94 protein-coding genes (2 of these 94 only partly in view) are annotated in these 115343 nt (G+C 70.0%); 44 read left to right on the forward strand and 50 right to left on the reverse strand.

Going from position 1 to position 115343, the window contains the following annotated elements; all coding sequences use genetic code 11:
- On the reverse strand, positions 1–1237 hold the 5' portion of the coding sequence (gene mutS, locus JYK02_RS33750; RefSeq protein ID WP_207057029.1) for a DNA mismatch repair protein MutS. It extends 1538 nt beyond the left edge of the window; the window shows 1237 of its 2775 coding nt (coding positions 1–1237); its start codon is at positions 1235–1237; the stop codon falls past the left edge of the window.
- 151 nt (positions 1238–1388) lie between these two features.
- On the opposite strand from mutS, the gene nhaA reads away from it, so the two are divergent.
- From nhaA to JYK02_RS33770, 4 genes are all read left to right on the forward strand, one after another.
- Positions 1389–2741 carry a Na+/H+ antiporter NhaA gene (gene nhaA, locus JYK02_RS33755; protein ID WP_207057030.1) on the forward strand — a complete coding sequence of 451 codons (1353 nt, stop codon included), beginning with the start codon at positions 1389–1391 and terminating at the stop codon, positions 2739–2741.
- Complete coding sequence (locus JYK02_RS33760; RefSeq protein ID WP_207057031.1) at positions 2738–4423, forward strand: ABC1 kinase family protein; 1686 nt, start codon at positions 2738–2740, stop codon at positions 4421–4423. The genes nhaA and JYK02_RS33760 overlap by 4 nt, the downstream gene beginning before the upstream one ends.
- 123 nt (positions 4424–4546) lie before the next feature.
- Positions 4547–5029 (forward strand): hypothetical protein, encoded by a 483-nt coding sequence (locus tag JYK02_RS33765; protein WP_207057032.1) that lies wholly within the window; start codon positions 4547–4549, stop codon positions 5027–5029.
- Positions 5026–6534 carry a hypothetical protein gene (locus tag JYK02_RS33770; protein WP_207057033.1) on the forward strand — a complete coding sequence of 503 codons (1509 nt, stop codon included), beginning with the start codon at positions 5026–5028 and terminating at the stop codon, positions 6532–6534. The genes JYK02_RS33765 and JYK02_RS33770 overlap by 4 nt, the downstream gene beginning before the upstream one ends.
- A gap of 60 nt (positions 6535–6594) precedes the next feature.
- On the opposite strand, the gene JYK02_RS33775 is transcribed toward JYK02_RS33770, so the two are convergent.
- Together JYK02_RS33775 and JYK02_RS33780 are read right to left on the reverse strand one after the other, a co-directional pair.
- The gene (locus tag JYK02_RS33775; protein WP_207057034.1) at positions 6595–6897 is read right to left on the reverse strand and encodes a hypothetical protein; all 303 of its coding nucleotides are present in this window, start codon (positions 6895–6897) and stop codon (positions 6595–6597) included.
- A gap of 127 nt (positions 6898–7024) precedes the next feature.
- The gene (locus tag JYK02_RS33780; RefSeq protein ID WP_207057035.1) at positions 7025–7897 is read right to left on the reverse strand and encodes an alpha/beta hydrolase family protein; all 873 of its coding nucleotides are present in this window, start codon (positions 7895–7897) and stop codon (positions 7025–7027) included.
- A gap of 125 nt (positions 7898–8022) precedes the next feature.
- On the opposite strand from JYK02_RS33780, the gene JYK02_RS33785 reads away from it, so the two are divergent.
- Complete coding sequence (locus JYK02_RS33785; RefSeq protein WP_207057036.1) at positions 8023–8427, forward strand: GFA family protein; 405 nt, start codon at positions 8023–8025, stop codon at positions 8425–8427.
- Between the two features lie 7 nt (positions 8428–8434).
- Here JYK02_RS33785 and JYK02_RS33790 read toward each other — a convergent pair whose 3' ends face one another.
- Entirely contained in the window at positions 8435–9031 is a 597-nt protein-coding gene (locus JYK02_RS33790; protein WP_207057037.1) for a TetR/AcrR family transcriptional regulator, read from the reverse strand.
- A gap of 102 nt (positions 9032–9133) precedes the next feature.
- On the opposite strand from JYK02_RS33790, the gene JYK02_RS33795 reads away from it, so the two are divergent.
- Positions 9134–10660 (forward strand): flavin-containing monooxygenase, encoded by a 1527-nt coding sequence (locus JYK02_RS33795; protein ID WP_207057038.1) that lies wholly within the window; start codon positions 9134–9136, stop codon positions 10658–10660.
- Complete coding sequence (locus tag JYK02_RS33800) at positions 10653–11474, forward strand: SDR family NAD(P)-dependent oxidoreductase (protein WP_207057039.1); 822 nt, start codon at positions 10653–10655, stop codon at positions 11472–11474. Before JYK02_RS33795 ends, JYK02_RS33800 begins: the two co-directional genes overlap by 8 nt.
- A 6-nt stretch (positions 11475–11480) precedes the next feature.
- Here the strand turns inward: JYK02_RS33800 and JYK02_RS33805 are convergent, their stop codons facing one another.
- The 4 genes from JYK02_RS33805 to JYK02_RS33820 all read right to left on the reverse strand — a co-directional run bounded on the left by JYK02_RS33805 (position 11481) and on the right by JYK02_RS33820 (position 17786).
- On the reverse strand, positions 11481–11939 hold the full coding sequence (locus tag JYK02_RS33805) for a DUF2267 domain-containing protein (protein ID WP_207057040.1): 459 nt from the start codon (positions 11937–11939) through the stop codon (positions 11481–11483).
- A gap of 143 nt (positions 11940–12082) precedes the next feature.
- Complete coding sequence (locus tag JYK02_RS33810) at positions 12083–15199, reverse strand: efflux RND transporter permease subunit (protein WP_207057041.1); 3117 nt, start codon at positions 15197–15199, stop codon at positions 12083–12085.
- The gene (locus JYK02_RS33815; RefSeq protein ID WP_207057042.1) at positions 15196–16377 is read right to left on the reverse strand and encodes an efflux RND transporter periplasmic adaptor subunit; all 1182 of its coding nucleotides are present in this window, start codon (positions 16375–16377) and stop codon (positions 15196–15198) included. Before JYK02_RS33815 ends, JYK02_RS33810 begins: the two co-directional genes overlap by 4 nt.
- A gap of 5 nt (positions 16378–16382) precedes the next feature.
- Positions 16383–17786: a TolC family protein gene (locus tag JYK02_RS33820; RefSeq protein WP_207057043.1), complete on the reverse strand. Its 1404-nt coding sequence runs from the start codon at positions 17784–17786 to the stop codon at positions 16383–16385.
- A 210-nt stretch (positions 17787–17996) separates the two neighbouring features.
- Here JYK02_RS33820 and JYK02_RS33825 point away from each other — a divergent pair, with 210 nt between their 5' ends.
- The 6 genes from JYK02_RS33825 to JYK02_RS33850 are packed head-to-tail and all read left to right on the forward strand — an operon-like array spanning position 17997 to position 23833.
- Positions 17997–19847: a putative metal-binding motif-containing protein gene (locus JYK02_RS33825; protein WP_207057044.1), complete on the forward strand. Its 1851-nt coding sequence runs from the start codon at positions 17997–17999 to the stop codon at positions 19845–19847.
- Positions 19848–19849: 2 nt separating this feature from the next.
- Positions 19850–20548, forward strand: a complete 699-nt coding sequence (locus tag JYK02_RS33830; protein ID WP_207057045.1) for an ABC transporter ATP-binding protein — start codon at positions 19850–19852, stop codon at positions 20546–20548.
- A 19-nt stretch (positions 20549–20567) separates the two neighbouring features.
- Positions 20568–21347 carry an MlaE family ABC transporter permease gene (locus JYK02_RS33835; protein ID WP_242589506.1) on the forward strand — a complete coding sequence of 260 codons (780 nt, stop codon included), beginning with the start codon at positions 20568–20570 and terminating at the stop codon, positions 21345–21347.
- Entirely contained in the window at positions 21344–22090 is a 747-nt protein-coding gene (locus JYK02_RS33840; protein ID WP_207057046.1) for an MlaE family ABC transporter permease, read from the forward strand. Before JYK02_RS33835 ends, JYK02_RS33840 begins: the two co-directional genes overlap by 4 nt.
- Positions 22087–22830 (forward strand): ATP-binding cassette domain-containing protein, encoded by a 744-nt coding sequence (locus JYK02_RS33845; RefSeq protein ID WP_207057047.1) that lies wholly within the window; start codon positions 22087–22089, stop codon positions 22828–22830. Before JYK02_RS33840 ends, JYK02_RS33845 begins: the two co-directional genes overlap by 4 nt.
- Positions 22823–23833, forward strand: a complete 1011-nt coding sequence (locus tag JYK02_RS33850; protein ID WP_207057048.1) for an MlaD family protein — start codon at positions 22823–22825, stop codon at positions 23831–23833. The genes JYK02_RS33845 and JYK02_RS33850 overlap by 8 nt, the downstream gene beginning before the upstream one ends.
- Positions 23834–23840: 7 nt before the next feature.
- On the opposite strand, the gene JYK02_RS33855 is transcribed toward JYK02_RS33850, so the two are convergent.
- Genes JYK02_RS33855 through JYK02_RS33865 form a run of 3 tightly spaced genes read right to left on the reverse strand, consistent with a single transcriptional unit; the run spans position 23841 to position 24941 of the window.
- Complete coding sequence (locus tag JYK02_RS33855) at positions 23841–24185, reverse strand: DUF2019 domain-containing protein (protein ID WP_207057049.1); 345 nt, start codon at positions 24183–24185, stop codon at positions 23841–23843.
- A gap of 4 nt (positions 24186–24189) precedes the next feature.
- Positions 24190–24711: a hypothetical protein gene (locus tag JYK02_RS33860; protein ID WP_207057050.1), complete on the reverse strand. Its 522-nt coding sequence runs from the start codon at positions 24709–24711 to the stop codon at positions 24190–24192.
- 29 nt (positions 24712–24740) lie between these two features.
- A complete protein-coding gene (locus JYK02_RS33865) occupies positions 24741–24941 on the reverse strand; it encodes a hypothetical protein (protein ID WP_207057051.1) in 201 nt (66 codons plus the stop codon).
- A 206-nt stretch (positions 24942–25147) separates the two neighbouring features.
- On the opposite strand from JYK02_RS33865, the gene JYK02_RS33870 reads away from it, so the two are divergent.
- Entirely contained in the window at positions 25148–25657 is a 510-nt protein-coding gene (locus tag JYK02_RS33870) for a DUF2267 domain-containing protein (RefSeq protein ID WP_207057052.1), read from the forward strand.
- Positions 25658–25679: 22 nt separating this feature from the next.
- Here JYK02_RS33870 and JYK02_RS33875 read toward each other — a convergent pair whose 3' ends face one another.
- Entirely contained in the window at positions 25680–26087 is a 408-nt protein-coding gene (locus tag JYK02_RS33875) for a PaaI family thioesterase (RefSeq protein ID WP_207057053.1), read from the reverse strand.
- A 50-nt stretch (positions 26088–26137) separates the two neighbouring features.
- Entirely contained in the window at positions 26138–27253 is a 1116-nt protein-coding gene (locus JYK02_RS33880; protein WP_207057054.1) for a Gfo/Idh/MocA family protein, read from the reverse strand.
- A gap of 152 nt (positions 27254–27405) precedes the next feature.
- On the opposite strand from JYK02_RS33880, the gene JYK02_RS33885 reads away from it, so the two are divergent.
- Positions 27406–28176 (forward strand): sporulation protein, encoded by a 771-nt coding sequence (locus tag JYK02_RS33885; RefSeq protein WP_207057055.1) that lies wholly within the window; start codon positions 27406–27408, stop codon positions 28174–28176.
- 91 nt (positions 28177–28267) lie between these two features.
- Positions 28268–30049, forward strand: a complete 1782-nt coding sequence (locus tag JYK02_RS33890) for a DEAD/DEAH box helicase (RefSeq protein ID WP_207057056.1) — start codon at positions 28268–28270, stop codon at positions 30047–30049.
- A 9-nt stretch (positions 30050–30058) separates the two neighbouring features.
- On the opposite strand, the gene JYK02_RS33895 is transcribed toward JYK02_RS33890, so the two are convergent.
- Both JYK02_RS33895 and JYK02_RS33900 read right to left on the reverse strand, forming a co-directional pair.
- Positions 30059–32902, reverse strand: coding sequence for a type 2 lanthipeptide synthetase LanM family protein (locus JYK02_RS33895; RefSeq protein WP_242589507.1), 2844 nt, complete (start codon positions 32900–32902; stop codon positions 30059–30061).
- A gap of 120 nt (positions 32903–33022) precedes the next feature.
- A complete protein-coding gene (locus tag JYK02_RS33900; protein ID WP_207057058.1) occupies positions 33023–33220 on the reverse strand; it encodes a DUF6229 family protein in 198 nt (65 codons plus the stop codon).
- A gap of 339 nt (positions 33221–33559) precedes the next feature.
- Here JYK02_RS33900 and JYK02_RS33905 point away from each other — a divergent pair, with 339 nt between their 5' ends.
- Positions 33560–35032: a C25 family cysteine peptidase gene (locus JYK02_RS33905; RefSeq protein ID WP_207057059.1), complete on the forward strand. Its 1473-nt coding sequence runs from the start codon at positions 33560–33562 to the stop codon at positions 35030–35032.
- Positions 35033–35047: 15 nt separating this feature from the next.
- A complete protein-coding gene (locus JYK02_RS33910) occupies positions 35048–36421 on the forward strand; it encodes a metallophosphoesterase (protein ID WP_207057060.1) in 1374 nt (457 codons plus the stop codon).
- A 3-nt stretch (positions 36422–36424) separates the two neighbouring features.
- On the opposite strand, the gene JYK02_RS33915 is transcribed toward JYK02_RS33910, so the two are convergent.
- Positions 36425–37624, reverse strand: coding sequence for an MFS transporter (locus JYK02_RS33915; RefSeq protein WP_347402646.1), 1200 nt, complete (start codon positions 37622–37624; stop codon positions 36425–36427).
- 108 nt (positions 37625–37732) lie between these two features.
- Here JYK02_RS33915 and JYK02_RS33920 point away from each other — a divergent pair, with 108 nt between their 5' ends.
- The 4 genes from JYK02_RS33920 (at position 37733) to JYK02_RS33935 (ending at position 40189) form a co-directional block, all read left to right on the forward strand.
- On the forward strand, positions 37733–38101 hold the full coding sequence (locus JYK02_RS33920; RefSeq protein ID WP_207057062.1) for a MerR family transcriptional regulator: 369 nt from the start codon (positions 37733–37735) through the stop codon (positions 38099–38101).
- Complete coding sequence (locus tag JYK02_RS33925) at positions 38088–39014, forward strand: alpha/beta fold hydrolase (protein ID WP_207057063.1); 927 nt, start codon at positions 38088–38090, stop codon at positions 39012–39014. The genes JYK02_RS33920 and JYK02_RS33925 overlap by 14 nt, the downstream gene beginning before the upstream one ends.
- Positions 39015–39327: 313 nt before the next feature.
- Positions 39328–39699, forward strand: coding sequence for a hypothetical protein (locus JYK02_RS33930; protein WP_242589508.1), 372 nt, complete (start codon positions 39328–39330; stop codon positions 39697–39699).
- A gap of 13 nt (positions 39700–39712) precedes the next feature.
- Positions 39713–40189, forward strand: coding sequence for an SMI1/KNR4 family protein (locus JYK02_RS33935; RefSeq protein WP_207057137.1), 477 nt, complete (start codon positions 39713–39715; stop codon positions 40187–40189).
- Positions 40190–40207: 18 nt separating this feature from the next.
- Here the strand turns inward: JYK02_RS33935 and JYK02_RS33940 are convergent, their stop codons facing one another.
- Entirely contained in the window at positions 40208–41119 is a 912-nt protein-coding gene (locus JYK02_RS33940; RefSeq protein ID WP_207057065.1) for a glutaminase, read from the reverse strand.
- 70 nt (positions 41120–41189) lie between these two features.
- Here JYK02_RS33940 and JYK02_RS33945 point away from each other — a divergent pair, with 70 nt between their 5' ends.
- From JYK02_RS33945 to JYK02_RS33960, 4 genes are all read left to right on the forward strand, one after another.
- Complete coding sequence (locus JYK02_RS33945) at positions 41190–42584, forward strand: alpha/beta hydrolase family protein (RefSeq protein ID WP_207057066.1); 1395 nt, start codon at positions 41190–41192, stop codon at positions 42582–42584.
- Positions 42585–42705: 121 nt separating this feature from the next.
- Positions 42706–43317, forward strand: coding sequence for a dihydrofolate reductase family protein (locus tag JYK02_RS33950; RefSeq protein WP_207057067.1), 612 nt, complete (start codon positions 42706–42708; stop codon positions 43315–43317).
- Positions 43318–43390: 73 nt separating this feature from the next.
- Positions 43391–43891, forward strand: a complete 501-nt coding sequence (locus JYK02_RS33955) for a hypothetical protein (protein ID WP_207057068.1) — start codon at positions 43391–43393, stop codon at positions 43889–43891.
- A gap of 221 nt (positions 43892–44112) precedes the next feature.
- On the forward strand, positions 44113–44538 hold the full coding sequence (locus tag JYK02_RS33960) for a hypothetical protein (protein WP_207057069.1): 426 nt from the start codon (positions 44113–44115) through the stop codon (positions 44536–44538).
- A gap of 3 nt (positions 44539–44541) precedes the next feature.
- Here JYK02_RS33960 and JYK02_RS33965 read toward each other — a convergent pair whose 3' ends face one another.
- Entirely contained in the window at positions 44542–45303 is a 762-nt protein-coding gene (locus JYK02_RS33965; protein ID WP_207057070.1) for a ParA family protein, read from the reverse strand.
- A gap of 212 nt (positions 45304–45515) precedes the next feature.
- Here JYK02_RS33965 and JYK02_RS33970 point away from each other — a divergent pair, with 212 nt between their 5' ends.
- From JYK02_RS33970 to JYK02_RS33985, 4 genes are all read left to right on the forward strand, one after another.
- Complete coding sequence (locus JYK02_RS33970) at positions 45516–46352, forward strand: MBL fold metallo-hydrolase (protein WP_207057071.1); 837 nt, start codon at positions 45516–45518, stop codon at positions 46350–46352.
- 74 nt (positions 46353–46426) lie between these two features.
- Complete coding sequence (locus tag JYK02_RS33975; RefSeq protein WP_207057072.1) at positions 46427–47953, forward strand: sigma-54-dependent Fis family transcriptional regulator; 1527 nt, start codon at positions 46427–46429, stop codon at positions 47951–47953.
- 148 nt (positions 47954–48101) lie between these two features.
- Complete coding sequence (locus JYK02_RS33980; RefSeq protein ID WP_207057073.1) at positions 48102–49523, forward strand: sugar porter family MFS transporter; 1422 nt, start codon at positions 48102–48104, stop codon at positions 49521–49523.
- Positions 49524–49653: 130 nt separating this feature from the next.
- Positions 49654–51450 carry a DUF4215 domain-containing protein gene (locus tag JYK02_RS33985; protein ID WP_207057074.1) on the forward strand — a complete coding sequence of 599 codons (1797 nt, stop codon included), beginning with the start codon at positions 49654–49656 and terminating at the stop codon, positions 51448–51450.
- Between the two features lie 49 nt (positions 51451–51499).
- On the opposite strand, the gene JYK02_RS40625 is transcribed toward JYK02_RS33985, so the two are convergent.
- The 4 genes from JYK02_RS40625 to JYK02_RS34005 all read right to left on the reverse strand — a co-directional run bounded on the left by JYK02_RS40625 (position 51500) and on the right by JYK02_RS34005 (position 57617).
- Positions 51500–52405 carry a hypothetical protein gene (locus JYK02_RS40625; protein WP_207057075.1) on the reverse strand — a complete coding sequence of 302 codons (906 nt, stop codon included), beginning with the start codon at positions 52403–52405 and terminating at the stop codon, positions 51500–51502.
- A 109-nt stretch (positions 52406–52514) separates the two neighbouring features.
- Positions 52515–54866, reverse strand: coding sequence for a serine/threonine-protein kinase (locus tag JYK02_RS33995; RefSeq protein WP_207057076.1), 2352 nt, complete (start codon positions 54864–54866; stop codon positions 52515–52517).
- Between the two features lie 17 nt (positions 54867–54883).
- On the reverse strand, positions 54884–56554 hold the full coding sequence (locus JYK02_RS34000) for an adenylate/guanylate cyclase domain-containing protein (protein ID WP_207057077.1): 1671 nt from the start codon (positions 56552–56554) through the stop codon (positions 54884–54886).
- A 127-nt stretch (positions 56555–56681) separates the two neighbouring features.
- A complete protein-coding gene (locus JYK02_RS34005) occupies positions 56682–57617 on the reverse strand; it encodes a hypothetical protein (protein WP_207057078.1) in 936 nt (311 codons plus the stop codon).
- Positions 57618–57689: 72 nt separating this feature from the next.
- On the opposite strand from JYK02_RS34005, the gene truD reads away from it, so the two are divergent.
- The 7 genes from truD (at position 57690) to JYK02_RS34040 (ending at position 66140) form a co-directional block, all read left to right on the forward strand.
- Positions 57690–59306, forward strand: a complete 1617-nt coding sequence (gene truD, locus JYK02_RS34010; protein ID WP_207057079.1) for a tRNA pseudouridine(13) synthase TruD — start codon at positions 57690–57692, stop codon at positions 59304–59306.
- A 96-nt stretch (positions 59307–59402) separates the two neighbouring features.
- A complete protein-coding gene (locus tag JYK02_RS34015) occupies positions 59403–59975 on the forward strand; it encodes an RNA polymerase sigma factor (protein ID WP_242589509.1) in 573 nt (190 codons plus the stop codon).
- Positions 59972–60478 carry a hypothetical protein gene (locus JYK02_RS34020; protein ID WP_207057081.1) on the forward strand — a complete coding sequence of 169 codons (507 nt, stop codon included), beginning with the start codon at positions 59972–59974 and terminating at the stop codon, positions 60476–60478. Before JYK02_RS34015 ends, JYK02_RS34020 begins: the two co-directional genes overlap by 4 nt.
- 8 nt (positions 60479–60486) lie before the next feature.
- The gene (locus JYK02_RS34025; protein WP_207057082.1) at positions 60487–62019 is read left to right on the forward strand and encodes a hypothetical protein; all 1533 of its coding nucleotides are present in this window, start codon (positions 60487–60489) and stop codon (positions 62017–62019) included.
- 210 nt (positions 62020–62229) lie between these two features.
- On the forward strand, positions 62230–63576 hold the full coding sequence (locus tag JYK02_RS34030) for a 2Fe-2S iron-sulfur cluster-binding protein (protein ID WP_207057083.1): 1347 nt from the start codon (positions 62230–62232) through the stop codon (positions 63574–63576).
- Entirely contained in the window at positions 63573–65063 is a 1491-nt protein-coding gene (locus tag JYK02_RS34035; RefSeq protein ID WP_207057084.1) for an FAD-dependent oxidoreductase, read from the forward strand. Before JYK02_RS34030 ends, JYK02_RS34035 begins: the two co-directional genes overlap by 4 nt.
- Positions 65064–65342: 279 nt before the next feature.
- Positions 65343–66140 (forward strand): trypsin-like serine peptidase, encoded by a 798-nt coding sequence (locus JYK02_RS34040; RefSeq protein WP_207057085.1) that lies wholly within the window; start codon positions 65343–65345, stop codon positions 66138–66140.
- Positions 66141–66146: 6 nt separating this feature from the next.
- On the opposite strand, the gene JYK02_RS34045 is transcribed toward JYK02_RS34040, so the two are convergent.
- Complete coding sequence (locus tag JYK02_RS34045; RefSeq protein WP_207057086.1) at positions 66147–67019, reverse strand: SDR family NAD(P)-dependent oxidoreductase; 873 nt, start codon at positions 67017–67019, stop codon at positions 66147–66149.
- A gap of 146 nt (positions 67020–67165) precedes the next feature.
- Here JYK02_RS34045 and JYK02_RS34050 point away from each other — a divergent pair, with 146 nt between their 5' ends.
- Positions 67166–67627 (forward strand): universal stress protein, encoded by a 462-nt coding sequence (locus JYK02_RS34050; RefSeq protein WP_207057087.1) that lies wholly within the window; start codon positions 67166–67168, stop codon positions 67625–67627.
- 16 nt (positions 67628–67643) lie between these two features.
- Here JYK02_RS34050 and JYK02_RS34055 read toward each other — a convergent pair whose 3' ends face one another.
- The 4 genes from JYK02_RS34055 to JYK02_RS34070 form a co-directional block, all read right to left on the reverse strand.
- Complete coding sequence (locus JYK02_RS34055; RefSeq protein WP_207057088.1) at positions 67644–68324, reverse strand: Fe2+-dependent dioxygenase; 681 nt, start codon at positions 68322–68324, stop codon at positions 67644–67646.
- Positions 68325–68363: 39 nt separating this feature from the next.
- Positions 68364–70652 (reverse strand): TonB-dependent receptor, encoded by a 2289-nt coding sequence (locus JYK02_RS34060; RefSeq protein ID WP_347402647.1) that lies wholly within the window; start codon positions 70650–70652, stop codon positions 68364–68366.
- A 301-nt stretch (positions 70653–70953) separates the two neighbouring features.
- Positions 70954–72291, reverse strand: coding sequence for a PepSY-associated TM helix domain-containing protein (locus JYK02_RS34065; RefSeq protein ID WP_207057090.1), 1338 nt, complete (start codon positions 72289–72291; stop codon positions 70954–70956).
- Between the two features lie 27 nt (positions 72292–72318).
- Positions 72319–73194 carry a TonB family protein gene (locus JYK02_RS34070; RefSeq protein ID WP_207057091.1) on the reverse strand — a complete coding sequence of 292 codons (876 nt, stop codon included), beginning with the start codon at positions 73192–73194 and terminating at the stop codon, positions 72319–72321.
- Positions 73195–73415: 221 nt separating this feature from the next.
- Between JYK02_RS34070 and JYK02_RS34075 the strand changes: the two genes are divergently transcribed.
- From JYK02_RS34075 to JYK02_RS34090, 4 genes are all read left to right on the forward strand, one after another.
- Complete coding sequence (locus JYK02_RS34075; RefSeq protein ID WP_207057092.1) at positions 73416–73871, forward strand: hypothetical protein; 456 nt, start codon at positions 73416–73418, stop codon at positions 73869–73871.
- A gap of 147 nt (positions 73872–74018) precedes the next feature.
- Positions 74019–74174 (forward strand): hypothetical protein, encoded by a 156-nt coding sequence (locus tag JYK02_RS34080; RefSeq protein WP_207057093.1) that lies wholly within the window; start codon positions 74019–74021, stop codon positions 74172–74174.
- Positions 74175–74263: 89 nt separating this feature from the next.
- Positions 74264–76321, forward strand: coding sequence for a cation:proton antiporter (locus JYK02_RS34085; protein WP_207057094.1), 2058 nt, complete (start codon positions 74264–74266; stop codon positions 76319–76321).
- Positions 76322–76405: 84 nt separating this feature from the next.
- Positions 76406–76951, forward strand: coding sequence for a polymer-forming cytoskeletal protein (locus tag JYK02_RS34090; RefSeq protein WP_207057095.1), 546 nt, complete (start codon positions 76406–76408; stop codon positions 76949–76951).
- A gap of 27 nt (positions 76952–76978) precedes the next feature.
- Here JYK02_RS34090 and JYK02_RS34095 read toward each other — a convergent pair whose 3' ends face one another.
- Together JYK02_RS34095 and JYK02_RS34100 are read right to left on the reverse strand one after the other, a co-directional pair.
- A complete protein-coding gene (locus tag JYK02_RS34095; protein ID WP_207057096.1) occupies positions 76979–77626 on the reverse strand; it encodes an isochorismatase family protein in 648 nt (215 codons plus the stop codon).
- A gap of 95 nt (positions 77627–77721) precedes the next feature.
- A complete protein-coding gene (locus tag JYK02_RS34100) occupies positions 77722–78681 on the reverse strand; it encodes a WD40 repeat domain-containing protein (protein WP_207057097.1) in 960 nt (319 codons plus the stop codon).
- Between the two features lie 130 nt (positions 78682–78811).
- Between JYK02_RS34100 and JYK02_RS34105 the strand changes: the two genes are divergently transcribed.
- Both JYK02_RS34105 and JYK02_RS34110 read left to right on the forward strand, forming a co-directional pair.
- Positions 78812–80104 (forward strand): amidohydrolase family protein, encoded by a 1293-nt coding sequence (locus tag JYK02_RS34105; protein ID WP_207057098.1) that lies wholly within the window; start codon positions 78812–78814, stop codon positions 80102–80104.
- A 113-nt stretch (positions 80105–80217) separates the two neighbouring features.
- Complete coding sequence (locus JYK02_RS34110; RefSeq protein WP_207057099.1) at positions 80218–80817, forward strand: SRPBCC family protein; 600 nt, start codon at positions 80218–80220, stop codon at positions 80815–80817.
- A 66-nt stretch (positions 80818–80883) separates the two neighbouring features.
- Here the strand turns inward: JYK02_RS34110 and JYK02_RS40835 are convergent, their stop codons facing one another.
- From JYK02_RS40835 to JYK02_RS34215, 21 genes are all read right to left on the reverse strand, one after another.
- Positions 80884–82431 carry a M1 family aminopeptidase gene (locus JYK02_RS40835; RefSeq protein ID WP_207057100.1) on the reverse strand — a complete coding sequence of 516 codons (1548 nt, stop codon included), beginning with the start codon at positions 82429–82431 and terminating at the stop codon, positions 80884–80886.
- Positions 82432–82644: 213 nt separating this feature from the next.
- Positions 82645–87114: a discoidin domain-containing protein gene (locus JYK02_RS34120; RefSeq protein ID WP_431603519.1), complete on the reverse strand. Its 4470-nt coding sequence runs from the start codon at positions 87112–87114 to the stop codon at positions 82645–82647.
- A gap of 101 nt (positions 87115–87215) precedes the next feature.
- Complete coding sequence (locus JYK02_RS34125; RefSeq protein ID WP_207057101.1) at positions 87216–87884, reverse strand: putative glycoside hydrolase; 669 nt, start codon at positions 87882–87884, stop codon at positions 87216–87218.
- The gene (locus JYK02_RS34130) at positions 87881–88435 is read right to left on the reverse strand and encodes a hypothetical protein (RefSeq protein WP_207057102.1); all 555 of its coding nucleotides are present in this window, start codon (positions 88433–88435) and stop codon (positions 87881–87883) included. The genes JYK02_RS34125 and JYK02_RS34130 overlap by 4 nt, the downstream gene beginning before the upstream one ends.
- A 13-nt stretch (positions 88436–88448) precedes the next feature.
- A complete protein-coding gene (locus tag JYK02_RS34135; RefSeq protein ID WP_207057103.1) occupies positions 88449–91751 on the reverse strand; it encodes a glycoside hydrolase family 2 TIM barrel-domain containing protein in 3303 nt (1100 codons plus the stop codon).
- Positions 91748–93118, reverse strand: coding sequence for a GH1 family beta-glucosidase (locus JYK02_RS34140; RefSeq protein ID WP_207057104.1), 1371 nt, complete (start codon positions 93116–93118; stop codon positions 91748–91750). The genes JYK02_RS34135 and JYK02_RS34140 overlap by 4 nt, the downstream gene beginning before the upstream one ends.
- Positions 93099–94094, reverse strand: a complete 996-nt coding sequence (locus JYK02_RS34145) for an ABC transporter ATP-binding protein (protein WP_207057105.1) — start codon at positions 94092–94094, stop codon at positions 93099–93101. Before JYK02_RS34145 ends, JYK02_RS34140 begins: the two co-directional genes overlap by 20 nt.
- On the reverse strand, positions 94091–95860 hold the full coding sequence (locus JYK02_RS34150; RefSeq protein WP_207057106.1) for a dipeptide/oligopeptide/nickel ABC transporter permease/ATP-binding protein: 1770 nt from the start codon (positions 95858–95860) through the stop codon (positions 94091–94093). The genes JYK02_RS34145 and JYK02_RS34150 overlap by 4 nt, the downstream gene beginning before the upstream one ends.
- Entirely contained in the window at positions 95853–96836 is a 984-nt protein-coding gene (locus JYK02_RS34155) for an ABC transporter permease (RefSeq protein WP_207057107.1), read from the reverse strand. The genes JYK02_RS34150 and JYK02_RS34155 overlap by 8 nt, the downstream gene beginning before the upstream one ends.
- Positions 96837–96838: 2 nt before the next feature.
- Entirely contained in the window at positions 96839–98482 is a 1644-nt protein-coding gene (locus JYK02_RS34160; protein WP_207057108.1) for an ABC transporter substrate-binding protein, read from the reverse strand.
- Entirely contained in the window at positions 98479–99342 is an 864-nt protein-coding gene (locus JYK02_RS34165) for a glycoside hydrolase family 16 protein (RefSeq protein WP_207057109.1), read from the reverse strand. Before JYK02_RS34165 ends, JYK02_RS34160 begins: the two co-directional genes overlap by 4 nt.
- Positions 99339–100565, reverse strand: a complete 1227-nt coding sequence (locus JYK02_RS34170; RefSeq protein WP_207057110.1) for an ROK family transcriptional regulator — start codon at positions 100563–100565, stop codon at positions 99339–99341. The genes JYK02_RS34165 and JYK02_RS34170 overlap by 4 nt, the downstream gene beginning before the upstream one ends.
- 50 nt (positions 100566–100615) lie before the next feature.
- The gene (locus JYK02_RS34175) at positions 100616–101398 is read right to left on the reverse strand and encodes a hypothetical protein (protein WP_207057111.1); all 783 of its coding nucleotides are present in this window, start codon (positions 101396–101398) and stop codon (positions 100616–100618) included.
- A gap of 545 nt (positions 101399–101943) precedes the next feature.
- On the reverse strand, positions 101944–102201 hold the full coding sequence (locus tag JYK02_RS34180) for a hypothetical protein (RefSeq protein WP_207057112.1): 258 nt from the start codon (positions 102199–102201) through the stop codon (positions 101944–101946).
- A 50-nt stretch (positions 102202–102251) separates the two neighbouring features.
- Positions 102252–107621: an RHS repeat-associated core domain-containing protein gene (locus JYK02_RS34185; protein ID WP_207057113.1), complete on the reverse strand. Its 5370-nt coding sequence runs from the start codon at positions 107619–107621 to the stop codon at positions 102252–102254.
- A gap of 1657 nt (positions 107622–109278) precedes the next feature.
- Positions 109279–109647, reverse strand: coding sequence for a response regulator (locus JYK02_RS34190; RefSeq protein ID WP_207057114.1), 369 nt, complete (start codon positions 109645–109647; stop codon positions 109279–109281).
- Between the two features lie 2 nt (positions 109648–109649).
- Positions 109650–111218: an ATPase domain-containing protein gene (locus tag JYK02_RS34195; RefSeq protein ID WP_207057115.1), complete on the reverse strand. Its 1569-nt coding sequence runs from the start codon at positions 111216–111218 to the stop codon at positions 109650–109652.
- A 147-nt stretch (positions 111219–111365) separates the two neighbouring features.
- Positions 111366–112145: a lysophospholipid acyltransferase family protein gene (locus JYK02_RS34200; RefSeq protein WP_207057116.1), complete on the reverse strand. Its 780-nt coding sequence runs from the start codon at positions 112143–112145 to the stop codon at positions 111366–111368.
- Positions 112146–112173: 28 nt separating this feature from the next.
- Positions 112174–112959 carry an exodeoxyribonuclease III gene (locus JYK02_RS34205; protein WP_207057117.1) on the reverse strand — a complete coding sequence of 262 codons (786 nt, stop codon included), beginning with the start codon at positions 112957–112959 and terminating at the stop codon, positions 112174–112176.
- Positions 112960–113045: 86 nt separating this feature from the next.
- Positions 113046–114842: a lamin tail domain-containing protein gene (locus tag JYK02_RS34210; protein ID WP_207057118.1), complete on the reverse strand. Its 1797-nt coding sequence runs from the start codon at positions 114840–114842 to the stop codon at positions 113046–113048.
- 158 nt (positions 114843–115000) lie between these two features.
- Positions 115001–115343, reverse strand: partial view of an alpha/beta fold hydrolase gene (locus JYK02_RS34215; protein WP_207057119.1) — the end only. Its footprint extends 620 nt past the window's final position; 343 of the gene's 963 nt are visible here — the last part of the coding sequence; its start codon lies off the right edge, out of view — the gene reads right to left on this strand; its stop codon occupies positions 115001–115003.

Below are 115343 nucleotides of genomic sequence, written 5' to 3' on the forward strand. Positions count from 1 at the left end.
GGGACAGCCCCAGCGCGCGCAAGTCCCTCGCGTTGCCCGCGCCCAGCGACAGCCGGCCGCACAGCCGCTCCAGGTCGCCGACCTCCTTGAGCGTGGCCACCAGCTCCTCGCGCCACACGCTCTTGCCGGACAGCTCCTCCACCGCGTCCAGCCGCGCTTCAATCTCTGGCAGCGAGCACAGCGGCGCGGACAGCCAGCGCGCCAGCTTCCGCGCGCCCAGGCCCGTGGCCGTGCGGTCCAGCACACCCAGGAGCGAGCCCTTGCGCCCGCCGTCGCGCAGGCTCTTGAGCACCTCCAGGTTGCCCCGCGAGGACTCGTCCATCACCAGGCAGCCCGCGCGCTCCTGGCGCGACAGCCGGTCCACGTGCGCCGCGGGCGTCTTCTGCGTGTCCTTGAGGTAGCGCAGCGCCGCCCCGGCCGCCCCGGTGGCCAGCGGCGAGCCGTCCAGCCCGAACGCGGACAGCGACTGCACGTTGAAGTGCGAGCGCAGGAACGCGGAGGCCCGGGTGTGCTCGAAGGCCGCGCCTTCCGCCTCCGCCACGGCCGGCACGCGCGACAGCCGCTGGCACACCTGCGCCACCTCCGGCGCGTCGCGCATGCCCTGCGGCACCAGCAGCTCGCGCGGCTCCACGCGCGACAGGCCCTCCACCAGCTCCGACAGGCCTTGCGCCTCGAAGGTGTAGAACTCGCCGGTGGACGCCTCCAGCAGCGCCGCGCCGAAGCCCGCCTCGCCCCAGCACACGGCCGCGAGGAAGTTGCTGGCCTGCGGCTCCAGCACCTCGTCGTCCAGCACCATGCCGGGGGTGATGACCCGCGTCACCTCGCGCTGCACGATGCCCGGCCCCGCGCCCGGCTCCGTCACCTGTTCGCAGATGGCGACCTTCAGGCCGTGCTCCACCAGCTTCGCGATGTACCGGCGCGAGGAGTGGTACGGCACCCCGCACATGGGAATCTTGTCCGCGCCCTTGGCCCGGGCCGTGAGGGTGATCTGCAGGAGCTCCGAGGCCTTCACCGCGTCCTCGAAGAACATCTCGTAGAAGTCACCCAGCCGGAAGAAGAGCACCGTGTCCGGATGGAGCGCCTTCACCTCCAGGTACTGGCGCATCATCGGCGTCAGGGAGGCGATCTCCCGCGCACCCGCGGGCGCCTCACCCGTTCCGACTTCCGGAGTCGTGTCCTCGTCGGGCAGCACGACATCCGCCGCCTTGCCTGTCTTCGTCTGCTGCGTCACCGCCATCCCCGACCTTCTCTCACGACCTTACCCCCGGATCAACGAACCGGATGCCCTACCTGCCGCGTATGCCTACCATCGCTGTCCGACATTTCGGCGGGCCCGTTTCCGAAAACGGTTTCCAGGCCCCCTGCCCCCCGGCAGGCTGCCCTCCGACATGGCGACCGCACCCAAGACGAACCGTCCTCCCGTCCCCGCCCTGTTCAAGGTGGCACTGGCCCCCGTGCAGGCCTTCTTCCGCCTGGAGGCCAGCAGCGGCATCCTCCTGGCCCTCTGCGCGGTGGCCGCGCTCGCGTGGGCCAACTCCCCGTGGGGCGCCTCCTACAGCGCCGTGTTCGACGCGCCCCTGCGCCTGGAAATCGTGGGCCACGGCGGCCACTTCACCTTCCGCGAGCTCATCAACGACGGGCTGATGACGCTCTTCTTCTTCGTCGTGGGGATGGAGATAAAACGCGAGCTGTCCTCGGGCGAGCTGCGCACCTTCTCGCGCGCCCTGCTCCCGCTCATCGCCGCGCTGGGCGGCATGGTGGTGCCCGCGGGGCTCTACCTGGCCTTCACCCGGGGCACGCCCGCGCAGGGCGGCTGGGCCATCCCCATGGCCACGGACATCGCGTTCGCCATCGGCTGCCTCACGCTGGTGAAGGCGCGCGTGGGCCACGGGCTGGTGGTGTTCCTCACCGCGCTCGCCATCTTCGACGACATCGGCGGCATCCTCGTCATCGCGCTGTTCTACGGCACCGGCCTGCACGTCGAATGGCTCGCGGTGGGCGCGGGCCTGGTCGCGGTGCTCTGGGGGCTCAACCGCTTCTACGTGCGCAACGGCCTGGCCTACGCGCTGGTGGGTGGGGCGCTCTGGTACGCCATGCACCACGGCGGCATCCACGCGACGCTGTCCGGCGTGGTGCTGGGGCTCTTCATCCCCGCGCTGCCCAGCCGTCCCGGGCGCGAGGTGCTGGAGGAGCTGGCGGCCTACGTGACGGCACTGGTGTCCCGGCCGGACGACGAGAGCGCGCGGGGCGCGCAGTTGTTGCACATCGAGGAGGCGCTGGAGGACATCGAGCCGCCCCTCAACCGCTTCGTGCACCTGTGGCACGGGTACGTGGCCTACGGCATCGTGCCCCTGTTCGCGCTGGCCAACTCCGGCGTGGACGTGTCCGGCATGTCCCTGTCGGACCTGCTCAAGCCCCTGCCCCTGGGCATCATCGTGGGGCTCTTCGTGGGCAAGCAGGTGGGCATCTTCCTCTTCACCTTCGCGGCGGTGAAGGTGGGCGTGTCCCCGCTGCCCGCGGGCGGCAGCGTCGCGCAGCTGCACGGCGTGTCGGTGGTGGCCGGCATCGGCTTCACGGTGGCCCTCTTCGTGGGCGGGCTGGCCTTCGCCGGACAGCCGGCCCTGCTGGCCGAGGCCAAGCTGGGCATCCTGACGGGCTCGCTGCTGTCCGCCGTCGTGGGCTACGTCCTCTTGCGCTACGTGGCCCGCCCGGCCCAGGCTGCCCTCCAGACCCCGTCATGAACCTCCAGGACCTCAACCGCATCCGGCAGATCGCCCTCATCGCCGCCCGTCACGGCTTCGGCGAGGTCACCGAGCGCGCGGGCGTCTGGCGCCTGCTCGGCGGGCGCAAGGAGAAGGTGGAGGTCTCCGACGAGGCCCGCCGTGAGTCCACCGCGCGCCGCTTCCGCCTCTTCCTGGCGGAGCTGGGCCCCACGTTCATCAAGCTGGGCCAGGTGCTCTCCACGCGCGCGGACCTGCTGCCCGCGGAGTTCGTGGACGAGCTGGCCACGCTCCAGGACAACGTGGAGGCCATCCCGCTGGAGGACGTCCACGCGCAGATCCGCGACGCGCTGGGCAAGGAGGTGCAGGAGCTGTTCGCCCAGGTGGATCCGGAGCCGCTGGCCGCCGCGTCCATCGCCCAGGTGCACCGCGCGGTGACGCTGGACGGGGAAGAGGTCGTCATCAAGGTCCAGCGCCCCGGCATCGCCCAGCGCATCGACGCGGACCTGGGCGTGCTGCGCTCGCTGGCGCGCCTGCTGGAGGCCGTGGTGGAGGAGACGGGCATCTACACGCCCTCCGGCATCGTGGACGAGTTCGACCGGGCCATCCACGAGGAGCTGGACTTCATCAACGAGGCCACCAACATCCGCGCGTTCCTGGAGAACCACAAGGACCGCCCGTACCTCAAGATTCCGCGCGTGCACGCGGCGCTCTCCAGCCGCACCGTGCTCACCATGGAGTTCATCCGCGGGGAGAAGATCAACCCCGCCGCGCTGGCGGAGCCGGACCGCAAGCAGATTGCCCAGCACATCCTGGAGGCCAGCTTCCGCCAGCTCTTCGACGACGGCCTCTTCCACGGCGACCCGCACCCCGGCAACGTGCTGCTCATGGAGGGCAACCGGCTGGCGCTCCTGGACTTCGGCGTGGTGGGCCGGCTCACCCGCCCCATGCAGGAGACGCTGGTGATGCTGTGCCTGGCGGTGGCGCTCAAGGACAGCGACTCCGTGGCCCGCATCCTCTACCGGGTGGGCGTGCCGGACGCGCGGGCCAACCTGATGGGCTTCCGCAACGACATCGAGTCCATCCTCGGCCAGCACCTGCCCACCACGCTGGGCCAGGTGGACGCGCGCACGCTCCTGCGCGACCTCTTGGACCTGGCGGTGAAGTACCGCATCCGCATCCCCAAGGAGTACGCGCTCTTGTCGCGCGCCTCCATCTCCACGGAAGGCATGCTGCGCGGGCTCTACCCGGAGCTGAACATCCTGGAGGTCGCGCTGCCGTACGCGAAGGAGCTGATGGCGGGCCGGTATGACCCCACGCAGCTCCAGGGCGGCCTGATGCGCACGCTCTTGCGCTTCCAGTCCATGGCGCAGGACCTGCCCACGCAGCTGTCGCAGATTTTGCTGGACCTGGAGACGGGCAAGTTCAGCGTCACGGTGCGCGCGGAGCAGTTCGACAAGCTCAACGAGAACCTGCGCAGCGTGGCCGTCATCGCCTTCCTGGGCCTGTGCGCGTGCGGCTTCATCGTGGGCGCCTTCATCGCGTTCGCGCCCCGGCCGCCCATGTACGGGAACACGCCGGTGCTGGGCATCGTGGGCATCGCGCTGGCGGCGGCCCTCTTTGGCGCGGTGCTCACCTGGTACCTGTTCGGCGGCCGCTTCGGGAAGGTCAGCGTGACCCGCTTCCTGAAGAAGCGCCGGTAGCCGGGGTATGACACCGGCCCACCCGCCGACGGGCAGGCGGGCGCAGGGAGCGGGTGTCACGCGAGCGAGAACGGATCCGTTGAGGGGTGCACAGTCGTGCCCGGGCCGGGTAATCTGCGGGGCTTGTCGTTCCCCCCTCTTGCCCCCGTGCTCGACTTGTTCGCGAACCCATCCGCCGCCCGTCGTCCGTACCGCGCCCCGCTGGCCACGCTGTTCGCGGCCGCGCTCCTCGCCACCACCGCCGGCTGTGCTGGCGGGCTTGATGAACCCGAGCGCTTCACCGGCGCCAGTTCCTGCGCCCCTGGCACCACCGCCTCCAGCATCATTCAGGCGCAGTGCTACTCGTGCCACTCCACGGAGACCAAGGCCTCGGGTGGGGGCTTCGACCTGCAGGCGGCCGGGCTCCCCGGGCGGCTCTACACCACCAACGCGACGTGCAACTCGCAGCCCCTGGCGGACAGCGCCAACCCGTCCCAGTCCTTCTTCCTGAAGAAGCTCACCCCGTCGCCAGGCTGCGGCGGGCAGATGCCGCTGGGCGGGTCGCTGAACGCCGCGGACACCGCGTGCCTCACCGAATGGCTCGTCGCCGGAAAGCCGAGCCCGTGATGACCCGCACCCGTCATGTCACCGCCGCCGCCTTCCTGGGCGCGGCCCTCCTGCTCGTCCCCGCCGCGTACGCCGCGCCGAAGAAGGCGTCCGCGAAGACCGCGCAGTCCGCGGCGAAGAAGTCCAGGGCCGCGAAGGTGACGGAGGCGCGCCGCGTGGCGGTGCTCGCCTCCGGTCCGCACGCGGACGCCGCGCGCGACGTGCTGGAGGCGGAGCTCAACCGCCGTCCGGCCCGCTACGAGGTGGTGCCCGAGTCCGCGGTGCGCTCCGCCGCTTCGCGCCTGGGCGTGGACCCCACGCAGCCCGCCGGCGCCGCCGCCGTGGCGAGCGAGCTGGGCCTGAGCGCGGTGCTGGTGGCGGACACGGCCACCGTGGGCAAGAAGCAGCAGGTGCGCGTCACCGTGCGCAACGGCCGGGACGGCAAGGCGCTGGCCTCGCCCGCCGCCGCGAAGCCCGCCACGGCGAAGCTGGTGCCCGTCGCGGTGAAGCGCCAGTGGACGGCGCTGGAGCGCGGCCTGCAGAAGTCCCGCGCGCCGGACGCCGCCCCGGTGGCTCCCGCGCAGCCCGCCGCGCCGGTGGAGCCGGAGCCGGTGAAGCCCGCGACGCCCATCGCGGAGACGCCCCCGGCCAAGGTGCCGGAGACCAAGGCGCCGGAAGCGGAGCCCATCCGCAAGCCGGTGGCCGCCACGCCCAAGGAGGACAAGCGCCCGGCCCAGGACGAGGAGCCCGCCGTCACGCAGTCGGGTGTCCGCTCCTCGCCGCTCGTGGAGGGCGCGCTGGGCCTGAAGCTGTTTGGCCGGTCGCTGCGCTACAAGGACGACGTGTTCGGCGTGCTGCGGCCGTACACGCTGGGCAAGGACGTGGGCGGCGTCGCGCTGCCGGGCGCGCCCCAGTTCGCGGGCGACGTGACCGTGTATCCGCTCGCGCCCTTCCAGAAGGGGGCGCTGGCGCGGCTGGGCCTCACGGGCTCGATTGATCAGTCCTTCGGCCTGAAGTCCACGGGCTCCACGGGGGCGGTCTCCTACCCCACCACCGCGCGCGAGTGGACGGCGGGCCTGCGCTACGTGATGCCCTTCGGTCAGGCGGACCGCTACGGCTTCGAGGTGACGGGCACGTACGGGATGAACACGTTCCGCATCGACGCGGTGGACGGCGAGCGGCCGTTGGACCTGCCCAACGTGGAGTACAAGACGGCGGGCCTGGGGCTGGGCCTGCGGGCGGCGCTGTCGGAGAAGTTCGACTTCAACTTCCGCCTGGGCTACCAGCACCCGCTGGACTCCGGAGAGCTGTCCTCGGACACGTGGTTCCCGCGCATGTCCGCGGGCGCCGTCACGGGCAGCGCGACGCTGGCATACCGGCTCAACCGCATCCTGGACGTGCGGCTGAAGGCGGACCTGCGCCGCTACTTCTTCAAGTTCAACCCCGAGCCGGGCGACCCCTACGTCGCCGGTGGCGCGGTGGACCAGTACCCCGGCCTGTCGCTCCAGCTGGGCTTCCGCTACTGAGCTGTCTTGGGGTTCCGCCGGTCCGTGCGTGACACGGACCGGCGGCCAGTCCCTGGCGGGTCAGAGCTCCGCGGTGGCGTCCGGGTTCTCCTCGCTGCACACCTGCGAGGCATCATCCGCCTGGCGGGCTTCGGCCTCGTTCACCGAGGCGCTGGGCTCAGAGGGCTCGGCCGCGACGCCCAGACACCAGTTGGGCGCGTATTGCCGGCACGTCGTCCACGTCTGGGCGCCAATGGCACACTCCGCGTCGCACCACTCGGACTCACAGATTTCGAAGCACTGTGGCGGATAGGCAAAGGCAGCCGCGGGCACGAGAGAAACAACAGCCGAGACAGTCAACAGTGACTTCATCAGCATGCGCATGGGTTCTCCGTCTGGGTGGGACCGCGCTCTGGTGGAATCAGAGCCAGCGGAAGCCTGCCACACGGCGTTTCCGGAAACTCAAGGCCGTGTGAATGATTGCCAATCCATGACTGTCTGATGACAGTCGTCAGTCCACTCGCTCCGGAGCATGGCGGCGCAGCCAGTCAATCACTGTCGGCCAGAGCGTGGCGGCGTGGTGTTCGCGGAAGAAGCCCAGGTGGCAGATGCCCTGGCCGGCACTGTCCGCGGGGGAGAACTGCCGGCGCTCCACGGTGCAGCCGGTGAGGTGCTCGCAGACCAGGTCGATGGCCTCGGGCGGCGCCCAGGGGTCGTCATCCAGGCCGATGGCCAGCACCGGCATGTGGGGCCGGCCCAAGCGGGCCGCGGCGTCCACGTGCGGGTCGTCGAAGTAGAAGCGGGGCATCGACGCCCAGCGGCTCCACTGCAGCGTCGCTTGCGCGGGCACGTCCTCGCCCATCCCCAGCCGCGCATAGGGCATGTAGCCCAGGAACCGGGCGCACAGCGGCCCGATGAACTTCAGGTACAGCGCGACCAGCATCCGCTCCCGAAAGGACCGGATGAACCGCATGCTCCCGGCCTGGGACGCCACCATCACCGCCGCGGTGAGGCGCTGGCTGCTCGCGCTCAACCCGATGGCGTGGCCCCCGAAGCTGTGTCCCACCGCCAGCAACGGCAGCCTCGGGTAGCGCTCCGCCGCCCAGCGGGTCACCGCGTCCACGTCCTGGTCCGCCCAGGTGAGGAACCCGGCCCGCGTCCGCTTCGCCACGCCGGACGGGTGCACGCCCCGGTAGTTGTACGTCACCACCGCGAAGCCGTCGTCCGTCAGCCGAGCGGCGAACGCGAAATACATGCTCGCGGACATGGCGGTCGCGGGGTGCATCAGCACCACGCCCCGCACGGGGCCGTCGGGGGTGTGCAGCGTGGAATGCAACTCGAAGCCATCCGCGCAGGGGATGCGGTGCGGAGTCGTGCGTGCCATGGCCCTCAGGAGTCGCTTCGCATGAAAAACCTATCGGCTAACATTTGAATCCGGGCAGGGCAAGGCCGCGCATGACAGGCCCGGCTCGGATGAGACACTGCCCTCCCCCTTCCAGGAGGCAGCCCGTGTCCCAGCGTCGAGCGTCGTGCACCTGCGGTCAGCTCCGCGTCGAGTGCAAGGGAGACCCCATCCGGATCTCCATGTGCCACTGCTTCGCCTGTCAGCAGCGGACCGGCAGCGTGTACGGCGTGCAGGCCCGCTTCCGGCGCCAGGACATCACCGCCATCGAGGGGCGCTCCACGAAGTTCCTCCGCAAGGGCGACGAGAGCGGCAACGTCACCACCTTCCACTTCTGTCCGGAGTGCGGCTCGACGGTCTACTACGAATCCCCGAACGACCCGGACCTCGTGGCCATCACCGTGGGCACCCTCATGGACCCGTCCTTCCCCGCGCCGTCCATCTCCGTCTGGGAGGAGCGCAGCCATGCCTGGGCCGTGCCCCGGGGCATCCCCCTGGAGCACATGAACTGAGCGCTGTTCACTTCGCACGCGGCCGCGCCTCCAGCAGTCCCCGCACGAACGCCGCCACCGGACCGGCCAGCTCCGAGAGCCGGTCCACACGGTCCTCCTCCACCGCCTCCAGGATGAGCTCGTTGATGCCGCCGACGAGCGCCATGGCCAGCGCGGGTGACAGCGTGTCCCCCGTGCCCGCCGCCTCGAACTCCCGCCGCATCAGCTCCGCGAAGCGCCGCATCACCTGGCGGCGCAGCTCGAAGCCCTTCGGGCCGACGTGCAATATCTCCACGAGCAGCGTCCGCACGAGCCCCGGCCGGCTCTGGAGGCTCGCGAGGTAGACCGCCGCGCCGATGCTGGCCCGCATCTCTCCGGGCGGCGCGTGCTGGATGGCCGCCTGGATCTCCGCCAGCAGCCGCGCGCTCTGCGCCTCGTAGAGCGCCAGCAGGCACGCGTCCTTGTCCTCGAAGTGCTCGTAGAACGTGCGCTTCGACACGTGCGCGTGCCGCACGATGTCCGCGAGCGTCACCCGGGCGTAGCCCACCTCCAGGATGGCCTTCGCCAGGCCCGCGACAAGCCGCTCCCTCGGGCCTTCGCCTGCCTGTTCGGATGGGGCGGTCATGCGGCTCCCGGTGCTGGTACTTGACGGTACCAGACGTCACTGCTACCTCTCATCAACAGTCGCATAGGCTGGGTACCTTCCTGTACCACGAGGAGTCCCGTGATGCCCCTGCCCTCCGCTGAAGCGCCCTCGCACGTGGATGTGTTGATCATCGGCGCGGGGCTGTCGGGCATCGGCGCCGCGTATCACCTGCAGGAGCGCTGCCCCACCCTGAGCTACGCCATCCTGGAGGGGCGCGGGGCCATGGGGGGCACGTGGGACCTGTTCCGCTATCCGGGCGTCCGCTCGGACTCGGACATGTACACGCTCGGATACCGGTTCCGGCCGTGGCATGGCGGCAAGGCCATCGCGGATGGGCCGTCCATCAAGCAGTACATCGAGGAGACCGCGGCGGAGTACGGCATCGACCAGCGGATCCGCTATCACCACCGGGTGACGCGCGCCGAGTGGTCCTCCGCGCACGCGCGCTGGACCGTGGACGTGGAGGTCGGGCCCGAGCGCGTCCCCCACCGGATGACGTGTGGCTTCCTCTACACCTGCACCGGCTACTACGACTACGCGAACGGCTACACGCCCACGTGGCCCGGCACGGAGCGCTTCGGGGGCCGCATCGTGCACCCGCAGCACTGGCCCGAGGACCTGGACTACAGCGGCAAGCGCGTGGTCGTCATCGGCAGTGGCGCGACGGCGGTGACGCTGGTGCCCGCGATGGCCGGCCGCGCCGCGCACGTCACCATGTTGCAGCGCTCGCCCACGTACATCGCGGATCAGCCGTCGCAGGACGGCCTGGCCCGGGCGCTGGGGCACGTGCTCCCCCGGGGCGCGGCGTACGCGGTTTCGCGCTGGAAGAACGTGCTCCGCGGCATGTTCCTCTACAACCTCGCGCGCAGCCGGCCGGGCCTCATGAAGTGGCTCCTGCGCCTGGGCGTGCGCAAGGCGCTCGGCAAGGCGTTCGACGTCGATACGCACTTCGCGCCCCGCTACAACCCCTGGGACGAGCGGCTGTGCGTCGCGCCGGACGGAGACCTCTTCCGCGCCCTTCGCGAGGGACACGCCTCCGTGGTGACGGACCACATCGAGTCCTTCACGGAGACCGGCCTCCAGCTGCGCTCGGGCAAGCACCTGGACGCGGACGTCGTGGTCACCGCGACGGGGCTGAACGTGAAGATTCTCAGCGGCCTCACGCTGGTGGTGGACGGCGCGCCCGTCCAGATGTCACGGACGCTGGCGTACAAGGGAATGATGTTCAGCGACGTGCCCAACCTCGTCGCGGCCTTCGGGTACACCAACGCGTCGTGGACGCTGAAGTGCGACCTGGTGGCGGAGTACACCTGCCGGCTGCTCAACCACATGAAGCAGCACGGCTACGCGCGATGCGTGCCCCGCGTGCGCGACCCGGGAATGACGCCGGAGCCGGTGCTCGACTTCAGCTCCGGGTACGTGCAGCGCGCGCTGGACTCGCTGCCGCGTCAGGGCACGCGTGCGCCGTGGCGCCTGTACCAGAACTATGTGCGGGACCTGCTGATGATGCGCTACGGCCGCGTGGACGACGACGCCATGGAGTTCCGCGGGCAGGCGCTTCTTCCGGAAGGGAGCGCCGGCACCGGCGCGGAGGTGGCACGTGGCTGAGCGCATGCGGCTTCAGGGCAGGACGGCGGTCATCACCGGCGCGGCGAGCGGCATTGGCCGGGCCATCGCGGTCTCCCTGTCCCGGCGGGGCTGTCATCTGGCGCTGGCGGACGTGAACGAGGCCGGGCTCGCGGAGACGGCGGAGCTCGCGCGAGCGCCGGAGGTGCGCATCAGCCGGCACCGGCTCGACGTGTCCGACAAGGAAGCGGTGGACGCCTTCCCGGCGCGGGTGACGGCGGAGCATCCCGGGGTGGACCTGCTCTTCAACAATGCGGGCGTCGCGCTCGGAGGCACCTTCGAACAGGTGAGCGCCGAGGACTTCGAGTGGCTGTTCGGCATCAACTTCTGGGGCGTGGTGCGCCTGAGCCGCGCCTTCCTGCCCCTCTTGCGCAAGAGCGACGACGCAAGGCTGGTGAACCTCTCCAGCGTCTTCGGCCTGGTGGCGCCACCGGGACAGGTGGCCTACGCGGCAAGCAAGTTCGCCGTCCGAGGCTTCTCCGAGGGGCTGCGCCACGAGCTGGAGGGCACCACCGTGGGCGTCACGGTGGTGCACCCGGGCGGCGTCGCGACGTCCATTGCCGCGAGCGCCCGGGTCCCCTCTGGAGCGACGGAGGAGGAAGTGAAGCGCCGCCGCAGGTCCTTCCAGAAGATGCTCCGTCTCCCAGCCGAGGTCGCGGGCGAGACCATCGTGAAGGGCGTCGAGAAGCGCGAGCAGCGGATCCTCGTCGGCATGGACGCCCAGGCGCTGGGACTGCTCGCCCGCCTCTTCCCGGTGTCGTACTGGAAGCTGCTCGCCTCGCGCCTGCGCGCGTGAAGCCGGTCACACCGGTCTGCGGAAGAGGTCGCCCAGGTCGGCGGGGAGCTGTGAGGCGACGGCGGCGACCTCGTCCTCGGGGATGCGGTCTCGCACGGCGGTGAACACCGCGGTGACGACGCGGAAGGCCTGGTCGGGCTTGATGTTCAGGTGGTCCGCCACGTCGGTGATGAACTCATCGCGGCCGATCCGCTTCGCGCGCGAGGGGCCCCGGTGCACCGAGCAGGCACCCAGGATGGCGCCGATGCCGCCCTTCAGCGCCCGGAAGAGCTTCACGTCCTCGCCATCCGACAGCCGCCGGGCGAGCGAGCAGAACACCGCGCTGGCGGCCTCGCGGGCCTCCAGGCCCTGGGTGTGCATGACGGCGTCGCCCTGGATTTCGTCCAGGAAGGGTTGCAGCTCGAGCGACTCGTCGCGCTCCTTGACGGGCACGGCGTGGGTGTCGGGAGGAACAGGCGAGGCCATGGCAGCGTCTCCGAAGGTTCAGGGCCCTGCACAGGGCCGTGGTTCCGGAGACGCTGCGCATGTGCCAATGCGCCTGCATCGTCCACCGGCGCCGGGAGCGCGCGGGCAGTCAGGCCACCGCCGCGCCTCCCCGGCTCCAGGCCCTACCCGTGCGGCACCGGCCGGGGCTCTTCATGGACGGCCCGCGCGTCGTCTCCGCCCTTCCCCTTGCCCAGCCGGTTGCCCAGCCGCGTCTTGATGCGGTCCGCGACGACGTAGAACGCGGGCACCACGAGCAGGCTGAGCACGGTGGACACGGACAGGCCGCCCAGCACCGCGATGGACATGGGGGCGCGCGTCTCGCTGCCCGCGCCCAGCGCCAGCGCCGCCGGCACCGCGGACATCATCGTCGCGGTGGACGTCATCAGGATGGGCCGCAGGCGCACCGGGCCCGCGCGCAGCATGGCCTGCATCGCGTCCGCGCCCTGCTCGCGCTGCTGGAGCGCGTAGTCCACCAGGATGATGGAGTTCTTCTTCACGATGCCCATCAGCAGCAGCAGGCCAATCATGCTGAAGATGTTCAGCGTGTTCCCCGTGACGAGCAGCGCGAACGACGCGCCCGCCACGGACAGGGGAAGAATCGTCAGCACCGTCACCGGGTGCAGGAACGAATTGAACTGCGCCCCCAGCACCATGTACGCGACGGCGATGCCCAGGAAGAGCGCGAAGATGAGGCTGCTCATCGAGTCGCGGAACGCCACGCTCGCGCCGCCCGCCACCACGCGGATGCCGCCCGGCAGGTCCTTGCCCAGGGACTCCACCGTGGCCAGCGCCTCCTCCTGGTTCGACCCCGGCGCCACGTTGGCGAAGAGGCTGATGGCGCGCTCCCGGTCGCGCCGGGTGATGGCCTGCAGCGCGGGCAGCTCCTCCTGCGTCACCAGCGACGACAGCGGCACCAGCGAGTTGTTCGCCGTGCGGACCTTGAGCAGCGACAGGTCCTCCGGCCGCGAGCGCTGGCTCGCGAGCAGGCGCATGCGCACGTCGATGCGCCGCCCGCCGCTGCTGTACTTGCCCACGCGCACGCCGCCCACCAGCGCGTTCACCGTGGACGCCACGGACTGGATGGGCACGCCCAGGTCCGCCGCGCGCGCCCGGTCCGGGGTGATGCGCAGCTCCGGCTGGCCCAGCTGGTAGTCCGTGTCCAGGTCCACCACCTTGCCGGACGCCTGGAGCTGCTCGCGCAGCGACTGGCTCGCCTCCACCAGCTTGTTCCAGTCCGACCCGCGCACGCTGAACTCCACCGGGAAGCCGCGCTGCGCGGTGAAGCCCGCCTGTGACAGGTCCTGCACCACCGCACGCAGGCCCGGGTAGCTGTTGAGCTCCTTGCGCAGCACCTGCGCGAACTCCGCCTGCGACATGCGCTGATCCGCCGGCAGCAGCGTCAGGTTCATGTTCCCGGAGTTCACGGCGGAGCCGCTGCCGCCGCCGCCCACCACCACGAACACGCGCGTCACCTCCGGACGGCTGGCGACGAACGCCTCCGCGCGCTTGAAGAGGCGGTTGGTCTCCTCCAGGCTGCTGCCCACCGCCGTCTGGAGGCGCACGGACATGCGGCCCTGGTCCTGCGACGGGACGAACTCACCCGGCAGCGCCTTGAACGCGAACGCGCTCAGGATGAGCATGGCCACCGCGACCAGCAGCACGCGCCACGGCCGCACCAGCCCCCAGCCCAGCGCCCGCGCGTACAGCGCCTCCAGCTTGGAGAACGCCTTGTCCACCACCACGCCCACCCGGCCGCGGTGCTCGCGCGACGTCTTGAGCAGCTGCGCGCACCGCGCGGGCGCCAGGGTGATGGCCTCCACGTAGGACAGCAGCACCGCCACGCACAGCGTGACGCCGAACTGGAGGAAGAACCGGCCGATGATGCCCTTCATGAAGACGACGGGCAGGAAGATGGCCACCACCGCCAGCGTCGCCGCCAGGGCCGCGAAGGTGATCTCCGCGGTGCCCTCGCGCGCGGCGCTCACCCGGTCCTTCCCCTCCTCCGCGTGCCGGAAGATGTTCTCCAGCACCATGATGGCGTCGTCCACCACGATGCCCACGGCGAGCGCCAATCCCAGCAGCGTGAACGTGTTGAGCGTGAAGCCCAGGAAGTAGATGACGGCCACCGTCCCCAGCAGCGACATGGGGATGGCGAGCACCACGTTGAGCGTGCTGGACAGCGACCCCAGGAACACCCAGCACACGAACGCGGTGAGGATGCACGCGAGCAGCAGCTCGAATTCAATCTCGTGCACGCTCTCCTCGATGAACTGCGTCGAGTCGAAGTTGATGGTCGCGCTCATGCCCTCCGGCAGCTCCTTCTGGAGCTCCGCGAGCTGGGCGCGCACCTCCTGGGCCACCGCCACCGCGTTCGCGCCGCGCTGCTTCTTGATGCCCATGGCCTGCGCGGGCTCGCCGTTCACGCGCGCGAGGCGGCGCTCGTCCTCGAAGCCGTCCTCCACGATGGCCACGTCGTGCAGGTACACCGTGCGCCCGTTCTCCTCGCGCACCGCCACGTTCGCCAGCGTCTCCAGGTCCAGCGCCTCGCCCATGAAGCGCACGTTCACCTCGCGCCCCTGCGTCTCGATGCGGCCGGCGGGCAGCTCCACGTGCTCGCGCTGGAGCGCGGCGATGACGTCCGTGACCGTGAGCGCGTGCGCGTCCAGCTTCTGCGCGTCCACCCAGATGCGCACGTTGCGCTCCAGGAGGCCGCCCAGGATGACCTCGCCCACGCCGGGCACCGTCTGCAGGCGCTCCTTCACGCGGTAGCGGGCGAAGTCGCTCACCACCTGCTGGGAGAAGGGCCCGGACACGCCCAGCCACATGATGGGCTGGTCCTCCGGGTTGGACTTGGAGACCACCGGAGGGTCGATGTCCAGCGGCAGCCGGCGCTGCGCCTGGCTCACCTTGGTCTGCACGTCCTGCAGCGCCAGGTCCACGTTGCGCGACAGGTCCAGCTCGACGGTGATGTTGGCGCTGCCCTGGCGCGCGGAGGACGTGATGCTCTTGACGCCCTCCACCTGCGTCACGGCCTCTTCGATGAACTCGACGACGTCCGACTCCACCGCCTCCGGGTTGGCGCCCTCCCACGACACGGAGATGTTGATGGTGGGGAAGTCCACGTCCGGGAACTGGCTGATGCCGATGCGCTGGGCCGCCACCAGTCCGAAGATGATGGTCGCCGCCATGATCATCCAGGCGAACACCGGCTTCTTGATGCAGACGTCGGTGATGCTCATGGGCGGCCCTCCGTGCCCGTGCTCGTGCCGCTGCGGGCCTCGGTGGGGGGCTGCTCACCCACCACCTTCGGCTTCGGGCGCTCCTGCTCCACGCGCACGGCCACGCCGTCGCGCAGGGCCTCCGCGCCGCGCACCACCAGCGTCTCGCCGGGCTTGAGGCCTTCCTTCACCTCCACCTGTCCGTCCGGTGTGCGCAGCCCCAGCTCCAGGATGCGCTCGCGCGCCTTGTTGTCCGTCACCACGAACGCCAGGAAGCCGCGCTCGCTGGGGCGGATGGCCGTCTGCGGAATCACCGGGCTGCCCCCGCGCGACTCCACCGGCACGCTCACCGTCGCGAACGCGCCGGGGCGCAGCTTCTTCGCGTCCTCGCCCGTCACCTCCGCGGTCACCGCCACCATGCGGCTCTGCGCGTCCGCGCTCGCGGACACGTAGGTGATCTTCGCCGTGTACGAACCGCCCTCCGAGCGCACCGTGAAGCGCGCGGGCATCCCCGGGGTGATGCGCGTCACGTCCGCCGCGGGCACGTTGAAGCGCAGCAGCAGGGGCTCGCGGCGCAGGAGCGTGGCCAGCACCACGCCCGGCTGCACGTACTGGCCCGTCTGCACCGTGCGCGTCTGGAGGACGCCGTCCATGGGCGCCTTCACGTACGCGTCGCGCTGGTTGAGCTGCGCCTGATCCAACGCCGCCTTCGCGGCCGCCACGTCCGCCTGGGCGGTGGCGGCGCGGGCCTGGTACGTCTCCAGTTGTTCGGCGGGCAAGAGGCCCGGGCTCTGCGCGTTGACCTCCGCGCGGCGCTGGGCGCCGGCCTTCGCCTCCACCAGCGCGGCCTGGGCCTTCTGCAGCGTGGCCTCCGCGGCGCGCACGGCGATGGCGTAGCGCGCGGGTTCGATCTCCGCGAGCGTGTCGCCCTTCTTCACCACCTGGCCCTCGGAGAAGTTCACGCGCTCCAGGGCGCCCGGCACGCGCGCGGTGATCTGCACGCTCTCGAAGGCCTCCACCGCGCCCACGGCGCTGACCGCGTACTCCACGTCGCGCGCCGCCACGGGCGCGACCTCCACAGGGAACTGGATGGGGCCCCGGCCCGCGCCCTTGCCGCCCTGCGCGGGCGCTTCCTTCTTGCAGCCAGGGGCCAGGGACAGCATGGCCAGCGACAGGGCCAGCACTCCAGTGCGTTGCATTGCCTTCACGGTTCCTTCCCGAGTGGATTCAGTCCGACCGCGGCCCGCAGGCCCAGGAGGGCCACGCCCAGCCCATAACGGTTCTGCGCCAGCGCGACCTCGGCCTCGAAGAGGCTCAGGGACGCGTCCGCCAGGGTGAGCGCGGTGGACAGGCCCTGGCGGTAGAGGATGCCGGTCTCCGCGGCGTTCTTGCGCGCCGCCTTCGCCGCCTGCTCGCTCTGCGCGAGCGCGGCCCGCGCCGTCTCCAGGTTCACCCGCGCCTGCTCGATGTCCACCGGCACGCGGCGGCTGGCGGCCTGGGTGTTCAGCTCGGCGGCGTTGGCCAGCGCCACGCGCTCATCGCGATCCGCGTAGCGGGCGCCGCCGTCGAAGAGGGTCCAAGTGAGGTCCACCGCGAGGAAACCGTCGCCGACGTTGCCGTTGAGGCCCGCCTCGTTCGTCAGGCGGTACTGGGCGCTCGCTCCCAGGGACGGCAGCAGGCGCGCCAGGGGCTCCTTCGCGCTCTCCCGCAGCGAGCGCACGCGCAGGCGCGCGGAGAGGATGTCCGGGCGGCGGTCCGTGGCGCCCTCGGTGAGCAGCTCCAGGGCCGGCGCGGGGCGCACGGCGTCCGCGAGCAGCGGCTCTGGCGGCGAGAGCTCCCCCTGCACGGGCTCCACGAGGAGGTAGCCCAGCTCCAGGCGGCTCGTCTCCGCGGTGCCCAGGGCGGCGGCGAGGTTGGACTGGGCGGTGGCCAGCTCCAGCTCCGCGCGGGTGACGTCATTGGTGCTGGCGAGCCCCGCGTTGGCGCGGGCCTGCGCGTCGGCGAGGCTCTGCTTCGCGTAGGCCAGGCGCTGCTCGGCGGCCTGGTACACCTGCTGGTTGGCCAGGGTGACGAGGAAGGCGTTGGCGGCGCTGAAGGCCACCTGGCGGCGCGTCTCCAGGGCATCCAGCTTGGAGGCTTCGCTCTCCAGCTTCGCGGCCTTGTAGAGGGGGAAGCCGCGCGCGTCGAACAGGCTGAGGCGGCCGGTGAAGACAGCGCCCAGGGCGTTGTACTTCTGGAGCACGACGGTCTGTCCGCCCACCTCGCGCGTGGACTCCCGCAGGCGGCGCGTGTAGGTGCCGGTGGCCGCGATGGTGGGGAGGAAGAAGGCGCGGGCGCGGGCGACGCGGGCCTGGGCGGCCTCGGCCGTCTGTCCCGCGGCGAGCACGGCCTCGTTCTTCTGCGAGGCGAGCTCCACGGCGCGTTCCAGCGTCAGCGGAGCGGCGCCGGCGTCCGGCTTCGGGGGCTTGGGGAAGTCGCTGGCGGGAGACTCGGCGGAGGGCGCCGGGGACGCGGCCGGGGGCGTCGTCTGGGCGAGCGCGTCCGGAGCCAGCGCGCAGAGGCAGGCACCCAGGGGCGCGGCGAGGAGGGCACGGCGGACGGTGGGCATAAGGCGTGCGGTGGAACGGGCCAGTGTTGAAAGGTCAGCGGCCCCTATACACGGAAGCCGTCATCGCGGGGGGGATGAGCGGGGCGTGTCTGGACGATGCCTCGCGGGGCGGACTAAGGGTCGGGGAAGAAGACTCTCGGGTTGAAATGCCGACGGTGGCGCCGGCTGCCCACTCCGGGTGTGTGGGACGCGCCCCAGAATGCGTGTCCCATGCGTTTATTCCTGCTCTCCCTGCTCGTTGGTGCCCTCGCGGGATGCTCCAAGGGGGATGGACTCAAGTCCGCCGCTCTGAAGGTCCAGGTTCATTACGAAGGATTTCGGCCGGGGTGCGTCACGCTGACGGTGACGGATCAGGCGGACGTGTCCCGGCAGGTCGCGACGAACGTGAACGTGCCCGAGGGCTCACCTCCCGGCACCCTGTCCGTCGCGGTGTTCCGCCAGGCGGGCTGGAGCAACGACGTGAAGCTCCAGGCCGTCGCGAAGGAGCAGTCCTGTGACGGAGCGCAGGTGGCCACCGCGCAGACCGACGCAAGCCTCGCGAAGGACGGCATCACGCCGGTGGACCTGTCCCTGGCGGCGGTGGACGGCGACGGCGACGGCTTCGTGAGCCCGGCGAATGGCGGCACGGACTGCGACGACCGCGATGAGGACCGGGGCGGCCCCATCCCGTGGTACCCGGATGACGACAGCGATGGGTACGGCAACCGCCAGCTGCCCGCGAAGATCACGGCGTGCAGCGGGCCCGTGTTTACCGCGTCACGGAGCGGGGACTGCGATGACAGGGACCCCAGCGTGCATCCAGGCCAGGCGGAGTTCCGATGCGATGACCGGGACGACAACTGCGACGAAGTGAAGGACGAGTCGTTCGACGTGGGCGGAAGCTGCCTCAACGGCTTCCAGTGCGCGGGCGCGAAGGCATGCACGGGGACGGATGGCGGCGTCGCGTGCAACAGCACCGTCACGCCCACGGCCTATTACCGGGATGAGGACGGCGATAGGACGGCGGGAGCGGATGGGGGCGTGACCTGCGCGGCCCAACCCGAGGGCACACAGCCCCAGGTCACGGACTGCGACGAGAGCTCCATCCATGTCTCGTCCACGCTGACGGAGGTCTGCGACAGGCTGGACAACAACTGCAATGAGAAGGTGGATGAAGGGCCCGCCCCGTGCGACCTGACCTGGCGGAGCGTGCCGGAAGCCGCCGGCGTCACGTCGTGGCGTGCCATTGCCGTCGGGAAGGACCTGGCCTGGCTCGCGGGGCCAGGCACGGCGGGCAACGTCGTGAAGATCGAAACCCCCGCCCGGACTGTCTCCACCTGTGCTGGAGACTGGAACGCCGCCTGGGTCAGCTCCGAGGGGCAGCTGTTCCTCGCTGGGAGGGCAGGAAAACTGGCGAGCAAGATGCCCGACGAAGCCGGCTGTACCGCCGCCACCACGCCGGGCGCGCCGGTGGACCTCTCGGGCATCGTGGGCTTCAACTCGACGACTGGCGGCAAGCCTACGCTCTACGCCGTGTCCGGCGGTGGCCGCGTCTTCAAGTGGGCGTTCCCCGCGGCCCCGGAGCAAATCGCGGCCACGAGCATCAACCTGATGGCGGTGACGGGGACCACTGCCGACGCGCCGCTGATCGCGGTGGGCGCACGGGACTACGAGCTCCCGGAGCCCCAACCCCAGGTCATCAGCATCAACCCCACGGATGGGACCTGGGTGCCTGAAACCCTTCCCCCGGCCGTCCCCAACGTCTATCTGACCGGAGTGAGCGCGACGAACGCCAACTACGTCTATGTCGTCGGATACAAGGGCGTGGTCCTGGAGCGGAACCATGGGGTATGGCGCACACTGCCGCCTCTGGCTTCGGCGCCAGACGTCACCGATGTCCTGGCCTTCAGCCAGAATGGGGTCTACGTGACGACGGCGACGGGCACCGTGCAGTTCTTCAACGGCAAGACCTGGGACCCGTTCTATTCGAACCCGAAAGCCATGCGTGCCATCGATGGATACTCTCCCACGCAGTTGGGGGCATCCGGTGACCAGGGCGTGAACCAGTTCTTCAACCGCTAGTCATGGACCTGCGCGCTGAAGCCCTGGGCATCCGCTACGGCGCACGGACCGTGCTGGAGCCCACGGATTGCCACATCCCGCCCGGCACGCAGGCGCTGGTGCTCGGGCGCTCGGGGTCGGGCAAGACGACGCTCTTGAAAGCCTTCGCGGGCCTCCTGCTCCCCTCCTCCGGCCGGGTGACGTGGGACGGGCAGGACGTCGCCCGGCTTTCGGCTCCGGAGCGACGAGCACAGCAGGCGTCGTTCGGCTTCGTGTTCCAGACGGATGCGCTCTTCGACTCGCTGACGGTGCGGCAGAACGTGATGCAGCCGCTGATCCGACGGCGCGTGCCGGAAACCGAGGCGCGCGATCGCACGGACGCGGTGCTGGCCTCGGTGGGGCTGACGGACGCGGCGGACACCCTGCCGGAGCGCCTGTCCGGGGGCATGAAGAAGCGCGCGGGGCTCGCAAGGGCCATCGCGGCAAGGCCGGCGGTGATCCTCGCGGATGATCCGTTCGCGGGCCTGGATCCGGGCACGACGCGGCAGGTGGCGAGGGTCCTCCTGGAGGTCGCCGGCAAGGGAACGTTGCTGGTGGCCGCACCGGAAGCGCCGGTGGACCTCGCCCTGCCCCGCTGGTTGTACCTGCGAGGTGGCCGGCTGGTGCACGATGGGGCCCCGGCGCCGGAACTGGAGCGCGCGCCGGACGAGGCCCTCGCATGACCGCGCAGTGTCACCACCCTTGAGCACCACCGCCCTGGCCTGGCTGGGCCGCTCGGCGATGCGAGCGGTGGGCGGCGTGGGCGCGCTGGCCCTGGTCGCGGGCCGCACGGCCTGGGCCTTGCGCGGGTTGGAGCGTCGCGAGCTGGCGCGAGGGCTGGTGCAGTTCGGCTACGGCTCGCTGCCGCTGGCGTTGGCGACGGCGGCGCTGGCGGGCGTCATCGTGGTGGTGCAGGCGGCGATCTACATCCAGCGCTTCGGAGCGCGGGCGTTCCTGGGCTGGGCGGCGGGCTACGGCGTGCTGTGGGAGTTCGGCCCGCTGCTCCTGGGGCTGATCATGTCCGCGCGCATCGGAGCCAGGAACGCGGCGGAGCTCGCCACGCTGAAGGTGGGCGGACAGATTGAAGGCCTGAGAGGCATTGGCCTGGATCCGTTCGCGCTGCTGGTGGCGCCCCGGGTGGTGGCGATGGAGGTGAGCATGCTGGCGCTGAGCACGTTCACGTTCCTGGTGTCCATCCTCTGCGAGGCGGTGGCCGCGAAGCTCACGTTGGACCTGCCGGTGCGGGTGTTCTTCGGGACGTTCGCGCAGATGCTGAGCCCGTCCGACATCCTGGGCGGCGTGGTGAAGACGGGGGCGTTCGGGCTGGCCATCTCACTGGTGTCCACGGCGGTGGGCCTCAGAGCCAAGGGAGGCGCCCGAGCCGTGGGAGAGGCCGCCGCGAGCGCGGTGGTACTGGGCTGCGCGGCCATCTTCCTGTTGGACTTCCTGCTGACGACGCTGCTGTCGAGGGTGCTCGGATGAAGCGGGTGCTGTCCTTCTTCGGAGCGCCGGGCGTGATGCTGGCGCGCACGGTCCGCGCGGGCGCGAGGGAGGGAATCCCCTGGCGCGAAACCCTGGCACAGGTGCACGAGCTGGGCGGGCGCAGCGTGTGGCTGGTGATGTCAGGCATGGCCTTCTTCGGTGCGGTGCTGGTGATGATCGCCAACGCGCAGGCGAAGAAGCTGATTGGCAACGTGGCGGTGCTGGGCCCGGCCTACTTCGAGATGCTCATCCGAGAGCTGGGCCCCGCGGTGTCCGCCCTGCTGACAGCGTCACGAGCAGGCGCCAGCCACTCCGCGGAGCTGGCCACGATGAGCGTGAACGAGCAGGTGGAGGCCCTGGAGATGTCGGCGGGGGATCCCTACGCGGACCTCGTGGCACCCCGGGTGGTGGCGGGCGTGGTGGGGGTTCCGCTCCTGAGCGTGCTGGGGACGGTGGCAGCGACGGCATCAGCGGTGCTGGTGGCGAGCGTGGCGTTGGACATCGACGGCCGGGCGTTCATGGACGCGAGGTACGTGGATGGCTGGGACCTGCTGGTGGGAGGGCTGAAGGTGGTGGGCTGCGGGCTGTACATCCCGCTCGCGGCGGCGGTTGCGGGCTTGAACGCGAGGGGCGGCGCGGAGGCGGTAGGCGAGGCGACGACGGAAGGCGTGGTCGCGGCCAGCCTGGGGTGTCTGTTGATTGACCTGACGGTGTCGCTTGCGTTCCAGTTCGTGCGCCTGTGAATGACACCGGTCCGGACACGCTGGTCTTCGAGGACGTGGCGATCTCCTTCGAGCAGGGCCGCCGCGTCTTGGACGGCCTGAGCGCGCAGGTCTCCACGCGGGAGCTGACGTTCATCGCGGGAGCGAGCGGATCCGGAAAGAGCGTGCTGTGCCGGCTGGCAGTGGGGCTGCTGAAGCCCGAAGCCGGCAACGTGACGCTGTTCGGGGAGCGGGTGGACACCCAGCCGGAGCGGACACTGGTGTCCCTCCGCCGCCGGGCACCGTATCTGGTGCAGGGCCCCGCGCTGCTGGACTGGAGGACGCTGCGAGAGAACGTGCGCCTCGCGGATCCGAAAGCTCCGGAGGAAGCCGTGGAGACGGCGCTGGAGAAGGTGGGCCTGAAGGAGTGGGCGGACCGCCTGCCACCGGAGCTGGGACCCGGGGCGAAGAAGCGAGCCGCCATCGCAAGGGCGCTGGTGCTCAAGCCGCGCTACCTGCTGCTGGACGAGCCAACGACGGGATTGGATCGGAGGGCGGCGATGCAGGTGGAGGCGGTGCTGGCGTCGTTGAAGGCGCAGGGCCTGGGAGCGCTGGTGGTGTCCCACGACTACCGGCAGCTGCGAGAGATTGCCGACCGGGTGTTGGTGGTGGCGAAGGGGCGCAATGCGTACCTGGGGAGCCCGGAGGGCTTCCTGAAGTCCCCTGCCCCGGAGCTGCGAACGCTGACAGCGCCGTTCATGGAGGGCGTGACGGATGGATGAGCAACGGCTGGAGCTGAAGGTCGGGGCGCTGGTGCTCGCGACGCTGGTGGGAGTGCTGGTGTTGCTCTGGTTGATGGGAGAGCTGACGCTGGGCCGGGGCGCGAGGCTGGAGGTGGATTTCGCACACACGGGCAACGTGGTGCAGGGAGCCCCGGTGAAGCTGGGAGGCGTCCAGGTGGGCAAGGTGGACACCATCCACCTGCTCGCGGATCGAAGGGACGCGAAGGGCCTTCCCCTCCCCGTCCGCATGGACCTGTCGGTGGAGCCCACGGCAAGGCGCGCCCTGCGCAAGGACGCCCGGGTGACGGTGGGAACGGTGGGCCTGCTGGGAGAGCCTTATCTGGAGTTGAACCCAGGCAACGCGGAAGCACCGCTGCCGGAGACCGAAGCCCTGAGAGGCGTGGATGCACCGCGCCTGGACCTGCTGTCGGAACAGCTCACCAAGTTCGTGACGTTGCTGTCGGACATGCTGGAGAAGGACCCGGAGGCCGTGACGGGCCTGGCCGCCAACGTGTCCCGGCTGGCGAGGACGCTGGACGAGGTCCTGACGGAGAACAAAGGCGACGTGAAGGTCCTGGCCTCGGAGCTGGCGGCGGCGTCGAAGGACCTGAGGCAACTGGCGCAACTGGCCAAGGAATCCATGCAGCCAGGAGGCAAGGGAGCCCGCCTCCTGGAGGACGCCTCCGCCGTGGCAGCCGTGATGCGAAAGGACCTCCCCGGCCTGACGAAGTCCGCCGGAACCACCCTGGACGGCCTTGCGGCGGTGACAGGGCCGCTGACGCCAGAAGACGGTCAGCAGGTGAAGCTGGCCCTCCAGCGCTTCACGGCGGCAGCGGGCCAACTGGAACAGATCGCCACCAAGGCGGACCGCATCCTGGGGCAACTGGATGCGGGAGAAGGCACGGGCGGCGCACTGCTGAAGGACCCGGTCCTCTACGACGAGCTGAAGACCCTGGTCACGGACCTGCGCAAGCACCCGTGGAAGATGCTCTGGAAGGACTGAGTGGTTCCTATCCCGGGTCCAGCGCCCAGGTTCCATCCGCCCAGCGCTTCAATGCCTTGGAGGCAGCGAAAGAAACAAGGTCCTGCCCTCGTGCTGCCTCCTGGAGGACCGCCTTGGCTTCATCCGTTCGATGGCGGAGGAGAAAGGCTGCCGCTTTGACTTGGACGTCCGTTCGCGGATGGTTGATGAGGGCCGCAAGCGCATCCCTGCCCGCGTTTCCATGCGCACACAATTTGTCGAACGTCTCATTCACCTTCATGGCGTGCTTGTTCGCGGTGTTCGCATCCCCCTGCCGGACCGCATCATTCTGGGCTGCCGAGTGCAGGGCGAACGCATCCACGAGCTTTTCCATCTGATCAAAGCTCGGTCGGGACCGGCACTTCGTCAGCAGGCGCCAGAGTGGGCGCCGGGGCCGGCACCTCGTCCTGGGCCACGGCCGAGTTCAGGACCCACGAATAGCCAAAGCCCGCCCTGATCAGCCGGTACGTCGCGCGCTTACCGCAGCCCGTGACGCCCGTGGTGACGCGATCCATCTTCGTTGTCTGGAACTCCAGCTTCCCACAGCCCAGGTCGAACTCCGCGCGGAGCCTCACGTCGGGAATCCAGGCGCAATGGCCCATCAGGCAGCGCAGCTCGTAGACGCCCTCGGTGTTGCAGCCGATCATCCGGTACTGGTTCTCACCCAGGTACTGCGGCGACAGCTCCGCGTCGCACTGGAGATCCCTGGCGGCGATCTTCTCCAGGTTCGCGTAGCGCTTCGCATTGATGGACGGCCCCATCTGGGAGAAGTCCACCCGGGAGTTGCTCCGGCGGCGCCCGCAGCCCGTCATCAGGAGCGCCACGGCAAGGCCCACGACCGACAGTCGAATGAGGTTCATGGGCGCCCATCTAGCATGCCTTGCCGTTGCTATTGCAGAGGCGCCTCCTCACTCCTGGACAGCAGGTCGGACAGCAGCATCTGCTCCTCACTCGGCGAGAGGTCGAAGTGGCGGGCTGCCTCGGTGATGATCTGGATCAGGGGACGCTCCGGCTCCTCGGCCCTCCGCACCGCGATCCTGCGGGCTGCGCTTCGCAGCGCCTCTCCCCTGGGTTGAAGGCTTTCACGCATGACGGAACCTCCCTTCCTCACTAAACGGTTCGGATGCACCTGGCTCCAGGCAAGGGCCCTTCCCGGCGGAAGTGGGAGCAGGCGCTTCCCGCCATCCCCTGCCTGCGGGAAGCGGGCGGCTCGCAGGGCGGCGCGTGCCTTCCTCTGGAGTGTCTATCGCTTCAGCTTTGGGGTTGGACCCCCACCCCAGGAACGAGGCAACGGACATGGCAGCGCATGACATCCCAGACTCCGGCCAGCAGCTAGGAAGCTCCACGCAGCGCAGGACGGCCGTCCCGCTCGACGAGCGCCGCCGCATGCGCCACGAGTCCCGCACGTCGCAGACCTACAAGGCCTTCCTCAAGTACCTGTGCGACGTGGGCAGGCTCCCGAGCGAGCAGGCCGCGGAGGACGCCGCTGTGTCCGTCCTGTGCGTGCTGGAGCAGCGCCTCGTCGGTGAAGAGGACAATGACCTGGAGGCCCAGCTGCCCATGAAGCTGCGGGAGCTCCTGATCCGGTGTGACCGCCATGAGTCCGGACCGCCGCCCCAGAAGTTCGGCCGGACGGAGATGGTGTCCATGGTGGCCGAGGACCTGGACATCGAACCCGACGACGCCGAGCCCATCATCCGCGCCGTCTTCAGCGCCATCCAGGCGCAGATCTCCACCGGCGAGAGCGACGACATCGCCGGGGAGCTGCCGCCGGACCTGCGCGACCTCTGGGCGCGTCCCGCCTGACGCCAGGACGCTCGCCTCGGCTTCAGGCCGCGGAAACCACCGTGCCCAGGGCCACGGCGCAAAGCTTCTCCTGGCCCTCCTGGACCGCGAAGATCTCGCACTGACAGACGGCCTGCCGCTTGCCCGCGCTCTTCGCCTGAGCCCTGGCGATGAGCAGCGAGCCCACGGCGGGCTTCAGGTAGTTGATCTTGTACTCGGAGGTCAGCGCGTTGCCGCCCAGCGCCAGTCCTCCGGCGAACGTGATGGCGTTGTCCGCGAGGTAGCTGAGCACGCCTCCATGGACGAAGCCGTGCTGCTGCTTCAGTTGGTCGGTGACGGGGATTCTCAGCTCCGCGGTCCCGGGCCCGCAGCTCGCGAGCTGCGCACCCAGGAACTGGCTGAAGGGCTGCGACGCGAACACCTGACGCGCGAACTCCTGAGGGTCATCCATTCATCCAACAGACCACTGATGGAGACAGCCCTCAACCCGCCTTGTGAGGCCTACCCCTGCGCCGGGGCCGGTGCGTTCACCGGCTCGGGCGGCTCCACCGCGGGCTTGACGATGAGCTGATCCAGCGTGGGGCGCTTGGGCTTCTCGAACGGGGCCAGCTTCACGGGCTTGTTCGTGCGCGCGGACTCCTGCAGCGCGACGATGACGCGCACGTCCGCCAGGCCTTCGATGCCGTTGGGCTCCGGGTCGCGGTCCTCCAGGACGCACTTCGAGAAGTAGACGAGCTCCGGCGCGAACTGGTCGCTGTTCTTGAACTTCCGCGTCTCCGTCTCCCCTCCCACCGTCAGCTCGTGCTCGATGTCCGTGCCGTAGCCGAAGCCGTGCTTCACCAGCAGGTCGCCTTCCGTGCCCACCAGCCGGTAGCTCGACACCGCGGAGGCTTCGTGGCTGATGGCGAACTGCGCCACCCTCCCGTTCGGGAACCGCATCAGCGCGAACGCCGACCCGTCCACCCCGTGGAAGCGTCCGTCCCGGCCGCCGCCCGTGAACGCGAACACCTCGCGCGGCTCGTCGCGGAAGAGGTAGCGCGCGGCGTTGATGGGATAGGGCCCCTCGTCCAGCAGCGCCCCGCCGCCCACGTCCACGCGCGTCCGGATGTCCCCTGCGCGCACCTGCTGCGTCAGCGTCCCCGTGAAGACCAGCGGATCCCCCAGCTTTCCTTCGCGCACCAGCTCGATGGCGCGGAGGTTCGCCTCTTCGAAGTGCAGCCGGTAGGCGACCATCAGCTTCACGTCGTTCTCGTTCGTGGCGCGGATCATCGCCTCGCAGTCCTCCACCGACGTCGCCATCGGCTTCTCGCAGAGGACGTGCACCCCCAGGCGTGCCGCACGCTCCGTGTACTCCCGGTGCAGCGTGTTCGGCAGCACGATGTAGACCGCGTCCGCCTTGGACTCGCGCAGCACCTGTTCGTACTGGTCGTAGGTCCCCACGTGCTCCACGCCGTACTTCTTCTGGAGCACGTCCCGCTTCTCCGGGTCGGAGGAGATGACGGCCACCAGCTCGGAGTTCTCCTTTGCGTGCTGGAACGCCGGGAGGATGGCCACCTGCGCGAGGTTGCCTGCTCCCACCACCGCGTACCGCACCCGCCTGGAAGTCCCCTGGGCCATCACGCACCTCTCCCGTTGTGAGGCTTTACGCTGGTGACGCGCCGGGCGGCCCCGCAAGCCGCGCCCGTCCCTCCGGTGCAGGGGCCGCATGAAGGGCAGGCGGCCAGGCACACGGGCTTTCGCGAAGCCGCCATCCGGCCTATGCCGTGCCCATGCCCTTCATGAAGATGCTCGCCCGCCTCGGGATCGGCAGCGCGCGCGTGGACACCCGGCTGGAGCACGACACCGCGCGCGCTGGCGGCGACCTGCGCGGGCTCGTCCACGTCCAGGGCGGCCACACGCCCCAGCGGATCGACCGCATCGACCTGCACCTGATGGCGCAGTACCTCCAGCGCGACAACGATCGCCTCAGCGCGCTCAACGCCGTCGTGCGCACCTGGCGCATCGCCAATCCCTTCACGCTCCAGCCCCGCGAGGAGCGTGAGCTCCCCTTCTCCCTGCGCCTCCCCGCCCACACGCCCATCACCGAGCGCGGCACGCCCGTGTGGATCAAGACGGCGCTCGACATCGACAACGCCCTCAACCCCGAGGACAGCGACCGCATCCACGTCCTGCCCCACCCGTCGCTCCAGACCGTGCTCGACGCCGTGCTCCACCTGGGTTTCCAGTGGCGCAACGCCTACTGCGAGGCCGCCGCTCCGCTGGGGCGCGAAGAGCCCTTCGTCCAGGAACTGGAGTTCCATGCCGGCCCGGACTGGCAGGGCCCGCCGCGCACGCTCTGCCTGCTGCCGTTCCCCCAGGACGACGGGCTGGAGCTGATCCTCGACCTGGACCGGGGCCCCCGGGGCCTCACGTCCCTCCTGGAGGGCACGGCACTGGACGGTGGCCGACGCCAGCGGCTCGTCCTGTCCCCCAGGGACCTGTCTGGGGAGACTGCTGCCATTGCGGCACTGTTGAAATCGCACCTGCGCGGCGGGGCTTGAAAGCCCGGAAGGCCCGGGTCTTCGTACAGGCCCGGACGCACCTGACTTCCCAAGTCCTCCGCCCGGGCGCGGAAGTGGTACAAGCCGCCGTGTGAAAGCTCCCCCGCCTCCTGCTGCCCCTGAAACCCCCACCTTCGACGCCCTCGGTCTCAAGCCCGAGCTCGTCGAGGCGCTGACGTCGCTCGGCTACGAAGAGCCGACCCCCATCCAGGCCGCCGCGCTGCCCCCGCTCCTCGCCGAGAAGGACCTGCTGGGCATCGCCGCCACGGGCACCGGCAAGACGGCCGCGTTCTCGCTTCCGCTGTTGCAGCACCTGAAGCCGGGCGCCGCCGCGCCGCACAGCACCTCCGCGCTGGTGCTGGTGCCCACGCGTGAGCTGGCCATGCAGGTGTCCGAGGCCATCCACCGCTACGGACAGAAGCTGGGCGTCAGCGTGCTCCCGCTCTACGGCGGCCAGGAGATTGGCCGGCAGCTGCGCGTGCTCAAGCGCGGCGTGGACGTCATCGTCGCCACGCCGGGGCGCGCGCTGGACCACCTGCGCCGCAAGACGCTGAAGCTGGACCAGGTGCGCACGGTGGTGCTGGACGAAGCGGACGAGATGCTCGACATGGGCTTCGCGGACGACCTGGAGGCCATCCTCTCCGAGACGCCCGAAGAGCGTCAGACCGCGCTGTTCTCCGCCACCCTGCCCCCGCGCATCGCCAGCATCGCGGAGCGCCACCTGCACGAGCCGGTGCGCGTGCGCATCGCGAAGGAGAAGCTGGAGGCCGGGGAGATGCCCCGCGTCCGGCAGACGGCCTACATCGTGCCGCGCGCGTTCAAGATCGCCACGCTGGGGCGCGTGCTGGACCTGGAGTCCCCCACCGCCGCCATCGTGTTCTGCCGCACGCGCACGGAGGTGGATGAGCTCACCACGTCCCTCAACGGCCGGGGCTGGCGCGCGCACGCGCTGCACGGCGGCATGAGCCAGGAGCAGCGCGACCGCGTCATCAAGCAGTTCAAGTCGCAGGCGGCGGACCTGCTCATCGCCACCGACGTCGCGGCGCGAGGCCTGGACATCCCCCGGCTGACGCACGTGGTGAACTTCGACGTGCCCAACGCGCCGGAGGCCTACGTGCACCGCATCGGCCGCACCGGCCGCGCGGGCCGCGAGGGCGTGGCCATCACCCTGCTGGAGCCCCGCGAGCACCGGCTGCTGCGCAACATCGAGCGGCTCACCGGCCAGCGCATCGAGGTCACCGCGGTCCCCACCGTGTCCGACCTGCGCGCGCGCCGGCTGGAGATGATCCGCTCGTCGCTGCGCGAGACGCTGGTGGCCGGCGAGCTGGACGGGTTCCGCGGCATCGCGGAGGACCTGTCCAGCGAGTTCAGCGTCATGGACGTGGCCGCCGCCGCCATCAAGCTCCTCCAGGAGAAGGAGGACGAGGGCAAGGAGTCCTCCGAGCAGGACATCCCCCAGATGTCGGCGCCGGTGGAGCGGAAGGGCCCGCGCCCGGAGCGCTCCGGGCCTCCGGGCCGGTTCGCGGACCGCGGCGGCGAGCGCCCGTCGCGAGGCCCCCGCACCGCCGAGCGTGGCGAGCGCGGCGAACGGTCCGAGCGGGCCCCCGCGCGGCCCCAGCGCGCGCCGGAGTGGAACGTCACGCGCCTGTTCATCGGCGCGGGCCGCTCCGCGGGCATGCGGCCGGCGGACCTCGTGGGCGCCATCGCCGGCGAGGCGGGGCTCGAGTCCTCGCGCATCGGCGCCATCCACATCGCGGACATGTACTCCATCGTGGAGGTGCCGGAGCCGGACGCGGCGCGGATCATCTCCGCGCTGAAGGGCTCCACGCTGCGCGGCCGCAAGGTGACCGTGCGCCGCGACACCCGCGACTGAAGCGCGGCTTCAGGGCGCGTCGGGATCCATGTCCGGCGCGCGCCCCAGCAGCAGCGGCGACACGAGCCGGCTCTCCGGGTGCATGCGCAGCAGCGTGTGGATGACGCCGCCCAGCCCCGCCATGAGCCCGGGTGAGAAGGCGTCGCGCGCGAGCCCCGCCACCGGGCCGCGCGCCTCCAGCCCGGAGATGAGCTCCGCGTCCAGCACCTCCCGGTCCGGCCCGAGCGGCGCCGAGGACAGCCGCCGCGCCGTCTCCAGGAGCTCCCACAACCCCAGGTCGCCGTGGCACAGGGTGTGGGTCCAGCCGAAGCCCTCGCGCACGGCCGCGGCGCGGGCCCGCTGGAACAGGTCCCCGTAGCGCGCGGCCCCGGTACGAGCGAAGAGGTCCGCCGCCGCCAGGCCGATGCCCGTGCTGCCGTGGCACCAGGTCGTGAGCTGATCCGTGGCCTCCGGGCGGCGCAGGTCCGTCCAGTTGCCCAGCTCCGGCCGGTAGAGGCCATCCACGAAGTCGAAGGCGCGCTCGGACAGGCTGCGCCACCGCCGCCGGTCCGCCGCCGTCCCCGCCGCGCTCAGGCCCAGCCGCGCCAGCGCCCAGGCGATGCCCGCCGTGCCGTGCGCGAAGCCGCCGATGGGCTCGGGGAACATCGACGTGGACCACCGCGCGTCGCCCCCCGCGCTCCGCGCCGTGTCCTCCAGCCGCCGGCCCGCGTGCGCCGCGACGTCCAGCCACTTCGACTCGCCGGTCTGGTCCACCAGGTTGAGCATCGGGACGATGACGCCCGCCACGCCGCCCAGCACCTCCAGCAGGCCGTCCGCGTCCAGCACCTGGGGCGTCAGCGCCACCGCCCGCTCACGGGCCCGGTCCAGCGCGCCGGGCACCGTGCCCAGGTCATGCAGCGTGGACCAGATCCACACCTGCGACGCGAGCCCGGAGAAGCCGCCCGGCTGCTTCACCGGCACCCGGTCCTCCGTGGCGCGCAGCACCGCGAGCGCGCCGTCCAGCAGCTCGGGCAGGCCGTCCACCGCGTCCGCGCGGCCGTGGCCGACCTCGCGCAGGTACTGGGCCAGCACCACCGCGACGCCGCCCTGGCCGCTGTAGTGCTCGGCGGAGAGCGGGCGCACGGCCCAGCCGTACTCGGCGAGCACCGGGCTGATCCACGTCGCCGTCCCGTCCGGTCCCCGCACGGCCGCGTCGCTCACGCGGCGGACCAGCTTGGACAACTGGGCCCGGCGGCGCGCGTCCAGACGTTCCCGGCGCGCGGGCGTGGCTGGCGCGGGGACGCGAGGAGGCACGGCCTTCTCGTTGAGGTACGCGCTGATCAGCGTGCTCTGGATGGTCATCTCCTCCAGGGCCTCATCCACCGACCGCCAGGCCTCCAGCGCGGTGTCGATTACGCTCCGGGTCACGGGCTGGGTGAACACGGGGATGTCCCCCACGCACAAGTCCGCCAGCTCCTCGTCGATGACGGGCGTCGAGGACGGCGCGCCGGGGGACACGTCGGCGTTCTTGCGCATCACGTCCCGCGCCCGCGCGTAGGCCCGGGGCGCGTCGTACAGCGAGGCCGGGTGCCAGAGCATGCGCAGCAGCTCCGCGTACGTCTGCGTGGGCCGCAGGATGCGCCGGACCACCGCGCCCGTGAACGGATCCAGCAGCGGGCGCAGGCCTCCGTACGCGTCCAGCGCCTTCATGCGCGCGGTCAGCTCATGGAAGCCCTCCACGACCTGGTCCCAGTGCCGTGCGAGCACGGGGTCCGGGCTGGGGTGGTTCATCGCATGCGGGCGCTCCATCAGCGTCATGCCCAGGTGGGCGGCATCCGTGCCACCCCCGACGATGAGGGGCGCCGGGACGCGCGGCTGCTGTCCCGGAAGCGAACCCGCCGCGGAGATGTCCAGGCCGCCCAGGCCCGGGCCTCCGCTTCGCACGGGGAGCAGGCCCGTGCGCAGGACGGTGCCACGGATGGCCTTCGCGGCCAGGTCCACCGCCAGCCCGCGCTCGGCCAGAGGCACGGGCGGGTCGGGGGTGAAGAGGCTCTCCACGTCCACCACCACGGGCACCGGCCCGTGCGCGATGAGGTTCTCCGAGTGCAGGTCCGTGCCGCCCAAGAGGCGCATCACCGCGAGCCAGTGGCCCAGGTTCCGGTAGAAGCGTCCGCGCTCGGCTTCGTTCGCGCAGAAGCGGTGCTCCACGAACTCCGCCCAGCCATAGCCCGCGCGCACCAGCACGGCCGGCACGCGGATCCGCGTGGGCTCGGCGTCCGGCGCCAGCACACGCGCGAGCAGCCCCTCCAGCGCGCGATCCACGCGCATGCACCGGGGCTTGTAGAGCACCGAGCCCTCTTCCAGGTCGAGCAGCGCCACCGTCTGGCCGCCCCGGTGGGCATCCCCCTCTCCCAGGCGCAGGCGCTTGAGCGCGCCGCGAGGACGGCCGGGCAGCTCCACCAGCGACTCGCGATCCGCGACGAACCGGTCCGCCAGCCGCAGCACCGCCTGGGTCTGGAGCCGGCCCAGCGTCGCCAGCCGGTCCAGGAGCGGCGGGTAGCGTTCGCGCAGGTGCGCGTGGAAGCCGGAGGTGCAGGCGTGGTCCAGGAACTGCGCCCACCGTCCCGGCGAGTCCGCGGCGTCGAGCCGTCCTTCCAGCGATGCGGCGTGCAGCTCCAGCAGGAGCACGCGGTTGAGCTTGAGCTGGGCGCTGAAGCCCAGCGTCTCCCGGGCCGCGGCCTCCACCACGCCGCGCTCCGCCGGGGAGAGTCCCTCCATCCGCGACAGCCGCTCCGCGAGCGAGTCCAGGTGCGGTGCCAGCAGGACGTTCACGGGGCGCGCGAGCCATCCCTCGGGAGGGACCTCGGCAGCCATCGACGCTTCCTCGTGGACCATGAGGGGGGCTCCCAGGGGGTGTGGGGAACGGCGGGAAGTCCTCCGGCACCGCGCACGGCGCCGGAGGGGAGATTCATGCGGACGGGGGTCCGCGATGGATCAACAGCAGAAGGCAGTGCTGGAGGCGCTGCAGCTGCTGCAGCCCGTGTCCGCGACGAGGTTGGACTCCGTGAGCGCCTGTTCCGTGCGCGCACCTCCCACGAACACCGGGCCCGCCGGGTTCGTCATGCCATGGGACTCCTCATCACCGGACAGCCAGCCCTGCACCACATCCTGGACCGAGGCCTTCTTCGTCATGAGTGCTCTCCCTCGCGGCCGGGCGCGCATGGCGAGGGGTGCCAGACGTGCCGGACGCGGAATGGACGTGAACACAGACACACCCTCCAATGCCAGACGCGGCAGGTCAAAGTCATACGCAGCACAGTCTGACTTGTTGAGGCGTGAGGGATTGCCACGACGCCGCTGCCCGAGGGGACGAGGAAGCTGTGGACCAGAGGACACGCCAGCCCCGGGGTCGGAAGGCGAGCCCGCCACGCGACACCCCCGGCTCACGAACGCCGAGGGCTCGACAGCCGGGCCCCTGTCCGCTCTTTCCAGGTCAGCGGGGAGGCCTAGTATGACGAGGAGGAGGTGAACGTGAAGGACTCCGTCCCCAGCCCTGACGACCCGCTGGTCCTCAACGGCATCGACGGCGTCACCGGGCAGTACCTGGTGCCGCCCATCGCACTGCCCGCGGCAGCGGAGGTGGCGGAGCCCGGTGCCAATTCCGAGGCCTTCGAGGCATGGCGGAAGTGGCTGCGCTTCAATCCCACCCGGGCCGGCATGGACCTGGCCTTCGACATCAACCGGAACGACTACACGGAGGCTGGCTGGGGCGTGGTGTTCGCCGAAGCGACCCCAGCGGATGTCCGCAAGGCCCTGGAGCCGCTCATCGCCCACCGCCATGGCCGGGTGACGGATGCCAACCGGGCCCATGTCCTTACCTACAAGGACGGAGAGACGGCGGAGCAGTTCCTGGAGCGCAACGGCGCTGCGCTCGGGGACATCGAACCGGAGTGCATCCCCTACTACCTCCTGCTCGTCGGCGGACCGGACACCATCCCTTTCGACGTCCAGCACTCGCTGTCCCTCACCTACGCCGTCGGCAGGCTGTCGTTCGACACGCCCGGGGAATACGCCCGCTACGCCGAAAGCGTCGTGGCGTATGAGACGGACGCGGGCGTCGCCAGCCACCGGCTGGTGAGCGGCTGGGGGCCCCGCCACCTGGGAGACCGCTCCACGGAGCTCAGCGCCGACCACCTGGTCCTGCCCCTGTTCCGGGGCGCGGACGTGGATCAACCTCCCGATCCCAAGAAGGGGCTCGCGGCGAAGGTCCGCTACGCCAGCCGGGATGCCATCGAGGACGATGCCACCAAGGACTGGCTGCTCTCCCAGCTCCACGGCCGTGCGGAGCGGCCCGCGGTGCTCTTCACCGCCTCCCACGGCGTCGCCTTCTCCGCGAAGGATCCACTCCAACGCTCGAGCCAGGGCGCGCTGCTCACCCAGGACTGGACCGGCTTCGGCGCGATGGCCCCCGCTCACTATGTGGCGGCGTCGGACATCCAGGACGACGCACGGCTCCATGGAGTGGTGGCGTTCTTCTTCGCCTGCTTTGGCATGGGCACGCCCGCGCACGACGAGTTCCCGCTCAATGCCTCACGCAGCGGCGAGGCGCTCGCGAGTGTTCCCTTCATCTCCGCACTGCCTCGGCGGCTCCTGTCCCATCCCGGCGGCGGCGCACTCGCGGTCATCGGCCACGTGGAGCGGGCCTGGGGCTTCTCCATCAAGCCCCTGGGCAAGCTGAAGCCCACCCTCCATCCCTTCCAGAACACGCTCTGGAAGATCATGTCAGGCATCCCGGTGGGCCAGGCCCTGCGCGACTTCCGGGACCGGTTCTCCACCGTCAACAACCTCCTGCTGGTGCACCTGGATGCCAACACGACCCGGGGAAAGCTCGCCCCTCGCGAGCTGATCCACCGGTGGATCGAACGCAACGACGCTCGCAACTACGTGGTGCTCGGCGATCCCGCCGTGAGCATCCGGCACAACGACCTGCAGGCGCTTCCCTGAAAGGAGCATCGACCCATGCGAACGCTCATTCTCAGCGACCTCCACCTCGGCAACGGAGGCCCCTACGACATCTTCGCGGGCGCCGCCGAGCTGCCCGCCCTCCTCGACTCCTTCACCCGCACGCCCACGCACGTCGTCCTCAACGGGGACAGCTTCGACTTCCTCCTCAATGACGACCCGCTGGCGGTGGATCCGCAGCGGACGCTGGAGCAGGCCCGGGCGCTGGTGACGTCCGCGACGACCGCGCCCGCGCTGATGGCGCTCGGACGGGTGCTGGCCGCGGGGGGCCGGGCGACGATGGTGGTGGGCAACCATGACCTGGAGCTGGCGCTGCCGGACGTCCAGGGGGTGATCCGCTCCGCCTTGGGCCAACCGCCCGACGTCGCTTCGCGGCTGGAGTTCCGGGACGGCACCGCGCCCCTGCAACTGGACGTCGGCGGGTCGCGCGTGCTCGTCACGCACGGTGAGCACACCGACGTGGCGAACCGCATCGACTACGACTCGCTCCTGTCGCCGGAGCGGGCGAACCGCTTCCGGTATCCGCCGGGCTCCGTGCTGGTGAAGACGCTGCTCAACCCACTCAAGCACCAGCACCGCATGCGGTACATGGACCTGCTCAAGCCGGACTTCGAGGGCGCGGTGATGGTGGCGCTCGGCGTGAAGCCGGACGCGCTCAAGGTCCTGTTCACGGCCGGGACGCTCACGCTCATCCGCCGCCTGCTGGAGAACCGCGGTCTCGCGCCGGCCTTCGCGCTGGAACCCATGGACGCGGTGGGCGCGTCGGATGCGGACGCGCACCTGGCGCGCAGCCTGGCGCGGGTGGACCTGAAGGACGACGAGGTGGACGCGCTGTTGTCCGTGCTCGACCCGGAGAAGCTCAACGCCTTCGACAACCCGGAGGCCCTGGGCCGCGCCCGGCTGAAGCTGGCCAGGGCGGGCTTCGCGCTCTACGCGCGCCTGCACCGCGCCGTCGCCGGCAGGAGCGGCACGGACTACTTCGCGCTGGAGCCCGGCCAGGCCGAGCTCGCGGAGACCGCGCGGCTGGGCAGGAAGTACAGCCCCCAGGCGGTGGTGATGGGCCACACGCACGCGGCCCGCTGGCACGAAGGCACGGGCCCCCTCTACGCCAACACCGGCACGTGGATCTCCCTCCTGCAACTCCCCGCTCCGGACGCCTCCGACGAGGAATGGGGCGAATACCTCGCGGAGCTCCAGGTCAATCCATCGCTGGACCCGGCGAAGCAGAAGCACGCGAAGCTGGAGCAGCGCTTCACCTTCGTGGAGGTGGAGCCCCACGCGTCCGCGAAGGGCGCGACGCTGCGACTGTCACAGTGGACGGCCCAGGGCCCCAAGACACTGCGCAGCGCGGAGCTTCCGTCCGCGAGCTGAAGCTCAGCGCGAGAGCTGGGGGCGGTCCGCCACGGCGGACAGCACGCCGTGCAGCACGGTCAGCAGCACGGCCACCCCGAGCATGTACGGCGCGATGAGCTGAAGCCCTCCGAGTTCCGCGAGGATGCCCGCGAGGCTGGGCAGCGCCGCCACGCCCGCGGTCGCCGCGCTGACCTGGAAACCCACCGCGTGGGCGGAGACGTCCAGCCCCACGCGGCGCGGCGTCTCCGACATCAGGGCCGGGAAGATGGGCGCCAGCGCGAGCCCCAGCAGCGCGAGCCCCAGGGCGGGCGGCACCGACGGAATGGCGAACAGGAGCGAGCCCACCACCGCCAGCACCGTGCTCCCGCGCAGCATGCGCACCGGGCCGAGGTGCTCGACGACGAAGCCCGAGAGAATGCGCCCCACCAGCAGGCTGCCCCAGTAGAGGCTCACGCAGGTGCCGGCCGCGGCGGTGTGCAGGCCCCGGCCTTCCGTCAGCACCGTGAAGCTCCACTGGCCCGCCGTCACCTCCAGGCCCGTGTAGACGAAGAACGTGAGGATCTGCAGCCACACGCGCGGACGGCGCACGGCCTCCATCGCGGACGCGGTGGGGACCTCCGCCGGTGCCACGTCACCCTGGGGCCTCTCTGCCGCCCCCCACTTGCGGCGCAGCACCAGGAACGTCAGCGCCAGCGTCCCCAGCACCCCAGCGAGGACGGCATAGCCCGTCCGCCAGCCCGCGCCCCGCGCGAGCAGCGCGGTCATCAACACGGGCCCCGTCGCGGCGCCCACGCTGTAGGCCGCGTGCAACCAGGCCATGTGCTTGGGGCCGAAGTTCTGGGCCGCGTAGTTGTTGAGCGCGGAGTCGATGGCGCCGGAACCGAAGCCGATGAAGCAGGCGGCGGCCAGGAACAGCACGAACAGGGGCACCGTCGCGTAGCCCGTGAGTCCCAGCGCCACCGAGCCCGTGCTCAGCGCCAGCAGCAGCCCCAGGTTCAGCGCCCGCATCAGCCGGCCCGCGAGCAGCCCGGAGATGAAGTACGCGACCGCCGCCGTCCCGAGGATGGAGCCCATCATCGCCTGCGACAGCCCGAACGTGCTCCGCAAGGAGGGCCACGCGACCCCCAGCACCGCGTCCGGCAACCCCAGGCTGATGAAGGCCAGGTAGGCAAGCGCGAGCAGCACGGGACGCGGACGGGGCACGGGCGGTGACGGGTTCACGCGGCGCACCCTAGAACGCGGTCGTGCATCTCGTCGGTCACAATCACCAGCCCGGTCTTGACCTTGACACCGGTGTCAGGCCCTAGCGTCGGGTTCCAGGAGAGCAGGATGAACATCGGAGAACTCGCCCGGCGCACGGGCAGCAGCGCGCGCTCCATCCGCCACTACGACAAGGCCGGGCTGATTGCCTCCCACCGCCGCGACAACGGCTACCGCGACTTCGACGAGGCGGCCGTCCCCCAGGTGATGCAGGTGGCCCGGATGATCCGCCTGGGCTTCTCCCTGGAGGAGATCGCCACGTTCCCGCGCTGCATGCTCCGGCAGGTCACGGACGCCATCTGTCCGGAGGCGCTCGCGGCCCATCGGGAGCGGCTGGCGGAAGTGGAGCGGCAGCTCTTCGACCTCGCGCGCCTGCGCGAGCGCCTCCTCGCAGTGCTTCCCCCCAACAACGATCGAGTCCCCCATGAACCGTCGTGACGTGATGAAGACCGCCCTGCTGGGCACGGGCCTGCTGCCGGGAGTCGGGCTCGCGGCGACGCCCGTGAAGGCGCCCCGCAAGACGAGGACGTTCCTGCTGGTGCACGGCGCGTGGCACAACGCCCTGCACTGGACGCGCGTATCGGAGGCCCTGTCCGCGAAGGGGCATCAGGTGGTGGCCATCGACCTGCCCGGCCACGGCCTCAACGCGCGCTTCCCCGCGTCGTACCTCACGGGTGACACGGCGCGCTTCAAGGAGGAGCGCTCGCCCCAGGCGGAGGTCACGCTGGAGGACTGCGCGGACGCGGTGGTCGCCGCGATGGAGAAGCTCCAGGGCGGTCCCAGCAAGCCCGTGCTCGTGGGCCACAGCGCGGGAGGCACCGTCATCACCCGAGCGGCGGAGAAGGCCCCGCATCTCATTGGCCGGCTGGTGTACCTGAGCGCGTTTGTCCCGCTGCGGCTCCAGAGCGCCAGCCGCTACGGCGCGCTGCCCGAGGCCTACACGCCCTATGGCGCTGCCCTCTTCATCGGCGATGCCGCGAAGCTGGGCGCGGTGCGGATCAACCCGCGAGGAGACGCGAAGTACCTGGAGGCCCTGCGCGCGGGCTTCTACCACGACGTGGACGAAGCAGCCTTCCTGCCCTTCGCGCTCACGCTCACGCCCGACCTCCCGGTGTCGCTGTGGACGAGCAACGTCGGAGCCACGAAGGGGCGCTGGGGCCGCATCCCCCGCAGCTACCTGCGCTGCGCCCGGGATCGCGCCATGCCCCCCGAGATCCAGGACCTGATGATCCGCGAAGCGGACGCCCTCACGCCGGGCAACGCCTTCACCGTGGCCACGCTGGACACGTCGCACTCGCCCTTCGCGTCCCAGCCCCAGAAACTGGCCACGCTGCTGGACGGCCTGAGCTGATCCAGCAGCGTCGTGTGTCGGTGCCGGCCGATACCGTGCCGGCATGACACCTACAAACAAGGCATCACGGAGTCGCTTCACTGTGCTGTTGGCCGGAGCGCTGTCTCTGTCCGCATGTACCGAGGGTGCCATTGGCTCCGCGGCCGGCGTACGCAGATGGGTGGGACCGCAGGTCACGGTCCCAGGCGGCGGGCAGTTCAGGACGAACATCTTCTACGGCCCTTGGCAGTGCAGTCCGCAGCTCATGGACTACTGCCGCGATAAATGCTCCGGAGAGGGATACGCCCTCCAGGGCTGCATCTGGCTCGCGGACGTGAAGATGGACTTCGACGGCAACGTGTACCGAGCTGGGAGCCGGTTCGGCATCACCAACTGCTGCTGTAACTACCCACCGCTGAGCGTCAGCCAGAACGCAACGGCACGGAACCGATGGGAGTCCATCCGGGATGGATTCCGCGAGCGATGGGCGGAGAAGTTCGGTCAATGGCCCACTGACGCCAGCGGGAACAACTACCCGGCCCACCACATCCGCGACCTCAAGCACGGTGGCAACCCGACTGACTGGGACAACATCATCCCCTTTCCTGCCGACCTCCATTCGGGCCTGAATCAGGTCTACAACCAGTGCTACGCAGCTCAACCCCCATGGACGAGCGTCGGGGTCAGCCATCCCTACGGAGAGTAGCCACGTGCCGACGATGACCGAGCTTCTCGACGCAGTGGCAGCCCAGCACTTTCCGCATCCGTCCGCGACGGAGGCAGCGGTCGATGCGTTCGAGCATCGAATGGGATGGCGCCTGGATCCGGACCTGCGCGCTTTCTACTCGCGATTTGATGGAGCAAGGCTGTTCCGCGGCTCCAACGCGCCGTACCACATCCTGCCGCTCGCGGAAGTGAGGCGCGCGCGGGTCGTCATGTCCCAAGCCGACACCGATGCGGCGGGTCCCGCGGATTGGTACGCGGTGTGCCAGCTCCAGGACAGCAACTACGCGCTCCTGGACGTGAGGCAACAGACGCATGGGCGCTATTCCCTCCGCGACGGTTACCGCGAGGGCTTTCCCGACCCCTATTACTGCCCCGTCATTGCCCACTCGTTCGCGGAGTTCCTCGAGAGCGCATTGGCGTCAGGTGGGCGGTCCTATTGGTTGAAGGCCCTCGAAGAACAAGGTGAGTGACCTCAAGACGGCTTGTGATCAGAAGATGGACAGGCCAGTCAGTGTCGTGAACCGGTCCAGCGCCTCCACTCCGGCCACCGAGTTGCCCCGCGCATCCAGCCCGGGGCTCCAGACACACAGGCCGCAGCGGTTGGGGATGACGGCGATGATGCCTCCGCCCACGCCGCTCTTGCCGGGCAGCCCCACGCGGTAGGCGAACTCCCCTGCCGCGTCGTACGTGCCGCAGGTGAGCATCACCGCGTTGACCTGCTTGGCCTGGCTGCGCGTGAGCAGCCTCGCCCCGTCCGCGCGCTGCCCGTGACGCGCGAGGAAGCCGCAGGCCCTCGCCAGGTCCGCGCAGCTCATCGCCAGCGAGCACTGCCAGAAGTAGTGCTCCAGCACCTCCGGGACGGCACATTCCATGTTGCCGTAGCTCGCCATGAAGTGGGCCAGCGCGCTGTTGCGGTGGCCGTGCTGCGCCTCCGACGCGGCGATGACCGGATCGAAGTCCACCGACGGGTTGCCGCTCTCCGCGCGCAGGAAGTCGCGCAGCGTGCCGCGCGCGTCCCCGGTGAGGCGCTGGAGGCGGTCCGTGATGACCAGCGCGCCCGCGTTGATGAACGGATTGCGCGGGATGCCCTGCTCGTACTCCAGCTGCACCAGCGAGTTGAACGGGTTGCCCGATGGCTCCTTGCCCACGCGCTTCCACAGCGCATCCCCGTCCCGCGCCAACGTGAGCGCCAGGGTGAAGACCTTGGAGATGCTCTGGATGGAGAACGGCTCACGCCAGTCCCCCACGCCGTACACGTCCCCCTCCACCGTCGCGAGCGCCATGCCGAAGCGGTGGGGATCCACCGCCGCCAGCGCCGGGATGTATGTCGCCACGCGGCCCTGCCCCAGCACCGGCCGCACCGCGTCCCAGACCTCCGACAACACCGCCTGGTAGTCCATGTGCCGCCATCCTCGTCCGGAACGCGCGAGGGGGCTTTCAGAAAATCCGCGCCACGGTGTCTCCTGGGGCATGCGCCTGTTTTCCACCACGTTCCTGGCCCTCTGCCTCCTGGGCACCCTCCCCACCGCGTGCTGCAGCAATCCCAGTCCGTCCACGAACTCCTGCCAGACCCCGGACGAGACGCCGACGGACCCTGGCTCCGTCCAGGTGACGAAGCTGGGCTCCGGCGAGTTGAAGGCCGCGGGCCAGACGTGGCCGTACCAGTTGCTCAAGCTGGAGGTGCCCGGCCGCGCCGCCACCTATGCGCAGTGGTTCCCGCCCCGGAAGCCGGGCGTCTCCCCCGTGGTGATGATCACCAGGCCCTATGACGGCATCGCGTGGACGGGCGAGGCCGTGGACGCGAAGTGGGCCGCTCGCGGCGCCGGCATCCACCCGGACGACAGCGAGCCGCACTTCGGGCCGGGCTCCTCGCCCATCGCCTACACGCCCACCACGCCGGAGACCATCGCGAACGAGGCCTTCGTCTACCTCTTCCATGACTTCGGCGTGCTCAACGTCTTCGGCCGCTTCTACGCGGGCGGCGATCTGCAGAACGACCGCGACGACATGAACGCGGGCCTGCGCTTCCTGGCCGAGGCCCCCAACGTGGACACCACGCGCATCGGCATCTTCGGCTTCTCGTGGGGCGGCTACGAGGCGCTCTACGCGGCGGCGGATGCTCCGGCCACGGTGGTGCCCAGCGTGGGTGTGGCCCTGGCCCCGCTGTCCGACTTCGCGCAGGAGGTGGACTACGTGGGCCGCGTCGTGCCGTCGCGCGTGAGCGCCCCGGCGATGCGCTCGCGCTATCAGCAGTTCTTCGAGCCCTACTTCCGCCGCATCCACGCCACCACCGGCGGGGACCCCGGCTCGCCCGGGTCGGACTACACGCGCTGGACCGCCGCCCACCTGGCCAGCACGGTGCAGACGCCGTTCCTCATCCTCCACGACGAATGGGACACCCTCATCCCCGTGGAGCACACGCGCGCGCTCGTCTCCCAGGACCCGCGGCGCTTCACGGCGATGTACTTCCAGAACCTCGCGGCCGTGGACTGGAACACCCTGCCCCCGGACCACGGGCCGCTGATCGCCACGCACGCCAGCGTCATCATCACCCTGGGCGTGGGACACCTCGTCGTGAAGCTGGGCGCGGCGGAGCAACCCCTGTTCATCCCCCACGCGCAGGGCACCGTGCGCGCGTGGCTCCAGGGCGTGCGAGCCGCCCAGGCGCAGGGCCGTGACGTGAGCGACGTGGTGCCCCGCCTGCTGGAGCTCACCGACCCGCGCGTCCAGATGCTGGAGGCCTCGCAGGGCACGCTCCAGACGGGCGCCGCCTTCGTCGCCCAGGCGCTCAACGCCGTCTGGGGCACGACCTTCACGGAAGCCAACGTGCGCTCCGGCCTCGCTCCTGGCCTTCCGACGCCCTGAGTCAGCGCACGCCGGCCCGTCTCCCAGGCCACCGGAAACGCGAGCGTGTCGATCCGCGCGCGGCCCATTCGTCGCCAATCTGGACGGGCGGATGGACTGCCCGGAAGGGACGGATGCGACCATGGAACTGACGGTGACGGAGTTCGTGACGCTGGACGGAGTGGTGCAGTCCCCGGGAGCCCCGGAGGAGGACACGAGCGGCGGCTTCGCCCACGGCGGCTGGGTGCAACCCCATTCCAGCCCGGAGTTTGGTGCGCACGTCGTCGACATCTTCAGCCGGGCGGACGCGTTCCTGCTCGGGCGCAGGACGTACGACATCTTCGCGGGCTACTGGCCGAAGGTGACGGCGCCGGACCACCCCATCGCCGGGCCGCTCAACACGCTGCCCAAGTACGTGGCGTCCACCACCCTGCGCAGCGTGGAGTGGGCGAACTCGAAGTTGCTGGAGGGGGACACGGTGGAGGCGGTGCGCCGCCTCAAGGCCTTGCCCGGCCGCGAGCTGCAAGTGCATGGCAGTGGCGGCCTGCTGCAGACCCTGCTGGAGCACGACCTGGTGGACGTGCTGCACCTGCACGTCTTCCCCGTGACGCTGGGCAGCGGCCGGCGCCTCTTCGGAGCAGGCACGCAGCCCCGCATGTTGCAGCTCGCCGCATCGAAGATCACGCCCACGGGGGTGGTGCTGCTCACCTACCGGCGCGGCGGACCCCTGAAGGTGGGCACCATCGGGGAGTAGGGCCCAAGCGTCAGCGCAGGCCCGCGCTCCGCCAGCTTGACTTTCACATTTTTCGGCTATGGCATGTTGTGCCATGCCGGACCCCCGCCACCTCTTGGGCGATGCCAGCGTTCTTGCCCCCCGCGTCTCGAGGGGCGTCAGGGAAGGCATGGTGCCGTTGCTCTGGATGGCAGCGCTCACGCTCTTCATGGCATGCAGCGGCTATTCGTATCTCCGGGATGGCAACGGAACGTACTTCGGGATTGAAGTCCGCGACGGCCGCGAGATTCCATGGGTCCGTGGACCGTGGCCTGTCATCGCTTCTTCCGTCGAAGCAGATGCCATCGTCGACCAGCTGTGCGCCCCGCTCATGGAGTTGCCCGCCGCCGCGCCACCTCGGGGCGACTATGGTCAGGAGTACTGCGGGGTCATCTACTCCCATGAGGGCCGCTACTACGCATCCTGGCCCGCGGCGCTGGAGACCCCGCGTCTCAGCGCTGAGAACAAGGACTTCAAGGACTGCCGCGTGCCGAAGAAAGTGGTGGATGAGCGGGGGCGGACAGCAATCCTCGCGGACTACCACACCCACCCGTGACGCTACTCGCCGCTGTCCATCCAGGATCGCTGGAAGTCTCGTCAGCGATACTCATTCCGCGTGCAGATGGACGCGACGTGCACCGTGCAGATGTACGTCCCGCATCTTGAGCAGGAGCGCCCTGGCGAGGTCTATGTGCGGCAGGGGCACCGCTGGATGCTCATCGGGCGCGTCGTTGACAAGGTGAGCGGCATCATTCTTCCTGTGCCAGAGGGATCCCGATGACACGCGCGTCGCTGCTGTTTTTGTCGCTCGTTGCATTGAGCGGGTGCTCCCTGTTCCAGCGCTCGATGCGCCCACCGCATGCCCCTCTCGAGGAGGCCCAGAAGTTCGTCTTCCCGCCCCTTCCCTTTCAGGAGGGCCGGACAACAGTCCTCAGTGGGGACGTCGCCACCGCCGTCCAACTCGCGATGGATGACTTCCTCCCCTTGGACCGCAAGCCGCCCAAGGACGCGACACCGGTCGAACTGTGCCTCTTCCGTCGCGACATCTATCAGGTGTCAGTGGAGCAGTTGCCGGACGGCATCTATCTGGTCGGTGTCTACGCGCGCACCGAACTCTGCGACCCGAACGACACAGCCACGGATGCAGGCGGACTCTACGCAGTCGATGTGCGTCGTGGCCTCATCGTCGCTCAACAGCGATAAGCGTCAGCGCAGGCCCGCGAGCTTCGCCAGCTCGCGGGACATGGCGCGCAGCTCCTCCGCGCCCGCGGCGTTCGGGCTCACGTCGAACACCACCTCGTAGCCCAGCCCCGCCTGGTTGATGGCCTCCGAGCGCGGGATGCGTGCCTTCAGCACCGGCACCGTCACGTCCTTCAGCGCCTCCTCCATCGCCTCGTTGGTCGCGGGCGTGCGCCGGTCCCACAGGTTCACGGCCGCCACCAACTGGCCGCCGTCCTCGCGCACGTCGCGCCACGCGGTTTCAATCTCACCCAGGCCCTGCAGCGCGAACGCGCCCGTGGGCACCGGCGCCACCACCACGTCCGCGTGCGCCAGCACGGCCTCCGTGAACGCGCCGATGCTCGGCGGCGTGTCCACGACGATGACGTCCGGCGTCCACGACAGCGTCTTCAGCGCGCGCGGAATCGCCTGGAGCCGGTGCCCCCAGCCGAACAGCTCGCGCTCCAGCGCCGCCATGCGCGGAGCTCCCGGCGCGATGAACAGCCCCGGCCGCTTGGGAGACGCCACCACGATTTCATCCAACTTGTGCTTCGGCCGCGGCCCGAAGGCGTCCGCCACGCACGGGCCCTCGCGCGTCTCCAGCCCCAGCACCAGCGACGCGTGCGCCTGCGGATCCAGGTCCAGCAGCAGCACCCGGTGGCCCGCGTCCGCCAGCGCCGCCGCCACGTGCGAACACAGCGTCGTCTTCCCGACGCCTCCCTTGATGGTGCAGAACGCGATGACCGGCATGGGCCCCGGATGTACCAGGAATCGGCCGTGTGCTGGGCCGCGCCGGATTGGACCGGCCTGCCCCATCCAGGGCGCTCCAGAATGGAGCGGCCCGCCCTCCCCCTCCCCGCGGACTCCAATGATTCCAGCCCCTTGGCGCTGGCACCGGACGTGCTCTGTCCCCCTCACGTCAGGGCGCCCCCAGCGGGTGTCGGAGCATCAGGAGACCCATCATGGAAATCCGCTTCTTTGGCGTTCGGGGCAGCATCGCGGTGTCGGGCTCGCGCATCGGTGGCAACACGGCGTGCGTGGAGGTGACGAGCCAGGGCGAGCGGCTGATCCTCGACGCGGGCACGGGCATCCGGACGCTGGGCGAGGTCATGATGCGCGAGGGCGCTCCGCAGAAGGCGACGATGTTCTTCTCCCACCTGCACTGGGACCACGTGCAGGGCTTCCCCTTCTTCACGCCCGCGTACCTGCCCACCACGTCGCTGACGATGTACGGCCCCGGTGCCAACGGCGCCCAGGCGCTGGAGTCCACGCTGTCGCAGCAGATGCGCCCGCCCCAGTTCCCGGTGCCGCTGTCCACCATGCGCTCGAAGATGAGCTTCGGCGCCGCGCTGCACGGCCGCACCGTGGAGGTGGGCCCCTTCAAGGTGACGCCCATCGACGTGCCACACCCGGACGGCTGCATGGCCTACCGGGTCGAAGCGGACGGCCACTCGTTCGTGTACGCCACGGACGTGGAGCTGCCGGAGCGCCTCACGTCGGACGTGGCCCGCCACTTCGAGGGCGCGGACGCGCTGTGCCTGGACGCGCAGTACACGCCCGACGAGTACGAGGGGAAGAAGGGCGTGTCCAAGAAGGGCTGGGGCCACTCGACGATGATGGACGCGGCCAAGGTGGCCAAGGACCTGCACGCCGGGCGCCTCTTCCTCTTCCACCACGACCCGTCCCACGCGGACGAGCTGCTGGAGGACATGGCGCAGGAGGCGCGCGGCCTGTTCCCCTTCACCGAGCCCGCGCGTGAAGGCCAGCGCATGCTCCTGGGCCGCGCGGCGGGCGCATGAGCGCCGCGAGCCCGGAGCCCTGCGCTGCTACAGTGCAGCCAGCGCCCTTCTCCCTTCCGCCGCTGCCCGCCGCCATGCCCTCGTCCCCGACGGATGTGTCCCAGGTCCTGCTCCCCCTTGGCGGCCTCGTCGGGCGCGAGGTGGACCTGGACGCCTTCCTGCAGACGCTCGTGGACCGCATCGCCATCACGCTGCAGGCGGACCGGGGCACGCTGTGGCTGTTGGACCCCGTGCGCCGCGAGCTGTTCAGCCGCGCGGCGCACCTCCCGGAGGTCGCGCAGATCCGCGTGAAGCTGGGCCAGGGCGTGGCGGGCTACGTGGCGGAGGCCGGCGAGCCCGTGCACGTGCCCGACCCTCGCGGCGAGCGCCGCTTCTTCGCGGACATCGACCGGATGACGGGCTACCGCACCGTCAGCCTCTGCGCGGTGCCGCTGCGCGACTCGGCGGGCGCCGTGTACGGCGTGCTCCAGGTGCTCAACCGCCTGGGCGGCGGCGCCTTCACGCAGGAGGACACCCAGAAGCTCACCGACATCGCGGCCCAGGTGAGCACCGCGCTCCAGACGACCAGCCTCTACCAGGAGCTCCAGCGCGCGAAGGATCAGCCGCAGGCCCCCGTGGGCTACTTCTTCAACCGCATCATCGGCGAGGCCCCGCCGCTCAAGGCCCTCTACCGCCTGGTGCAGAAGGCCGCGCCCACGGACGCCACGGTGCTGCTGCGCGGCGAGAGCGGCTGCGGCAAGGAGCTGTTCGCGCGCGCCATCCACGTCAACGGCCCCCGGCGCGACAAGCCCTTCGTGAAGGTGGACTGCGCGGCCCTGCCCGCCGCGCTCATCGAGAACGAGCTGTTCGGCCATGAGAAGGGCGCCTTCACCGGCGCCGACCACCGCGTGCCCGGCAAGTTCGAGGCGGCCGACGGTGGCACCGTCTTCATCGACGAGCTGGGCGAGCTGCCCCAGGCCGTGCAGGGCAAGCTGTTGCGCGTGCTGCAGGACCGCGAGTTCGAGCGCGTGGGCGGCACGCAGGCCGTCAAGGTGGACGTGCGCATCGTCGCGGCCACCCACCGCGACCTGCCGCGCATGGTGGCGGAGGGAAAGTTCCGCGAGGACCTCTACTACCGCATCAAGGTCGTGGAGCTGCTGCTGCCCCCGCTGCGCGAGCGCGGCGCGGAGGACATCGAGCGGCTCGCGCGCCACTTCGTCGCCACCGCCGCCAAGCGCCACCGCCTGCCCGTCCCACGCCTCAGCGTCGCCGCGCTCGCGCGGCTCAAGCGCTACCGCTGGCCCGGCAACGTGCGCGAGCTGGAGAACTGCATCGAGAGCGCCGTGGTGCTGTCCGAAGGGGAGATCCTGGAGGAGCACCTTCCCCTGCCCTCCCTGGACCGGGCACCGTCCTCCGCCGCGCCGACCGCGCCGGAAGCGCCCTTGGCCGCCGCGCCGGACGCCCCGCTCCTCTTGCCGCTGGCGGAGGTGGAGCGCCGCCACATCCTGCGCGTGCTGGAGGCCGTGAAGGGCAACCGCACCGCGGCGGCGCGCACGCTGGAGATCGGCCGCAACACGCTGGCCCGCAAGCTCAAGGAGTACGGCCTGGCGGACGAGGGCTGAGCTTCGGTCCGCCCCCGGGTTCGTGGCCCCGCCCCCAAGGAGCGGCCCTGCGAGCGGCGCCCTGTCCGGGGGTGCCTTTCGGTGGCCACCGGGGGCACCTCTCTGTCAGGGCCGGACACGCGCCCGTCCGAGGGGGAAGGAGCACGTCATGGCGGATGTCCTCGATGTCCCGACGAGCGGTCCCCCGGCGCAGCGGGAGACCCGGACCGGCAGGGTCATTGGCATCTCCGTGGTGGCCGCCCTGGGCGGGTTCCTCTTCGGCTTCGACACCGCCGTCATCAACGGCACGGTCACCGCCCTGAAGGCCGAGTTCGCCGCGAGCAGCTTGGGCCTGGGGCTGGCGGTGTCCTCCGCGCTCATCGGCTCGGCGGCGGGCGCCTTCGCCGCGGGGCCCTTCGCGGACCGCTACGGCCGCCGGCGCGCGATGATGCTCGCGGCGGGCCTGTTCATCATCAGCGCCATCGGGTCCGGGCTCGCGTTCTCCCTCTGGGACCTGAGCTTCTGGCGGCTGGTGGGCGGCCTGGGGGTGGGCTTCGCCAGCGTCGTCGCGCCCACGTACATCGCGGAGATCGCCCCGGCGTATCTGCGCGGCCGTCTGGCGTCGCTCCAACAACTGGCCATCGTGGTCGGCATCTTCGTGGCCCTGCTGGGAGACTTCGCCATCGCGCTCTACGCGGGCTCCGCCTCCAACCCCACCTGGCTGGGCCTCACCGCGTGGCGGTGGATGTTCTTCAGCGGCCTGCCGCCCGCGCTCTTCTACGGCATCGGCGCCGTCTTCATCTCGGAGTCCCCGCGATTCCTCGTGGCCCGGGGGCGCGAGCAGGAGGCGCTGAGCGTGCTGCGCGACATCGAGGGGGACGCCGCGCCCTCCAAGGTCGTGGAGATCCGCCGCTCGCTGCGCGCGAACTACACGCCGCACCTGGCGGACCTGAAGGGCGGCCGCTTCGGGTTCCTGCCCATCGTGTGGATCGGCATCGTGCTCGCGATGCTCCAGCAGTTCGTGGGCATCAACGTCATCTTCTACTACTCCAGCGTCCTCTGGCAGGCGGTGGGCTTCTCCGAGCACAACTCGCTGGCCATCACCGTCATCACCAGCGTCACCAACATCCTCACTACGCTCGTGGCCATCGCGTTCGTGGACAAGGTGGGAAGAAAGCCCCTGCTGATCATCGGCTCCGTGGGCATGGCGCTCACGCTGGGCCTGATGGCGTACCTCTTCGGCACCGCGCCGCTGGACGCCGCGGGCAAGCCCGTCCTCCATGGCGCGGCCGGCACCACGGCGCTCATCGCCGCCAACCTCTATGTCGTCTTCTTCGGCTTCTCGTGGGGCCCCGTCGTCTGGGTGCTGCTGGGCGAGATGTTCCCCAACAGCATCCGCGCGCTCGCGCTGTCCATCGCGGCCATGGCGCAGTGGCTGGCCAACTTCCTGGTGTCCGCCACGTTCCCGTCGCTGCAGGCCATCGGGCTGGGCTGGGCGTACGGCCTGTATGCCGCGGCCGCCGTGTTCTCCGTCTTCTTCGCCGCGAAGTTCATCCGCGAGACGAAGGGTCGGGAGCTGGAACAGATGTAGCCCCGCGAGACAGGGCGACAATGGAAGCCCGTACATCCGTACGGGCTTTCTCCATTTTTACGCATTGGCTGGGTGGAATAACACCTGATCCAATTGACACGTGGGGTCAGGGCCTTCCAGCATCTGCTTCATGCTGAAACATTCCCCCGCTCGGACTCGACTCGCGAGCCTCGTGCTCGCTTCCTTCCTCCTCGCACTCACAGCCTGCCCCGGCGACGAAAACCCTGACGAAGACGGTGGGACGACCGTCACCGACGGTGGAAACACCGACGGTGGAAACACCGACGGCGGCGACACGCTGCCGGACGGCGGCTCGTATGATCCGGGCCCCCAGGTCTGTGGCGACGGCAAGCAGCAGAAGGGCGAGGCCTGTGACGACGGCAACAACGCGTCCGGTGACGGCTGTCGCGCCAACTGCCTGGAGGTGGAGTCCGGCTACGTCTGCCCGTTCCCGGGTGAGGCGTGCGTGAAGGCCGCGATGTGCGGCAACGGCCTCCTGGAGGCGAACGAGGTCTGCGACGACCGCAACGCGGAGTCCAACGACGGCTGCTCCGCGGACTGCAAGACCGTGGAGACGGGCTGGGCGTGCCCCCTGCAGGGCCAGCGCTGCAAGGCGGCCGCGTGCGGTGACAAGGTCATCGCCGGTGACGAGGAGTGCGAGGACGGCAACGCCGCCAAGGGCGACGGCTGCAGCGACATCTGCCGCCTGGAGCAGGGCTACAAGTGCGACGTCGTGGGCCAGGCGTGCACGAAGACGACCTGCGGCGACGGCAAGAAGGAAGGCACCGAGCAGTGCGACGACGGCAACCACGACATGGGCGACGGCTGCTCGCCGCTGTGCGTGCTGGAGCCCAAGTGCGTGAACGGCACCTGCGAAGCGCGCTGCGGCGACGGCGTCATCCTGCCGGGTGACAAGACCGAGGAGTGCGACGACGGCAACGTGCGCTCCAACGACGGCTGCTCGTCCACCTGCAAGCTGGAGGCGGGCTTCGCCTGCGTGCGCGTCACCGAGTCCCCGCCGGCCTCGGTGGAGATCCCCGTCGTGTACCGCGACTTCTGCGGCGTGAGCTCGGGCTGCGTGGCCCCCCTGGCCGCCCACCCGGACTTCAATGACGCGAACGGCCCCGAGCTGGGCATCGTCGGCGCGAAGTACGGCCCGCTGGGCGCGGACGGCAAGCCCATCTACGCCAAGGGCAGCGGCTCCGCCGTCACCCACGGCAAGACGGCCTTCGACCAGTGGTACCGCGACACGCCGGGCGTCAACGTGACGGAGGTCGGCACGCTGAAGCTCGACAAGCAGGGCAACGGCTCCTACCTGTTCAACGACCAGACCTTCTTCCCGCTCGACACCAGCGGCTGGGTGGGCCAGGGCAAGGAGAACCTGCTCAACGACAACAACAACATCAAGCGCAACTTCAGCTTCACCAGCGAGACGCGCTACTGGTTCGAGTTCAAGGGCACCGAGGTCCTGACGTTCCTCGGTGACGACGACGTGTGGGTGTTCATCAACCGCAAGCTCGCCCTGGACCTGGGCGGCGTGCACGGCGCGACGGAAGGCACCGTGTCCCTGGCGGACGCGCCCACGGTCGCCTCCCTGGGCCTGGTGAAGGGCAAGATCTACGAGGTCGTCGTGTTCCAGGCCGAGCGCCACACGTCGCAGTCCTCGTACAAGCTGACCCTGAACAACTTCGAAACGCAGCGCACCGAGTGCAAGTCCACCTGCGGCAACGGCGTCATCGACCCGGGTGAGCAGTGCGACCAGGGCAACAACAACGGCCCGGGCTACGGCAAGTGCAGCCTGACCTGCATCTGGAACGCGCGCTGCGGCGACGGCATCCGCCAGGAGGATGACGGCGAGGACTGCGACGACGGCAACACCACCCCCCGCGACGGCTGCAGCGCCGTCTGCCGCGTCGAGATCGGCTGAGGACGTCCGCCCCCGGTGCCCTCACGGGCCGGGGCCCTCCGTCCGGACCTCACAGGGTCCGGGCGAGCATGAACGCGGCGGCCAGGGACAGCGCCCCGGCCGCCGCGAAGTGCTTCCAGGCCTGGCGGGACAGCACCCCACCGGTGCCCGCGGCCCCCTCCCCCAGCACCACCAGCGCCGGACGCCCGCCGCGCCCGCGCAGCTCGTAGGTGCCGTCGCGGGAACCGCGCTTCAATTCCCCCACCACCAGGCACGCCTCGCCCGGGACGCCCACGCGCTCCCAGGACAGCGCCTGCGCGGGCTCCGCGCCCAGCAGCTCCGCCCGGGTGAGCGCGGGCGGCGCCTCGCACCGGCGCACCTCCACCGGGGCCAGCAGCGCGGACGGCGCGAAGCCCACCGCCGCCCGGGTGCGCTCGCCCTTCAGGAGCAGCACCGGCGAGTACGCGCGCTCGCGCGACAGGAGCGGCCCCTTGCGGCCATGGGCCCCCACCGCGTGCACGGCCGCGTCGTAGAAGGCGCACGGCACGCCGCCCGGCGACGTCAGCGTCTCCAGGGACTCCAGCCGGCCCCGGTACACGCCGAAGCCCGGAGGCCGTCCCTCGCGCAGGGCCGCCACCGCTTCGTCCAGGGGCACGGGCGCGGCGCCGCGCAGCGCATCCGCCCGCAGGCGCACCCGGGCACCCCGCGCGGACACGCCCGCGGCCAGCACCAGCAGCACGGCGCCCAGCGCCTTCACCAGCACGTCCGGCGACACGGGCACCAGGGCCGTGCCGCGCATCCAGGGAACGAAGAGCACCAGCCCCAGGGCCAGCGCCCCGAAGCCCGCGAGCAGCCAGCGGGGCCGCGAGCCCGCAGGCGTCCGTCCCAGGGTGAACGTCGCCCAGAGCAGCAGGGCCAGCCCCACGCCACAGAGCGGCAGCAGGAGCACGCGCCCCAGGTCCAGGTCCACGGCCATGCCCCACCCCCGCCCGCGTGCCGGAAGCGGCCCCGCGACGCACGGAGCCCGGCGGGAGCAAGGTGGGAACGGGCGGGCGGAGCGGCAAGCCCCGTCCGCGAGCGGCGGCCTACTCGCCGGTGGCGACGCGGCGCACGGGGCGCTCCTGCAGCGGCCCCACGACCTTCAGGTCGTCGAAGGTGCACTGGAGGTTGCGGCAGCCCAGGGCCAGCTTGCCCACGCGGCCCTCGAAGCCCGGCAGCACCTTGGAGGCGAAGAGCCGCTTGTTGAGGAACGCGTCCACCCGCACGCCGCTCTTCTGCCGCTTGAGCTGGAGCTTCACCAGGAACGGGCCCTGCTTGGGCACCGGCATCTCGTCCTGGACGAGGTTCTTGGTGTCCTCCGCGCTGTTGCCCACCACCTCGTGCCCGTCCTCCGGGGAGAAGTAGCGCCACGACAGGCGCATGCCCGCGTCCGGGATGGCGAAGACGGACACCTGCACGTCGCGGATGCGGAACGCCAGCTCGCTGAAGTGCTGCCCGTCCTCCTCGACGGACCACTCCTTGCCCAGCGGCTTCACGTCCATCAGCACTTCCGCCGTGAAGTCGTCGCTCGTGAAGTAGCGGTGCGCCAGGTACGCGCGCGGCACCAGCTTGCCGTCCGCCTCACGGCCGGCCTGCACGACCCGCAGCTCGCCCTGGTCCATGGTCCAGGTGCCGCTGTGGACGTTGAGCTCCTCCTCGCCAGGCTCGAAGCCCAGCTCCAGGGTGCTGTCGTCGGAGCCGGCCGTGGGGGGCGTGAGCTTCAGTCCGGCGAACACCTCCCCTTCCGTGTTGGCCGGGAAGTGCAGCACGGGGGGCGGCGCTTCCCGCGGGACGCCGGTCAGCCCCGCCAGGCCCCCGACGCCCACGAAGGCGCGCACCGCGAAGCCCAGCACGGCCAGGCCGCCCACGATGGACAGGCCGGTGCGCACGCGGCCCCAGCCCGCGTGAAGCGCCTCCAGCACGGCGGTCTCCGGGCCCGTGATGGCCTTCATGGACGCCACGTGCGAGGGCTGCGCGCGCGCCAGCGCCGACGCGGGCGCCACGTGCGGCGACGACGACGAGGCCGCCACCAGCGCCTCCAGCGCCTCGCACACCTCCGAGGCGGTGGCGTAGCGGGCCTCGCGGTCCGTCTCCAGCAGCTTCTCCACCACCGGATCCACGCGCGGGTCCAGGCCGCGCACGCGCTCCGACGGCAGCTTGAAGCGGCCCACGGGCAGCTCTCCCGTGAGCGCCTCGTACATCATCACGCCCAGGGAGAAGAGGTCCGCCCGGCCGTCCACGTTCTTCGCGTCCCGGCGCTGCTCCGGGGCCATGTAGTTGAGCGTGCCCATGGCCACCGCCGTCGCGGTGAGCTGCTTCTCCGAGTTCGGCTCGTGGATGCCCGCCAGGCCGAAGTCCGCCACCTTCGCGTGCATCCGCCCGTCCAGCAGGATGTTCTCCGGCTTCAGGTCGCGGTGGATGATGCTCTTCGCGTGCGCGCACTCCACGGCGCGCGCCACCTGGAGCAGCACCTTCAGGGCCTGCGCGGGGGAGAGGCCCTCCCGGCCGCTCAGCGCGTGGCGCAGCGACTGGCCCTCCACGTACTCCATGACGAAGTAGTAGTGCTCGCCCTGCACGCCCCGGTCGATGATCTGCACGATGTTCGGGTGGCTCAGGGCCGCCAGCGCGGTCGCCTCCTTGTCGAAGCGCGACACGAACTCCTCGTCCTTCGCCAACCGGGGCGGCAGCACCTTCACCGCCACCGTGCGGCCCAGGGACTGCTGGCGCGCGAGCCACACCTCGCCCATGCCGCCGCGCCCCAGCACCTCCAGGAGCTCCAGGCCCGGCAGCTGGGGCTTCGCGCCCGTCAGCACCGTCTCCGCGTGCTCGATGGCGCGCAGGCCCGTGTCCATCACCCGGGGGGCCTTCACCCCCGGCGTCGCCGCGCGCACCAGCGTGGCCTCCACCCCGTCCGGGGCCAGCGCCTGCGCGCCTGGATCCGCCGTGGGCACCGCCACTCCGGACACAGGCGCGTTGCGGCCCTCCACGGCGGCCGGAACGACCGCCACGGGAACCTCGCCCTCGTCCGCCTTCCCCACGCCATCCGGTCGCGGGACGTTCATGTCGCTGCCCCCTGGGACGGAGCCGGCCCTCATCTCCTGTCCCACCGCGTCCTCCCCGTCCGCTCCAACACCGCGAGCGGCGGAAGGTGACGCCGATTCTGGCGGATTCTCCGCCGCGCGCGGGACGAACGTCACCGCGACGCCTGCTTCGTCGTTGGCCTTCACGGCCGGACGGACGCCCGACGGCTCGGCCGTATTCGGGCGGTGGATGCCGGACACGTCCGCGCGCCGCACCTCGAACCGGATGCCGCAGCGGCACGTGACCTTCTGGCCGCTCACGTACACCCGGGTGTCGTGCACCGTGCCGCAGTTGGGGCACGACTGGGTCGTCGTCATGGACGAGGAGCGCACCGTCAGCGCACCTTGCGGGAGGTGGAGGTGGTCAGCTCCGCGCCGTGCACGCGGAAGGTCTGCACGCCCTTCTCCTTGCCCTTCACCTGGAGCACCGGCAGCTCCTCCACGTCGAAGCCGGGCCCGGACTTGCGCACCGTGGCCTCCGACGCGAGCACCTCGCCGCTCCGGGCGATGCCGCACAGCCGCGACGCGGTGTTCACGGTGTCACCGATGGCGGTGAACTCGTGCCGCTCCGCGCTGCCCATGTAGCCCACGACGGCCTGGCCGGTGTTGACGCCGATGCCCACTTCAATGGGCTTCTTGCCGTCCAGCACGCGCTGCCGGTTGAGCTCCGTGACGGCGTCCTGCATCTCCAGCGCGGCCCTCAGGGCCCGGGCCGGATCATCCGGGTGCGACGACGGCGGACCCCACACCGCCATCACGCAGTCCCCGATGAACTTGTCCAGGTTGCCCTCGTAGCGGAACACCACGTCCGCCATGGCGGTGAAGAAGCTGTTGAGCATCGACACCACCTCCTGCGGCGAGTCGCTCTCCGCCAGGGTGGTGAAGCCACGGATGTCCGCGAACAGGCAGCTCACCTCCGCGAGCCGGCTCTGGCGCAGGTCCTCCGTGCCGCCGTTGATCACCGCGTCCGCCACCGCCTTGGACAGGAAGCGCGACAGCTCCGCGCGCGTCACCGCCTCGTTGCGGATCTGCTCCGCCAGCGCCGCGTTCTCCAGCGCGATGCCCGCCTGCGCCGCGATGCCGGAGAGGATGGTCAGGTCCTTCTCCGAGAAGGCGTTGATCTGCTGGCGGCTGTCCAGGAACAGCACCGCCATGATGTCGCCGTTCACCAGCAGCGGCACCGCCATGGCGGAGCGGATGCCTTGCGCCACGATGCTCTCCGCGGCGGAGAAGCGCTCGTCGATGATGGCGTCCGCCGTGAGCACCGCCTTGCCCGTCTCCACCACGCGCTTGAGCACGGTGTCCGACAGCATGACGTTCACCTGCTTGCCCTGCCGGTGGTGCACCGCGGCCGGGATGAACTCCCCCTCCGGGCCCACCTTCAGGATGACGCCGTGGTCGGCCGCGAGCAGCTCGAAGGCGACCTTGAGGATCTGCTCGAACAGGTCGTCCTGGTTGCCCTTGAGGCTCACCTGCCGGTGGAACTCGTGGGCGATTCGCAGCTTCTCGTAGTCCCGGCGCAGCGCGGCGGTGTCCGTCACCTGCTCCGCGGGGCGGAAGTTCTGCGGCACCTGGTCCATCTGCGCCAGGAAGGCCGGCATGGACACGGCGTTGGCCACCACCGTCACGCCCGGCAGCGTCGGCGGGTTGGGCCCGCCGGGCGCCGCCTCTCCGCTGTGGAAGACGAGCCGGGAGGACCCCAGGGCGATCTCATCCCCGTCCTTGAGGCGCATCTCCCCCGTCACCCGGCGCCCGTTGACGAAGGTGCCGTTGGACGAGTTCAGGTCGCGCAGCACGAAGTCGCGCCCCACCTTCTCGATGGTGGCGTGCTCCTTGGAGACCTCCCGGTCCACCAGCCGCAGCGTGTTGGACGGGTGGCGGCCGAGCGACGTCGTCGGACCCAGGGGAAACTCCCCCAGCGTCCCGTCCGCGAACCGCCCCGTCAGGTGCGGCCCGCGCGGGTGCGACCCGGACCTGGGCGGGAATGGGGCGGGTGCCTGGTTCACGCGCGAATCCTCACCGGCCCGGACACTACCAGAGCCTTCCGCCCCAAAGGAACGCTCGCGACGCCGCCCCCCGGACGGGCCGCCGCCGCCCTGCACGGCCGGTCAGTCCTCGCTCCCACCCGGCCGCTCATGTGGACGGCGGGGCCAGCGTCCCCGGGGCCGCCGGGTCCGCTGACGCGGGCGGACGTCGCTCCGGGGCGCGGAAGCCCAGGCCAATGGACGGCAGGAAGGTCATCCCGCCCACGTCCCGCTTCTGCCCGAAGATGACGGGGCTGGAGAAGACGTAGCCCCCGGTGAGCTCCGCGTAGAAGTGCACGTACTTGTAGCCCAGGGCGAAGCCCACCGTGGTGCCCACGAAGTGGCTGTTCACCGTGGAGGGCAGGCTCACGTCGAAGCCCGTCACCGGCTTGCCCTGCTGGGAGAAGTCCACCAGCCGGGCGTCCAGGCTGGTGTGGCTGAAGACGTACTTGGGGGCGCCGTAGAGCTTGAACACGTCTCCGTACTCGGCGCTCAGGTAGAGCGGCACCTCCACGTCGGTCCGGCTGAAGTCCCCCAGCTGGACCACCTCCAGGACGTCCATCACCGCCCCGGAGAACAGGTACTTGGACACCCCCAGCCCCACCGCCAGGTCATAGGAGCGGCGCGGGCCGGGACCGCCGTGCGCCAGCCGCACCTTGCCGTCGAAGCGCAGCGCGTTGCCGTTGTAGCGCCCGCCCACGTCGAAGCCGTCCAGGAGCCCCACCCGCACCATCAGCTCCGGGTTGACCCCTGGCGGGGCCACCGCCAGCGCCAGGCCCGCCGTGATCAGCCGCTGCTGGTCCTCCTCCGTGAGGGTGTAGGGCTCGTCGTTTTCAATGGCGCGCTTCGCCGCCTTCCCCTGGTCGATGCCCACGTCCACCACCGACCCCAGCGTCCCCACGGGGACGAACACGCCCATGCTGCCTGTCACCTGGACCTGCCCGGGCGACAGCGTCTTCGCCGTCTGCATGGTGGAAAGCGGGGTCGCGCACCCCACGGCGAGGCCAGCGAGCCCCAGCAGGAGCAGGACGGGAAGGTTTCTCATGGGGTTGCAGGTTAAGCCCATTTCAGGCGCGAACGCTTCTATCCGCGCGTCCACGCTGGTAAGGGGGCTGTCGTGCGAATCAAGCAAAAACCCGAGGACTTCTCCGTGAAGGAGTCCTACCGCTTCGACGAAGTCGAAAACGGCAAGCATCGCGTCTACCTCATGGACAAGCAGAAGCTGTCCACGTTCGACGCGGTCAACCGCATCCGTGACGCGTTCGGTCTGAAGCCCGGCGCCATCAGCTACTGCGGCCTCAAGGACAAGCAGGGCCGGACCGAGCAGATCATCGCCGTGGACGGCGCCGACGTGGACATGCAGGAGCCCGACCTGCGCCTGAAGTTCCTGGGCCGGACGGACAAGCCGCTGTCCGCGCGCAACATCACCTCCAACCGCTTCTCCGTCACCGTGCGCGCCCTGACGCACGACTCGCTGGCGCCGCTCAACCTGGCCGCCGCGGAGGTGAACCGGCTGGGCGTGGTGAACTACTTCGACAGCCAGCGCTTCGGCGCGCTCAAGCACGGCCAGGGCTTCATCGCCAAGGACCTCATCCGGGGCGACTTCGAGGCCGCGCTGCACAACTACTTCGCCCGCCCCTCGGACCTGGACCGCACCGAGGACGCCAAGGTGAAGGGCTTCTGGCGCGACAACTGGGGCAAGTGGGACGCGCGCGTGCCCTTCGAGGGCGCGAAGAAGTACCACCGCATCCTGCGCTCCCTGCGTGAGCACCCGGGCGACTGGCTCCGCGCGTTCCTGCAGATCGACTCGGACTACCGGGCGATGATCCTCTTCGAGTACCAGAGCTTCCTCTGGAACGAGGGCGTCCGGCGCTACCTCCAGCTGATGCTGCCGCGCGAGGCCATGTTCCCCATGCGCTACCAGGCCGGCACGCTCCTGCACTTCCGGGACGCGACCCCGGACGTGCTGCACACGCTGCGCGAGAAGACCTTCCCGCTCGTGGGGCCGGACACCACCTTCCAGGATCCGAAGGTGGCGGAGGCCATGACGTGGGTGCTGGGCCGCGAGAAGCTCAAGCTCTCCGACCTGCGCATCAAGGGCGCGGAGCGGATGCTCTACTTCAAGGAGGAGCAGCGCCCGCTGGTGATGTTCCCGCACAAGCTCGTCGTGGGCCGCACGCAGAACGACGACGTGAACCGCGGCGACATCAAGGTCAACGTGGCCTTCACGCTGCCCCCGGGCGCGTACGCCACGCTGGTCATCAAGCGCCTGTTCCACTTCGAGTACACGGAGGACTCGAAGGAGGACATCCGCACCTCGCAGCGCCCGCGGCTCGTCACCACCGAGCGCGAAGAGGCCCGCGTGGAGGAGGCCCGGAGCGCCGCCCGCGCCAGCGAGGGGCCCTCGCGCCACCGCACCCTCGCGGACCGCGCCCCCAGCCGCACCGCGCGTCCGGCCTCGTCCGAGCGCCCCGCCCGCCGGGCCGAGGCCCCGGGCAAGGAAGCCCGGCCCCCCAGCCGCATCGGCCGTCCGGCCCGCCAGCCCCGCGAGGCGCTGCCGGACCTGGATGAGGTCAAGGCCGCCCCCTCGCCGGCTCCGGAGCCGGAAATTCCGCTGGGCTTCCGGGCGAAGCAGAAGCAGCGCAAGCAGGTGAAGGCCGAAGTGCGGGCGGAAAAGGCCGAAAAGCAGCGCCTGGCCGCCGCCAAGTCCGCGAAAAAACAGAAGCGGAAGTGATGCTCGGGGGCAGCGCAATGGCCTTTTGCCATGCCCGTATTCCAGGGCGTGAACGCTCTTGCCCTCGACTCGCTCCCCATGGCCATCGGAATGCTGATGGCTGAGGAAGCCGCCCCGCTCCCCTGGAAGGCGGACGTGCAGGCCGCCCGCAAGGGGGACCCGTCCGCTTTCGAAGCGCTCGTGCGCAGCGTGCAGCGCCCGGTGTACGGCCTGGCGCTGCGCCTGCTGCAGAGCGAGGCGGAGGCCGCCGAGGTCGCGCAGGAGGCCCTGCTCCGCGCGTACCAGAACCTCCACCGCTACGACGACGCGCGCCCGTTCGACCTCTGGGTGCTCGCCATCACCCGCAACCTCTGCCTGGACCTGCTCCGCCGCCGCACCAAGGTGCGCACGGAGGAACTGGAGCCCATGAAGGAGGTGCTCCCCAGCAACGAGGCGTCCCAGGAGGACGGGGCCATCGCGCGCGAGGAGCGGCAGTCGCTGGAGGCCGCCATGGAGACGCTCTCCGTGGACGACCGCGAGGTGCTGGCCCTCTATTACGTCCAGAAGCGCACCACGAAGGAGATCGCGCAGATCATGGGCTGCGCGCCCGGGACCATCATGGCGAGGCTGTTCCGGGCCCGTGAGAAGCTGCGCAAGAAGATGACGCCCGCCGAGGAGGAGACGCGATGAGCCCCACCCCCTGCCCCGACCTGGAAGTCCTCTTCGCGGAGCTGGAGGCCGGTGAGGGCCCCGCGCTGGATCACGCCGCGGAGTGCGAGGCGTGCGCGGCCCTGATGGAGGACCACCGCCTGCTGGAGCAGGACCTGTTCCGGCTGGCGGATCCGCTGCCGCCCCCGTCGCTGGTCGTGAACGTGATGGCCCGCGTCGCGGAGAGCCCCGTGCCCCAGCGCCGCGAGGTGTGGACGGGCCTGGCCATCCTGCTGACGTCCCTGGGCGTGGGGCTGGGCTTCCTGCTCACGAACGACCGGGCGCTCGGCCGCATGGGCACCGCGTTCGCGTCCAGCGTGGCCGGCACCCGCGCCTTCGTGGAAGGCCTGTTCAGTGGGGCGCACGCCCTCTGGAGCACCGCGGGGCTGGCGGTGGCCTGTTTCATCGCCTTCACCGTGTTCACGTCCCTGTTCGGCCTGAAGCGCCTGGTCGGTTCCCCTCCCCCGTCCCTCTCCGAAGCCTGAGCGTGTCCATGAAGATCCTCCCCCGCCTGCTGCTTCCGACCCTCCTCCTCGGCGCCCCCATGGCGCTCGCGGAAGGCGCCCCGGCCCCCTCGGCCGCCGCCGCTCCCGCCCGCACCATCGACGTGAGCTTCCGCGGCTCGCTGCGGGACGCGCTCAAGACCATCGCGGAGAAGGGCGGCCTGAACCTGGTCGTCACCGGCGACCTGGACGTCCCCGCCGAGGTGCGCCTGCGCGGCATCAGCGCCGAGCAGGCCCTGCGCACCGTGTCCCGCGCGTACTCGCTCCACCTGGAGCAGGACGGCTCCATCTTCACCCTGCGCCCGCTCACGGCGAAGGAGAAGGAGGCCGGCGCGAGCCCCGCCGCCCTGCCCACGCCGCCCGCGCCTCCCGTCATCGCCGCCACGCCGCCGGCTCCCCCGATGCCCGCCATGGACCCGAACGCGACTCCGGAGGAGATCGCCCAGGCCCGTGAAGAGGCGCAGCGCGCTCGCGAGGAGGCCCGCGAGGAGGCGCGGCAGGCCCGCGAGGAGGCCATGCAGGCCGCGAAGGAAGAGGCGGCCGCGGCCAAGGAGCGCGTGCGCGAGGAGCTGCGCAACTTCCGCGACAGCTTCAAGCACAAGAAGGGCAAGCGCGGCGCCCGGGACGTGGTGGCGCGCGGACAGAACCTGGAGGTGAAGGAGGGCGAGTCCGTGGAGAGCGCCGTCGTCTACGGCGGCAACCTCATCGTGAAGGGCATCGTGGAGGACGACGCGGTCGCCTTCGGCGGCAACCTGGAGATCCAGGGCCACGTGGAGGGAGACGCGCACGCCTTTGGCGGCAACGTCATCCTGGGGCCCAACGCGGAGGTGGACGGCGACGTGTCCGCCTTCGGCGGCCAGGTGCAGAAGTCGGACGGCGCCCGGGTGGAGGGCAGCCTGGAGTCCTTCGGCGGCGCGGGCCTGGGCCGCATGGTGGCGGGCGAAATCAAGCGCGGCATGCAGGACGTGCAGAACCACGACACGTCCGTGAAGGACACCGACGATGACGACCACGACAACGGCGGCGGCCTGGCGTCGTTCATCCTCCAGTTCGCGCTCCTCTTCGGCCTGGGCTTCCTGGGGCAGATGTTCTTCCCGGCGCGCATGAAGGAGCTGGGCGATGAGATCCGCGCCAACCCCCGCCGCAACGCCGTCGTGGGCTTCGTGGGCGCGCTGGCCCTCATCCCCCTGAGCGTCGTGCTGTGCGTCACGCTCGTGGGCATCCCGGTGGCGTTCGCCCTCCTGGTCGCCTCCATGCTGGGCACGGCGCTGGGCTACGCGGCCATCGCCAGCGAGCTGGGCACCCGGCTGCCGGTGCTGCGCGGCAGGAAGACGCAGGCGGTGGTGCTCGCGCTGGGCCTGGGCGCCATCCTCCTGGTCAGCCACATCCCGGTGATTGGCGTCCTGCTCAACCTCTTCCTCATCCCGCTGGCCTTCGGCGCGGTCATCCGCACCCGCTTCGGCTACCGCGGCGGCCGGGGCATGCCGGAGCCCATCTTCCCCCGGAGCGAGCACCCGGTTTGACGCACCCGGCCTCACGGCCGCCCGGGATTGCCACACCGCATCATGAAGCCCCGCTCCCGAGCGTACCGGGAGTGGGGCTTTTCCTTCTCCAACAAGCCCCACGCTCGCGCGCCATCACCTGCGCTGTCGTGACCGGTTGTGGACGGTGGGCGGGCAGCCGCTGACAGGCTTTGACCGCCCCCGTCGGGTGCGCCATTTTGCGCGGCACCCATGCGACGCCTCCCAGACGCAACCCCGCGCGGCAGGGCCATCACCGTGGACCTCGAGGGCGAGAGCATCCCCGCCATCGAAGGCGAGCCGGTGGCGTGCTCCCTCATCGCCGCGGGCGAGAACGTCCTCTCCCGCTCCGTGAAGTACCACCGCCCGCGCGGGCCGTACTGCTTCGCCGCGGCCTGCTCGCACTGCCTCATGCGCGTGGACGGGCTGCCCAACGTCTACACCTGCCGCACCCCCGCGAAGGAGGGCATGCGGCTGGAGCGGCAGAACGCGTACCCCTCCGCGAAGGTGGACATCTTCGAGACCATCGACTGGTTCTTCCCCAAGCGCCTGGATCACCACGAGATGTTCGCGGGCGTGCCGGTGGCGGAGGACGTGATGGCGCGCGTGGCCCGGCAACTGGCCGGCCTGGGCCTGCTGCCCAAGGAGGCGGGCCCGGAGCCCCTGCCCCCGCGCACCTTCCACACCTCCGTCGCGGTGGTGGGCGGCGGCGCGGCGGGCCTGGAGGCGGCGCGGGTGCTCGCGGGCAAGGGCGTGCCCTTCATGCTCTTCGAGCGCGACGCCACCCTGGGCGGGCGGCTGGCGCACGGCGCCCCGGAGGAGAACGCGCCCTTCGTGCCGGAGGCCACCGCGTTCCCGCAGGGCAGCGTGGTGCGCAGGGCCACCGTCATCGGCCTGTATGACGACGAGCACGGCCGCTACCTGGCGGTCGCGTCCCAGGAGGCCGCGAACCTGCGGCTGCTCAAGGTCTACGCGAAGCGCTTCCTGCTCACGGTGGGCGGCCATCCCCCCACCCTCCCCTTCGAGAACAACGACCTGCCCGGCGTCATCGCGGGCCGCGCGGCGAGCCTGCTCTTGCGCAAGCACGACGTGGCCCCGCGGGTGGCGGCGCTGGTGGGCCACGGCCCGGAGCTGCACGCGCTGGCGCACCTGTTCACCCAGCGCGGCGTGGAGGTGGCGGCGGTGGTGGACCTGAAGGGCCCGCTGCCCGCGAACGCGCACCCCAAGGCCGTCATCGGTGACGGGCTCAAGGGCCACGGCCTGCGCGGCGTGACGGGCTTGAGCTTCACGCCCCAGGGCGGCCGCAAGCAGAAGGTGTCGTGCGACGCCGTCGTCGTGTCGGTGCCGGTGGCGCCGGGCTTCGAGCTGGCGCGCCAGGGCGGCGCGAAGGTGGAGTTCGACGCGGACGCGGGCCACTTCCGGGTGGAGGCGGACGCGGACGGCCGCACGCAGGCGGCGGACGTGTTCGTCGCGGGAGACGTGGCGAAGGTCGGCACGGCGAAGGACGCCGCGGCCATGGGCGCACGCGCGGCGCAGGCGCTGCTGGGAGGGCTGTCATGAGCAAGGCGCTCGTCTGCACCTGCGAGGACGTCACGGTCACGGACGTGGAGCACGCCATCGAGCGCGGCTACCACGACGTGGAGTCGGTGAAGCGCTACACGGGCTTCGGCACCGGCATCTGCCAGGGCAAGAGCTGCCACGCGGCGGTGGCGGCGCTGCTCAAGCAGAAGGCCCCGGCGCTCAAGCCGGAGGGCGTGGTGCCCTTCACGCCCCGCCCGCCGCTGTACCCCACGGAGCTGCGCGTGCTGGCCAGCGCCCCGGTGGACGAGGCCGTCCCGCCCGTGGGCGGCGTGCCCCAGGAGCTGGAGCACTTCCCGTCCGCGCTGCGCCCGGAGGGACCGGTGCCGCAGAAGGCGAAGGTGGTCATCATCGGCGGCGGCATCATGGGCCTGTCGCTGGCGTACAACCTGGCGCTGCGCGGGGAGACGGACGTCGTCGTGCTGGAGCGCGGCTACCTGTGCGCCGGCGCGTCCGGCCGCAACGGCGGCGGCGTGCGCATGCAGTGGGGCACCCCGGCGCTCATCCAACTGGCCAAGCGCTCCATTGATTTGATGAAGGGCTTCGCGCGCGACCTGGGCGTCAACGTGTGGCTGCGCCAGGGCGGCTACCTCTTCCTGGCCAAGCGCAAGGACACCGCGTACCGGCTGGATCGCAACGCCGCCCTGCACAACAAGTACGGCGTGCCCACGCGCATCATCACCGCGGACGAGGCGCGCCAGGTCGTCCCGGGCCTCACGATGAAGGACTGCGTGACGGCGGCCTACAACCCGGAGGACGGCGTCATCTTCCCCTGGGCCTTCCTGTGGGGCTACGCGCAGGGCAGCGTGAAGCGCGGCGTGAAGGTGGAGACGTACACCAACGTCACCGGCTTCGAGACGAGCAACGGCCAGGTGCGCAAGGTGAAGACGGACCGGGGCGACATCGCCTGCGACACCGTCGTGCTTGCCTCCGGCGCGTGGAGCCCGGCGGTCGCGAAGCTGGCGGACGTGAAGCTGCCCAACGAGCCGCACCGCCATGAAATCCTGAGCACCGAGCCGCTCAAGCCCTTCCTGTCGCCGCTGGTGTCCGTCCTCGACACGGGCCTGTACTTCAGCCAGTCCATGCGCGGTGAGATTGTCGGCGGCATGGGCGACCCGCTGGAGCCCTCCGGCCCCAACATGGGCAGCACGCTGCGCTTCGTGTCGCGCTTCGCCCGCGCCCTCACGGAGCAACTGCCGCACGTGGGCCAGGTGAAGGTGCTGCGCCAGTGGGGCGGCCTCTACGACGTCACCCCGGACAACAACCCCATCCTCGGGCGCACCCCCGGCCTGGACAACCTGCTCCAGATGTCCGGCTTCGTGGGCCACGGCTTCATGATGGCCCCCGCCGTCGCGGAGCGGATGGCCCAGTGGATGACCTCCGGCGCCTCCGACGAGCTCTTCACCCGCTTCAACCTCCGCCGCTTCGAGGAAGGCACCCTCGAGCGCGAGGACATGATCATCGGCTGAAGAATTCCGCCCGCCCCGCCCCTGTCTCCGCCTGGGACAGGGGCGGTCTCCCGCATGTCCGCAAAAGCGGCACTCCCGGAAAATCACGCAAACGCCCGGGATGGCTGGGGATTCGCCGGGGAACGTGACGTTTCTTTACAAACGCAACCGGGTTGCACGGAGCATCCACGCACCATCCGTGCGGCCGCGCGGGTGCGGGCCTCCTCTGGGGCGCGCCGTGGCACGCGGCGTGCGTAGGCCCCCCGCGCCGCGCAATGCCGCGCGGGGGGAGACTCAGAGATGGCCGCGAAGAAGCTCGTGGGTGCGATGCTGGTGATGGGCCTGACGGCGTGTGGTTCCGTGGAGCCCATGGACGTGCCGGACGCGGAGCCCACCAATGAGGCGCTGGCGTCGCAGGAGTCCAACGTCATCGTGGGCACGGTGAACTGGGTGAGCGCCACGTCCCTCACGGGCACGCAGCGCACGAAGTCCCTGGCGGTGGGCTACCTCTCCATCCCGGCGGTGGGCAGCCGCTGCACGGCGTGGCTGGTGTCCAACGACGTCGTCATCACCAACAACCACTGCGTGGGCAGCAGCGCGGACGCGGTGGGCGCGCGCGTGTCGTTCAACTACGAGGACGGCGTCGCGTCCGCTTCGCGCATCTGGTACCCGTGCGCCACGTTCATCAAGACGTGGAGCAGTGACGACATGACGGCGCTGCGCTGCTCGGCCGTCAACGGCCAGTTGCCCGGCCAGGTGTACGGCTTCCTCTCCGTCTCCAGCACCAACGCGGCGACGGGCTCCACCGTGTACGTCGTGAACCAGAACTGCGACTACTACACGACGCCGTCCTGCACGCCGACGAAGAAGTCCTCGCCGGGCAAGGTGCTCAACGGCAACTACAGCACCACGGACATCTCCTACGACGCGGACACGCTGGGCGGCTCGTCCGGCTCGCCCGTCATCTCCACGTCCTCGAACCAGGTGGTGGCGCTGCACCACATCGGCGTCGGCGGCAACTCGCAGGGCCGCGGCACGGCCAACACCGGCGTGAAGGCCACGCGCGTGAAGGCCCGCCTGGCCGAAATCGGCCTGTAGTCGCCGTCACGTCACGGACGTGGGCTCCCCTCCGGCCAGCAGCACCGGCTGGGGGGGCGCATTCGTTCCGGGGGCGGGCGGATTCAAGAGCAGCGTCCGCTTGAGCCCGCCCAGCGCCAGCCGCCCCAGGCCCCGCTTGAAGGAGCGTGGCAGGAAGCGCAACAGCCGCATCATCCACCGGTGCCCCAGCCCCGGGTACACCAGCGCCTCGCCCCGCTCGAAGCCCGCCAGGGCCTCGCGGGCGCACTGGCGCAGGGACAATTCGAAGAAGGGCGTCACCTCCCCTTCCAGGTGCGGCTCCAGCGCCAGCGGCCCCGCGGCCACGAAGGTGACGGGGATGCCCGCGCCCTTCAGCTCCAGGCGCAGGGACTCGCTGAAGCCGTCCAGGAAGCGCTGCGTGGCGGCGAACGTCACCGCGCCCGGCAGGAACAGGCGCGCGGCGCCCGAGCCCACCGTGAGGATGCCACCCCGCCCGCGCTCCACCATGGGCCCCAGCAGGCGGTGGGTGATCATCGCGGGGGCCAGCACGTTCGCCTGCACCAGCTCCTCGATGCGCTTCCAGCGCTCCTCCGCGTACATCCCGCTGGAGGCGTAGTCCGCGTTGTTGATGAGCACGTCCACGCGGACGTAGTGACGCTCCAGGTGTTCGAAGAGCGCGTCCACGGCGCGCGGATCATCCAGGCGGCAGGCGCGGATCATCACGCCCAGCGTCGGGTTGCGGGCGAGCAACTCCTCGCGCAGGGCCCCCAGGTCGTCCACGTCGCGCGCGACGAGCACCAGGGTCCTGACCCGGGGAGAGAGCAGCCGGGCAAGCTCGCGGCCGATGCCGCCAGCGGCGCCAATGATGAGCACGGTACCGTTGTCGATGGGAGGGCGCATATGGGGGCAGGACCTCGGACTGGAAGGTGTCCATGCGCGGGTGGCCTTGCGCGCCCGCCCCGCTGCTCGGCCCTCCCTGCACGCCCGCTTGCCCCCACGGCGAGTGGGTATTACCCCTTCGGTGTACCCGCAGGAGGAGGACACCCATGGCTGGCCCTTCACGCATCCTCGTGCCGGTGGACCTGAAGGACGGGTCCCGCTCCGTCGTGGACTACGCGCTGCAGCTCGCCCGGCCCTTCGGGGCGACGGTGGACGTCATCCACGCCTGGGAGCCGCCGCAGTACGTGGCGCCGGACCTGCTGGTGGCCTCGCCCGGCTGGGACGCCACGTCCCTGGAGGGCATGGCGCGCGACACCGCGGGCAAGGAGCTGGAGACGCTCCTGCGCTCCGTGGACGGCACCGCGCCCGTGGCGCTGTCCCACCGCGTGGTGATTGGGGAGGCGGGCAACGTGGTGCTGGAGGAGGCCGAGCGCGGGAAGTACGACCTCATCGTGATGGGCACGCACCAGCGCAAGGGGCTCACGCGCATGCTGCTGGGCAGCGTGGCGCAGAAGGTGGTGGGCCGCGCGGCGTGCCCGGTGCTCACCCTGCACGTCACCACGGACTGACGGCTTCGGGAGCCGGCTAGGGCTCCGCCCACTGGCGCAGGAGGTTGTGGTACACGCCGGTGAGCATCACCAGCGCGGGGCTCTTGGGCACCTCGCGGGTGAGCTGCATGATGGACGTGTCCATGTCGAAGAGCAGCGAGCGCTGCCCCGCGTCGCGGATCATGCTCTGCACCCAGAAGAACGACGCCAGCCGCACGCCGCGCGTCACCGGCGTGACGTGGTGCAGGCTGGTGGACGGGTAGACGATGAGGTCCCCCGCGGGCAGCTTCGCCGAGTGGTTGCCGTAGGTGTCCTCCACCACCAGCTCCCCGCCGTCGTAGCTGTCCGGTTCGCTCAAGAAGAGCGTGGCGGACACGTCCGTGCGGATGCGCTGGTTCGTGCCCAGCAGCGGCCGGATGGCGTTGTCCACGTGCGAGCCGAAGTCCATGCCGGGCTCGTAGCGGTTGAACAGCGGCGGGAAGACGCGCTGGGGCAGCACGGCGGAGATGAACAGCGGGCTCTTCTCCAGGCCGGCCAGCACCAGGTCCCCCAGCTCCCGCGCGGCGGGGCTGCCTTCGGGAAGCTGGAGGTTCTTCTTCACCTGCGCGGACTGCTTGCCGGCGGTGGTGCGGCCATCCTCCCACGCCGCCTTCTGGAAGACGGCGCGGCAGTGGGCCACCTGCTCGGGCGTGAGGACCTGCGGGATGTGCACCATCATGATGAACGTCCTCCTACGCCCGGCAGGTGAAGCGCGCGACTAGAAGCGCACGTGCGCGGACAGCAGGGCGGAGATGCCGTCCGCCGGCACGGCCTGACCGCCGTAGTACGAGTCGTAGTAGAGCTTGTCGGTCAGGTTGTAGACGTTGAGCTGCAGGTCCACCTTCTTGAGGACGGTGTAGGACGCGAACGCGTCGAAGCGCCAGTAGTTGGGGACCTTGGACAGCACCACCGTCGCGTTGGCCGGGTTGTTCACCGTCGCCACGTCCTGGTAGGTGGCGCCGCCGCCCACGGACAGGCTGTCCAGGATGGCGTACGTGGTCCACAGCGACAGGCTGCGCTTGGGCGTGTTCACCAGGCGCTGGCCCTCCAGGAAGTCGTTGGTGTGCTCCTGGATGCTCGCGTCCAGGAACGTGTAGTTGGCGAACACGTTCCAGCCGCGCACCGGCGACCCCGCGACGCCCAGGGCGTAGCCCTGCACGCGCTGCTTGCCCTCCAGCACCACGGGCGGGCCGTCCGGGGTGGAGTTCGGCACGCGCGCGTTCTTCTTGTTGGTGCGGAAGACGGCGGCGTTGACGCTCAGGCGCTCGGTGATGAGGTCCGACTTGGCGCCGATCTCGAAGGTCTCGTTCTTCTCCGGGTCCAGCGTCACGGTGTCGTTGGACAGCGTGGCCAGCTCGGCGCTGGGGTTCGTGGACGTGCCGTACATGCCGTAGACGCTGGTGTTCTCCACCGGGTGGAGCACCAGGCCCAGGCGCCAGTTGAACAGGCTGTTCTCCTGCTCGAAGGCGGCGATGTCACCGTTCGCGGCCTTGGTCTCGTAGTCGCTGTGCAGGTTGTCCAGACGCAGGGTGCCCAGCACCTCCACGTACTTGGTGATCTGGATCTGATCCGACGCGTACGCGCCCAGGTTCCACTGGCGGCTGTAGTTGGTGGCGCCCGGGACGCGGGCCACGCCGGACAGGTCCGGGCTGTTGTCCGGATCGAACAGGTCCGCCGGCACGTTGCCGCCGTTCAGGGTCAGGTTGACGCGGCCCTGCTCGCGCTGCTCGCGGGAGATGTCCAGGCCGATGTTGGCGTTGTGCTTGAGGAAGCCCGTGGTGAAGCCGCCGCGCACGTCCAGCTGGTCCGCGAAGTAGGTGTTGTCGGCGGTCGTCTCGAAGCGCTGGCGGCCGATGGTGGTGGGCGCCGCGACCGGCGTCAGGCCGCGCGGCGCGGTGGGCCGGGCGAAGCGGTTCACGCCGCCGTAGCGCAGCGTGTTCGTCAGCCGGAACGTGCCGCCCAGGTCCGCCAGCAGGCGCGCCGAGCCGATGTGCGCGTTCACCAGCTCCGTGTCGCTGTCCTTCACGCCGTAGAAGTTCTCACGGGGCACGTCCAGGGTGACGCCCACGGGGTAGCCGTTGAAGTACGGCTGGCCGTAGTCCGGCACGCTGTCCTCGTGCTGGTAGAAGTAGTCCACTTCCAGGGCGACCTTCTCCGCCAGCTGGAAGCGCGCGGACGGGGCGATGCCCACCCGGTTCTCCTTCACGATGTCTCGGCCCGCGACGCCCGCCAACTGCCCCACGGCGCTCACGCGGAACTGCACGCTGTCGGAGATCTCCCGGTTGACGTCCGCCTCCAGGCGGCCGGTGGGCGACGTGCCGCCGGACAGGCGCAGGTCGGTGAAGGAGCCCTTGCGCGCCTTCTTCGTCACCAGGTTGATGGCGCCGCCCGTGGAGCCTCGGCCGAACAGCACCGACGACGGGCCGAAGTAGACCTCCACGCCCTCCAGGTTGAACGTGTCGCGCGTGAACCAGCCCAGGTCGCGCACGCCGTCGCGCAGCGTGTCCGTCTGGGCGGAGAAGCCGCGCAGCGAGAAGGAGTCGCCCTGGCGGCCACCCTCGCCCGCCGTCACGGTGATGCCGGACACGTTGCGCAGGGCATCGCGCAGCGTCGTCGCCTGCTGCTCCTCCATCACGCGCTCGGGCACCACGGTGATGGTCTGCGGCGTGTCCACCAGCGGCCGCGGCAGCCGGGTCAGGCTGGGCTCCGTGACGTTGTACTTGGCCGTCTCACCCTCGACGGACACCTCCGGCAACACGTAGGCGTCATCCTGCTGGCCGGCCTGCTCCGCCGTCGCCGCGGGGGCGGTGGTGGGCGCGGACTCCGGGGTGCGCTCGGGGGACGGCGCCTCCTGGCCCACGGGAGCGCTCTCCGCCGGGCGGGACTCCTGCACCGGCGTCGTGGTGTCGCCCGTCACCGGCGTCTCCTGGGCCACCGCGCCACCCGCCGCCAGCGCGGAGGCGAGCCCCACGGCCGCGGGCCCCCAGGGCCACAGCGCGCCGCGCACGCCTCCAGGGTTGCCATTCGAAGAGCGGATACCAGAACGACCGGGCTTGGCTGTGGACACGGGTCCCCTCGGGAAGGAGCTTGCTGCCTAATTGAGAATGATTCGCATATGCAGGACTAGGCTTCGCGTTACAAGAAATTTCTTCCCGGAGGTGGATGTAACTTTCGAGGCGGATGGGTGTCGCGGCACTGCTTCGCATCAGCCGGACGAATGCCACACGCCGATGGGTGAAAAAGAGAAGGCCCGGATCCGCTCTCGCGGTCCGGGCCCTGGGGATGTCTGCGTTTGCCGCGGACGTGTCTCAGGCGGCGTGCGTTTCCGACTCCACGGCCGGAGGCGCCGCGATGGCGGGGGCAGCGGGCTGGGTCCGGCGGCGCGGGACGAACCGGCGCCAGGAGAGCGCGTAGCCCGTGTAGACGAGGAACACCGCGCCAATGGACGCGAGCGCCGCGATGAGCTGGCCGACCCAGCCGAGCGCCTCGCCGGTGTGCAGGAAGCGCATCCAGGTGCGCACCTTCCGGCCGCTGTTGAAGTCCGCGTAGGTCTCCGTCTTCAGGGTCTGCGTCGTGAACGGATCCACCGACACCGTGTTGGTGGCGAAGAGCGGCCAGCGCTCCTGCTCGCGGACGGTGAAGGCGCTGGCCTGCGGGCCCTTCGGACCGCCCGGCCCCCCGCGCCCTTCTCCCCTGGGGCCCCCCTCGCCACGCGGCGCGCCTTCAGCACGCGGGCCACCTTCGCCGCGCGGTGCGCCACCCTCGGCGCGCGGACCACCCTGGCCACCGGGGCCGGGAGGCGTGGCGAGCCGCAGGGTGATGGCCTCCCAGGCGTTGGACTGCTTCATCACCGCCGCGAACTGCGCATCCAGCGGCTGGGGCTTCGTGCCCGGCGCGGGGGTGGGCACGGGCACGGGCGGCGTGGCCATGGGGCCCTGCGCCGCCGGCGGCTCGTTGCCGGTCAGGGTGAAGATCAGGTTGGACGCCCAGCGGTACGAAATCACCGCGCCGGACGCCGTCAGCACCACCAGCACCGGCAGCGACCAGAAGCCGATGACGTTGTGCCAGTTGAAGTCGCGCGCCTTGCCCTTGAGGCCCCGGCGGAACCACAGCGTGGGCCGCATGGAGCGCAGCGTCCACTTGCGCGGCCACCACAGGAACAGGCCCGTGATGCCCAGGAACAGGAACGCCAGGTTGCTCACGCCCGTGACGGCCTTGCCCACGGCGCGGTTGTCGCCCGAGGCCGCCAACCACCGGTGCAGCTCCTCCATCGTGTGGAAGAACGCGCGCCAGCCCTGCGCGCCCTGCTCGCGCACCTCACCGGTATAGGGATGGACGTAGACCGCGGCGCCGCGGCCCAGGGCCACCGTCACCATGCTGTCCGGCTCCGGGGACACCGTCACGCCGGAGGGCTGCGCGGCCGGCTTCGCCTCCTTCGCCTTCGCGATCATCTCCTCCAGCGTCAGCCGGGGAGTCCCCTGCGCGGGAGGCGCCGCGTGGCGCGCGTCACGGTCCGCCCAGTCGACGATCTCCGACTCGAAAGCGATTGCCGCGCCAGTGAACGACATCACCGCGACGACGAGCCCCACGACGAGGCCGGACACCAGGTGGATCCAGAAGAGAACCGAGCGGAGCTTGGGATTCATGAAGGCGTCTGCGTGACTGCGAAGGAACTACCTGAGGGCGAACTTCACCGGGATGACGACCTTCACGCGCACCGGCGCGCCGTCGTGTCCCAGGGCCGGCGAGAACCGCCAGCTCGCCACGGACTCGAGCGCGGCCTCGTCCAGCCCGGGCACCGAGCGCTGGATGCGCGGCGAGCCGGGCTCCACCGAGCCGTCCGTGCCAATGACCACCATCACCATCACCACGCCGGTGATGCCATCCTCACGAGCGCGGCGCGGATACTCCGGCTTGCCGGACAGCAGCACCGGCAGATTCATCACCTCTCGCGGCGAATAGATGGGCGGCGCCTTGCCCTGCCCACCGAGCTTGCCGCCCACCAGCCCGCCCACCACGCCCCCGACGACGCCACCCACCGCGCCCTCCGGCACGCCCGGACCCGCGGGCGCCTGCGACGCGGTCGTGGCCACCTCCGTGACGGCCGGCGTCTCCGCGACCTGCTCCACCGGCTCCGGCGTCTCCTTCACCGGCTCCGGCACCTTCGCGGGCACCACCAGCTCCTGCCGCTTCGGGCGGGGCTTCTGCACCACCGGCTTCACGGGCTCCACGGACGCCTGCTTCAGCGCGCCACCGCCCAGCGGCGGCGGAGGCGGCGCGTACGCCATCAGCACCAGCTCCGGCTCCGGCTTCGCCACCGGAGGGGCCGGCCGGGTCGCCATGGTCAGCCCCACCGCCAGCGCCACCACGTGCGCCGCGGTCGCGGCCAGCAGGGCCCCGCTCCAGCGGCCCCACCCACCCTCCACCGACGCGGTCGCGGACTGGAAGAGCCCCACGGGGACACGCACCGCATCCACACGGGCGGTCACAGCTTGAGGCAGCGTCGGAGCAGCACCCAGTCCGTTGTCGAAGTTGAGAATGGTTCTCATTTTCTATTGCCGAAAGGGGATATCCCCTGACGGGTGGCAACGTCAATGTCGAGGCCCGCTGAAATCATCCCGGTCCGTCACTGCGTGACCATTTCGACGCCAAGACCGCGATTTTCCGAGGTGCGTGCTCCCCCGGCTGCGTATAAAGGCCTTCCGCTGACACGGTTTTCTGTCGTCCACCGACTGTCGCATCCGGTGCGACATGCTTAACCCCCCCACCCATGACGCCGGCCCCTCCCCACACCGGGCGTGAAGCCCTCCGCGAGACACGGTTCGCCGTGGCGGCGGTCGTGTGCGCGGCGGTGCTGGCCGCGTTCCTGGGGCTGGCGGGGCCCCGCGCGGACGCGGTGGCGTCCCGGACGGCCGAGGCGTCGCGCCCGTCCTCCAGCCCGAAGCTGGGATGGGAAGAGGCGGGGCTGCTGCACGGGTCCCACGTGGGTGCGCCGCAGCCGGTCCCGCGCGATCAGGTGGACCGGGGTGCCGTCACCTTCCGTCCTCCGACGCCCCATGCTCCCCGGTGGGACACCTTGCGCGCGCTGCTCGCGCGCTACGATGCCCGGGTGCTGGCGCACGCCCAGGGCCTGCTTGCCCGCGCGCTGCCCTCAAGGCTCACGCCGCTGGCGGACCGTCCCCGGACGGTGAACTGCCCGGCCCAGGGTCCCCCCGTCCAGGGCTGAGCGGATTCCTTCCCGCTTCCCTTTTCGCGGCCTCCTCCCCCTGACGGCCCCGGTGTGCTCTCCGGAGGCCAGGCGGGCGGGCCCTCCCTCCAACGCATTCCCTTCCGCACGCGGTGCGCCCTTCGCGCCCGCGCGAGAGCTTCTTCCATGTCTTCGTCCCCTCCCCCTGAACCCACCCCCCCCATCCCGCCCCAGCAGGGCGGCGCCACCCATGACCAGTGGCAGGGCGCTCGCCTCTTGTGGAGCGGCCTGGTGTGCCTGCTCATCATCGGCGGGGCCATCGCCCTCGAGCGATGCGCCTGAGCCCGCCCTAACTTCCCGTGGATCCGGCCCCGCGCATCGCGGGCGGGGCCGGGCATCGCAAGCCCCATCACCTCCAGAGGCGCCCTTCCATGCACGACGCCCACGCGTTCCTCCAAGCCCTCGCCACCGTCCTCTGTGTCGCGGCGGTCACCACGGTCCTCTTCCAGCGCCTGCGCCAACCCGTGGTGCTGGGCTACATCCTCGCGGGCTTCATCATCGGGCCGCACGTCCCCATCCCGTTGGTGGCGGACGCGGGCATCGTGCAGACGCTGTCGGAGCTGGGCGTCATCCTGCTGATGTTCTCGCTGGGGCTGGAGTTCAGCCTGCGGCGGCTGTTCCAGGTGGGGCCCACGGCGGGGCTCACCGCCGTCATCCAGTGCAGCGTGATGGTGTGGCTGGGCTTCGTCGTCGGCCGGGCCTTCGGCTGGACGATGCTGGAGAGCCTGTTCACCGGCTGCTGCATCGCCATCTCCAGCACCACCATCATCGCGAAGGCGTTCGACGAGCAGAACATCCGCGGCGCGCTGCGCGGCATCGTGGTGGGCATCCTCATCGTGGAGGACCTCATCGGCATCCTGCTGATGGCCATGCTCACCGCGGTGTCCACCGGCTCCGGCCTGTCCGCGTGGGACCTGGCGCTGACCGTGGGCAAGCTGGCCGCCTTCCTCGTGGGGCTGGTCGCCGTGGGCCTGCTGGTCGTGCCCCGGCTGATGCGCGCCATCACGAAGCTCCAGCGGCCGGAGACGACGCTCGTCACCAGCGTGGGCATCTGCTTCGCCGTCGCGCTATTGGCGCAGGCGTTCGGCTACTCGGTGGCGCTGGGCGCGTTCCTCGCGGGCTCGCTGGTGGCGGAGTCCGGCGAGGGCAAGGAGATCGAGCACCTGGTGCAGCCGGTGCGCGACCTCTTCGGCGCGGTGTTCTTCGTGTCGGTGGGCATGCTCATCGACCCGGCGCTCATCCGCGAGCACTGGGCCGCCATCGCGGTGCTCACGGGCGTGGTCATCCTGGGGAAGATCCTCAGCGTGTCGCTGGGCGCGTTCTTCACCGGCAACGGCACCCGCACGTCCGTGCAGGCGGGGCTCAGCCTGTCCCAGATTGGCGAGTTCTCCTTCATCATCGCGGGCCTGGGCCTGTCCCTGAAGGCCACCGGCCTGTTCCTCTACCCGGTGGCGGTGGCCGTGTCGGCCATCACCACGCTGACGACGCCGTGGCTCATCCGCGCGTCCGGCCCCATCGCCAACTGGGTGGACCGCAAGCTGCCCGCGCCGCTCCAGACGTTCGCGTCGCTGTACGGCAGCTGGGTGGAGAACCTGCGCACGTCGCCGCGCCAGAAGACGGTGGGCGCGCGCGTGCGGCGCATGGCGCTGCTGATGCTGCTGGACGCGGCGTTCATCACCATCATCGTCATCGGCACGTCGGTGCTGCTGCCGCGGATCACCGTGTTCATCGACGAGCGCATGGGCTGGGGCGCGACGCTGACGCCGTGGGTCGTCATTGGCCTGGCCACGGCGCTGGCCCTGCCCTTCTGCGTGGGCATCGTGCGGATGGGACGGCGGCTGGGCGTGGTGCTGGCGGAGGGCGCGCTGCCGGCGGCCGCCAACGGCAAGGTGGACCTGGCGGCGGCGCCCCGGCGGGTGCTGGTGGTGGCGCTCCAGTTGGCCAGCGTCTTCATGGTGGGCGTACCGGTGCTGGCCATCACCCAGCCGTTCCTGCCCGGCGTGCCGGGCGCGGTGCTGCTGCTGGTGTCCCTGGGCGTGATGGGCTTCGCCTTCTGGAAGAGCGCCACGAACCTGCAGGGCCACATGCGCGCGGGCGCGCAGGTCATCGTGGAGGCGCTCGCGGCCCAGTCCCACGCCAAGGGCGAGGAGGACGAGCCGGCACCGGACGTGCTGCACGGCGTGCGTCAGATGCTGCCCGGCATCGGCGAGCCGGAGTCGGTGGCGCTCGGCGAGTCCAGCGCGGCGGTGGGCCGCACGCTGGCGGAGCTCAACCTGCGCGGCATGACGGGGGCCACGGTGCTGGCCATCCGCCGGGGCGACGCGGGCGTGCTGGTGCCCACCGCGCAGGAGGTGCTGCGCGCGGGGGACATCCTGGCGCTGGCGGGGACGCACGAGGCCATCGACGCGGCGAAGGGCGTGCTCGGCTGAGGCGGGCGCCCGGATGCAATGGGGGATGCGGCCGGCCGTAGGAAGGGCATGCCGCTCCCCTTCCGCGTCCCGGAGGTCTCCGCCATGCGTCGCCCGCTGCTGCCCACCCTGCTCCTCGCCTGCTCGCTGGCCGTGCCCGCGCTGGCGGCGGAGCCGGCGAAGAAGCCGTCCAAGGCCCCCGCCAAGACCATCTGCGTCAACGTCAAGGACGGGAGCAAGGCGGTCCAGGGCACGAACCTGGTCATCGAGCCGGGGGAGAAGATCAAGGACGCGGTCGCGGTGGACGGCGACGTCATCGTGAAGAAGGGCGCGGTGGTGGACAACGACGTGGCCGCCGTCCGGGGCCGCGTCATCCTGGAGCCCGGTGCGCGGGTGAAGGGCGACGTGGTGGCCATTGGCGGCGAGGTGCGGGTGCCCACGGGCGCGCACGTCGACGGCAACGCGACGGCGCTGGGCGGCACGCTCCACGTGGACAAGAAGGAGGACGTCGCCGGCGAGCAGCACGCCCTCTCGCTGGTCTTCAACGGCGACGACGTGGTGAAGGAGTTCATCGGCAAGGCGCTCGACGAGGATGCCGGCAAGTGCCACATCCTCGACGACGATGACGAGGACGACGACAAGGACGTCTGAGCCGGCCCTTGCGTCAGGCGGCCCCCGTCACTTCCATTCTGGCGGGGGCCGGCGCGTGGCCCGGCGGCGCGAGCGGGGCTCCAGGTGGACCTCGTCGCCCCGGCGGACGCGCACCTTCAGGAAGCGCTGGAGCTGATCCAGGGCCAGGTCGTGGTCCTTGTCGCTCTCCGCGCAGCAGCAGTCGCTGAGCACGGTGATCTTGTACTCGTGCATGTGCGCGTCGTGGGCGCTGAAGAAGACGCACAGGTTGGTGGCGATGCCCGCGAGCAGCAGCTTCTTCGTGCCCAGGTGCTCCAGGAGCGGCACCAGCGACGTGGCGAAGAAGGCCGAGTGCTTGGGCTTGAGGATGAAGTAGTCATCCGGCCGGGGCTTGAGCGCTCGAGCGACGCGCTGGCCGCGGCTGTCCTTGCGGGTGCAGTGCTTGTAGACGTCCGTGAAGCTGCTGCGCCACAGGTCGAAGTTGTCGTTGACGTAGATGACCGGGACGCCGGCCTTGCGCATCCGCTCCGCGAAGGGGCTCAGGCGCTCCACCATGCGCAGCGCCCAGGGCAGGACGTTCTCTCCGCCGGGGAACTCCAGGTCGTTGATGACGTCGATGATGAGCAGCGCGGTGTCATGCCGCCGCTCATGCGGTGCGCGCGTCTGCTTCCGGACCGCCTGGCGCGGCTTCGCCACGTCCACCTCCCGTTGGGTGAACGCTAATCATCCCCAGGCAGGAGGCGAGCCCCCCGCCCGGGGATGTTCGTTGCCGAGCAGGCGCTACCGCGACGCTAGGGTTTGGGCTTCACGCCCCAGACGCCCACCTTGCCGTCGTCCATGCCCCAGGCCACGCAGCGGCCATCGGGAGAGAAGTTCGCGGTGCTCCCCTGCTGGTCGTCCAGGTCGGAGTAGTCGAACAGGCGCTGCCCGTCACTCACGTTGATGACGGCGAACGCGCTCGTATCCGGGCTGGCCGCGAGCAGCGAGCCCTCCGGGTTGAACGCCAGGTGCAGGGCCATGGACGCGGGGGCCTTCAGGGCTCGCGCGACCTCCAGCGTGGGCAGCGTCAGGAACAGCAGCTCCCCGGAGGAGTTCGCGGCCACCAGGTGCTCACCGGACGGCGTGAAGGCCACGGCCCAGATCCGCCGCGCGTCGAAGGCCCGGGCCGTGACGCGCCTGCCGGTCCGCGCGTCCCAGAGCAGCATGGCCGCACGGGTCTGAAGGTCCTGCTGGTCCTCGGCGGCTCCGACGGCGGCGAACGCGCCATCGGGCGAGAGCGCGCAGTCGTGGAGCTGCCAGGGCTCTTCCTTCCGCCAGACGAGCCAGCGCCGCTCCAGGTCCCAGAGCAGCACGCGGCCCACGCTCGCCACGAGGAGCAGGCGCGTCCCGTCCGATGACAGGTGGGCATGCGAGACGGAGCCGCCCGTTTCCACGGACGACAGCAACCGGCCGTCGGGCACGGACCATGTCTGGAGCGTGCCGCGCACCGTCACGGACAGCAGCGTCTGGGTGCCGGGCAGGAACCACGCGGCCACGCAGCCGGAGATGAAGTGCGAGGCGTGCGGCTGCTGGGATTCCGAGTGCAGGTCCCACCAGCGCAGCGACATGCCACCCTGCTTCTGGACGGACAGCAGGTAGCGCGACGACTCATCCCACGCCAGCCACTGCCACCGCGAGTACGGCGACAGCTCCGCCTCTCCCAGCGTCCGCAGCAGGGACAGGTGCTTCGCGGTGTCGGGGGTCAGCATCACGGAGCGGAGAGGAAGTGCTCATAGCCCGGGCCTCCAGCCTCCAGCAACACGCCGTTGGTGAAACCCTCCAAGGTGAAGGAGCATCCGGGCCCCTGGCACTTGCCGTCTCCCCGCCTCCAGGAGCCACGCCTTGCCCTCCCGTTCCCGACGGTTGTTGACGACTGTCATTGGCACGCTCCTCCTGTGGGGCCTTCCCCTGCCGTCATGGGGCGTGGAGCCCACGCGCATCGCCTTGCGTGCCGCGCGGCTCTTCGATGGGAAGAGCGACAAGGTCCTGCCGGACGCGGTCGTGCTCATCGAGGGCTCGAACATCCAGGCCGTGGGCACGGGCCTGTCCATCCCGCAGGGGACCCAGGTCTTCGACCTGGGCGACGTCACCCTGCTTCCCGGGCTCATCGACGCCCACTCGCACCTGCTGCTGAACGTCGACGCGGAGGCCGAAGACGGCTTGCTCACCACCATCGCCCAGAGCAGCACCGCCGAGCGCGCGCTCCTGGGCGCGAAGCTGGGCCGGGAGATGCTCGAGGCGGGGGTCACCACGGTGCGCGACCTGGGCAACTCCGGGCTCAACGGGGACGTGGCGCTGCGCAACGCCATCCAGCGCGGCTGGGTGCAGGGCCCGCGCATCTCCGCCTCCACCCGCGCGCTCGCACCTCACGGGGGACAGCTCCCCACGCTCCAACCTCCGGCCCAGGCCCTCATCGAACAGGAGTACGTCACCATCTCCGGCGTGGAGGAGGCCCGGCGCGCCGTGCGGCAGGCCATCGCCGACGGCGCGGATTGCATCAAGGTCATCGTCGACAACGGACACAACCTCCTCTCGTTGGAGGAGCTGAAGGTCATCGTCGAGGAGGCGCACCGGAAGAAGCGGCCGGTGGCGGCGCACACCACGACCGACGAGAGCATTCGCACCGCGGTCCAGGCGGGCGTCGACTCCATCGAGCACGGCTACTCCCTGCCCGATGACGTGGCCGCGCTCATGGTCCGCAAGCGCACCTTCCTGGTGCCCACCGACAACACGCTGGACGTGTGCGACTCCATCGATGCCGCGGCGGGCAAGGAGCGTTGCAGGAAGAGCATCACCCGGGCCCACGACCGGCTCCGCCGCGCGGTGGCCACGGGCATTCGCATCGCCGCCGGCTCGGATATGTACGTCGTGATGCCCGGGCTGACGCGGGGGCAGGCCAGCGTGCAGGTGTTCATCTCCTACGCCGAGGCGGGCCTCAAGCCCGTGGACATCCTGCGCGCCGCGACGGTGAACGCGGCGGAGCTGCTGCGCATGCAGGACCGGATTGGCTCGCTCGAGCCGAACAAGCTCGCGGACGTGGTCGCGGTGGAAGGCGACCCGCTGAAGGACCTCCGCGCGCTGAAGCAGGTGCGGTTCGTGATGAAGGACGGACAGGTGGTCCTGGGCGCCCGGTGACCCGCTCCACACGGTGCGTCAAGGAGGGCCGCTCGGAGGGGGGCTTGAGCTGGAACGATCCGGCGGCCTAAGACGCGGCCCTCCCGTTCAGGGAACCCATTCGAAGGACCTCCATGTTCAAGAAGATCGCCATTGGCTTCGCCGCCGCGCTCCTGCTGCTCGTCGGCGTCATCGCCACCCGCCCTGATACCTTCACCGTCACGCGCACCGCCACCGTGCCGGGGACGCCGGACATCGCGTTCGGGCTGGTCAATGACTTCCACCAGTGGAACCAGTGGTCTCCCTGGGACAACCTCGACCCGAACATGAAGCGGACCTTCGGCGGCGCGGAAGCCGGCGTTGGCGCCACCTACGGGTGGACGGGCAATGACGACGTGGGCGAAGGCCGCATGACCATCCAGGAGGTCGCCGCCAACGAGTCCGTCCGCGTGAAGCTGGAGTTCATCAAGCCCTTCGCCTCCAGCAGCATCACCACCTTCACGTTCAAGCCGGCCACCGAAGGCACCACGGTCACCTGGACCATGACCGGCGACCACAACTTCATCAGCAAGGCGATGTGCCTCGTCATGGACATGGACAAGGTGGTGGGCAAGGACTTCGAGAAGGGCCTCGCGACCCTCAAGACCGCCACCCAGGCCGAGGCCACGAAGCGCGCCGAAGCCGCCACTGCCCCCGCGGAAGGCGCGCCCGCCGTCGCCGTGCCCACCCCGTAGTCTCACGAGCCAGGCTCGCGGTTCCCGGCCCCTCGCGCCTCCCAGGCTCGAGGGGCCTTCTCGTTCTCACAGCGTCCAGGCGTGGGGCGCGGGCTCCCGCGTCAGTCCCGGGCTCCTGCGATTGACCAGCCGGCTGCGCGGATCCACCACGACCTGACGAACGGTCCAGTCCAGCCCCTCCACCGTGAGCCCGGCCGTCGCGGACTCCGGCTCCAGGCCGTAGGAAACGGTGACCCGCCGCCGCTCTTCCGGCGCGTCGCCTTGCAGCTCCAGCTCCACCTCGCAGGGATGGACCTTCCCGGTCTGCGTCCGCTGCGTCACGGTCAGCGTCAACGCGCCCTCCTGCCGCAACTCGACCTGGAAGTAGGGCCAGTCCGGCTCCCCTTCCCCGTCCACCCAGGTGTCGAAGTAGCGCTGGAGGTTCCTCCCCGATGCGGCCTCGAGCGCGCGGCGCAGGTCCTCGATGCTCCGGACTCCCGGCTCCGCCAGGAACGCCTGGAGCCCCGCGAGCACCTGGGGACGCCCGAGCAGGGACTCCAGTTGCACGAGGAGGATCATCGGCCCGGTGCCGTAGATGTCATTGACGAAGGAGAGGAAGGGCGGCGCGGGCGTGTCTCGCGGACGCAGGTGGTAGGAGGCCGTCCGGGCCAGCCGGTCCCAGTACGCGAGCGTCATGGCGGCCTCGTCGCCCCGGTGCTCGTCCTCGAAGACATACGTGAGGTACTCCGCCACCGCCTCCTTCCACGGGTAGTCCTGCGCGCTCGCCAGCGTCGTCCGGTTGCCCGCCCACTGGTGCACGATCTCGTGCATCAACGTGTGCAGCGTCATGTTGGCGTAGGACCTGGGCAGGAGCGGCAGGTTGTCGCGCAGGAGGATGTTGGCCGGGTGCTCCATGCCCAGCCACTCCATGGGCCCGCTGGCGACCCGCAGCTCGGGGCCATAGGGCAGCGGCCCGAAGCGGGCCGTCATCCACGCCAGGAAGTCCGCCACCGCGCCCGCATCCAGTGCCGGCCCCAGCAGTCCCCCTGGCGGCTCATACAGCTCCACGCGCCCCACGTCCGAGTCCACCAGCCGCGTCCGCACCCAGGCCGGATGGGACGCGACCATGAAGGCGGAGTACGTCGGGGCCCGCGTGTCCAGGAGCTCGCAGCGCGTATGGGTCTCATCCCGCCGGGACAGGCTCCCAGGACAGAGCACCGTCGCGCCGGGCGCATGGGTGATGTCGAGGGTGAAGTGCGCCAGCCGCCCGGGCGCCGTGTCGCACGGACCGAAGAGGTCGCAGGACTCCACCCAGTTCAGCAGATACGTGAAGGGACGGGCCTGGAGGTCCAGCCGGCGCGAGAACCCCACCTGCGTGTACGGCACCGTGGCCTCCGGGATGACCAACCGGCTCTCCAGCCACAGCGGTCCCTCCGAAGGCGTCGTGCCACAGACCTCCAGATTTCCGTCCACTGCGCGAAAGGTTGGGGCAGGCGCCCCACCCCACCGCACGTCCGTCACTTCCGTGCGAGCCGGCAGGGACACGCAGCCCGGCGCATTGGCCTCCACGTTCAACCAGAGCCGGGAGGCCGCCTCCCGCGTCGTGAGGTCGAAGGCGAAGTCATAACGCTCCACCGTGGATGCCAGCGGTGCACCACCCGCATCCGGCGGGCCTGGCGGTGTCTCCCCGGGCTCGCAGCCCGCAGAGCACAGGACGCAGCACAGCAAGGACAGGAGACGGAGCACGCCACGGATACGGACCGGCTCGCCCGCTCGGGTCGTCCCGCGAAAGAAAGAGGGGCGGCCCGTGACTCCGGCCGCCCCTCCCCTCAACTCAAGCGCTCACCCCTACTTCGTGAAGGTGATGGGCCCCGAGGACAGCGTGGTGTTGTTCGCGCCGTCCACCGCTCGGACGCGCCAGGTGTGCGTCCCCGTGGCCAGGCCGTTCAGCGTGGTCTGCTCCGTGCCCACGCCGTACACCTCGAACTCCCACAGCGAGTAGCCGTACGCCGTCGCGCGCTGCACGCCGCGCATGCGCACGAAGCGGCCCACGCCGGCCACCGTCCAGTCGTCGATGCCGCCGTCGCCGGTGTCCACCGTCTTCAGCGCCGTCCAGTTGGTGGAGCCGTCCAGCGACGCCTCCAGGACGTAGCGGCGGCCGTACGCGGCCTCCCAGTTCAGCACGATGCGCTTGAGGGAGTAGATGGCCCCCAGGTCGAGGGTGATGGACTCGGTGTCACCCGTCGTCGCCGAGCCCACGCTGGACCACCGCGTGGTCAAACTGCCGTCCACCGCGTCGTTCGCGCTGCCGAACTCCACGGACGAGGCGTAGGCGTTCTTGCCCCGCGCCAGGTTCGTGCCCGCCGCCACCGGCGTGCTGCGCAGGATGGAGGGCGTGCGGTCCGTGCCGTCCACGATGAGGACATACTCCGCCACGCCCGCGCCCACGTCCGTCGTCTGCTCCCAGATGAAGCGCGTGGACGTGCCCGGCACCGCCTGCCCGGCCGACGGCGACAGCGCCGCGAAGGCCGCGGGCGGCGTCGTGTCGTTCAGCGTGAAGGTGAACGTCGCGGACTGCGTCACGCCGTTCGCCCAGTTGAACGCCTTCACGAACCAGGTGTGCGTCCCGTTCGCCAGCTTCAGCCCGTCCAGCGCCGCCGACGGCGTCTTGGTGATGGCCACCGGCATCGCGCCGCCGTCCAGGTACACCTCGTAGCGCTGGATGCCCGTCTGGGGGTCACTGCTCGCGGACCAGGTGAACGCCGGGCGCGTGCCGGTGATCACCAGGTTGTTCGCCGGCGTCAGCAGGTTGAACGCCACGGGCGGCGTCGCGTCCGTCAGGCCGAAGCCCTGGATGCCCGCGCCGTACTGGTACAGCGGGTTGCCGTACGTGGGAGGCACCGGCTGGCCCGCCGCGATCTTCTGGCGGATGGCCGTGCGCTCCGCGTCCGTCGCGCCCAGGTCGAACGGCAGGTCCCACTTCTCCAGCTGGTTGTTCTCCACGTCCGTGCCGATCTGGCTCATGGAGCGCGGCAACTGCCACGGCGTCTTGCCGCGCGGCAGCACGTCACCGAACAGCACGTCCGCCACCGCGTAGCCGCCCATGTCGCCGGGGCGGTAGGCCAGCATCAGCGCGTTGGAGAGGGGGACCACGTTCGTCAGCACGTAGGGCCGGGGGCTGATGACCACCACCGTGGTGGGGATGCCCCGCGACTTGAAGCTGTTGATGACGCCGAACTGGTCGCCCCACTTCGCGTCGTGCGCCGGGCCAATCGGGTCGCCCGGCAGGTACGGCTTCTCCTTGTCCCACTCCGTGCCGTGCGTGAAGTAGCTCTCGCCCACCACGACGATGGCCGCGTCCGGCGTCACGCCCGCGGGGGCGTTGTCCTTGTAGACCGTGAGCCCCGCGGCCTCCGCGCGCGCCTTCACCGCCGCGTAGATGGTCGGGTCGCCGAACTCGTAGCCGTGGAAGTCCGAGCGCCAGGTCACCATGCAGGACATGTCGTCCGCGCGAGGGCCCGCGATGACCAGCTTGCCGCCCGCCGGCAGGCGGATGGGCAGCGCGCCGTCGTTCTTGAGCAGCGTCATCGCCTCCTGGGCCGCCCGGCGCACCGCCGCCTTGCTGTCCGCGGTGTGCCACTGGGACGTGCCCGCCGGGCCCTGCTTGTACGGGTCCTCGAAGATGCCCAGGCGGAACTTCAGGTCCAGGATGCGGCGCACGGAGTCGTTGATGCGCGCGAGCGGCACCTCGTTCTCGAAGTTGCCCATCGCGGACGGCGTCGCGCCGCCCATCACGTCCGAGCCCGCCGTGCCGGAGCGCACCCACGAGCCCGACGGCAGCCAGTCCGAGCAGATGACGCCGTCGTACTTCAACTGGTTGCGCAGGTAGTTGAGGATGCCCGGGTTGTCACCCGCGCCGTAGCCCTCCGGCCCCAGGAGCCAGCTGCCCGCGTAGCCCGGCATGATGCCGCTGGTGCCCGCCTCGATGGCCGCGTGCCACGGACGCATGTGGTAGTGGATGGTGGTGCCGTCGTAGGTGATGCCCGCCTCACCGCCAGCGCCCTGCCCCGGCCAGTGCTTCGTCGTCACCCAGATGGAGGACGGGTTGACCTCCGGACCACCCTGGAGGCCCGCGATGAGCGCGCGGGTGATGCCCGCCGCCAGGTCCGCGTCCTCGCCGTTGCCCTCCTGGATGCGCGGATAGAGGACCTTGGTGTTCACCTCCGCCAGCGGCGACAGCGTGCCGCGGCTGCCAATGGCCAGTTGCTCGCGGCGCTGGATGTCGCCCATCTCGTGGATGGTGTCCAGGTCGCGCGTGGCGGCCAGCGCCGGCTGCGTGGGCCAGCTCGTCTTGTAGCCGTGGATGGTGTCACCCGCGTCGATGTGCGGGATGCCCAGGCGCGTGGCCGCGGACGCCTTCTGGAACATGGGGATGTCCGTGGGCGACAAAGGCCCCATCTGGAAGCCGGCCTCGGGGAACGTCTTGGCGTCGTAGAACATCTGGAGCGCCTTCTCGTGCAGCGTCATGCGGCCCATGAGGTCGTTCACGCGCACGGAGATGGGGTTGCGCCAGTCCTCGTACGGCTCCAGGGTGCCGTTCTTGTTCAGGTCGCGCGCGCCGTTGATGAGGTTCACGCCGTCCGCCTGCGTCTCCACCACCGGCAGGTACACGCTGAAGTTGCCGATGTCCGAGCGAGACGTGGTGCCACCCGACAGCGTGGCCACGACGTACCACTTGTACGTCCAGCGGTCCGGCAGGTCCTCCGTGAAGGTGAAGGACGTGCCCGTCTGCGACGCCACCTGCGTGTAGCGGTCCAGCAGGTTGCCCGCCGCCATCCAGTCGTAGTCGTTGCGCGTGAGGTTGACGTAGAGCTTGTAGTTCGTCGCGCCCGTCACCGTGGCCCACGACAGCGTGGGGCGGCGGGTCGTGGTGACCATCGTGTTGTTGGCGGGCGCGGCCAGGCGGAACGCTCCGGCCACCGGCAGCGGCGCGGGCGCCACGTACGGGTCCGGGATGAGGGTGGGGTCGCGCGGGTCCGTGGGGCCGTTGCCCGTGGAGTAGATCTCCACGTTCCAGTCCGCGCCCTGCACCGCGAGCGCCGTGACGGACTGCCCGCGTTGCTGCGCGCCGTTGGAGTCCACCACCGCCAGGCGGATGTCCGTGTTGGGCTGCGTGGGAGAGAACTGGTTCTTCGACAGCGTCACCGTCGTGTTGGGCGGGAACGTGAGCTGGTAGGTGAAGGGCCCGGGCGGGTTGCGCACGGACGGCGTGGTGTTGCCCTCCTCCGGCACCGGCGTCACGGACAGCGGCGCGGGCGACACGTTGATCTTCGCGTACGCCAGCTCCGGGAAGTTCAGCTTGATGGTCTGGTTGGTGGTCTGCGTGGGCGGCGGCGTGGTGCCACCGCTCTGGTAGACCTCGAAGGACCACAGCGAGTAGCCGTAGCCCGTGCCGCGCTCCGTGCCGCGCATGCGGATGTACCGGTACGTGCCGGAGACGGGGATCTCCCGGCGGCCGATGGCGCCGTTGGTCACCGTGTTGAGCGGGGTCCAGTTGGCGTCGTCGTTGGAGCCGTCAATCGTGTACGTCTTGCCGTACGCGCCCTCCCAGTCCAGCACCACCTTGCCCACGACCTGGGACGTGCCCAGGTCCACGCGGATCCACTGCGGGTCCACGCCCTGCGCGGAGGCCCAGCGCGTGTTGACGTCGCCGTCGAACGCGAAGCCCGGCTGAAGGCCGGCCGCGTTCGCCTCCACGCTGGACGCGGTGGCGGGCCTGTTCTTCGCCAGGTCCGCGTTGGTGGGCGGAGGCGTGCCGCCCGTCTCGTAGACCGCGAGCTCCCACAGCGAATAGCCATACGCGGGCAGCGCGCGCGTCACGCCCTGCATGCGGACGTAGCGGCCGGTGATGCCAGAAGGCAGGGACAGGTCGTCCACCGCGCCGTCGCCGTTGTTCACCACCAGCGCGTCGGTGAACGTCGTGTTGTTGGTGGAGACCTGGATCTTGTACGCCGTGGCGTAGGCCGCCTCCCAGGTGAGCACCACGCGCGAGATCGTGCGCGTCTGGCCCAGGTCCACGGTGATCCACTCGTTCGCGGAGAAGCCGCTGGCCCAGCGGGTGCCACCGTCGCCGTCCACCGCGTACTGGCCCAGGAATGGACCCTCCGCGCTGGAGGTAGAGGTGACCTTGTTCAGCGCGACGTTGGTCTGCGCGCGGGCTTCGGAGGTGCCCAGGAGGGACACCAGCATGAGCGCCGCGGCGAAGGCCTGTAATAACCAGACACGCGGTCTTGACGGTTGCGGTAACGATTCTGGCATTGGGGGAGGACTCCTTGAGGGGGACTGCACGGGCAAGGCTCGGGCGTTCCGGCTGTCGCATGGCGACAGCCGGCCCACCCGGCCTGGTGCTGCGGTCCTGCCTAATTCGCGGTGAAGTACAGGTTGTCGAGCAGGAGGGACTGACCGGCGGTGCCGCCTTCCGCCGCGAAGGTGAAGGGCGACGACACGTCGTTGAGCTTCAGGCCCGCCGCGACGTAGTCCGCCACGGGGATGGCCAGGTGGTGCCACTCGCCGTCGTTCGCCCAGCCGTACTTCGTGAGGGCCAGTTGATAGCCCTTCTCACTGGTGCCCGTGCCGCTGGACATGCCGACCTTCACGTTGGCGAACGCGGCGTCGGACGACTTCATGCTGACGTGGAGCGTCTTCCAGGCGTCGAAGTTGTGCACCTGCTTCCAGTGCACGCCGAAGCCCATCCACGGCTTGCCGTTCTGGACGATGCGGTCCGCGGACTTGCCCTCGACGTGGTCCGGGTCTGACTCCACGTAGACGGTGTTCTCGTAGAGGTAGAAGTTGGAGTCGACGTTATCGAGGATGATCTCCTCGGAGCGCCCCGCCTCGTAGAAGATGCCCACCATCAGGCGGCGCTGGCCGGCCTCGTACGGGAACGGTCCCGGGAGGAGGTCCGACGGCTGCGTCCCGCCGTCCGGGTCCAGGTTGTCCGGCAGCTCCTGGCCGGAGTAGTCCGCCGCGCCCGGATCCGGGCGGCAGGCGGCGAGCAGCAGCAACAGGCCCCACACTGGCTTCTTCATGGCTTCACCGCCCGGTCCGCACCACTGGAGGTCTTCACCATCACCCAGCCGCCCGCGACGGTGCCGCCCAGCTCCACGACGCCCTTGTACGCGGGCGTCACCAGCTCATAGGCGATGGTGCCGGACGCGTCGTACGTCACCGCGTCCGGGAAGTTGTCGAGCACGGACTGGTAGGCCTTCACCGCCATCTCGCGCGTCTCCGCCAGGCTGGCCTGATCCGCCAGGCCCCGCTGGTAGATGGCGGCCAGGTTGAGCGCCACGTAGTACTGCGCCTCACCGTAGGGCCCGTTCGCCAGCACCGTGGCCCACGCGTAGTAGGCGGCCACCGGGTCCGCGCCGGACTGGATCTGCCACTTCGTCTCCGTGCCCACGCCCGCCAGCGCGAAGGGGTTGTTCGGGTCATCCAGCACGGACGTGTTCGGGTAGATGCCCATGGCCGGGTCGGTGACCGTGAAGGTCATCCCGTCCAGCGGCTTGCCGTAGATGATGGTCGGGTCGTCGTAGCAACCGGACAGCACGGCCACCGCGGCCAGCAGGAAACCAGTCCTCATGTTGCGTGTTCCCTCAGAGAGAAAGGATGGCATACGCGCCCACCTCGTACTCGCGACCCTTCAGGCCCTCGGTGATGCCCCGGTCGTTGAGGCCCTCCGAGTACTCGTTCAGCATGCGAACCAGCCCGCGCAGACCGAAGCGCGTGGACACCGCGCCCAGCACCGGCTTCTTCAACCCGTAGGACAGGTCCCCGCCCAGCTGCACCGGGTAGGTGAGGTTGAAGACGCGGTGGTAGTCGTACGGACCCCAGTCGTTGAAGCGCAGCTGCGCCGCCAGCAACAGCGTGTCGTAGAGCGCGGAGCCGTCCAGGCCGAAGCGGTGGATCTGCCGGCTGTCCTCGCCGGAGGACTGCTGGCTGCCCACGTACGCCGTGCCGTACAGGCGCAGGCGCTGCGTGGGGTTGCCCACCAGGCGCAGGGACGTCTCCCACTCGTCGCGGGCCACCGGCGCGCTGCCGAAGGCGATGGTGCTGCCGTCCGCGAGGATGGCGATGCCCGCGTCGCGCGACGTGGGCTGGTGGCGGTAGACGATGTCCAGGCCCGCCGCGAACGGTGCGTCCTCGCGCATGTCGCGGTCCCACGACCAGAACCAGGTGCCCGGCGTCGGGTCGAAGGTGATGAGCAGCTCGCCGCCCAGCGTCTCGCGGTTGTCCAGCACGCTGAACGCGTCCGACAGCACGCTGCGCGGCCGCACGCCCGCGTAGTACTGGCCAGAGGCCGGGTCGTACGCGTCCGGGATGGTGGGGTTCGGCCCGATGAGGGGCTTCTGGTACAGGACGTTCGGCGACACCTGGAGTGAGCCGAACTGAAGCGCCGCGCCCAGCTGGCCCGCGTAGTGGTTGCCGCGGCCGCTCTCGCGCAGGCTCCAGCCGGTGATGATGTTGCCCTGCTCCGGCCCGCTGTCCGCGACGAGCCCGCGGATGGAGGACTGCACCAGCCAGCGCACCGGCCCCATGTCGTAGGTGAGCCGCGCCTTGGCGCCCAGCGTGTCCAGGAACTGCACCTTGTCCTGGAGCACGTCGTAGCCGCTGTTGCGGTAGCTGGGCGCCCCCGGGTCCGCGGAGCGCGTGTACGTGAACGTCTCGCCAATTCGCTGGGGCGCGGAGAGCAGGCCGCCCACGTCCAGCACCAGCTTGCCGGTGGCGTACTGGAAGTTGAGCGCCGTCCTGCGCGCGATGCGCTCGCGCACCACGGAGGCCGTGGAGGACGACGAGCCCTGCGCCAGGTCCTCCTGGTGCACCAGCGTCACGTTCACCGGGCCCACGTTGTTGCGGTACTTCGCCACCACGGAGGGGTTGGCGCCCCAGTACAGCTCCGGACCGACGGCGATCTTCAGCCCGTCGATGGCCTTCTTGCCGCTGAACACCACGCCGAAGGGCGCGTTGCCGTGGTAGATGTCCAGGTTCGGCCCGTAGTTCGCCTCGCGGTAGAGGTTGAAGAAGTCACCCTCCTCGCCCCAGTGGTAGTGGCCGGTGCGGTAGTAGCCTTCGAGCGCGAAGTCGGAGCGGTCGAACTTGAACTCCGCCTGGTACAGCGCGAAGCGATCCAGCGGGGACTGCTCGCGCGCCGGGGCGCCGGGGCCCACGGGAATCTCACCCGCGGTCGGCGTGGAGGGCGTGCCGCGGTTCTCGTAGAACAGGTTGTTGAGCCGGTTCTGCGCCACGTTGCCCACGACGTTGAAGGACGCGCGGCCGTACACGCCGCTGGCCGGCTGCAACGCCAGGTCGAAGAAGATGGATTCGGTGTGGTCCGCGGAGCTCTGGTTGGGCCGCACCGTCGCGATGCTGCCGCGCGACAGCGAGCTGTCCAGGAGCAGCCGCAGGTTGGACACCCGCACCGCGGCCAGTTCCTCCGTGCGCGCCAGCGCCACCGACGACGTGTAGCCGCTGGTGAGCGCGGACGGACGGATGCCCGCGAAGAAGTCACGGATGACGTCCGGGGTCGTGGTGGGCGCGTACGGGTCCAGGCGGAACGCGGCCTGGAGGACGTAGTAGGCGGTGCGCGGCTGGATGCCGCTGATGCCGTTGGCGTCCGGCGGGCCCAGGGCCGCGATGCCGAACCACTCCTCGTTCATGTTGTTCTGGCCGGGAACGAAGTCCGCCGCGTAGCCGCCGTTGGGCCACGTCGCCGTGGTGTCGTGGATGGAGAGGTTGGCCTCCTGACCGTGCTTCCACCAGCCGTCCACCCACTGGAACACGAAGCCGCCCAGCGCGGTGCCGGACAGGCCCTGGCCGTAGCCCTCCAGGTAGATCTGCTCCCACTGCGTGCGCAGGTACTCCGCCTGCGCCACGTGGTCCTCGCGGCCCGCGCGGGCGTCGTAGGCGTCCGCGCCGAACTCGGAGAAGAACACCGGCTTGTTGAGCTTGGCCTTCACCTCCGCGAACAGGTCGCGCGCGGTGGGGCCGCGGTAGACGTTCGTGCCCAGCACGTCCAGGTCCTGGCAGTGCTTGGCGATGAGGTCGATGTACTGGAGGTCGCCGTTGGCGATGGACACGGGGTGGGCCGTGTCGCGCTTCTTCACCGTGCGGGCCGCCTCGCCGTAGAGCGTATAGAGCGACTCCGCCCGGGCGGCATCCTCCTGGCCCGGCAGGGCTTCGATCTCGAACGACGTCCAGTGCAGGCCGTAGTTGTTCTCGTTGCCCAAGAGCCACATCAGGACGCCGGGCACGTCCCGGTAGACCTCCACCTTCTGGGCGAGCGCGCCGAGGATGGCCTTGCGGTGCTCCGGGTTCGAGTAGTCGATGTTGGCGACCATGACCCCGTTGACCGGGTGGCCATAGCGGCCCATCAGCGGATTGAGCAGCGTGTAGATGCCGTAGTTCCGGTAGATGTACTCGACCCAGACGGGCGGGATGTCGTCGAACTGGCGGATGGCGTTGAACCCCGCGTCGCGGAGCATGCCCATCTCCTTCGCCAGCACCTGCTTGATGAAGTCCTCCGGCTGCGTCCAGAGCGAGTACCGGTAGTTCTCACCGATGGGCGTGTAGCCCCAGTTCACGCCGTGGATGGGGAAGTCCCGGCCGTCCACCTGGAGCTTGAAGCCGCGCTCGTCGTGGATGACCCGCGTCACCGTCGTGCGCTTCGCGTCCGAGGGGGCCGCGGCCTGGGGAGCCGGAGCCGGAGGCGTCACCGGAGCCCGCGGAGCCTCCTGCTCGGGCGTCGCGGGCACGGGCGTGGGCGCGGCGGCGTCCACGGGGCCCGCGGAGGGAGGCTGCGCGGCGGGCGGGGACTGGAGCGGAGCGCCCGCACCCGACACCTGGGCCAGGGCCTGGGTACCGCAGAGCGCCAGACACGTCGTCAGGAAGAGCCTTTTCAAGCGGCCTGCTCCACGTCCAGGCCGTTCTGGGCCACGACGTCGCGATAGAGGTGGGCGCTGTCCTTCGGGATGCGCTGCTGGGTGGCGTAGTCCACCCACACCAGGCCGAAGCGCTTGGTGTACCCGTAGGCCCACTCGAAGTTGTCCAGCAGCGACCACGCGAAGTAACCCGCCAGCTTCACGCCCTGCGCGATGGCGTCACTGCACGCCTCCAGGTGCCCGCGCAGGTACTCCACGCGCTGCACGTCGTGCACGCGGCCGTCCGCGCTGGGAGCGGTGGAGTACGCGCAGCCGTTCTCCGTGATGTAGATGGGGCCCGGCTGGTACTCCTTCTCCAGGTGGACCAGCAGGCGCGTGAGGGACGCCGGGCACACCTCCCAGTCCATGTCCGTCTTGTCCGGGCGCACGAACACCGTGCGCGGCGCGTTCTTCTCTTCCGGGATGCGGTTGCTGCGCAGGACGGCGCGCGAATAGAAGTTCACGCCCAGGAAGTCGGTGGGCGTGGCAATGGTTTCCAGGTCGCCGGGCTGGATGAAGTCCAGGTGCGCGGACGGGATGCGGCCCGCCCTCACGTGGTCTTCAATCGTGTCCCGCGGGTAGCCCCGGCCGTAGAGCGGATCCAGGAACCAGCGGTTGAAGCCGCCGTCGAAGTCGCGCGTCGCGTCCGCGTCTTCCGGGCTGGGCGACGCGGGCTCGCCCGGCGTGAGGTTGAGCGTGATGCCCACCTCCGCGTGCTTCACGTTGGCGCGCAGCACCTTCACCGCGTTGCCGTGCGACACCATCAGCGTGTGCGCCGCGGCCAGCATCTTGGACCAGTCCTTGTGGCCCGGGGCGTGCTCGCCGTTGCCGTAGCCCAGGTAGCTGATGCACCAGGGCTCGTTGTGGGTGATCCACCGGCTCACGCGGTCACCCAGCGCGCGGCTGATGACGTCCGCGTACTCCACGAAGGCGTCACCGGTGGCGCGCGCGGGCCAGCCGCCCTGGTCCTCCAGCACCTGCGGCAGGTCCCAGTGGTAGAGCGTGACGAAGGGCTCGATGCCCGCGCCCAGGAGCGAGTCCACCAGGCGCGAGTAGAAGTCCACGCCCGCCGCGTTCACGCGGCCCCGCCCGTCCGGGAGGATGCGCGGCCACGCGATGGAGAAGCGGTAGGACTTCAGCCCCATCCAGCGCATCAGCTCGATGTCCTCCGGCCAGCGGCGGTAGTGCTCACAGGCCACCGAGCCGTCGGACTTGTCTTGGATCTTCCCCGGGGTGGCGGCGAAGCGGTCCCAGATGGACTCGCCACGGCCATCCGCGCGGGTGGCGCCTTCAATCTGATAGGCGGAGGTGGCCACGCCCCAGAGGAAGTCAGGAGGAAACTGACGCATCGGCGGTAACTCCTTTCGGAACTTCAAGGTGGCAGCGGACGAGGTGATTCGCGGCCGGGAGGACGTCGGGAGGAGTGAGGGTGGAGCAGCGCGGCTCGGACACCGGGCAGCGCGGGGAGAAGGGACAGCCCACGAGCGGCGGCGCCTGCGTCGTCGGACGCACCGGCAGCGCGGCCTGGAGGAAGTCGTCCCCGTCCGGCACCGCGGACAGGAGCAGCTTCGTGTACGGGTGGCGCGGCTGGCGCAGCACCTCGTCCGCCCTGCCCGCCTCCACCACCGTGCCCGCGTAGAGCACGAGGATGCGGTCGGCCAGGTGACGCGCGCTCGCCAGGTCGTGGGTGATGAACAGGATGCCGATGCCGCGCTCCTGCGTGAGGCCGCGCAAGAGTTGCAGCACGCCCTTGCGCGTGGACACGTCCAGCATCGACGTGGGCTCGTCCGCGATGATGACCTGCGGCTCCACCGCCAGGGCGCGCGCCACCGCCACGCGCTGACGCTGGCCGCCGGACAGCTCATGCGGGTAGCGCTTCGCGAAGGCCTCCGCGGGCGTCAGGCCCACGGACTCCAGCAGCGACAGCACCTTCGTGCGAAGGCCGGACTTCGGCACCCGGCCATGGCGCACGAGCGGCCGCTCCAGGTGATAGGCCACCGTGTGCACGGGGTTGAGGGACGCGAACGGATCCTGGAACACCATCTGCACGCGGCCGCGGTAGTCGAGCGAAGCCTGCGCGCTGCCATCCGCCAGCACGTCGCGCCCTGCGAGCCGCAGCTGCCCCGCGTCCGGCAGGTCCAGCCGGGCCAGCAGCCGCGCCAGCGTGCTCTTGCCGCTGCCGGACTCGCCCACCAGCGCGACGATCTCCCCGGGCTGGAGGGAGAAGGACACGCCCTTGAGGATGGGCTTGCGCTCGCGGGAGAAGAAGCCGCCCGCCAGGTAGCTGCGCGTGAGGCCTTCCGCCTCCAACAGGGGCGCGCTCATCGGTGACCTCCGGGGATGGCGGCGATGCGCGTGGACGGCCGGGCCACGGACAGCTCCGGCGTCTGCTGCACCGGCTGAGGCGCGGCGTCCTTCGCGGACAGGTGCGGGAACGAGGACAGCAGGAGCTGCGTGTACGGGTGGCGGGCACCGGCGCGCAGGTTGGCGGACGTGTCCACCTCCACCAGCTTGCCTCCCTGGAGCACGCCCACGCGGTCCGACAGCGCGAGCAGCAGCGGCAGGTCATGCGTGATGAAGAGCATGGCGAAGCCCAGCCGCTGCTTGAGCTCCACCATGCGCTGGAGCAGCTCCTTCTGCACCACGACGTCCAGCGCCGTGGTGGGCTCGTCCATGATGACCAGCCGGGGCTCCAGGGCCAGTGCCAGCGCGATGCCCACGCGCTGCCGCATGCCACCGGAGAGCTGATGCGGCCACGCCGTTACCAAATCCGGCGACAGGCCCACCATGCCCAAGAGCTCCCGCGCGCGGGCGTAGGACGTGCCGCGCGACACGCGGCCGTGCGCCGCGAGCGTGTCGTGGAACTGCTCGCCCAGCGTGAGCACCGGGTTGAGCGCGCTCATGGCGCTCTGGAACACCATGGACACCTGACGCCAGCGGAACGCGCGCAGGGCCGGGCCCTCCAGCGCGGTGACGTCCATGCCGTTGAAGAGGATGCGCCCCTGCGTGACGCGCGCGGAAGGAGGCAGGAGGCCCAGCAGCGCGGAGCCGATGGTGGACTTGCCGCTGCCGGACTCGCCCGCCAGGCCGAAGACCTCGCCGGGCGCCACGTCGAACGACACCGAGTCCACCACGCGCGAGGCGCCCTTCTCCGTCGCGTAGTCGATGCACAGGTCCTGCACGCGCAGGAGCACGCCCGGCACCGGCCGCTCCAGGTGCGGACGGGCGGCGGCGGTCCCCCCGGGCAGCGGCGCGGGCTTGTGCACGCGCAGCGCGGGGTTGGTCATCTCATCGATGGCGGAGCTCAGCAGCGTGAGCGCGAAGCCCACCAGCGCGATGCACACGCCCGTGGGGACGAAGATCCACCAGGAGCGCGTGAGGAGCGCCGCGTCGTTGCCCGCCCAGTAGAGGTTGGTGCCCCACGTCACCGTGCTGACGTCGCCCAGGCCCAGGAACTCCAGGCCCACCTGCGCGCCCACGGCATAGAGCGTGTTCCCGATGAAGGACGAGCCCAGCAGCGACGCCATGTTGGGCAGCAGCTCGCGCGACACGATGCGCGAGTGACTCTCCCCCGTCACCACCGCCGCGGACACGAAGTCGCGCCCGCGCAGCGCCAGTGACTCCGCGCGGAACACGCGCGCGTTCCACGCCCAGCCCGCCACGGTCAGCACCGCCACCATGCGCAGCGGACCGGACGGCAGGTACGCGCCCAGCACGATGGCCAGGGGCATGCCGGGAATCACGAGGAACACGTTGGTGGTGAGCGACAGCACGTCGTCCACGCGGCGGCCCAGGTAGCCCGAGGTGACGCCCACCAGCGCGCCCACCAGCGTGACGAGCATGCCCACCGCGAAGCCCACCGCCAGCGTCTCGCGCGCGCCCACCACCGTCTGCGCGAGCACGTCCTGCCCCTGGCCCGTGGTGCCGAACCAGTGCGCCGCGCTGGGCGGCTGGTGCGGCCGGCCCACCAGGTCCGTGGGGTCCATCACGAAGAAGGGCCCCACCACCGCGAGCAGGAGGAAGAACACGAGCAGGCTGCCGCCCACCGCCGCCTTCCGGTGGCGGGAGAGCCTTCGCAGGAAGTCACGCATGGGCGCGGGTCCTCGGGTCCAGCCAGAGGCAGAGGAGGTCCACGGCGAAGTTCGCCGCGAGCACCGCCAGGGTGATGACCAGGAAGAGCCCCTGCATCAGCGGGTAGTCCTGGTTGCGCACGGCGAGGATGAGCAGGTAGCCCGTGCCCGGATAGGAGAAGACGATCTCCGTGAGCAGCGAGCCCGACAGCACGAAGCCCACCGCCATGCCGAAGCTGGTGACGTTGGGCAGGAGCGCGTTGCGAGCCGCGTAGCGCAGCATCACCTGCCGGGGCGGCAGGCCGCGCGCGTGCGCCAGCCGGATGGAGTCCGTGCCCAGCGTGGCCACCATCGTGTTGCGCATGCCCAGCATCCACCCGCCCAGCGTGGCCACCACGATGGAGGACGCGGGCAGCACCGCGTGGCGGGCCACGTCCGCGGCGAACGCGAACGACAGCCCCGGCTCCATGTCGTGCCCGTACGCGTGGCGCAGCGGGAACCACCCCAGCACGAAGCCGAAGAGGTACAGCGCCAGCATGGCCAGCCAGAAGTACGGGAAGGCCCCCAGGAACGCGAGCGCCGGCGCCAGCCCCGAGTCCAGCCACCCGCCCCGGTTCCACGCGGCGAGCACGCCCAGGAACGAACCCACCACGAAGCTGATGACGACCGCGACGCCCGCCAGGCCCACCGTCCACATCAGGCCGGTGCCAATGACTTCCGTCACCCGCGCGGGGAAGTACGCGTAGGACATGCCCAGGTCGCCCTGCACCAGGTGCTTGAGGTACGTGAAGTACTGGGCGTACAGCGGCGCGTCCGTGAAGCCGAACGCGGCCTTCAGCGCGCCCATGGCCTCCGGGGCCACCTTGCCCTCGAAGCGCGCGAACATGGCCGCGGCCGGATCGCCAGGAGCGAGGCGCGGGATGATGAAGTTGAGCGTGAGCGAGGCCCACGCGGCGATGAGGTAGAAGCCCAGTCGCCGGAGGATGTAGCGGCCCATGGTCAGCGCTCCCTCGGGGACAGCTGCGTCAGCACCAGCAGGCTGTCGGGCTCCGCGTGCGGCGCGAGCCGCGCGTAGGGGTTCTGCTCGGTGGGGAAGCCCGTGAAGCGCGAGGAGTTGGACTCGCCCCAGGACGGGTTGGGGAACAGTGGAATGGCGGGCGCGGTGGCGGAGAAGCGCTGCTGCACCTGGGACATCAGCGCGTGCTGCTCCTCCGGCGTGCCGGCGCGCTCGAAGCGCACGAGCAGCTCATCCGCCTGCGCGTCGCCCATGCGGTGCCAGTTGGCCGCGGCCACCTCGCCCACCGGCCGCACCGTGCGCGGCGACAGGAGCCACTTGTAGAAGTTGTACGGCGTGGGGCCGTCCAGCGACCAGGAGATGGCCAGCTGGAACTCGCCCTTCTGCAGGCGCGTGAACCAGGTGCCGAACTCGTAGGTCTTGAGCTGGACGCCGATGCCCAGCTTGCGCAGGTCGCGGCCCACCACCTGCCCCGCCCGCACCCAGTCCGACCACCCGCTCACGACCTCCAGGTCCAGCGCGAAGGGCTGCCCGTCCTTCAGCCGCCGCATGCCGTCCGCGCCGCGCGTGAGGCCCGCCTCGTCCAGCAGCCGGTTCGCCGCGTCCAGGTCGTAACGGGTCCACGCGTCCTTCGCGACCCGAGGGTCCTTCCAGCCGGTGTACGCGTCGTTGAGCGCGGTGGCGTCCGCGGGGCGGGTGTAGCCATACATGGCCACCTCCACCAGCCGGTCGCGGTCCAGCGCCATGCTCAGCGCCTTGCGCACGCGCACGTCGTCCAGCGGCGGGCGCGTGGTGTTGGGGTAGAGGAAGACGGTGCTGCCGTAGAGCGGGAACCAGCGCGCGTGGTGCGCGGGGTCGCGCGACACGAAGGTGCGGTCCACCGCCGGCACGAAGTTGCCCGCCCAGTCCACCTCCCCCTCCACCAGCGCCATGTTGGCCTGGTCGTTGGTGGGGAACGCCAGGAAGCGCAGCGCGGTCACCGCGGGCTTGCCGGGCTGCCAGTAGTGCGGGTTCCGGCCCAGCTCGTAGACCTGGTTGCGGAACAGCGTCACCTGGGTGAACGGCCCGGTGGCCACCGGATCCGGGTTGGTGAACGTCACCGGATCCGCGACGTCCTTCCAGACGTGCCGGGGCACGATGATCTGGTGCGCCAGGTCGCTGAAGCCCGGCAGGTACACGCGCGAGAAGGTGAACGCGACGGTGCCCGCCCCTTCCGCCTTCACGTCCGTGAGGAAGCGCCACACGCCGCCCGCGTCCAGCGCCGGGTGCTGCTTGAGCAGGCCGAAGGTGAAGACGACGTCGTCCGCGCTGAAGGGCTTGCCGTCGGACCAGAGGACGCCGTCGCGAATCGTGAAGCGAAGCGTGAGCTGATCCTCGGACCAGGCGTGGCCCGTGGCGAGCCACGGCACCCACTTGCCCTGCGCGGAACTGAAGATCTCCATGCACTCGTACACGCCCGCCCGGGTGGGCCAGCGCGCACCGGCGCCCGCGAACAGGGGGTTGAAGTTGCGCACCCACGCGCTCTGCTGCTCCACGGAGACGAACAGCACACCCGGCGGCCGGGGGCGCGGCTCCAAGGAGCACGCCACCAGCAAGGCCAGCGGCAGGAGCGCGCGGGCGAACCTCACGGCGCGGCCCTTTCGTAGACGCGCACGTAGTCCACCTTCATCGTCTGCGGGAACACCGTCTTGGCGTCCGGCGGCCCCACGAACGAGCCGCCCACCGCGATGTTGAGGATGATGAAGTGCGGATGGTCGTAGACCCACTTGCGGCCCGCGGGCAGGCTCTTCGGCGTCACCTCGAAGAAGACGGTGTCGTCCACGATGAAGCGCAACAGCTCCGGCTCCCACTCCACCGCGTAGAGGTGGAAGTCCTCGGCGAGCGGAGGCCCGGACACGGCGTGCTGACGGCCGATGTTCCCGCCCCCGGAGTAGCCCGGCCCGTGCACCGCGCTGCTGACGACGGAGGGGATCTGCCCCTTGTGCTCCATGATGTCGATCTCGCCGCACTCCGGCCAGCCGACGGAGTCCACGTCCGCGCCCAGCAGCCAGAACGCCGGCCAGATGCCCCGGCCCGTGGGCAGCTTGATGCGCGCCTCCACGCGGCCGTAGGCCTTGCTGTAGCGGTTCTTCGTCGTCAGGCGCGCGGACGTGTAGTCATTGCCGCCGTAGCGCTCCTTGCGCGCGACGATGGCCAGGTGGCCCTCACCGTCCAGCGACGCGTTCTCCGCGCGCGCGGTGTTGTACTCGTACTGGCCGTTGCCCCACCCGTCCCCGCCCACGTCCGGGACCCAGTTCTCCTTCGAGGGCAGCGCCCCCGCGGGCCCGTCGAACTCGTCCTGCCAGACCACCTGCCAGCCCGTCCCCGGCTGCTCCGTCACGGGCTTGGGTTGCTCGTTTTGCTTGTTATCCAGACCTGCTGCCGGGTCACACGAAGCCATCCCCAGGCCCGAGAGGGCCAGGGCGAGGACGACACTGCGGGATGTCATGCGGTTCTCCCGACGTTCTGCGTGGGAAAGAGGGAGCGGTCGCGTAGCGCCGCCTGGAGCACGAGGGTGGCCGCGCCCACGGCGATGGCCCGCTCTCCCAGCGTGGACGTGACGATGCGCGTCTCCGCCATGGAGACAGACAGGGCGCGCTGCCGGACGGACGCGCGCAAGGGGTCGAGCAGCATCTCGCCCACGGAGGAGATCTCCCCGCCCAGCACGACGATGGCGGGGTTGAGCAGGTTGAGCAGGCCGCCCACGGCGATGCCCAGGTAGGCGCCCATGCCGTCGATGATCTGCTTCGCGGCGGCGTCGCCCGCGCGAGCGCCCTCCACCAGGTCGCGCACCGTGGGGCCCTTGCGGCCGCGGGTGCCCATCAGCTCGCGCGCGCGCTCGGTGAGCGCGGTGGAGCCGATGAGGGTGACGAGGCAGCCGCGCAGGCCGCACACGCAGAGCGGCCCGTTGGAGTCCACCGGGATGTGGCCGATTTCACCGGCCGTTCCGCCGGCGCCCCGGTACACGTCGCCGTGGATGATGTGGCCGGCGCCGATACCGGTGGCCAGCTTGATGTACGTCAGGTCCTCGCCTCCGGAGCCCGCACCCCAGAAGCACTCCGACAGCGCGCCGAGGTTCGCGTCGTTGTCCACGAAGACGGGCATGTCGAAGGTGGTCTCGAACCACTCCTTCACGTCCACGTGCTTCCACGCGGGCAGGATGAGCGGGGACATCTTGCCGGGCGCGGCCGGGTGCACGGGGCTGGGCACGGCCACCCCCATGCCGACCACGGAGCGGCGCGGGACGCGCTCGGCGTCCAGGCACTCGTGGACCAGCTCCTTCGCCTTCTGCAGCGACCCTTCCGGATCGCCGCGCACCGCGTGGCTCGCCTTGCTCTGCGTGCGCACGCGGCCGCGGAGGTCCGTGAGGACGACGGTGACGTGGGAGGCGCCCAGCTCGACGCCCACCAGGCTGAAGGCCTCGTCACAGAAGCCGATGAGGGTAGGACGGCGGCCCCCGCGGGAGACCCCGGCGCCAATGCTGCGCACCAGGCCCGCCTGCTCCAGGTCCGCGACGATGGCGGAGACGGTCGACGGGCTGAGCTCCGTGCGCCGGGCAATCTCCGCCCGGGAGATCTGACGCTCGCGCCAGATCATGTTCAGCAGCAGGCCGCTGTTCTGCGCGCGCATGCCCGCTGCATCGACCGTCAACACCGCCGTTCCCGCTTTCATCGTCCGCTCACGTTCCGTTGTTGGCGCGCCAGGCGCTCAGGGTGTGGTGGTCAGTGCCACTGGATGTCGTCAATGAAGAGCACGAGCGGCTTGACGTCCAGCCCGCCCGCCGACCAGCCGAAGCCCCCGCCGACCGTGCCGTAGCGGACCTTGCTGATGTCCAGCGTGTACTGCTTGGGCTCGTTGGTCAGCGTGACGTTGATCTTCTTCGTGAAGCCGTCCTTGGTCTCGTAACCGACGAAGAAATCGACGACCTCGCCGCCGGACTCGCTCCAGGCGTAGAAGGTCACGGCCTTCGCGCCATCCGGCACCTGGAAGCCAGGGCGCGGGTCGTTCTCCCAGGCGCCTTCCGGGAACTGCCAGAAGACGCCGGCCCAGGCATCACCCTTCTGGGTCGCGGTGAACTTGTGGCAGTTGCCCAGGCCCGCGCCGGGACGCGGCGTGTGGCAGATGGGCTCGTCCACCAGGCCGCCCTGCCCGCCCGCGCCCATGTAGCCGCTGGCCGCCCAGGTGCCGTCCACCGCCAGGGGCAGCGTCGCCTGCGTGCCCGCGTCCGTGGTGGTGCCCGCGTCCGTCGTGGTGCCCGCATCCGTGGTGGTGCCGGCGTCCGTGGTGGTGCCCGCGTCCGTGGTCGTGCCGGCGTCCGTGGTCGTGCCAGCGTCGGTGTTCGTCCCCGCGTCGGTGTTCGTCCCCGCGTCGGACTTGGTACCGGCGTCGTTCTGGTTGCTGGGGGTGGGCGAGTCGTCCTCAGGGTCGCAGGCGCCAATGAGCCCCGCGACCGCGAAAAGTCCGGCGGCCGCCCACGTCCACGCGAAACGCTTGTTGCGAAGCATGAATCCCCTCCTGGTTGTCTTGCTGGGATGACTTCGTTCTCACAACGAAGAAATCAAAAGCTGCTGGAAGCCGCCGCCCGCATGTCGCGTCGCGTCACCCACGCCGCCATACGCCAGAGGAGAAACTGCGCTCTCCCGCCGCCTGAGCTCCTGCCGCCAGGAGCCCTGCCGCGTCCCCGCCCACCGCGAACGTGCGAGTTCGTTCGATTGACGAAGAAATACCAGCCCCCTTTACCCATTTGCAAGCCGCCGGACACGGGCTACGCGGGGTAAATCCGTTGATGCGGTGCGCCATGGCGCCCGGGACGTGGTGGGTCGGTATTGGGGGAACGGAGCCGCGGCCCGCGGTGCGCGGACGGCCTGGCTGCAACGTTCCCGGGCCGATACCACCGGCACGTCGCGCGGCAGCCCCCGTCACACAAGAGGCCCCATGCCAGGGAAGGAATGCGATACGCGCCGGTACCGCATTCCTTCCCACTGGACCTTCACCCTACAAAGGCTGCCCAGGTCCAGAATGCCCGGACAGCCCACATCAACACGGCTTCTCAGCGCCTGAAAAACAACAACATGGCCATGATGAATCCAGAAGCCTGAATTCCTTCAACAGCGAGTCTGTCAATCTTCGCGAAGAGGCCTGCCCGCCCTTGACGCAAAAGCAGACCGCGTCGAGCCAGGTAGGCGACGAGAAGAGCGACATGAACAGCCCATGCATACCAAAAAAGAACAACCCCCTGGAAAACTCCACGACTTGCAACAAGCGCGAAGACTGCCGCGATGAACCCCATCACGACAAGAAGGGCCACCCACTCCCCACGCGTAGAGGGCGCGATTGGGATTCGCCGGGTCACCATTCCTAGAGTTCCCATGCCCAGGTCTGGCACGCCAAGACTCCGCCACCGACTGGGACGCCCTCCGGGACGCCCACCACGAGACCGTAGGTGTCGGGCTCCAAGGGGTTATGGCCTTCGACAAAGAGGGTTGCAGGACCGACGGTCAGAAAACCGCCAAAGCTCAACCCCTCGAAGTCCTTAACGTCCTCTGTGTTCTTGGCGTAACCGAGCCCGACCTCGCAAGTCAGATGAGGCATCATCCCTCCCTTCTCCAGCTTGGGCGCCACGGCAGGCGGCTTGTTGAACGTCACGACGTCTGCCCCGAACCCACAAACACTGACAATGCTGACCGTCACGGGCGCCGACAGGCAACTGTAGACTCCAGCGAACACGATGCCGCCGAAGATTGCTCCACCCGCCTCACCAAGAACAAGGGGACCGCCAAACCAGTTGCCACCAGGACACCGCGCGGCAAGACCATCTGGGTCAATAAAGGCCACCGGGTTGTTGAACGCATAGGAATAGGCCGGGGCCATTCCAGCGTTTCGGGCTGCCCCGACAACATAGCTTGGCTTTGCCAGCAAGGGCTCTGGCTGCAGGTAGCGGCCCACGCTTGGGTCGTAGTACCTGTTCCGGTTCTCGAAGAGATCGGTTTCCGCGTCGTGGTAATGCCCGGCGAATCGCAGCGGCGTCCAGAACGGCTGCGCCCCCGTCTGATAGCGCTGGTACTCGTAGCCCTCCAGGGCCATGCCACTGGACGTATTCGGACCCGAGGCATCCGCCGGACCCGCGACGAAATTCAGGACGATCCGCCCGGCAGCCGGATGCAGCCAGGGCGTCGTCACGCGACCCAGTTCCTGCCCCGTAACCCGGGCCAGCAAGGTGCTGGTGTCCGCATCCCAGATCTCAGCCCCATCGTCGCTGTCATGCGTATCCATGTATTGGAACAAAGGCCGCACGCGGACTTGAACCTGTGCGTTCTCTGGCGGCTGGACGAACCCGGAGATCGTCTCACTGTCGTCGTCGCCGTACGGATGAAGCGTACTGTCCTTGACCGAGAACCTGTTGACGTGACCGAAAGGCTGGTAGTCCGCGACCCCTGACACCCGTCCGGCGCCGTCCAACATCACGACCGGCTTGCCCACATTGTCCGTGATGGGGAAGTAGATACCGCACGCAGCGGCCTCGCCGTCGCGACGGCAGTCCGCGGTGGCGTCGGACGCACGAGTGTCCATGGTCGCATCCAGCCTGCCTCGAAGCAGGATGATCGGACGTCCTCCCAGCCAGACGTAGTCATCCACGACCCGGAAGCTGGATTGGAAGACATCACTCCATCCCTGATCCACCAGGAGCTCGCTTCGAGAGTCATGGAAGAACTCGTCGCGCTGGTTGAAGGGATTGACCTTCGCGCGCCGCCGACCCATGGCGTCGTAGAAATAGCTGTAGGTCGCACCGTTGACGCGGACTGCACGGAAGACGGACTCCCGAGCGGATCCGTGGCCCCCGGAAGCATCGAAGGGGCTGTAGCGCAGATCCAGCACGTTGGCGGGAGTGTCCGTGACGTAAAGCCCCAACTGCTTCCCTACGACCCGCCCGTCGGCATCATAGGAAAAAGCGACCTTCTGGGAGGGATCGAACTCGGGCTTCGTTGACAACAGGCGATCCGCGAGCCGTCCCAACCCATAGGTAAACTGGTTGACTTCAGCCCCATGCCACTGCGTGAACGTCCTCCGGTTTCCACGCGCATCATAACCAAATGCCTGATCCTGGAAGGCGCCCCCCGTTGCCTCATCATTCCCCGGAGGACGGGTCGCGGAAATCAGCCGCAGCATCGAGTCATAGTCGAAGAGCTCGGTCCTGGGCGTGGTCGCCCCCAGCACACACGTGTCCATGCGAACCACCTGATCCGCCGTCCAGGTGTACGTGCGTTTGTAGATGTCACCACTTCCCGTGCCGGGCGTGAACCCACCCGAGGAAACCCGCAGAGAACGCAGCCGCCCCGTCAGGTCCGAAGCGGACGAAGACGGGAATCCTACGGAGCAGCCCGAAGGGGGCTGTGTCCCGTTGTCCCCCAGGGCGTACTCCACCGCGCGTGAGGTGGTGTCCGTGGGATTGGCCTGGTAGCCCCGGAGCCCACCGAACGGCTCCCAGACAATGTTGCTCACCAGCCGTCGCGTCTGGATACCCACGCCGGTGAACAAGCCCACGTCAATGGCGGACACGCGATGCGCGTTGGCCCCCACGCCATAGGCGTAAGTGACGAGACGGCCGTATGGATAACGAATCGTCGACAACCGGCCTGCGCTGTCATACGCGTATTGCGTTTCGAGCGCGGGCGAGCAGTCCGACGTGCCTTGACGCTGCCGCACCTCGCCCACCAGCCGCCGCTGCGCGTCGTAGCGATACCAGGTGCGCCCGAAGGAGTCCTCCCGGAAGCGCGGAAGGCCATAGGAGTTCAGCTCGTTGTCGCCGCAGTCGCCCCCCATGACAGCGTCCGCGTCATACCCCAGTTGGTAGAGCACCTCGGTCACGGGAGCGCTTCCCCCCGTCCGGCGCGCGGCCCTCTTCGGCCGCCCCACCATGTCGTAGTCGTACTCCAGCCACTCCCCTGCCTGGTGCATCACCTCGGACTGCTTGAGACGCAATTGACCCGCGGCGTTGTGTTCCAGATGGATCGGCGCCGTCGCGTGCGGGAGCTTGATCTGGACAACATTGCCAAAGTCATCATGCTGATACGAATTGGTGATGTCGCAGCCGCCCTTGAAGGGGGTGCATCCAAGGCGGATGTCATCCACGTTTCCCTGGCCGTCGTAATCAAACCTTGAGTACCGGGTTTGCCCGGACAGGGAGTTCGAGACCCGCGTGAGCCGGTCCGCCGGGTCATACTCCATGGAGGTACAAAGGCTGGAGATGGCGAGGTTCGGATCACGGCAGAAGTCCGGCGGGTTGTTGAAGGGGCGCCCGGACGCAATGAGGTTGTCGTTGGCGTCGAACCCCTTGACGGAGGCAATGCTTCCCGCCCCCTGCCCAATCCTGGAATAGGTGTCCCGCGCCTGGGGATCCGGGTGGTGGGTGATGAGCGTCCGGCTCTCCTCGACACCGTTCCGGCGCGAACGCGTCTCCTCCGACTTCAGCGAACCGTTTGGCCAGTAGGTCCGGAGCATCTTCTCGCTCCAGTCGGCCCCCAGTTCATCGCTGGCGATCGCAGTCCACTGAAGGAGCGTGGTCTTCTGCCCTCCGGTGCAGCCTTGGCCCACGGGCGTCCCCGTCCTGTAGCAATTGACCGAATAGTTGCCTGTCGGCAATCGCGAGGCCCGCTGCACCGCCCCCTCATACAGATAGGTTGTCACCAGTCCCTGGCTCGTCGAGCTGACAATACGGCCGCCCTGGTACTGAAGTGTCGTCACCACGCCCTGAGGTGACGTAATCTGTGTTGCGTTGCCTCGCGCATCATACTGGTTGTAGGTCGTCGTCAGCCCAGGATATCCCGAGCACCCATAATAGTACTTTGAGACGGACTGCAGTCGTCCAGCCCTTGCGCTGGGTTCGGCGGACGGGGGGCCATAATACTGGTATTGGGTGAGCGGATAATCACTGCCTGAACACTCCGTCGCCTCTGGCCCACTCACGAAGCAGGGGCCATGGACCTCGGTCAGGCGGGTGTCCCCGGTGTCCGGGCCACCAAAGCATCCACCATGGTTGAAATAGAAGACTCCCACATGGCGAAGCGCGTTCGACCACGTTCCACTCGCCGGATCAAACACCTGGGTATAGCCTGAGCGAATCACTGACTTCAGGAACCGGGTCTTTTCGTCATACGTAGAGCGAGTCGCCGCGACGGCGCCCGGCTGGATGACGGACGGGACTGTATTCGTGGTGGTCTGCACCGGCTTCCAGGGATTGGCTGTGGCCCCCGGCGGGAAGCTGGCGTAGGCATAATCCGTCGTCACACCGGGGACGCCATTGTTGCCAGACAGGTCCTGGCCGACGGCTCGTGACACATGGAGCGCGGGGCTGACCACTCCTGGAGCCGACTGCGCGCCAGCCGCCGCGAAAGTCTTGTTGGTGACGGCATAGCGCCCCAACTTGTTCCCAACGGACTGAAGATACAGGGTCCCGTCCGCCGGTGTCGCATAGGTGTAGGTGATGTATCCCTCGGCGAAGCTGATGCAGTTGCCGGTCTCTGACAGGCAGATGTCCCGGACAGAGCTCAAGAGGGAATGAGGAGAGTAGGACGAGCTGCGCGCGAAGAACGTGCGGCGGAACTGCACGGTGCTTCCCGCCGAATCTCCCGAAGGGGCCGTCAAGGCTTCGGCGGCGGGAGGAGTGCAGCCGCTGCCGGTTCCCATTGCATCAGGCCCATCACAGTTTCCAGCACCCGCGCTCATTGAAACAGCGGATGTCGTTCCCCCTCCCATCACGGACACCTTCCCGTTCTGGTACTGGTGCTCCACCAGGGACATCTGGTTCACGGAAACATTCCAGCTCGTCGACTGCGCCGAGGAGGAGGTCGTGTCGGTATAGCGGATGCTGTCACCCGTCTCGGGGTAGTCAACCCCAGCGAGCACGCCTGCCGTCTCGAAATCAGGCAGCAAGGCATATTTATATTCAGCGACAACCGACTCCTGCGGACTCGTGCCAGCAGGAGCGTTCGGGTTGGTCCGCAGCATGAGCTGACTGATCACACACTCCCAGACAGGACTGGGGGGCTTTGCGTAGATCTGCCGATAGACCAGCCGCAGCGTGGCGCCTTCCTCCGTGGTCACCGTCGAGAGGTAGGGCACACCATTGCCCAAGGTGCTCGCGCCAGGGCAGGTGATGGAGACGTTCGTAGGAGTTGCATACGCCAGGCTGAGCCGGACACGAGGCGTCCCACTCAGGCGATCCTCCTCCACACGGGTGAGGAAGTATCGGCTCACGACTCCATTGGCCATCCACTTCGAGGCATAGACGAAGCGGCCCTCACCTGGCTTCACGAGGACGAACGTCCCATCCGCCGCCCGGTAGAGACTCGCATTGGACCAGCGGCTCGTCGTCCGCGGCGCAGCAAAACACCCAGCCGAGGTGAGACTGCATGCGGCGAACTCCAGTACTTCTCCTTCGATGTCTCGCACCGCCCAGGTGCTGACGCCCGGAGTCGTTCCCTTGACATAGACAAAACTATAGAGCGTGTGCCACCAGCGTAGAGAGCTGGTTCGGCTCGGACTGGACCCAAAGGGCTTTGGCAAGAAGGGCTCATTGCTATTGCCCAGCATGGACTGGTAGGACCAGAAGTTATCAGTAGACACGTATTTGCGCAGGAAGTTGAGTCCGCCCAGCTCTCCTTGCACCCCGAGGTCCGCCGCACTGAATCGCGTGGTGAAGTCCGACAGGTTCACGCGCGGCGAAGACATGGAAGACACGCCAGCACTTGCCACCTGGGTCTTGTTCTCGGAACATTCATCAGGCTCGGGTATGTCCTCGTCCGTGGCGGAGTCACCATTGTCACCACCACTGCTTCCTCCACCGCCACCCGGTTGAGAGCCCGGGTTTCGTCCAGGAGGCGGGTGCAGCAATGTATGGCCAGGAATGGGATTGTATCCGGTGTCTCCGAACGGAAGACAGGTCTTACGCGTTCCCTGTTCGTCCCCGACCGTTCCACACTGCCACGTGATGTCGCTCGCGGAAACACCATTGCTGCCTTGGCCAAATCCCCCCTGGGCGTCACTGCACACCCGACCTGCCGCACAGTAGGCACCACTGGTCGTGCGAGCTCCTGTCAGCACGTTGATTTGAGGCTTGACCCCCACACAGGTGTTGCCGCAAGCGTTGCTGTCGTCGCAGGAAGCCCCCGGCGTGCATTCGAACTTCTGTGAGTCCCAAGAGGCACACTGCAATCCCCCCGGAACGTAGCCTTCCGTGTCGCATGGCTTGCTTGACACGCAACACTGATAATTACCTCCGGCCTGGGGGCTGCCGGTGACGCCAAAGATTGGCGCCTTGAGGCATCCGCCAGGGCTGCTACAGGAGGCTTGCGAGTCGCCGGATCCCAGGCAGTAGCCGACGTTCAACCCGTCACCGCAACCACAGGTCCACCGAACGTACGCACCACCAGGCTGACGTTCGCAGTAATCGAACGTGGAGCTTCCGGCGCATCCTTCATTCATTTCGCCATCGCGATCATCGTCGCAGGCGTTGCCGCAGATATCGATATCCTTTGCAGTGGCGGGCTGACAGGGCCCCAGGAACTCCCCATCCACGCAGGTGGCTGTTCCGCCTACTCCACACGCCGAGCAGGCTTGAGGCTCCAGGTGGGGCATGCACTCGCCCCACTCTCCCGTACCTCCGGGAGGTGCCGAGCAATACTTGAAGCCTCCGCACCCTCCAGCCGTGGTGCAGGAAGTGGTTTGCCCCGCGGAGCACATGGGTTCTGCTTCCACTGCGCCCCAGGATGCCAAGCACAGGACACACAACAACATCCGGACAGACAAGGACATCACCGTCTCCGACGGGAAGGCTTCTTTGAATTGGCGAGGCATTCAACTCAGTCGCGGGAAGGAATTGACGAGGGATTCCAGTCCACGGGCGGAACACAGACGCGCGCCTCGGTGGCGGGATGGACCTGGGCGCACTTCCATTGGGCCGGACACTCCGACGCGGCAATGCACTTCTGGCTGCAAAAGTAGCCTTCATCGGGCGAGGTGCCCGAATGCAGGCAAAGGCCGGACTTGCATTCAGAGGCGCCGTTCGCACTGCATTCTTCACCCACCGCCTTCGAGGCGGTCTCGGCAAGCGCCGTGCGATGCTCACCCAGAACGGGCGCTGGCGATGCGACAGGTGCAGGAGCCTGCTCCGCGCTACATGCAAGGAGGCCTGCCAGCCCTCCCCCGACGAGCCAGGATGCCAGGGGATTCACACGCCACAGTACTTTCAAGACGCCTTCCCAGTTGAAATTTTGGATTCGAGGGCGTCAATGATTAGCAATGTCACCCTTTGAACAGGGCGACATAGGGTGAACGCTCAAGGCCTGTCAAGGCCAGCGGCAGGCGCTACCTCGACCCCAGCCGGCCCTCAGTGCGTCAGGGGCGGCTCGCCGACGATGCGGCGGACCATGTCGAGGAGCTGCTCGATGTCGAAGGGCTTGGGCAGGAAGGCCGCGCACGGCAGGTGCTGCCAGAACTCCGGCGGACTGGCGCTCATCATCACCACCGGGACGTCGCGCAGGCCGGGGTCCTTCTGCATGGACTCCAGCACGCCCGGCCCGTTGAGCACCGGCATCATGTAGTCGAGCAGCACCATCGACGGGCGCTCCTGCGCCATCCGCTCCAGGGCCTCGCGGCCGTTGAGGGCGGTGACGGTGCGGTAGCCCTCGTCGGACAGGAGGTCCCGGACGGCTTCCACGATGCCGAACTCGTCGTCGACGATGAGGACGGGACCCATGGTCACGTGCCTCGGCGCTTGCGGACGTTCCGGCGCGGCTTCGAAGGGGTGGCCCTGGCGGAGGACGCGGCGCCCGCGCGCGGCTTGCGGCGCGGCTTCGGCAGCGGGGTCGGCTCCGGTGACCGCGTCCGCGCCAGGCCCGTCATCAACATCTGCCCTTCCGCGAAGGGCTCCCCGACCTTGATCCCCTTGCCGGTGATCTCCAGCTCGCGCAGGGCGGGATCATAGGCGCTGTTGCGCACCTTCAGCGCCGCGATGAAGCGGCGCAGCCCGGAGTGCAGCTCCACCATGCGCAGGAACAGGATGTTCTCCGCCACCATGGAGATGCCCTTGAGCGGGAACTTCACCTCCGGCCCGAAGGCGGCCGAGGCCTCCACGGTGTAGAGCAGCGTCACCTCCTGCACCCGGCACTCGTTGACGAGCGCCGCCAGGAAGCGCGCCACCCGCGCGGTGCGCGTCGAGGAGCGGCGCAGCGCCTCGTAGCCGTCCAGGAAGATGCGGCGCACCCGGCCGCTGCGCACGATGGTCAGGAGCTCCATCCCCAGCTTGTCGAGGATGTTCTCCGTGGGAGGCCGGAAGCTCACCTCCAGGTCCCCGCGCTCCATCAGGGGCTGCATGTGCATGCCCACGCCGGCCGCCTGGGCGAGCATCCGCTCCGGCGCGTCGTAGAAGGCGAAGTAGTGGCCGCGCTCTCCCTGGCGGGCGCCCTCCGCGAGGAAGGCCAGCCCCAGCAGCGTCTTGCCGCTGCCCGGAGGCCCCAGGAGGATGGTGGTGGAGCCCGCGGGCACGCCGCCCTTGAGCATGGTGTCCAGCCCCGGCACGCCGAAGGCATCCCGCTCGCGCTTCCCCGCCCCGGGCACCAGGTTGCCGTCCACCATGGACTCCAGGCGGGGGTAGACGGTGAGCCCGTCGCTGGTGATCTCGAAGCCGTGCTGCCCCAGCTTGTAGGCGCTGCCCCGGAACTTGCGCACGCTCAGCTCCCGCATGGTGCGCACGCCGAAGGAGCGCTGCTGGAGCAGCAGCAGGCCGTCCACCATGGTGTGCTCCGCGCGCAGGCTCTTGGTGCCGCCCGTGGTGAGCACGAGGGTGGTGCAGCCGATGAGCCCCGTCACGACCTGCAGGCCGTGGATGAACTTCTTGAGCGCCTGCCGCGACGGCGCCAGCTCCTCCGCCGCCAGCAGCCCGTCCAGCACGAGCAGCGACGCCTTGTGCGCCTTGATCTCCTTGCGCACCAGGTCCGCGAGCGCGTCCAGCCCGCCCTGCTCCAGGATGGTGAAGGCGCTCAGGTAGCTGATCTTCTCCGGCACGCAGGCCGGGTCGAAGAACGACAGCGATTGCAGGTTGCTCACCAGCTCCGTGTGCGACTCGGCCAGGAGCGTGAGGTAGAGGACCCGGTGGCCCTGGGCCGCCTGATGGAAGCAGACCTGGTTGGCGAGGATGGTCTTGCCCGCCCCTGGCAGCCCCAGGACCATGTACATGCGGCCCTTGCGCAGGCCGCCGCACAGGACGGTGTCCAGACCCGGAATGCCCGTGGCAACCCGCTGCTCTTCACGTGGACCGCCCGCGGTCATCACACGCTTCCTTCCTGGGCGCCGAGCGCCGAGCCGGACCGTGGGGGACGGACCTGGGAACCCCTTTAGTCCAGACGGTCCTGGAGGGTTCAACAATCTGGGGTGCGTGCGTTCGTGAACGGCACGCGCCCCCGGTCCGCCGGCCGCTCAGGGGGCGGCGTGGGTGTCCGTCGCCGGGACGGGGGCCGCGCTCCCCGTCAGCGGCTTGAGCGACGCGCGCAGGGCTTCAATCTGGGCCCGCGCCTGGTTCTTGAGCGTCTCCACGTCGTCCAACGTCATCCCCTTCGTGGAGATGGGCGTGCCCACCGTCACCAGCCCGCGCGACGTGGCGAAGCGCCACGAGTGCTTGGGCAGCGCGAGCCGCGTGCCGCTCACGGCGAGGGGCAGCACGTCCGCCTGCATCTCGATGGCGAGCCGGAAGGCGCCGTCCTTGAAGGGCAGCAGCTCATCCGTCTTGGAGCGCGTGCCCTCCGGGAAGATCATCACCGGCATCCCCTTCTGCATCCACTCCTTGCAGCGCGCCATGGCGCCGGTGGCCGAGTCGCGGTCGCCGCGCTCCACCGGGACGTCCCCGGCGATGCCCATCATCCAGCCCACCACGGGCACCTTGAAGAGGCTCCTCTTGCCCAGCCACTTCATCTCCCACGGCAGGAAGGAGATGAGGAAGCAGTCCGCGTTGGACTCGTGGTTGCTCACCACCACCGTGTTGGGCGCCACGCGGTCCGGCACCGGGCCGTGCACGCCGAAGCGCCAGAAGGGCGTGAGCTTCGCGGCGGTGACGCCCACCAGCCGGAAGCAGCGGCCCACCACGTAGCGGCGCTTGTCGAACAGGAACGTCAGGATGAGCAGGGTGAGCTGGACGAAGAAGCCCACCAGGGCCACGAGGCTCACCTCGACCCAGGTCCAGATGGAGAGCAGTGCGTTCATGAGGAGTGTGCCTTGGGCATGAGGGGGTTCAGGTGAGGACCAATGGGTCCAGGTCCACGCTCACGGGGCAGTGATCTGACCCGTGGACATCCGGATGCACGGCGGCCTTCGTCACGAAGCCGAGCGCCGCGGGGGTGGCCAGCACGTAGTCGATGCGCCAGCCGATGTTCTTCTCGCGCACGCCGGCGCGCTGGCTCCACCAGGAGTAGTGGCCGCCCTTGGGGTTGAAGTGGCGGAAGGTGTCCACCCAGCCGGCGCGGATCCACCGGTCGAACTCCTCGCGCTCCTCCGGGCGGAAGCCGCTGGTCTCGCGGTTCTCGCGCGGGCGCGCCAGGTCGATGTCCTGGTGGGCGGTGTTGAAGTCGCCCATCACCAGCACGCGCTGGTTGTCGCGCAGGGGCTTCTCCAGGCGCGCGAAGAGGCGGCGGTAGAAGTCCAGCTTGAAGGGGATGCGGGAGAGGTCCCGGTCCTTCCCGTTGCCGTTGGGGAAGTAGCCGTTGACGACGGTGAGCTTGCCGAAGCGGGCGAACTGGAGGCGGCCCTCCGCGTCCATCTCCGGGGCGTCCAGGGTGGTGGTCAGCTCTTCGGGCTCATGGCGGCTGAAGAGGCCCACGCCGCTGTAGCCGGGGCGCTCGGCGGCCACGAAGTGGGTCTTCCACCGGCGGGGGGCGCGGACCTCCGCGGGGAGCTGCTCCACGCGGGCGCGCACCTCCTGCAGCCCCACGATGTCCGCCCGGGCCTTGGACAGCCACGGGAGGAAGCCCTTGCGGTGGATGGAGCGCAGACCGTTGACGTTCCAGGAGACGACTCGCACGCCCCCGCTTATGGCGAAAGCGCGCGGGTATTTCCAGCCCCCACCGTTCCTGGAGGGACGGTGGGGGCCGGTCGCTGCTCAGTGCGTCACGGCACCTCGGTGACGCCGCTCGCCCGCGTCTGCGGGTCGCGCGTGGTGCGGGTGACGAAGTCCGCGCCGTTCACGTTGGTGTCCTCGCTGTTGCCCTTCTTCGCGTCCACGCCCGTGCCCTCCATGGTCGCGGCGGACGAGGCGGCGTTGGCCTTGCGCTCGAAGCTGCCGGCCTTGGAAGGCGTGGCCTTGATGACTCCGCCTTCGCCGTCGTCACCCGAGCCCCAGCCCAGCTTGTCCACGACGTTGGGATCCGCGAGCGCGTCCGTGAGGCTGTTGGGGCCGATGCGGACATGCCCGCCCCCAGCGCCCATGGTGAGGGCCGTGCCCCACTTCTCATCGGGCGTCCCGGGGCCCTGGAAGGTGTCCCGGGCGATGAGGAAGAAGCCATGGGCCGCGATGCGGGCAGTTCCCTTCAGTACGAAGGTGCTGGTGTACGTCCCGCCCTTGTCCTTCTTGTACTGGACCTTCCAGCCACCGATGTTCACCTCGGCGTTCGTCGGGTTGTAGAGCTCGATGAACTCGTCGTTGTCGCCCGTGCCGCCGCTGGCGGGACCCGCGGCGGCGACCTCGCTGATGACGATGTGGTTCGTCGTCGGGGCGGCGTTGACCTTCGCCTGGGCGGACACGGACTGGTTGTTGAGCGTGGCCACGATGGTGCCCGTCGAACCGGACGCGCCGGCGGTGAAGATGAACTTCGCGGAGATCTCGTTGGCCGGCACCGTCACGGTGGCCGGCACGGAGCCCACGTTGCCCGTCGTGGACAGCGCGATGGACGTGGCCGCCGCGGCCGGGATGTCGAGCGTCACGGTGACGTTGGCCGTCTCACCGGAGGCCAGGGACACCGTCTCCGGCGACAGGTACGCCAGCGACGCCGCCTCGGTCGCACCGAGCACGCGCACCGTGGCGGTGCGGGAGTCGGAACCCAGCGTCGCCGTCAGCGTCGCCTTGGTGGAGCCCGCCGCCTCATCCGCCGTCACGATGACCGCCGCCGAGCGCGTACCCGCCGGCACCGTCACCTGGCCGTTGTTCGCCACGACCACCGAGGGGCTGGACGAAGCGACCTGGACCACCACGTCCGTGGTGGCCTCGGCGCTCAGCGTGACCTCGAGCGTCTCCGGGATCGTCTCACCCGTGGTGCCCGTGCGCGCGAAGACCGCGGCCGGCTCCAGCGCGCTCAGCGTCACCGTGGTGCCCGCGTCGGTGCTCGTGCCCGCGTCCGTCTCCGTGCCGGCATCCGTGCCCGTGCCCGCGTCCGGAGCAGGGCCCGCGTCGATGGCGCCGCCATCCGTCTCCGTACCGGCATCCGTGCCCGCGTCGGTGCTCGTGCCCGCGTCCGTCTCCGTACCCGCGTCGGTGCCCGTGCCCGCGTCGGGGCTCGTGCCCGCGTCCGTCTCCGTACCCGCGTCGGTGCCCGTGCCGGCGTCGGTGCTCGTGCCCGCATCCGTCTCCGTACCCGCGTCGGTGCCCGTGCCCGCGTCGGTGCCCGTGCCCGCGTCGGTGCCCGTGCCCGCGTCGTCGGTGCCCGCGTCGGTGCCCGTGCCCGCGTCGGTGTTCGTCCCCGCGTCCGTGTCGCTGCCAGCGTCAGTGCCCGCGTCGACCGTGGGCGTCGTCACCTGGCAGCTGTTGTTGCAGCGGTCGCCTTCCGTGCGGTTGCCGTCGTCGCACGCTTCGCCGCTCTCGATGATGCCGTTGCCGCAGACAGGGTTCTTGTCGTCATCGCCACCGCACGCCGACAACACCAACAGCACCGCTGACAATGGGACCAGCAGGTGCCGGGAAGACCAGGACATGGAGACTCCGTGTTGAGTACTGAGCCTCCTCACAAACCACAAAATTACAGGTGGACGCAAACCAGGCCCGGTGACTTCCGGGCCCGCTTCGTGACCTTCCAGGTCACCGGATTCTCAGAACCCGGCAGGCCGGATGGGTCACGGGCGCCGCCGCGGATTCAGCCTGGAGTCACGGGGGTTTGCGCGGAGGTCGAAACCTCCAATCCATGCGCGTCCAGGAAGCCTCGGACCGCCTGGGCGATCTCCGTCCCGGCTTCCAGGAGGCCCGCGTGGCCGGCGTCGTCCACCTGGAGCCAGCCGGCCTGGGGCAGCGCGCGGTGCAGCCGCTGCACCTCCGACAGGGGCACGAGGACGTCGTCGCTCGCGGCGATGATCAGCACGGGCACCCGGATGGACGGGAGGACGTCCCAGGCGTGGCCCTCCGTGAGGCCGCGCAGGGTGCGCCAATAGGCCTGCGCGCTCATGTGGTAGAGCGCGTCCAGGAACTCGGCGATGTCCTCT

The sequence above is a fragment of the Corallococcus macrosporus genome (assembly GCF_017302985.1).
GTDB lineage: Bacteria > Myxococcota > Myxococcia > Myxococcales > Myxococcaceae > Corallococcus > Corallococcus macrosporus_A.

Coding starts and splice junctions, on each gene's coding strand:
- JYK02_RS34190 (WP_207057114.1), bottom strand. CDS start 109,647: ATGGGTCCCGTCCTCATCGTCGACGACGAGTTCGGCATCGTGGAAGCC.
- JYK02_RS34130 (WP_207057102.1), bottom strand. CDS start 88,435: ATGAGGACTGGTTTCCTGCTGGCCGCGGTGGCCGTGCTGTCCGGTTGC.
- JYK02_RS34020 (WP_207057081.1), top strand. CDS start 59,972: ATGAGCCCCACCCCCTGCCCCGACCTGGAAGTCCTCTTCGCGGAGCTG.
- JYK02_RS33950 (WP_207057067.1), top strand. CDS start 42,706: ATGGAACTGACGGTGACGGAGTTCGTGACGCTGGACGGAGTGGTGCAG.
- JYK02_RS33850 (WP_207057048.1), top strand. CDS start 22,823: ATGGATGAGCAACGGCTGGAGCTGAAGGTCGGGGCGCTGGTGCTCGCG.
- JYK02_RS33870 (WP_207057052.1), top strand. CDS start 25,148: ATGGCAGCGCATGACATCCCAGACTCCGGCCAGCAGCTAGGAAGCTCC.
- JYK02_RS34165 (WP_207057109.1), bottom strand. CDS start 99,342: ATGACATCCCGCAGTGTCGTCCTCGCCCTGGCCCTCTCGGGCCTGGGG.
- JYK02_RS33960 (WP_207057069.1), top strand. CDS start 44,113: ATGACACGCGCGTCGCTGCTGTTTTTGTCGCTCGTTGCATTGAGCGGG.
- JYK02_RS34025 (WP_207057082.1), top strand. CDS start 60,487: ATGAAGATCCTCCCCCGCCTGCTGCTTCCGACCCTCCTCCTCGGCGCC.
- JYK02_RS34210 (WP_207057118.1), bottom strand. CDS start 114,842: ATGTCCTGGTCTTCCCGGCACCTGCTGGTCCCATTGTCAGCGGTGCTG.
- JYK02_RS34140 (WP_207057104.1), bottom strand. CDS start 93,118: ATGCGTCAGTTTCCTCCTGACTTCCTCTGGGGCGTGGCCACCTCCGCC.
- JYK02_RS34120 (WP_431603519.1), bottom strand. CDS start 87,114: ATGCCAGAATCGTTACCGCAACCGTCAAGACCGCGTGTCTGGTTATTA.
- JYK02_RS33810 (WP_207057041.1), bottom strand. CDS start 15,199: ATGAGCATCACCGACGTCTGCATCAAGAAGCCGGTGTTCGCCTGGATG.
- JYK02_RS33980 (WP_207057073.1), top strand. CDS start 48,102: ATGGCGGATGTCCTCGATGTCCCGACGAGCGGTCCCCCGGCGCAGCGG.
- JYK02_RS33970 (WP_207057071.1), top strand. CDS start 45,516: ATGGAAATCCGCTTCTTTGGCGTTCGGGGCAGCATCGCGGTGTCGGGC.
- JYK02_RS34065 (WP_207057090.1), bottom strand. CDS start 72,291: ATGAATCCCAAGCTCCGCTCGGTTCTCTTCTGGATCCACCTGGTGTCC.
- JYK02_RS34110 (WP_207057099.1), top strand. CDS start 80,218: ATGTTCAAGAAGATCGCCATTGGCTTCGCCGCCGCGCTCCTGCTGCTC.
- JYK02_RS33865 (WP_207057051.1), bottom strand. CDS start 24,941: ATGCGTGAAAGCCTTCAACCCAGGGGAGAGGCGCTGCGAAGCGCAGCC.
- JYK02_RS34145 (WP_207057105.1), bottom strand. CDS start 94,094: ATGAGCGCGCCCCTGTTGGAGGCGGAAGGCCTCACGCGCAGCTACCTG.
- JYK02_RS33920 (WP_207057062.1), top strand. CDS start 37,733: ATGAACATCGGAGAACTCGCCCGGCGCACGGGCAGCAGCGCGCGCTCC.
- JYK02_RS33775 (WP_207057034.1), bottom strand. CDS start 6,897: ATGCGCATGCTGATGAAGTCACTGTTGACTGTCTCGGCTGTTGTTTCT.
- JYK02_RS33790 (WP_207057037.1), bottom strand. CDS start 9,031: ATGACCGCCCCATCCGAACAGGCAGGCGAAGGCCCGAGGGAGCGGCTT.
- JYK02_RS34040 (WP_207057085.1), top strand. CDS start 65,343: ATGGCCGCGAAGAAGCTCGTGGGTGCGATGCTGGTGATGGGCCTGACG.
- JYK02_RS33820 (WP_207057043.1), bottom strand. CDS start 17,786: ATGCCCACCGTCCGCCGTGCCCTCCTCGCCGCGCCCCTGGGTGCCTGC.
- JYK02_RS33840 (WP_207057046.1), top strand. CDS start 21,344: ATGAAGCGGGTGCTGTCCTTCTTCGGAGCGCCGGGCGTGATGCTGGCG.
- JYK02_RS33945 (WP_207057066.1), top strand. CDS start 41,190: ATGCGCCTGTTTTCCACCACGTTCCTGGCCCTCTGCCTCCTGGGCACC.
- JYK02_RS33975 (WP_207057072.1), top strand. CDS start 46,427: ATGCCCTCGTCCCCGACGGATGTGTCCCAGGTCCTGCTCCCCCTTGGC.
- JYK02_RS34005 (WP_207057078.1), bottom strand. CDS start 57,617: ATGAGAAACCTTCCCGTCCTGCTCCTGCTGGGGCTCGCTGGCCTCGCC.
- JYK02_RS34050 (WP_207057087.1), top strand. CDS start 67,166: ATGGCTGGCCCTTCACGCATCCTCGTGCCGGTGGACCTGAAGGACGGG.
- JYK02_RS34045 (WP_207057086.1), bottom strand. CDS start 67,019: ATGCGCCCTCCCATCGACAACGGTACCGTGCTCATCATTGGCGCCGCT.
- JYK02_RS33855 (WP_207057049.1), bottom strand. CDS start 24,185: ATGGAAAAGCTCGTGGATGCGTTCGCCCTGCACTCGGCAGCCCAGAAT.
- JYK02_RS33935 (WP_207057137.1), top strand. CDS start 39,713: ATGACCGAGCTTCTCGACGCAGTGGCAGCCCAGCACTTTCCGCATCCG.
- JYK02_RS34185 (WP_207057113.1), bottom strand. CDS start 107,621: ATGTCTTCGCCGCGCGTGAACCTGTCGGACTTCACCACGCGATTCAGT.
- JYK02_RS33885 (WP_207057055.1), top strand. CDS start 27,406: ATGCCCTTCATGAAGATGCTCGCCCGCCTCGGGATCGGCAGCGCGCGC.
- JYK02_RS34015 (WP_242589509.1), top strand. CDS start 59,403: ATGGCTGAGGAAGCCGCCCCGCTCCCCTGGAAGGCGGACGTGCAGGCC.
- JYK02_RS34090 (WP_207057095.1), top strand. CDS start 76,406: ATGCGTCGCCCGCTGCTGCCCACCCTGCTCCTCGCCTGCTCGCTGGCC.
- JYK02_RS33875 (WP_207057053.1), bottom strand. CDS start 26,087: ATGGATGACCCTCAGGAGTTCGCGCGTCAGGTGTTCGCGTCGCAGCCC.
- JYK02_RS34170 (WP_207057110.1), bottom strand. CDS start 100,565: ATGAAAGCGGGAACGGCGGTGTTGACGGTCGATGCAGCGGGCATGCGC.
- JYK02_RS34150 (WP_207057106.1), bottom strand. CDS start 95,860: ATGCGTGACTTCCTGCGAAGGCTCTCCCGCCACCGGAAGGCGGCGGTG.
- JYK02_RS33815 (WP_207057042.1), bottom strand. CDS start 16,377: ATGCAACGCACTGGAGTGCTGGCCCTGTCGCTGGCCATGCTGTCCCTG.
- JYK02_RS33995 (WP_207057076.1), bottom strand. CDS start 54,866: ATGACGACGACCCAGTCGTGCCCCAACTGCGGCACGGTGCACGACACC.
- JYK02_RS34055 (WP_207057088.1), bottom strand. CDS start 68,324: ATGATGGTGCACATCCCGCAGGTCCTCACGCCCGAGCAGGTGGCCCAC.
- JYK02_RS33830 (WP_207057045.1), top strand. CDS start 19,850: ATGGACCTGCGCGCTGAAGCCCTGGGCATCCGCTACGGCGCACGGACC.
- JYK02_RS33910 (WP_207057060.1), top strand. CDS start 35,048: ATGCGAACGCTCATTCTCAGCGACCTCCACCTCGGCAACGGAGGCCCC.
- JYK02_RS33965 (WP_207057070.1), bottom strand. CDS start 45,303: ATGCCGGTCATCGCGTTCTGCACCATCAAGGGAGGCGTCGGGAAGACG.
- JYK02_RS34125 (WP_207057101.1), bottom strand. CDS start 87,884: ATGAAGAAGCCAGTGTGGGGCCTGTTGCTGCTGCTCGCCGCCTGCCGC.
- JYK02_RS33860 (WP_207057050.1), bottom strand. CDS start 24,711: ATGAACCTCATTCGACTGTCGGTCGTGGGCCTTGCCGTGGCGCTCCTG.
- JYK02_RS33925 (WP_207057063.1), top strand. CDS start 38,088: ATGAACCGTCGTGACGTGATGAAGACCGCCCTGCTGGGCACGGGCCTG.
- JYK02_RS33940 (WP_207057065.1), bottom strand. CDS start 41,119: ATGGACTACCAGGCGGTGTTGTCGGAGGTCTGGGACGCGGTGCGGCCG.
- JYK02_RS34155 (WP_207057107.1), bottom strand. CDS start 96,836: ATGGGCCGCTACATCCTCCGGCGACTGGGCTTCTACCTCATCGCCGCG.
- JYK02_RS33805 (WP_207057040.1), bottom strand. CDS start 11,939: ATGGCCTCGCCTGTTCCTCCCGACACCCACGCCGTGCCCGTCAAGGAG.
- JYK02_RS34175 (WP_207057111.1), bottom strand. CDS start 101,398: ATGCTTCGCAACAAGCGTTTCGCGTGGACGTGGGCGGCCGCCGGACTT.
- JYK02_RS33985 (WP_207057074.1), top strand. CDS start 49,654: ATGCTGAAACATTCCCCCGCTCGGACTCGACTCGCGAGCCTCGTGCTC.
- JYK02_RS34195 (WP_207057115.1), bottom strand. CDS start 111,218: ATGACCGCGGGCGGTCCACGTGAAGAGCAGCGGGTTGCCACGGGCATT.
- JYK02_RS33895 (WP_242589507.1), bottom strand. CDS start 32,902: ATGGCTGCCGAGGTCCCTCCCGAGGGATGGCTCGCGCGCCCCGTGAAC.
- JYK02_RS33955 (WP_207057068.1), top strand. CDS start 43,391: ATGCCGGACCCCCGCCACCTCTTGGGCGATGCCAGCGTTCTTGCCCCC.
- JYK02_RS34075 (WP_207057092.1), top strand. CDS start 73,416: ATGACGCCGGCCCCTCCCCACACCGGGCGTGAAGCCCTCCGCGAGACA.
- JYK02_RS40625 (WP_207057075.1), bottom strand. CDS start 52,405: ATGGCCGTGGACCTGGACCTGGGGCGCGTGCTCCTGCTGCCGCTCTGT.
- JYK02_RS33880 (WP_207057054.1), bottom strand. CDS start 27,253: ATGGCCCAGGGGACTTCCAGGCGGGTGCGGTACGCGGTGGTGGGAGCA.
- JYK02_RS33825 (WP_207057044.1), top strand. CDS start 17,997: ATGCGTTTATTCCTGCTCTCCCTGCTCGTTGGTGCCCTCGCGGGATGC.
- JYK02_RS34080 (WP_207057093.1), top strand. CDS start 74,019: ATGTCTTCGTCCCCTCCCCCTGAACCCACCCCCCCCATCCCGCCCCAG.
- JYK02_RS33760 (WP_207057031.1), top strand. CDS start 2,738: ATGAACCTCCAGGACCTCAACCGCATCCGGCAGATCGCCCTCATCGCC.
- JYK02_RS34070 (WP_207057091.1), bottom strand. CDS start 73,194: ATGAGAACCATTCTCAACTTCGACAACGGACTGGGTGCTGCTCCGACG.
- nhaA (WP_207057030.1), top strand. CDS start 1,389: ATGGCGACCGCACCCAAGACGAACCGTCCTCCCGTCCCCGCCCTGTTC.
- JYK02_RS34035 (WP_207057084.1), top strand. CDS start 63,573: ATGAGCAAGGCGCTCGTCTGCACCTGCGAGGACGTCACGGTCACGGAC.
- JYK02_RS34030 (WP_207057083.1), top strand. CDS start 62,230: ATGCGACGCCTCCCAGACGCAACCCCGCGCGGCAGGGCCATCACCGTG.
- JYK02_RS34200 (WP_207057116.1), bottom strand. CDS start 112,145: ATGAACGCACTGCTCTCCATCTGGACCTGGGTCGAGGTGAGCCTCGTG.
- JYK02_RS33780 (WP_207057035.1), bottom strand. CDS start 7,897: ATGGCACGCACGACTCCGCACCGCATCCCCTGCGCGGATGGCTTCGAG.
- JYK02_RS34085 (WP_207057094.1), top strand. CDS start 74,264: ATGCACGACGCCCACGCGTTCCTCCAAGCCCTCGCCACCGTCCTCTGT.
- JYK02_RS33900 (WP_207057058.1), bottom strand. CDS start 33,220: ATGACGAAGAAGGCCTCGGTCCAGGATGTGGTGCAGGGCTGGCTGTCC.
- JYK02_RS33795 (WP_207057038.1), top strand. CDS start 9,134: ATGCCCCTGCCCTCCGCTGAAGCGCCCTCGCACGTGGATGTGTTGATC.